The organism is Leptospira harrisiae (assembly GCF_002811945.1).
Taxonomy (GTDB): domain Bacteria; phylum Spirochaetota; class Leptospiria; order Leptospirales; family Leptospiraceae; genus Leptospira_A; species Leptospira_A harrisiae.
In genome coordinates this window covers 230685-346027 of sequence record NZ_NPDX01000001.1, presented here as the reverse complement: position 1 = coordinate 346027, position 115343 = coordinate 230685, and the positions used below count along the sequence as shown (strand labels likewise).

At 37.8% G+C, this 115343-nt stretch carries 111 protein-coding genes, 4 tRNA genes and 1 pseudogene (2 of these 116 cut by a window edge); 52 read left to right on the top strand and 64 right to left on the bottom strand.

What is annotated here, in order from left to right; genetic code table 11:
- The 3 genes from CH364_RS01670 to CH364_RS01660 all read right to left on the bottom strand — a co-directional run.
- Positions 1 to 121 carry the 5' end (the start) of a 7(1) septoil knot domain-containing protein gene (locus CH364_RS01670; protein ID WP_100741894.1) on the bottom strand. The gene continues 194 nt to the left of window position 1, outside the view, so only the first 121 of its 315 coding nucleotides appear in the window; it begins with the start codon at positions 119 to 121; the stop codon falls past the left edge of the window.
- 115 nt (positions 122 to 236) lie between these two features.
- On the bottom strand, positions 237 to 956 hold the full coding sequence (locus CH364_RS01665; RefSeq protein ID WP_243401196.1) for a lysophospholipid acyltransferase family protein: 720 nt from the start codon (positions 954 to 956) through the stop codon (positions 237 to 239).
- Positions 957 to 1131: 175 nt separating this feature from the next.
- Positions 1132 to 2244 carry an LIC11274 family protein gene (locus CH364_RS01660; protein WP_100741892.1) on the bottom strand — a complete coding sequence of 371 codons (1113 nt, stop codon included), beginning with the start codon at positions 2242 to 2244 and terminating at the stop codon, positions 1132 to 1134.
- Positions 2245 to 2380: 136 nt separating this feature from the next.
- On the opposite strand from CH364_RS01660, the gene CH364_RS01655 reads away from it, so the two are divergent.
- The 8 genes from CH364_RS01655 (at position 2381) to CH364_RS01620 (ending at position 11506) form a co-directional block, all read left to right on the top strand.
- Positions 2381 to 3259: a DUF2225 domain-containing protein gene (locus tag CH364_RS01655; RefSeq protein WP_100741891.1), complete on the top strand. Its 879-nt coding sequence runs from the start codon at positions 2381 to 2383 to the stop codon at positions 3257 to 3259.
- A gap of 4 nt (positions 3260 to 3263) precedes the next feature.
- Positions 3264 to 4058 carry a tRNA pseudouridine(38-40) synthase TruA gene (truA, locus tag CH364_RS01650; protein ID WP_100741890.1) on the top strand — a complete coding sequence of 265 codons (795 nt, stop codon included), beginning with the start codon at positions 3264 to 3266 and terminating at the stop codon, positions 4056 to 4058.
- Positions 4030 to 4668 carry a hypothetical protein gene (locus tag CH364_RS01645; RefSeq protein ID WP_100741889.1) on the top strand — a complete coding sequence of 213 codons (639 nt, stop codon included), beginning with the start codon at positions 4030 to 4032 and terminating at the stop codon, positions 4666 to 4668. Before truA ends, CH364_RS01645 begins: the two co-directional genes overlap by 29 nt.
- Positions 4668 to 5966 (top strand): LIC11270 family surface protein, encoded by a 1299-nt coding sequence (locus CH364_RS01640; RefSeq protein ID WP_100741888.1) that lies wholly within the window; start codon positions 4668 to 4670, stop codon positions 5964 to 5966. The genes CH364_RS01645 and CH364_RS01640 overlap by 1 nt, the downstream gene beginning before the upstream one ends.
- 78 nt (positions 5967 to 6044) lie before the next feature.
- Positions 6045 to 7895: an adenylate/guanylate cyclase domain-containing protein gene (locus CH364_RS01635; protein WP_100741887.1), complete on the top strand. Its 1851-nt coding sequence runs from the start codon at positions 6045 to 6047 to the stop codon at positions 7893 to 7895.
- Positions 7892 to 9796, top strand: coding sequence for a FecR domain-containing protein (locus CH364_RS01630; RefSeq protein ID WP_100741886.1), 1905 nt, complete (start codon positions 7892 to 7894; stop codon positions 9794 to 9796). Before CH364_RS01635 ends, CH364_RS01630 begins: the two co-directional genes overlap by 4 nt.
- Positions 9793 to 10857: a hypothetical protein gene (locus tag CH364_RS01625; RefSeq protein ID WP_100741885.1), complete on the top strand. Its 1065-nt coding sequence runs from the start codon at positions 9793 to 9795 to the stop codon at positions 10855 to 10857. Before CH364_RS01630 ends, CH364_RS01625 begins: the two co-directional genes overlap by 4 nt.
- A gap of 52 nt (positions 10858 to 10909) precedes the next feature.
- Positions 10910 to 11506, top strand: a complete 597-nt coding sequence (locus tag CH364_RS01620; RefSeq protein ID WP_243401195.1) for a hypothetical protein — start codon at positions 10910 to 10912, stop codon at positions 11504 to 11506.
- On the opposite strand, the gene CH364_RS01615 is transcribed toward CH364_RS01620, so the two are convergent.
- Genes CH364_RS01615 through CH364_RS01605 form a run of 3 tightly spaced genes read right to left on the bottom strand, consistent with a single transcriptional unit; the run spans position 11479 to position 14565 of the window.
- A complete protein-coding gene (locus CH364_RS01615; RefSeq protein WP_100741884.1) occupies positions 11479 to 12576 on the bottom strand; it encodes a DUF1574 domain-containing protein in 1098 nt (365 codons plus the stop codon). The genes CH364_RS01620 and CH364_RS01615 overlap by 28 nt on opposite strands.
- Before the next feature lie 8 nt (positions 12577 to 12584).
- Positions 12585 to 14063: an MBOAT family O-acyltransferase gene (locus CH364_RS01610; RefSeq protein ID WP_100741883.1), complete on the bottom strand. Its 1479-nt coding sequence runs from the start codon at positions 14061 to 14063 to the stop codon at positions 12585 to 12587.
- A 1-nt stretch (position 14064) separates the two neighbouring features.
- Positions 14065 to 14565, bottom strand: coding sequence for an NYN domain-containing protein (locus CH364_RS01605; protein WP_279306191.1), 501 nt, complete (start codon positions 14563 to 14565; stop codon positions 14065 to 14067).
- Positions 14566 to 14616: 51 nt separating this feature from the next.
- Between CH364_RS01605 and CH364_RS01600 the strand changes: the two genes are divergently transcribed.
- Positions 14617 to 15369, top strand: a complete 753-nt coding sequence (locus CH364_RS01600; RefSeq protein ID WP_100741881.1) for an SDR family NAD(P)-dependent oxidoreductase — start codon at positions 14617 to 14619, stop codon at positions 15367 to 15369.
- A 1-nt stretch (position 15370) separates the two neighbouring features.
- Entirely contained in the window at positions 15371 to 16816 is a 1446-nt protein-coding gene (locus tag CH364_RS01595) for an FAD-binding oxidoreductase (protein ID WP_100741880.1), read from the top strand.
- Here the strand turns inward: CH364_RS01595 and CH364_RS01590 are convergent.
- From CH364_RS01590 to CH364_RS01560, 7 genes are read right to left on the bottom strand one after another with little or no spacing between them, the layout of a single operon-like run.
- Positions 16813 to 17949 (bottom strand): LptF/LptG family permease, encoded by a 1137-nt coding sequence (locus CH364_RS01590; RefSeq protein WP_100741879.1) that lies wholly within the window; start codon positions 17947 to 17949, stop codon positions 16813 to 16815. The genes CH364_RS01595 and CH364_RS01590 overlap by 4 nt on opposite strands.
- A complete protein-coding gene (locus CH364_RS01585) occupies positions 17946 to 19229 on the bottom strand; it encodes a PP2C family protein-serine/threonine phosphatase (RefSeq protein WP_100741878.1) in 1284 nt (427 codons plus the stop codon). Before CH364_RS01585 ends, CH364_RS01590 begins: the two co-directional genes overlap by 4 nt.
- Entirely contained in the window at positions 19226 to 19651 is a 426-nt protein-coding gene (locus tag CH364_RS01580; protein ID WP_100741877.1) for an acyl-CoA thioesterase, read from the bottom strand. The genes CH364_RS01585 and CH364_RS01580 overlap by 4 nt, the downstream gene beginning before the upstream one ends.
- Positions 19652 to 19657: 6 nt before the next feature.
- Positions 19658 to 21796 carry a penicillin-binding protein 1C gene (gene pbpC, locus CH364_RS01575; protein WP_100743338.1) on the bottom strand — a complete coding sequence of 713 codons (2139 nt, stop codon included), beginning with the start codon at positions 21794 to 21796 and terminating at the stop codon, positions 19658 to 19660.
- On the bottom strand, positions 21774 to 22388 hold the full coding sequence (locus CH364_RS01570) for an RsmD family RNA methyltransferase (RefSeq protein WP_100741876.1): 615 nt from the start codon (positions 22386 to 22388) through the stop codon (positions 21774 to 21776). Before CH364_RS01570 ends, pbpC begins: the two co-directional genes overlap by 23 nt.
- Entirely contained in the window at positions 22389 to 22916 is a 528-nt protein-coding gene (locus CH364_RS01565; RefSeq protein ID WP_100741875.1) for a hypothetical protein, read from the bottom strand.
- 1 nt (position 22917) lies between these two features.
- Positions 22918 to 23097 (bottom strand): hypothetical protein, encoded by a 180-nt coding sequence (locus CH364_RS01560; protein WP_004787310.1) that lies wholly within the window; start codon positions 23095 to 23097, stop codon positions 22918 to 22920.
- Positions 23098 to 23254: 157 nt separating this feature from the next.
- Between CH364_RS01560 and CH364_RS01555 the strand changes: the two genes are divergently transcribed.
- The 5 genes from CH364_RS01555 (at position 23255) to CH364_RS01535 (ending at position 26574) form a co-directional block, all read left to right on the top strand.
- On the top strand, positions 23255 to 24184 hold the full coding sequence (locus CH364_RS01555; RefSeq protein WP_100741874.1) for a hypothetical protein: 930 nt from the start codon (positions 23255 to 23257) through the stop codon (positions 24182 to 24184).
- On the top strand, positions 24181 to 24597 hold the full coding sequence (locus tag CH364_RS01550; RefSeq protein WP_100741873.1) for a hypothetical protein: 417 nt from the start codon (positions 24181 to 24183) through the stop codon (positions 24595 to 24597). Before CH364_RS01555 ends, CH364_RS01550 begins: the two co-directional genes overlap by 4 nt.
- Positions 24590 to 25003: a SufE family protein gene (locus tag CH364_RS01545; protein WP_100741872.1), complete on the top strand. Its 414-nt coding sequence runs from the start codon at positions 24590 to 24592 to the stop codon at positions 25001 to 25003. Before CH364_RS01550 ends, CH364_RS01545 begins: the two co-directional genes overlap by 8 nt.
- Positions 25004 to 25076: 73 nt before the next feature.
- Positions 25077 to 26258 (top strand): serine hydrolase domain-containing protein, encoded by a 1182-nt coding sequence (locus CH364_RS01540; RefSeq protein ID WP_100741871.1) that lies wholly within the window; start codon positions 25077 to 25079, stop codon positions 26256 to 26258.
- 4 nt (positions 26259 to 26262) lie between these two features.
- Positions 26263 to 26574 carry a hypothetical protein gene (locus tag CH364_RS01535; RefSeq protein ID WP_100741870.1) on the top strand — a complete coding sequence of 104 codons (312 nt, stop codon included), beginning with the start codon at positions 26263 to 26265 and terminating at the stop codon, positions 26572 to 26574.
- Between the two features lie 8 nt (positions 26575 to 26582).
- Here the strand turns inward: CH364_RS01535 and CH364_RS01530 are convergent, their stop codons facing one another.
- From CH364_RS01530 to CH364_RS01520, 3 genes are read right to left on the bottom strand one after another with little or no spacing between them, the layout of a single operon-like run.
- Positions 26583 to 27500 (bottom strand): energy transducer TonB, encoded by a 918-nt coding sequence (locus tag CH364_RS01530; protein WP_100741869.1) that lies wholly within the window; start codon positions 27498 to 27500, stop codon positions 26583 to 26585.
- Positions 27481 to 28506: a Holliday junction branch migration DNA helicase RuvB gene (gene ruvB, locus CH364_RS01525; RefSeq protein WP_100741868.1), complete on the bottom strand. Its 1026-nt coding sequence runs from the start codon at positions 28504 to 28506 to the stop codon at positions 27481 to 27483. Before ruvB ends, CH364_RS01530 begins: the two co-directional genes overlap by 20 nt.
- 1 nt (position 28507) lies before the next feature.
- A complete protein-coding gene (locus CH364_RS01520; RefSeq protein ID WP_207762199.1) occupies positions 28508 to 29674 on the bottom strand; it encodes a trypsin-like peptidase domain-containing protein in 1167 nt (388 codons plus the stop codon).
- Between the two features lie 124 nt (positions 29675 to 29798).
- On the opposite strand from CH364_RS01520, the gene CH364_RS01515 reads away from it, so the two are divergent.
- Positions 29799 to 30359, top strand: a complete 561-nt coding sequence (locus CH364_RS01515) for a DJ-1 family glyoxalase III (RefSeq protein ID WP_100741866.1) — start codon at positions 29799 to 29801, stop codon at positions 30357 to 30359.
- A gap of 43 nt (positions 30360 to 30402) precedes the next feature.
- On the opposite strand, the gene CH364_RS01510 is transcribed toward CH364_RS01515, so the two are convergent.
- From CH364_RS01510 to rpsT, 8 genes are all read right to left on the bottom strand, one after another.
- A complete protein-coding gene (locus CH364_RS01510) occupies positions 30403 to 30759 on the bottom strand; it encodes an STAS domain-containing protein (RefSeq protein ID WP_100741865.1) in 357 nt (118 codons plus the stop codon).
- A 43-nt stretch (positions 30760 to 30802) separates the two neighbouring features.
- Positions 30803 to 32404, bottom strand: coding sequence for a carboxyl transferase domain-containing protein (locus CH364_RS01505; protein WP_100741864.1), 1602 nt, complete (start codon positions 32402 to 32404; stop codon positions 30803 to 30805).
- A 1-nt stretch (position 32405) separates the two neighbouring features.
- A complete protein-coding gene (locus tag CH364_RS01500) occupies positions 32406 to 33311 on the bottom strand; it encodes an alpha/beta fold hydrolase (RefSeq protein WP_100741863.1) in 906 nt (301 codons plus the stop codon).
- A 2-nt stretch (positions 33312 to 33313) separates the two neighbouring features.
- Complete coding sequence (locus tag CH364_RS01495) at positions 33314 to 34345, bottom strand: GlmU family protein (RefSeq protein WP_100741862.1); 1032 nt, start codon at positions 34343 to 34345, stop codon at positions 33314 to 33316.
- A gap of 3 nt (positions 34346 to 34348) precedes the next feature.
- On the bottom strand, positions 34349 to 36184 hold the full coding sequence (gene glmS, locus CH364_RS01490) for a glutamine--fructose-6-phosphate transaminase (isomerizing) (protein WP_100741861.1): 1836 nt from the start codon (positions 36182 to 36184) through the stop codon (positions 34349 to 34351).
- Complete coding sequence (gene glmM / locus CH364_RS01485) at positions 36169 to 37545, bottom strand: phosphoglucosamine mutase (RefSeq protein ID WP_100741860.1); 1377 nt, start codon at positions 37543 to 37545, stop codon at positions 36169 to 36171. Before glmM ends, glmS begins: the two co-directional genes overlap by 16 nt.
- 105 nt (positions 37546 to 37650) lie before the next feature.
- Positions 37651 to 37723, bottom strand: a tRNA-Val gene (locus CH364_RS01480).
- A 103-nt stretch (positions 37724 to 37826) separates the two neighbouring features.
- Positions 37827 to 38102 carry a 30S ribosomal protein S20 gene (gene rpsT / locus CH364_RS01475; protein ID WP_100741859.1) on the bottom strand — a complete coding sequence of 92 codons (276 nt, stop codon included), beginning with the start codon at positions 38100 to 38102 and terminating at the stop codon, positions 37827 to 37829.
- A gap of 121 nt (positions 38103 to 38223) precedes the next feature.
- On the opposite strand from rpsT, the gene CH364_RS01470 reads away from it, so the two are divergent.
- The 4 genes from CH364_RS01470 to CH364_RS01455 are packed head-to-tail and all read left to right on the top strand — an operon-like array spanning position 38224 to position 41968.
- Complete coding sequence (locus tag CH364_RS01470; protein WP_100741858.1) at positions 38224 to 38508, top strand: hypothetical protein; 285 nt, start codon at positions 38224 to 38226, stop codon at positions 38506 to 38508.
- Positions 38505 to 39632: an LIC_10450 family protein gene (locus CH364_RS01465; protein ID WP_100741857.1), complete on the top strand. Its 1128-nt coding sequence runs from the start codon at positions 38505 to 38507 to the stop codon at positions 39630 to 39632. Before CH364_RS01470 ends, CH364_RS01465 begins: the two co-directional genes overlap by 4 nt.
- Complete coding sequence (locus CH364_RS01460) at positions 39629 to 40423, top strand: hypothetical protein (protein WP_100741856.1); 795 nt, start codon at positions 39629 to 39631, stop codon at positions 40421 to 40423. The genes CH364_RS01465 and CH364_RS01460 overlap by 4 nt, the downstream gene beginning before the upstream one ends.
- 15 nt (positions 40424 to 40438) lie before the next feature.
- Complete coding sequence (locus CH364_RS01455) at positions 40439 to 41968, top strand: thiolase family protein (protein ID WP_100741855.1); 1530 nt, start codon at positions 40439 to 40441, stop codon at positions 41966 to 41968.
- Between the two features lie 60 nt (positions 41969 to 42028).
- On the opposite strand, the gene pheS is transcribed toward CH364_RS01455, so the two are convergent.
- The 7 genes from pheS to CH364_RS01420 are packed head-to-tail and all read right to left on the bottom strand — an operon-like array spanning position 42029 to position 49660.
- Positions 42029 to 43054, bottom strand: a complete 1026-nt coding sequence (gene pheS, locus CH364_RS01450; RefSeq protein WP_100741854.1) for a phenylalanine--tRNA ligase subunit alpha — start codon at positions 43052 to 43054, stop codon at positions 42029 to 42031.
- Positions 43051 to 44445: a UDP-N-acetylmuramate--L-alanine ligase gene (locus CH364_RS01445; RefSeq protein WP_100741853.1), complete on the bottom strand. Its 1395-nt coding sequence runs from the start codon at positions 44443 to 44445 to the stop codon at positions 43051 to 43053. Before CH364_RS01445 ends, pheS begins: the two co-directional genes overlap by 4 nt.
- Positions 44442 to 45056 carry a hypothetical protein gene (locus tag CH364_RS01440; protein WP_100741852.1) on the bottom strand — a complete coding sequence of 205 codons (615 nt, stop codon included), beginning with the start codon at positions 45054 to 45056 and terminating at the stop codon, positions 44442 to 44444. Before CH364_RS01440 ends, CH364_RS01445 begins: the two co-directional genes overlap by 4 nt.
- Before the next feature lies 1 nt (position 45057).
- Positions 45058 to 46131 (bottom strand): hypothetical protein, encoded by a 1074-nt coding sequence (locus tag CH364_RS01435; protein ID WP_100741851.1) that lies wholly within the window; start codon positions 46129 to 46131, stop codon positions 45058 to 45060.
- Positions 46128 to 47999, bottom strand: coding sequence for a motility-associated ABC transporter substrate-binding family protein (locus CH364_RS01430; protein ID WP_100741850.1), 1872 nt, complete (start codon positions 47997 to 47999; stop codon positions 46128 to 46130). The genes CH364_RS01435 and CH364_RS01430 overlap by 4 nt, the downstream gene beginning before the upstream one ends.
- Positions 48000 to 48002: 3 nt before the next feature.
- Positions 48003 to 48734 carry an ABC transporter permease gene (locus CH364_RS01425; protein ID WP_004786382.1) on the bottom strand — a complete coding sequence of 244 codons (732 nt, stop codon included), beginning with the start codon at positions 48732 to 48734 and terminating at the stop codon, positions 48003 to 48005.
- Entirely contained in the window at positions 48731 to 49660 is a 930-nt protein-coding gene (locus CH364_RS01420) for an ABC transporter ATP-binding protein (RefSeq protein ID WP_100741849.1), read from the bottom strand. Before CH364_RS01420 ends, CH364_RS01425 begins: the two co-directional genes overlap by 4 nt.
- Positions 49661 to 49692: 32 nt before the next feature.
- On the opposite strand from CH364_RS01420, the gene CH364_RS01415 reads away from it, so the two are divergent.
- Both CH364_RS01415 and CH364_RS01410 read left to right on the top strand, forming a co-directional pair.
- A complete protein-coding gene (locus CH364_RS01415) occupies positions 49693 to 51204 on the top strand; it encodes a PAS domain-containing sensor histidine kinase (protein WP_100741848.1) in 1512 nt (503 codons plus the stop codon).
- Positions 51201 to 51599 (top strand): response regulator, encoded by a 399-nt coding sequence (locus tag CH364_RS01410; protein WP_100741847.1) that lies wholly within the window; start codon positions 51201 to 51203, stop codon positions 51597 to 51599. The genes CH364_RS01415 and CH364_RS01410 overlap by 4 nt, the downstream gene beginning before the upstream one ends.
- Positions 51600 to 51601: 2 nt before the next feature.
- Here CH364_RS01410 and CH364_RS01405 read toward each other — a convergent pair whose 3' ends face one another.
- Positions 51602 to 52603: an adenosine kinase gene (locus CH364_RS01405; protein WP_165779468.1), complete on the bottom strand. Its 1002-nt coding sequence runs from the start codon at positions 52601 to 52603 to the stop codon at positions 51602 to 51604.
- An 82-nt stretch (positions 52604 to 52685) separates the two neighbouring features.
- Here CH364_RS01405 and CH364_RS01400 point away from each other — a divergent pair, with 82 nt between their 5' ends.
- The 5 genes from CH364_RS01400 to CH364_RS01380 are packed head-to-tail and all read left to right on the top strand — an operon-like array spanning position 52686 to position 60183.
- Complete coding sequence (locus CH364_RS01400) at positions 52686 to 54755, top strand: TonB-dependent receptor (RefSeq protein ID WP_100743336.1); 2070 nt, start codon at positions 52686 to 52688, stop codon at positions 54753 to 54755.
- Entirely contained in the window at positions 54755 to 56050 is a 1296-nt protein-coding gene (locus tag CH364_RS01395) for a hypothetical protein (RefSeq protein ID WP_243401192.1), read from the top strand. The genes CH364_RS01400 and CH364_RS01395 overlap by 1 nt, the downstream gene beginning before the upstream one ends.
- A 35-nt stretch (positions 56051 to 56085) precedes the next feature.
- Positions 56086 to 57738: a 2,3-bisphosphoglycerate-independent phosphoglycerate mutase gene (gpmI, locus tag CH364_RS01390; RefSeq protein WP_100741846.1), complete on the top strand. Its 1653-nt coding sequence runs from the start codon at positions 56086 to 56088 to the stop codon at positions 57736 to 57738.
- A 16-nt stretch (positions 57739 to 57754) separates the two neighbouring features.
- A complete protein-coding gene (locus CH364_RS01385) occupies positions 57755 to 59803 on the top strand; it encodes a serine hydrolase domain-containing protein (protein WP_100741845.1) in 2049 nt (682 codons plus the stop codon).
- Between the two features lie 44 nt (positions 59804 to 59847).
- Positions 59848 to 60183: an STAS domain-containing protein gene (locus tag CH364_RS01380; protein WP_100741844.1), complete on the top strand. Its 336-nt coding sequence runs from the start codon at positions 59848 to 59850 to the stop codon at positions 60181 to 60183.
- Position 60184: 1 nt separating this feature from the next.
- On the opposite strand, the gene CH364_RS01375 is transcribed toward CH364_RS01380, so the two are convergent.
- Complete coding sequence (locus CH364_RS01375; RefSeq protein WP_100741843.1) at positions 60185 to 62581, bottom strand: SpoIIE family protein phosphatase; 2397 nt, start codon at positions 62579 to 62581, stop codon at positions 60185 to 60187.
- A gap of 84 nt (positions 62582 to 62665) precedes the next feature.
- Between CH364_RS01375 and pgsB the strand changes: the two genes are divergently transcribed.
- The 5 genes from pgsB to CH364_RS01350 are packed head-to-tail and all read left to right on the top strand — an operon-like array spanning position 62666 to position 66241.
- The gene (pgsB, locus tag CH364_RS01370) at positions 62666 to 63862 is read left to right on the top strand and encodes a poly-gamma-glutamate synthase PgsB (protein WP_100741842.1); all 1197 of its coding nucleotides are present in this window, start codon (positions 62666 to 62668) and stop codon (positions 63860 to 63862) included.
- Positions 63855 to 64319: a poly-gamma-glutamate biosynthesis protein PgsC gene (gene pgsC, locus CH364_RS01365; protein ID WP_100741841.1), complete on the top strand. Its 465-nt coding sequence runs from the start codon at positions 63855 to 63857 to the stop codon at positions 64317 to 64319. Before pgsB ends, pgsC begins: the two co-directional genes overlap by 8 nt.
- Positions 64319 to 65449 carry a poly-gamma-glutamate system protein gene (pgsW, locus tag CH364_RS01360; RefSeq protein WP_100741840.1) on the top strand — a complete coding sequence of 377 codons (1131 nt, stop codon included), beginning with the start codon at positions 64319 to 64321 and terminating at the stop codon, positions 65447 to 65449. Before pgsC ends, pgsW begins: the two co-directional genes overlap by 1 nt.
- A 7-nt stretch (positions 65450 to 65456) precedes the next feature.
- Positions 65457 to 65645, top strand: coding sequence for a hypothetical protein (locus CH364_RS01355; RefSeq protein ID WP_100741839.1), 189 nt, complete (start codon positions 65457 to 65459; stop codon positions 65643 to 65645).
- 53 nt (positions 65646 to 65698) lie between these two features.
- Positions 65699 to 66241: an LIC_12238 family plasminogen-binding lipoprotein gene (locus tag CH364_RS01350; protein ID WP_207762198.1), complete on the top strand. Its 543-nt coding sequence runs from the start codon at positions 65699 to 65701 to the stop codon at positions 66239 to 66241.
- Here CH364_RS01350 and CH364_RS01345 read toward each other — a convergent pair.
- Positions 66225 to 68375, bottom strand: coding sequence for a tetratricopeptide repeat protein (locus CH364_RS01345; protein WP_100741837.1), 2151 nt, complete (start codon positions 68373 to 68375; stop codon positions 66225 to 66227). The two genes, CH364_RS01350 and CH364_RS01345, sit on opposite strands and share 17 nt — an antisense overlap.
- Positions 68376 to 68499: 124 nt before the next feature.
- Here CH364_RS01345 and CH364_RS01340 point away from each other — a divergent pair, with 124 nt between their 5' ends.
- Both CH364_RS01340 and CH364_RS01335 read left to right on the top strand, forming a co-directional pair.
- Entirely contained in the window at positions 68500 to 69168 is a 669-nt protein-coding gene (locus CH364_RS01340; protein WP_100741836.1) for a hypothetical protein, read from the top strand.
- A 120-nt stretch (positions 69169 to 69288) separates the two neighbouring features.
- Positions 69289 to 71706 (top strand): PAS domain-containing hybrid sensor histidine kinase/response regulator, encoded by a 2418-nt coding sequence (locus tag CH364_RS01335; RefSeq protein WP_341476392.1) that lies wholly within the window; start codon positions 69289 to 69291, stop codon positions 71704 to 71706.
- 11 nt (positions 71707 to 71717) lie between these two features.
- On the opposite strand, the gene CH364_RS01330 is transcribed toward CH364_RS01335, so the two are convergent.
- The gene (locus CH364_RS01330; RefSeq protein ID WP_100741834.1) at positions 71718 to 72065 is read right to left on the bottom strand and encodes an antibiotic biosynthesis monooxygenase family protein; all 348 of its coding nucleotides are present in this window, start codon (positions 72063 to 72065) and stop codon (positions 71718 to 71720) included.
- A 276-nt stretch (positions 72066 to 72341) separates the two neighbouring features.
- On the opposite strand from CH364_RS01330, the gene CH364_RS01325 reads away from it, so the two are divergent.
- Together CH364_RS01325 and CH364_RS01320 are read left to right on the top strand one after the other, a co-directional pair.
- Complete coding sequence (locus CH364_RS01325) at positions 72342 to 73256, top strand: ankyrin repeat domain-containing protein (protein WP_100741833.1); 915 nt, start codon at positions 72342 to 72344, stop codon at positions 73254 to 73256.
- 16 nt (positions 73257 to 73272) lie between these two features.
- A complete protein-coding gene (locus CH364_RS01320) occupies positions 73273 to 73974 on the top strand; it encodes a hypothetical protein (protein WP_100741832.1) in 702 nt (233 codons plus the stop codon).
- 78 nt (positions 73975 to 74052) lie between these two features.
- Here the strand turns inward: CH364_RS01320 and CH364_RS01315 are convergent, their stop codons facing one another.
- The 7 genes from CH364_RS01315 to CH364_RS01285 form a co-directional block, all read right to left on the bottom strand.
- On the bottom strand, positions 74053 to 74769 hold the full coding sequence (locus CH364_RS01315; protein ID WP_207762197.1) for a phosphate signaling complex PhoU family protein: 717 nt from the start codon (positions 74767 to 74769) through the stop codon (positions 74053 to 74055).
- A gap of 52 nt (positions 74770 to 74821) precedes the next feature.
- The gene (locus CH364_RS01310) at positions 74822 to 75298 is read right to left on the bottom strand and encodes a chemotaxis protein CheW (RefSeq protein WP_100741831.1); all 477 of its coding nucleotides are present in this window, start codon (positions 75296 to 75298) and stop codon (positions 74822 to 74824) included.
- Positions 75299 to 75328: 30 nt separating this feature from the next.
- Positions 75329 to 76006 (bottom strand): hypothetical protein, encoded by a 678-nt coding sequence (locus tag CH364_RS01305; RefSeq protein ID WP_243401187.1) that lies wholly within the window; start codon positions 76004 to 76006, stop codon positions 75329 to 75331.
- A gap of 231 nt (positions 76007 to 76237) precedes the next feature.
- Positions 76238 to 77308 (bottom strand): mannose-1-phosphate guanylyltransferase, encoded by a 1071-nt coding sequence (locus CH364_RS01300; RefSeq protein WP_100741829.1) that lies wholly within the window; start codon positions 77306 to 77308, stop codon positions 76238 to 76240.
- Between the two features lie 52 nt (positions 77309 to 77360).
- Entirely contained in the window at positions 77361 to 77612 is a 252-nt protein-coding gene (hfq, locus tag CH364_RS01295) for an RNA chaperone Hfq (RefSeq protein ID WP_100741828.1), read from the bottom strand.
- 21 nt (positions 77613 to 77633) lie between these two features.
- A complete protein-coding gene (gene miaA / locus CH364_RS01290; protein ID WP_100741827.1) occupies positions 77634 to 78524 on the bottom strand; it encodes a tRNA (adenosine(37)-N6)-dimethylallyltransferase MiaA in 891 nt (296 codons plus the stop codon).
- A complete protein-coding gene (locus CH364_RS01285; RefSeq protein WP_100741826.1) occupies positions 78521 to 79024 on the bottom strand; it encodes an FYDLN acid domain-containing protein in 504 nt (167 codons plus the stop codon). Before CH364_RS01285 ends, miaA begins: the two co-directional genes overlap by 4 nt.
- Before the next feature lie 104 nt (positions 79025 to 79128).
- Here CH364_RS01285 and CH364_RS01280 point away from each other — a divergent pair, with 104 nt between their 5' ends.
- Positions 79129 to 79908, top strand: coding sequence for a pyridoxine 5'-phosphate synthase (locus CH364_RS01280; protein ID WP_207762196.1), 780 nt, complete (start codon positions 79129 to 79131; stop codon positions 79906 to 79908).
- Here CH364_RS01280 and CH364_RS01275 read toward each other — a convergent pair.
- Complete coding sequence (locus CH364_RS01275) at positions 79877 to 80884, bottom strand: tetratricopeptide repeat protein (protein ID WP_100741824.1); 1008 nt, start codon at positions 80882 to 80884, stop codon at positions 79877 to 79879. The genes CH364_RS01280 and CH364_RS01275 overlap by 32 nt on opposite strands.
- A 112-nt stretch (positions 80885 to 80996) precedes the next feature.
- Between CH364_RS01275 and CH364_RS01270 the strand changes: the two genes are divergently transcribed.
- Together CH364_RS01270 and nadB are read left to right on the top strand one after the other, a co-directional pair.
- Positions 80997 to 82835: a S41 family peptidase gene (locus CH364_RS01270; protein ID WP_100741823.1), complete on the top strand. Its 1839-nt coding sequence runs from the start codon at positions 80997 to 80999 to the stop codon at positions 82833 to 82835.
- A gap of 52 nt (positions 82836 to 82887) precedes the next feature.
- Positions 82888 to 84489 (top strand): L-aspartate oxidase, encoded by a 1602-nt coding sequence (nadB, locus tag CH364_RS01265; protein WP_100741822.1) that lies wholly within the window; start codon positions 82888 to 82890, stop codon positions 84487 to 84489.
- Between the two features lie 184 nt (positions 84490 to 84673).
- On the opposite strand, the gene CH364_RS01260 is transcribed toward nadB, so the two are convergent.
- Positions 84674 to 84889, bottom strand: a complete 216-nt coding sequence (locus CH364_RS01260; RefSeq protein ID WP_100741821.1) for a hypothetical protein — start codon at positions 84887 to 84889, stop codon at positions 84674 to 84676.
- Positions 84890 to 85157: 268 nt separating this feature from the next.
- On the opposite strand from CH364_RS01260, the gene CH364_RS01255 reads away from it, so the two are divergent.
- Together CH364_RS01255 and CH364_RS01250 are read left to right on the top strand one after the other, a co-directional pair.
- On the top strand, positions 85158 to 86291 hold the full coding sequence (locus CH364_RS01255) for a tyrosine-type recombinase/integrase (RefSeq protein WP_100741820.1): 1134 nt from the start codon (positions 85158 to 85160) through the stop codon (positions 86289 to 86291).
- 145 nt (positions 86292 to 86436) lie between these two features.
- On the top strand, positions 86437 to 86850 hold the full coding sequence (locus tag CH364_RS01250) for a DUF1801 domain-containing protein (protein ID WP_100741819.1): 414 nt from the start codon (positions 86437 to 86439) through the stop codon (positions 86848 to 86850).
- Between the two features lie 121 nt (positions 86851 to 86971).
- On the opposite strand, the gene CH364_RS01245 is transcribed toward CH364_RS01250, so the two are convergent.
- Positions 86972 to 87271, bottom strand: a complete 300-nt coding sequence (locus CH364_RS01245) for a DUF805 domain-containing protein (RefSeq protein ID WP_100741818.1) — start codon at positions 87269 to 87271, stop codon at positions 86972 to 86974.
- 89 nt (positions 87272 to 87360) lie between these two features.
- Here CH364_RS01245 and CH364_RS01240 point away from each other — a divergent pair, with 89 nt between their 5' ends.
- Positions 87361 to 87975 (top strand): DJ-1/PfpI family protein, encoded by a 615-nt coding sequence (locus tag CH364_RS01240; RefSeq protein ID WP_243401186.1) that lies wholly within the window; start codon positions 87361 to 87363, stop codon positions 87973 to 87975.
- A 202-nt stretch (positions 87976 to 88177) separates the two neighbouring features.
- Positions 88178 to 88645: a DUF2798 domain-containing protein gene (locus tag CH364_RS01235; RefSeq protein WP_100741817.1), complete on the top strand. Its 468-nt coding sequence runs from the start codon at positions 88178 to 88180 to the stop codon at positions 88643 to 88645.
- Positions 88646 to 89066: 421 nt separating this feature from the next.
- On the opposite strand, the gene CH364_RS01230 is transcribed toward CH364_RS01235, so the two are convergent.
- The 7 genes from CH364_RS01230 to sppA form a co-directional block, all read right to left on the bottom strand.
- A tRNA-His gene (locus CH364_RS01230) sits at positions 89067 to 89138 on the bottom strand.
- Positions 89139 to 89154: 16 nt separating this feature from the next.
- Positions 89155 to 89228: transfer RNA gene (locus CH364_RS01225), tRNA-Arg, on the bottom strand.
- A 17-nt stretch (positions 89229 to 89245) separates the two neighbouring features.
- Positions 89246 to 89317: transfer RNA gene (locus CH364_RS01220), tRNA-Pro, on the bottom strand.
- A gap of 59 nt (positions 89318 to 89376) precedes the next feature.
- Entirely contained in the window at positions 89377 to 90048 is a 672-nt protein-coding gene (locus CH364_RS01215; RefSeq protein ID WP_100741816.1) for a tetratricopeptide repeat protein, read from the bottom strand.
- Positions 90049 to 90053: 5 nt separating this feature from the next.
- A complete protein-coding gene (surE, locus tag CH364_RS01210; RefSeq protein WP_100741815.1) occupies positions 90054 to 90794 on the bottom strand; it encodes a 5'/3'-nucleotidase SurE in 741 nt (246 codons plus the stop codon).
- A 1-nt stretch (position 90795) separates the two neighbouring features.
- The gene (locus CH364_RS01205) at positions 90796 to 91404 is read right to left on the bottom strand and encodes a hypothetical protein (RefSeq protein WP_100741814.1); all 609 of its coding nucleotides are present in this window, start codon (positions 91402 to 91404) and stop codon (positions 90796 to 90798) included.
- Positions 91401 to 92366, bottom strand: a complete 966-nt coding sequence (sppA, locus tag CH364_RS01200; protein ID WP_100741813.1) for a signal peptide peptidase SppA — start codon at positions 92364 to 92366, stop codon at positions 91401 to 91403. Before sppA ends, CH364_RS01205 begins: the two co-directional genes overlap by 4 nt.
- Positions 92367 to 92540: 174 nt before the next feature.
- Here sppA and CH364_RS01195 point away from each other — a divergent pair, with 174 nt between their 5' ends.
- A complete protein-coding gene (locus CH364_RS01195) occupies positions 92541 to 93056 on the top strand; it encodes an LIC10415 family protein (protein ID WP_100741812.1) in 516 nt (171 codons plus the stop codon).
- Positions 93057 to 94427 carry an APC family permease gene (locus CH364_RS01190; protein ID WP_100741811.1) on the top strand — a complete coding sequence of 457 codons (1371 nt, stop codon included), beginning with the start codon at positions 93057 to 93059 and terminating at the stop codon, positions 94425 to 94427. It abuts the gene before it with no gap.
- A gap of 15 nt (positions 94428 to 94442) precedes the next feature.
- Here the strand turns inward: CH364_RS01190 and CH364_RS01185 are convergent, their stop codons facing one another.
- The gene (locus tag CH364_RS01185) at positions 94443 to 95915 is read right to left on the bottom strand and encodes a potassium/proton antiporter (RefSeq protein WP_100741810.1); all 1473 of its coding nucleotides are present in this window, start codon (positions 95913 to 95915) and stop codon (positions 94443 to 94445) included.
- Between the two features lie 27 nt (positions 95916 to 95942).
- Positions 95943 to 96338 carry a hypothetical protein gene (locus CH364_RS01180; protein ID WP_100741809.1) on the bottom strand — a complete coding sequence of 132 codons (396 nt, stop codon included), beginning with the start codon at positions 96336 to 96338 and terminating at the stop codon, positions 95943 to 95945.
- Positions 96339 to 96416: 78 nt separating this feature from the next.
- Here CH364_RS01180 and bcp point away from each other — a divergent pair, with 78 nt between their 5' ends.
- Positions 96417 to 96890: a thioredoxin-dependent thiol peroxidase gene (gene bcp / locus CH364_RS01175; RefSeq protein WP_100741808.1), complete on the top strand. Its 474-nt coding sequence runs from the start codon at positions 96417 to 96419 to the stop codon at positions 96888 to 96890.
- A complete protein-coding gene (locus CH364_RS01170; protein ID WP_100741807.1) occupies positions 96887 to 98365 on the top strand; it encodes a leucyl aminopeptidase in 1479 nt (492 codons plus the stop codon). The genes bcp and CH364_RS01170 overlap by 4 nt, the downstream gene beginning before the upstream one ends.
- A 97-nt stretch (positions 98366 to 98462) precedes the next feature.
- Here the strand turns inward: CH364_RS01170 and CH364_RS01165 are convergent, their stop codons facing one another.
- From CH364_RS01165 to CH364_RS01155, 3 genes are all read right to left on the bottom strand, one after another.
- Positions 98463 to 99680, bottom strand: a complete 1218-nt coding sequence (locus CH364_RS01165) for an MFS transporter (RefSeq protein ID WP_100741806.1) — start codon at positions 99678 to 99680, stop codon at positions 98463 to 98465.
- A gap of 130 nt (positions 99681 to 99810) precedes the next feature.
- Positions 99811 to 102372 (bottom strand): SpoIIE family protein phosphatase, encoded by a 2562-nt coding sequence (locus CH364_RS01160; protein ID WP_100741805.1) that lies wholly within the window; start codon positions 102370 to 102372, stop codon positions 99811 to 99813.
- Positions 102369 to 103970 carry a Ppx/GppA phosphatase family protein gene (locus tag CH364_RS01155; protein ID WP_100741804.1) on the bottom strand — a complete coding sequence of 534 codons (1602 nt, stop codon included), beginning with the start codon at positions 103968 to 103970 and terminating at the stop codon, positions 102369 to 102371. The genes CH364_RS01160 and CH364_RS01155 overlap by 4 nt, the downstream gene beginning before the upstream one ends.
- A gap of 144 nt (positions 103971 to 104114) precedes the next feature.
- Between CH364_RS01155 and CH364_RS01150 the strand changes: the two genes are divergently transcribed.
- Positions 104115 to 105137, top strand: a complete 1023-nt coding sequence (locus CH364_RS01150; protein WP_002972591.1) for a rod shape-determining protein — start codon at positions 104115 to 104117, stop codon at positions 105135 to 105137.
- Between the two features lie 361 nt (positions 105138 to 105498).
- Positions 105499 to 105708 (top strand): annotated as a pseudogene (locus CH364_RS01140) (PIN domain-containing protein); the annotation flags it as partial.
- A 55-nt stretch (positions 105709 to 105763) separates the two neighbouring features.
- Here the strand turns inward: CH364_RS01140 and CH364_RS01135 are convergent.
- On the bottom strand, positions 105764 to 106354 hold the full coding sequence (locus CH364_RS01135; RefSeq protein WP_100741802.1) for a TetR/AcrR family transcriptional regulator: 591 nt from the start codon (positions 106352 to 106354) through the stop codon (positions 105764 to 105766).
- A 124-nt stretch (positions 106355 to 106478) separates the two neighbouring features.
- Here CH364_RS01135 and CH364_RS01130 point away from each other — a divergent pair, with 124 nt between their 5' ends.
- Entirely contained in the window at positions 106479 to 107276 is a 798-nt protein-coding gene (locus CH364_RS01130; RefSeq protein WP_100741801.1) for an SDR family oxidoreductase, read from the top strand.
- Between the two features lie 30 nt (positions 107277 to 107306).
- Positions 107307 to 107633 (top strand): nuclear transport factor 2 family protein, encoded by a 327-nt coding sequence (locus tag CH364_RS01125; RefSeq protein ID WP_100741800.1) that lies wholly within the window; start codon positions 107307 to 107309, stop codon positions 107631 to 107633.
- Positions 107634 to 107923: 290 nt separating this feature from the next.
- On the opposite strand, the gene CH364_RS01120 is transcribed toward CH364_RS01125, so the two are convergent.
- The 6 genes from CH364_RS01120 to CH364_RS01095 all read right to left on the bottom strand — a co-directional run bounded on the left by CH364_RS01120 (position 107924) and on the right by CH364_RS01095 (position 114593).
- Positions 107924 to 109012 carry an SO2930 family diheme c-type cytochrome gene (locus CH364_RS01120; protein WP_100741799.1) on the bottom strand — a complete coding sequence of 363 codons (1089 nt, stop codon included), beginning with the start codon at positions 109010 to 109012 and terminating at the stop codon, positions 107924 to 107926.
- A 21-nt stretch (positions 109013 to 109033) separates the two neighbouring features.
- The gene (locus CH364_RS01115; RefSeq protein ID WP_165779467.1) at positions 109034 to 110335 is read right to left on the bottom strand and encodes a parallel beta-helix domain-containing protein; all 1302 of its coding nucleotides are present in this window, start codon (positions 110333 to 110335) and stop codon (positions 109034 to 109036) included.
- A 395-nt stretch (positions 110336 to 110730) separates the two neighbouring features.
- Positions 110731 to 111315 carry an SCO family protein gene (locus CH364_RS01110; RefSeq protein WP_100741797.1) on the bottom strand — a complete coding sequence of 195 codons (585 nt, stop codon included), beginning with the start codon at positions 111313 to 111315 and terminating at the stop codon, positions 110731 to 110733.
- Positions 111316 to 111397: 82 nt separating this feature from the next.
- Positions 111398 to 112741, bottom strand: a complete 1344-nt coding sequence (locus tag CH364_RS01105) for a c-type cytochrome (protein ID WP_100741796.1) — start codon at positions 112739 to 112741, stop codon at positions 111398 to 111400.
- Positions 112738 to 114135 carry a c-type cytochrome gene (locus tag CH364_RS01100; protein WP_100741795.1) on the bottom strand — a complete coding sequence of 466 codons (1398 nt, stop codon included), beginning with the start codon at positions 114133 to 114135 and terminating at the stop codon, positions 112738 to 112740. The genes CH364_RS01105 and CH364_RS01100 overlap by 4 nt, the downstream gene beginning before the upstream one ends.
- A 77-nt stretch (positions 114136 to 114212) precedes the next feature.
- Positions 114213 to 114593 (bottom strand): hypothetical protein, encoded by a 381-nt coding sequence (locus tag CH364_RS01095; protein WP_100741794.1) that lies wholly within the window; start codon positions 114591 to 114593, stop codon positions 114213 to 114215.
- Positions 114594 to 115216: 623 nt separating this feature from the next.
- On the opposite strand from CH364_RS01095, the gene CH364_RS01090 reads away from it, so the two are divergent.
- Positions 115217 to 115343, top strand: partial view of an arylamine N-acetyltransferase family protein gene (locus CH364_RS01090; RefSeq protein WP_100741793.1) — the beginning only. Its footprint extends 692 nt past the window's final position; the window shows 127 of its 819 coding nt (coding positions 1-127); its start codon is at positions 115217 to 115219; the stop codon falls past the right edge of the window.

The window sequence follows — 115343 nt, the reverse complement described above, 5'->3', positions numbered from 1 at the left end:
TCACAAACTGCACCTTGCCTGCCAATTTTTTTCCTTTAAAAGTACAATCAGAGCCAACTTCCCCGGCCCAAAGACTTGAAGAAAACAAAACTACTATTAACGAACCAACAATTTTATTCATATTCTCTCCCAATTTTTTAAGAAATAAATTATAGATTAAAATTTTAACCTGTCAATTCATTTGTCCGTGGACTTGGTCAACAAAAATTAGGAGAAATCCAGATACAAAAAAGAATCTAACTGAGTTTGGTCCTTTCGGCTTCGGTCATGGCATCTAACTCTTGTTTTTTGACATGCATTAAATTATATAAATATGTTTGGAATTCTTCCCAAGAAGAAAAATCCGTTGGGTCATGAGAACCTAACCCCAAATAGCCGACCACATTTCCTTTTTGGTAGTCTTGGTAGGTTGTGACTCCTGATTTTAACGCAACAAACACAGGAATTTTTTGATCAAAAGCAATTTTCACCATTCCTTTTTTTAAAGGCAAAATTTCTTCGGAATACGTATTTTTCCCTTCTGGATACACAATATAAGAAGTTGTTTTTAAACCCTCGATTAGGTTTTTTACAGAAATTGCAACAGACATGGCTTTTGAATTATCAAAAACTTGTGAACCCATAGCCACCATCCACCAATAGGCAAACCAAGCTTTTTTAATTACCTGATTTGCCAAAAATGGTTTTCGAATCACATAACAATCATAAGGGAAATCCATCTCGTTGACATGATTTAAAAATATCATATGTCCTTTTTGAGGAACATCGATTTCATTAAAAACTATGAGTTTTGTTTTGGTTATCTTTAGGACATCTTCTGCCCAAATTTTTGTACCTTCTAAAAACTCTTTGATTCGTGCTTCTTTATTACCAGTAAGTGAACGATAAATTCCTCTGATCAGATAGGGGCTTGCTTTTCCAAAAACAAGAAGGGTGATTCTTAAGTAAACTTTCATCACCAAACGCCCGTAGTGGACACTGAGTCCGTGCAAATTTTTTTTTATGAGATCGTCAACGACCGGTATTTTCGCCATAGCAACAATTAGACAAAAGAGGCCATTCTATGGAAATAAAAAAGCCCAAGAAAATTCTTGGGCTTAAGAGTGTGGAAACGGTGTTAGTTAACGTTTCTTATTGTTGCGGAGTGGCTCCCGCAGCAGGTTTTGCCGGAACATTCAATGCTTTTTTACGTTCTTGGTCATACTTCATGAAAACCATGTTGTTTGAGTCCAAATCATATACGCGACCTCTTACATCAGCATGGTCCACTCGATATTCTTCTGGCACACGAACATCAAACATAGCTTGAATTCTATGGTCAAATTTTACATACGGATTTTTGGAAAAATCGTAAGTAACACCATCGACCTTTACTGGTTGACCTTCTACTACTGCACCATTTTCATCTTTTGAAGATTCTGATTTAGCTTGCGCATTGTTCAGGTAATAGTTGTCGTATGGATATTTCAACTTATAGATGTTAATTGCATTGGCTTTGGAATCACGAGCGAGGTTGATTGCTCCAAAATACAAATCAATACGATACTTTCTGTGAGAAGGTTGGAGTTTTTGGTGTTTCTCCAAATTCTTTTCTACTTTTAACGCATTGGCTCTGGCTTCTTTCGCAAGACCTAAGTGTTTGTATCCTAATTCCAAGTTTTTCTCAATGTCATATTTATTATAACTGTAGTGAGCTTCTTTTGGATCATACATACGACGTGAATACGGAGCTTCTCGTGGAATGTCCATCACGTCCTGGCGGAAATAAGAACCTTTTCCATATTCAATGGAAATATCAAGAAGGGCCTTATCCATAGGATTGTTTGGATTTTTTCTTTCCATGGCAGTTTTCATCATCTCTTCCGCTCGGAGGATGTAGAGTTGAGAAAGTTCTTCCGTCATTTTTTCGATTCCCAATTGGCATTCGAGAAAACGTTGGTAAGCCGAAGGAAAATTTCCTTCGAAATGGTATTGTAAACCTTCTTGGTAAATTCGTTTGGCTTCATTGTATTTTTTCATACGGAAGCCTTCTTTCCCTTCAGGAGCATTGAGTTCCGTCGGTTTTCCTTCTGGATCTTCTCCACGGAAATTTTTTACAATTGGCTCCAACTCACGTAGGTAAGTCAGAAGTTCAATGCGTTTGTGGTATGATTTACTAGAGACTGATTCTGCAAACATGGGTGCCTGCATCAAAAGACTCGTCATGAGAATAAGAAGGGATTGTTTCATTGCGCTGCCGTTCATTCCGTTTCCGTACTTTCCTTCCTTGAAAGAATCTTACAAGTAATTTCGGGGTGGCCCCTGTGAGTATTATCGGAGATTTCTGATATTGGATTGACAGATTGTATTTTAAAATTGAGCCTTTTCCTAGATTTTTCCTATGTCCCTAGCCGCTGCCCAGTCCAAAAAAGTATCTTTTCGCGCCAAAGAGTCCACAGTCTGCCCAATTTGTGATGAAAATCACCAAAAGGAACAAATGTTTCAGGGTGGTGGCCGACTCATCGCCGGGAAGCTGGCCCAAGATTTACGTCGTTTATACGAAAAAAATAAGAAATTTGGTCGTGTGAGTCCCCTGGATTATGTCATGACGGTCTGCCCTCGTTGTTTGTATTCTTCCTTTCCGAAAGACTGGAATTCTCTAAACCCCGCTGACAATGAAGCCATTCGTATGGCCACCGATTCACGAAGAAGTTATATTGAAAAAATTCTAGGCCCCTTGGATTTTACTGGGGATCGCCAAATTGTGTTAGGTGCTGCCTCTTATTTACTGGGGATGGATTGTTACCAACTCCGTGGTGCCAGTGTGGCACCTACTCCCAAAAAAGCAGTTTGTGCCATTCGTGCAGCTTGGTTTTTTTCAGACCTTCATGATGAGTTTCCTCACATTGGTTATGATAAAATCAGAGATTTACTCTACCAAAAAGCAGCGGTGATCTACGGATACACTTTGGAACTCATGCAAAATGGAAACGAACCTGTAGACCAAGCTGCAGGGATGCTCGGTCCTGATACAGATAACAACTGGGGATTTGATGGTGTTATCTATCTCAATGCATTTTTAACAAAAAAATTCAAAGACCAGATGGCTCCAAAACCAGAGGACCAAGTTTTACTTTTATCAAGAGCCAAACGAACACTTGCAAGGCTCTACGGTTCAGGAAAAGCTTCCAAAGGAAAACCAGGTCCCATTGTGGAAATGACTCGAGAGTTGTATGACGAATACAATGCAATTTTAGAAGCAATGGGCGGCGAGAAGTAAGGGTTTGCCCAATTACGCTCTCCTCGTCGAATACGACGGTACTCACTTTTACGGCTGGCAGAAACAAAAAAATTTACCGACAGTCCAATCAGCCATCGAATCGGCTCTTTCTATTATTTTAAACAAAAATCCCGCATCACGATTGTCAGTCGCAGGAAGAACTGACACTGGGGTTCATGGACTTGGTATGGTGTGTAATTTTAAAACAGAATTCCCCATTCCCAACTTTCATAAACTACTCGTATCCATCAATGCCCTCACACCCAAAGCAGTTTCAGTCAAAAATGTGATCGAGGTACCAGCAGAGTTTCACTCCAGGTTCAGTTGTACAGGTAGAGAGTACATTTACAAAATTTATTACAGCAAATATGAAAGTAGTTTTGTTGAAGGTAGAGCCTTCTGGGTCAAACACCATGTTGATTGGGATTTGGTAGAAAACCAACTCACAAACCTTGTGGGAGAAAAAGACTTTCGGTCTCTGACAAAAGCAAAGTCGATGGCGGGCAAACGGGCAGTTCGCGAAATCTTTGACATTCGTTTGGAACGATTGACACCAGATTGGATCCAAATCCGAATTCGTGCCAACGGATTTATGCACAATATGGTTCGCATTACTGTAGGAACTTTACTAGACATTGGGAAGGGACGTTGGAAATCTAGATCCATCGGCTCTATTTTGGAAGAGAAGAACCGTTCGACGGCAGGAATGACACTCCCGCCGGATGGACTCTATTTCGTCCGTGCATATTACGAAGATTATCCGGAAATTCATGAATTGTATCAAATCGCTCTTCCTTAGCCTAATTCTCGCTCTTACTCTTTTTTCCGGTCTTCTTTCTGCACAAACCCTAGAAGAATACAACAAACGCCGGTATGAAATTGGTGGATGGGTGGGTGCCGCCAATCCAATGCCAGGAACACAGACAGTTCGTGTGTTAGAAACAACTCTTGGTGGCGGATTTTATGCGCGGATGCCTTGGCCATGGATTTTTTATACAGAAATCGGTGGATCCTATGCAGTGTTTTTATCTAGATCAGAAAGAGCCCTCACTGCCATGCCATTGTATGCAGCTTTGGCCTACAAAATTCCCATTGAACTTCCCATTCAGTTTTTTATAAAAGGTGGCGGTGGATCCGCCTATGTAGTGGCAAGGCCAGCCGATACGGCGAGATGGAACCCGACCGCATTTGGCGGGTTAGAAGCTAGTTTTATTGCTGGTCGACGGATTCGGATTGGGGTACGATTGGATTATTATAAGATCTTTGAAACCCAAATGGATGTTCCCAACCAATACAGATACCCACTCGCCAGTCCTTATGATGACCCTCGTTTGCAAAATCCAGCCAATTACACTCTGCAAAACGTGGATTTCTTCTATTTCGGTCTAACTGTAGGAGTTTTATTTTAGTGAAATCATTATCCCTACAATTTATAATTATATTCCTTAGCTTTGTTGTTTTTATTGATTGTAAAACCAAACTAGACTTAGGTGAGAAATCAAAACTTCCTGTTATTTCAACTTTATTTAATAATAGAATGTTATTGCTTCTCAAAGGAACTTATGCTACTGACAACCCCCTTGATTGGAGCGAGCTAAATAACGGAACTGGTGATTTGTATTTAGATACGCAAGGAGAGGGTCTTGATCCAGTTATGACTTTGGTTAACCAACCAAAAGCCGGAAATGTTCCTATCTTTTTGGATATTGGAGAAGTAAGAATTTCAAGTAAATACCTAAAAGGATTAAACGAACTCACACAAATTCGAGACACTGTTGATTCAAACAAATTCTGGGACTACATTGCGCCTAACAGACAGGTATTTTGTACGGTCACTTATTCTTTTGATAACAATACATGTACGGAAAGTAATGGGATTTTAAAAGCATCTGATTTTTTTAATGGAATTGGTGCACAATTTCCATCCAACGATCCATCTTCCCAAACAGAAAGTTGGGAATCAGCATTAATAACAGGCCAACCTTGGCTCGGACGTCAGTATTATTATGCGGCTATTTATTTCCGTTCGCTTGTGACCGGTTATGCTCTTGATGCAGGGATCCCGGTGACTGGTCGTTTTGACAATAGGCCCATTGTCAATGGACTAAACATTGTCCCAAGGAACAACTATGTGGCAGGAACCACTTCCGCTGCAAAGAGTAGTATTGTTCCGAAAATGTTTCCTGCTTTATATACCCAACTACCCACTCAAGCTGATATGCAAATTCGAGATGGATTTGATCCATATATCTTAGAAGTAAGAATCAATCTAAAAGAAAATTTGATGTTACATTCCTATCTCACCAGTCGGTCCACAACTGTTACCTACGTTGGTGTGAGTGATATCTTTTTTGACCACAAAGGGGAAGGAGACGCAGGCGGAAATATTTTGACAAGGGCGCGTGTCATTTATCCAGAAACTGCATCGAGTCTTACCATAACTGGTGGTAGCAATTCTTTGTTACATTATTATGGCATCTTTCGAATTCAAGAAACTGAATTTATAAACGTTTTGCCTCTTGCAGCAACACCAGCAAAACAAGGTGCAAAAATAAAATACCTTAATCCCGGTAATTACAAGGCAGTTTGTTTAGGCGATTTAACAAAACAGGACGGTTACCCAGACACTGTAGTACGTGAGACTACATTCAACATTCCTGAGTATCCGTTCAGACAAACATATAACATTGATTTGACATGCCCCTAGTAAAAAAATAGTTTCTCTTTTCAATTTTACTTTTTCTCAAACACCGTTTTCTATGAAGTTGGTAAAAGTACCAATGATATGAAAACGATTCTGCTCAAACTACGTTCACTCTTTTCCAAAGATTCCCATCTCCACGGGGAATTGCAGTTTCCAATTCGATACAAACTCCTCCTCATTACCTCGGTTGTAATACTTGTTTCTATGTCCGGGATCATCTTTCTTGCATCTTATTTTTTTAGAAAGGATAGTGAGGTTCGTGTAAAAGAAAACAATATCAAAATCAATGAAATCCTATCTTTAAAAGTGAAATCGGACTTACATTCGATGAAACAGGATGTTCATATCACTGCATCGGCCATACTAAGAAATCCGAACTCAGCCAATGCCATCGCCAAAGAGTTGTTTGAAGAAGATCAAAATTTTCTTTTGGTTGGTGCTTATGATGTTAGTTTGAATCCAAAATTTGAAGCACTTAACGATGAGTTTTTACAAAAATACGATTACCAAAGATCGGAAGTAAAAGGATTACTTAAAAATATCCAACCCAAACTTAAAAAATCCTTTGGTGGATCTACAGTCATTTGGAATGCTAGTCCACATTTTCGTCATCCCATTCTTTGTCTCAGTTTTCCTCTTTCCGAATCCAAAGACACACATACAATTCTTGTTACACTCATAAAACTAGATAGCCTACTCGATGCATTCCAAACCTCAGGACCTGTAGAAACTTTTTTAGTCAGTGAAGACGGAAGTGTACTCGCGCATCCAGATGCCAAAGTAGTTTTATCAGGAATTAATCTCAATGACCTGCCTATTGTTGAAAGGATGAAAAAGTCCACGGTTGATAATGGTCAATTTCGTTATGAAGCCAAGGATGGAGTTTCTTATCTTGGATCTTTCAAAAAACTTGGACTTGGTGGTGTTGGTGTCATTTCACAAGTTCGTGAAGCAAAAATATTTGAAGAAGTCAATAATATCCAAAAACGAAATGTTTATATCTTAATAGTTTCACTAGCTCTTTCGTTTATCGTTGTTTACGTTTTTGCAAAATCACTATCAACACCTATTTTAAAATTAGTAGACGCTTCGGAAGAAATCAGAAGAGGAAATTACCATATTGAACTACATGCTACAACGCATGATGAAATTGGAACATTAACCAAATCGTTCGTAAGTATGGGACGAGGTTTAGAAGAACGGGAAAAACTAAAAGATTCCTTTGGACGATTTGTGAACCAAGACATCGCAGAACTAGCAGCAAAAGGGAAACTTTCCATCGGGGGACAAAGAAAATATTGTACCATCTTTTTCTCCGACATTCGAAGTTTTACTGCAATTTCAGAAAAACTACAACCGGAAGAGGTTGTGGAATTTCTAAATCAATACATGACTGAAATGGTGAAGTGTGTTCAAGAAACAGGCGGAACGGTAGATAAGTTTATCGGAGACGCCATCATGGCAACATGGGGAGCGCTTCGTGATTCTAAACAACATGCAAAGTCATCCATTGAAGCTGCACTGCGAATGCGTGACAAACTTATCGAGTTCAACAAAGGCAGAGGAACAGTCAAAAAACCGATCATTCAAATTGGTTGTGGAATTAACACAGGCTATGTGATTGCCGGTCAAATTGGAAGCGCTGATAAAATGGAATACACTGTTATAGGAGACTCGGTAAACCTTGCCTCCCGTGTGGAATCACTTAATAAAGAAACTCATACAGACATCTTGATTACAGAAACCACCTACCAAGAAATTAAATCCGATTACCATGTACTCAGTATGGGCGAAATAGAATTAAAAGGAAAATCGAAAGCACAAAAAGTTTATGCCGTTCTTGGAAGAAAATCAGATCCCGATTACCCAAAAACGCTAAGTGAACTTCAGAAGTTAGTTGGAATCACTGTTGTGAAAAAGGGGAAAAAATGAATTTAGACAAACGAGACCGACTCGTCTTATTCACCCTTTTAAGTGTTGCGATTCTGTTCACCATTTTGTTTTATTTGGACCTCAATCGAAAGATTGGAATTGGAGATCGTGAAGTTGTAGGAACCATATTTTTTAAAAACAATATTGTTCAAAGAAAATTTGAAGATGAAGTGATATGGGAAAAATTAGAAAACAACAGCCCACTCACTAACAAAGACACAATTCGTTCAGAAGCATTTTCTGATGCTCTCATTCGACTAAAAGATGGAACAGAAATTAATATTGATGAAAACTCAATGTTTAACTTGGATTTGACGGGAGAGGAACCAAATCTTGAATTTACTGAAGGTTCTTTGGAAGTTAAAAAAAATGATTCCAAACCAAATCAAATCAAAATCACAAGCTCTGGCAGCGAAATCAACGTAGATTCAGGTAATGTTAAAATAGAAAGATCTAAAGAAAGAGAACTGAGCCTGTTTGTTGAAAAAGGAAAAACCACGGTCAAACACCAAGACGGAAAGTCTATATCCGTGGAAGAAGGAAAAAAGGCAGAATTCAAAAAAACTGGAATAGAAATTAAAAAAATTCCGGCCATCTTAATTTCTCCAACATCCCAAAAGTTATTTTATACAGAACCGGACGAAGTGTCCGTACAATTCCAATGGAAAATTGAATCTGGATATGGTGATCCTGTTTTAGAAATTTCGAGATCACCTAACTTTCAAATGACACTAATTAATGAAAAAGTGGAAGGAACTCAAAGTTCGATTCGACTAAAAGAAGGCACTTTTTATTGGAGATTAAAAGTTAAAAACAAAGTTGGTTCCGGAATAGAATTTAGCGAAATTAATAAATTCTTTGTCACAAAACTTGAATCTTTCCAAGGAGAATCTCCTGAGTCAGGATCCGTAATTCCTTTTGTCCAAACGATGCCACTCGTCACTCTCAGTTGGACCAAACTCACAACAGCAAACTCTTACCAATTGTTAGTTTCCAATTCACCTAAACTTACAAATCCAATCAAACAATTGGAAACAACTGCAAATCAAATTTCCTATGACGATTTAAAAGAAGGTACATATTATTGGAAGGTAATTGCCAAGTCCTCTTTTCCAGACACAAAAGACAGAAGTAGCCAAGTCCAATCGTTTATCATCAAAAAACAAAACACTGTACCTACTCCGAAATGGATGCGACCTGCCAATGGATCTGAAATTTCATTGGAGGAAATCAAACAAAACCAAGCGATTTTAATTTGGGACGGAAATGCAGAATTAAAATCTTACCAGTTAAAAATTGCAAAAGACTCCAAAATGAGTTCCGTTGTTTTTTCAGAAGAAACGGCTTCCAATTTTCTTGTTCCGAATTGGAACAGTTTAGGAAAAGGAACTTTTTTTGCAACTGTCACTGGAAAATCAAAAGAGGGAAAAGAAACAGAAACTTCAAATCCCCTCAGTTTTACCGTAGTAGAACAAAAGAAAAAAACAGAACCGGCAGAAGAAGTAACAACAAACAAACCTGACCAAAAATTAGACCCAAAACTGGAAATGATGTCTCCGAATGGAACAATTGTACAGATGAAAGGAAAATCAAGTTTGGAATTTTTATGGAAAGTAACAGGCGTTACCGGAGAGCACTATGATCTGGTTTTATACCAACATAACGGAGATAAAAAAGTTGCCATCTATAAAATAACAACAAAAGAATCCAAACATAGTTTGAAGGACTTGAGTATTCTAGATGAAGGATCTTTTTCTTGGGATTTAAGTGTATATAAAGATACAACATTGTTATTTTCAAAAAAAGGAAGTTTTATCTTAGCTTTGGACCAATTTAAATCTTTGAAACCTTCTGATATCGAATTTATTTCTCCAAAACGGTTGTATAAAGAAAAAAGATGAAACTAAATACAAAACATTTTTTTATTATTTTTTGGTTTGTTACTTTTTCGATTGGAGCCCAAGACGGAACCAAACTCATCGCTTGGAAACCAATTCCGGATGCTAGCGGTTACCAAATTCAAATCAAAGAAAAAACTGGAAAAGTTATTATTGATAAAAAAATCGAAACTCCATTCCACTCGATTGAAGATCTTCCTTCAGGTGTTTATCTTGTTCGAACCGCACCCTTAAACCTTTTCAAAAAACCTGCAGTTTGGTCTGCATGGAAAGATTTAGAAGTTATTATCTCTGAACCGCCAAAAGTTGTAATTGAAGAAGAAAAACCAATCATCCTTCCTAAATCAGAATCCAAAAATGAAAAAACCATTTCAAACGTTACCATTGAAGGGGAACATTTTTTGGATGCAACTAAAGTTGATTTAACTAGAAAAGAAGAAGCTCTTCCTATCCTCAGTAAGGAAGTAAAATCGCCAGAACGAATCGACTTAAAAGTTGATACAACTGATGCAAAATCAGGTCCATATGATTTGACGGTGACCAACCCTTACCAAAAACCCAAAGTGGTAACCAACTTTGTTAAAGTAGAAGAACCAAAACACAATACGGAAATCGCTTCCAAGGATGAACTCCTGGTTTCAAATTCCCAAACACCAAAAGACAATTCCGGAACCAAAAAGAATAAAGTCTCCGTTCCAAAAGGAAAACCGTTTCGCGACTTTACCTATGAAGAGATGTTAGCATTTTTAGAATCTGATATTGCTGTAAATTGTAAAAACACAAAAGTTCCAGCTTTAACATTAAGTGAATGCCACAAAACATACGTTATATTGAATTTTTCTAGCGAAGACAATTTTTCCGTATTTGAATTTTATAAATTGATAAGCGAAAATGAATCAGATCGAACTAGTGCTTATTCTTATTTTAGCAAAAACTGTTCCCCTAAATTCCGACCTGCTTTCGAAAGAATGGAACTCCAATGGAAAAATCGAATCAATCTAGACCCAGATGAACGCCAATCATTACTGCAAGAATTGACTAAATTTCGAACTTGTTCGAGGTAATTTCTTATTCTTTTGCTTGTAAGGAATCGCTTTTTTTAGTCTTATTAAGAGAATGAGATATTCTTTGATTGCTTCGGTTGGAATCACTTTGGCCACAATGCAGGCCCTACATTCCGAACCATCCGTACTGAGCCAAAATGTGAAAGAAGTCACAACAAGAATTCAAGATTTGGCTTTATACCCTACTCTTTCCAAAAAAAGACTCTATGGTGCTGTTTCCAAAGGTGGTGCCATTCGATTTGATTTAAAAGCTGGGGAAACATCACCTCAGTCCATTGGCATTGGCGTTGCTACTGATGGAAAATTAAAAGAATGGGTTCTTACTGTGTATTCAGGCAACGGACAAAATGAAAACCCTACCATCTTAAGAAAAGAAAAGATTGAAGGCGAAGCACAATGGGTTTTTGAACTATTGGCTCCACCAGAAGAAATCACCGTAGAAATCCAAAATTTAAATTCCGATACACCTGTCTCGGTAGTGGAAATTGTTCATGGATATTATTATGGGTATTCAGTGGATAAAGAAAACAATAACAAACCCCAACCGCAGAATCCAACTAAAATCAATCCAGCAGATCCGGAAAAACTTTCTCCGAATGATTTGCAGAATCGAGCCGAATTCTACCGAGCCCCTTTCACAAAAGATTGAAGTAAATTCTTAAAAATATAATCCGTATACTCATCATAACAAGTCGGTGACATATGACCTGCATCACTGAAATTGTTGCAGGTGTAGTTCGGGTCATCGTTCATATTCCAAAACGGTACTCCATTTTGTTTATGATATTCAATCATTCTCGGATACCAATCATGATACACAGTATCTTCTTTTCCATTACCCACAGAAACTTTTAGATTACGAATGTGATCCATATAAGGCAACGAAAGTCGAACCCAAATGACAGCGGAAGGCACTCCCAGTTCTTTGGCTAATTCCAATGATTGATTTGTAAAATTTAATATCTGATCAGAAAAATGAAACGGAACTAGATAAGAATGAAAGTCACCAATGGCCGATTTTTTTAATAATTCTGGAGGAAGCACAGACTGATGGGTTCCAGGTGTCATCGCAGAACCTTTTCCTTTATTCAAATTAGCCATCAAACTATTACGTAATTCACGATAAGGATATAAAAATGATTCTTTATTTTTGGCCCGAGCAAGGATCACTTCTAACTTAGGTCGATATTGGTAAGCACGGAACATTCGTTTGGCGAAAAGAGTAGAAATATCATCTGTTGAAAATAACGAAAAATGTTTTAAAACAAAAGAAACGTTTAGTCCATTTGTTAAAGTTTCATCTACCTTTAAAGTGGCTGCCGAGTTATACATTTCGACGGAATGATCGAATAAGAAAAAATCTGGTTTTACGTTGTCTTTATGAAACTTTTCCATCCATTGTAAAACATAATCAGGTTTTCCACCAGGAACAGAAAAATTAAACATCACCCAACCTGGGTATTTTTTATGAATGTATTCGTTATCAAATAACAAGGCACGAGAATTTCCGAAGTAAACTAAAACTTTATCTCTGTCTTTATTTGTTAGATAAACTTTTAAATCTTCATACAGCTGATGTTTTTGTATGTAATTAATATCAGAAAGTGATTTTGAAAAATATGTGTGTACGTTTTCGAAAAGTAATAATTTATCTAGACAAAAAGTAAGAAATACAACAAAAAACGGGACAAGCAAATATCTGTTACGAATAAATTCCACAATGTCTCCTAAAACTTATAATAGATAAATTCTCCACCATCTTGCGAAAGTGTGGCGAGAAGGAAAATAGTAATGACACCAAGTATGGGAACCAACCAAACATCATGTTTGCGGATACGATCCCAAAACTCAGGAACATATTGGATGTGATGAAAAAATAATAATGCTATGGAAGTATAAAATATTCGTTCTAGGTTTTCAATATGTTGGAATCGAAATGATGAACCATTCCCAAAAAGAGAAGTCGCAGATACCAACCATTCATTGGAATCACCAACAAACATACTTTCCAAACTATGCGAAAAATGAGTAAAAATTCCGTGGAAATGTTCCACCATATTGGTAGCATTGTTCGAACGAAACATAAGTCCCGATATAGAAAACAAAACAAATACAATTAAAGCTTTGATCACCATAAGAAATTTATTTTTCTCTGGAGTTAACTTCCAACCCAGGTTATCTTCAAAATACCTTTCACCAGCAAGAATCACACCCCAATAAAATCCCCAACAGATAAAAGTATAATCTGCACCGTGCCAAAAACCACCCAGTGTCATAATGATGATTAAGTTTAAATAAGTGCGTAATTCACCCTTACGAGAACCACCCAGTGGAAAATAAATATAATCTCTTAACCAAAAAGATAAAGTGATGTGCCAACGTTTCCAAAGTTCTCTTCCCGATGTGGAGAAAAAAGGAGCTTTAAAATTTTCAGGAGTTTCGAAACCCAAATACAAAGCAATTGACCTTGCCATGTCAGTGAGACCAGAAAAATCACTGTATACTTGAATTGCATAACAAATCCCCGCAATAAACAAAGAAAAGGAATCATACTCAGCAGGAGAACCAAACACCGGTGAGATGGTGAGTGACATTGGATCTGCCACGAGAACTTTTTTTACAAGTCCAGACATTAGCAAGTATGAGGCACGATACATCTTTTCTTTACTTGGAGTTAGTTTGTCCAGGTTCGGAAAAAAATCAGTCATCCTCATGATAGGCCCAGCAATGAGCACTGGAAAAAATGCAACAAATAAGAAATAATCTTCGATTCGAACCAAAGATTTGGATGAATCACGGTATGTATCTACTGCAGCAGCAATGATTTGAAAGGTATAAAAACTAATCGCAAGTGGTAAAGCAATGTGAATGAGGTCAGGAACTTGTTTAAAGAACGGATAGTCTGTTAGATCAGCAAGAACCTTACTGAAAAAATATATATATTTAAAAAAACCTAAATTGATTAGGTTGATAGTAACAGTAAACCCAACCCAAAACTTCGTTGGACTTTCTTTGATTTTACGATATAGAAGATAATTGATGCCAATGACGACAAGAAAATGGACAGTCAGTGCCAAAGAAAAGTAAGCGTAAAAACCAATCCCTGCAAGTAACAGGAAATACTTTCGTAGCTCTCTTGGGATGGCCCAATAGAGCAAATAAACAATGGAAAAAAAGATTAAAAATGGGATTGAGTTGAACAACATATCAAGGAAGGAATTGTCTCTCCCAGTAATCGGTTTCTGAACTAGGTGTCAATCCTTCTTTCAGGTGGTTAAATTCCGTTTCATCCTCTTCTGTTTCCCTTTTCAGCCATTCTGCATAAAATTCTTCCGAAGTCATTCGTTTGGCCCGAAGTCTTCTCGCAAAACTAATGATCTCCTTATCCGAAGATACCACCAAACATTGTGAAGGTACTGGACATAAGTTCAGATATCCGATGATGAGTTCATCAGCTTTTTTTTCATGACTATAATGAATGGAAAATTTGCCCCAATCTTCCGAATAACAATCTGAGGTTATATCCTTTTTCCCGTCAAAAAACACTAAAAATTTGGTGTGAAAGTTCTTAGAATAGAATCGATCTAAATGGAGGAGTAACCCATCCCGGGCATCCTGCAGGCGGTATTCCCCCAAACAAAAAGCCAAATCTGGAAATTTATACATCAGATTCATCCCATCGATCAGGATTCTCTCATTTACGGGCACAACTCTATTGAAACCACTTGCCAGATCCGATTAAACCAAAAAAACGTAAACATGGGGAAAAAAATAATCATCGTCGGTGCCTCGAGTGGGATCGGAAAAGCCATTGCAGAAGCTGAATTGAACGCAGGAAATTCCGTGGTTCTTTTGGCTAGAAGGGAAAAATCTCTCGAATCCATTGCCAAAAAAGCAAATTCATCCAAAGAAAAAAGGGCCTTCCCCTTGGTCTTTGACGTGACAAAGTTTTCCACAGCAGAAAAGACATTTGAGAAAGCAGTCTCTCTACTCGGCGGATTGGACGAAGTGTACTTTGCTTCTGGAGTGATGCCTGAGATTTCTCCTAACGAATACAATACAACTAAAGACTTAGAAATGTTAAATGTAAACACCTTGGGTGCTGTCGCTTTTCTCAACCCGGCTGCTACTTATTTTACAAAACAAAAATCAGGCAAAATTATCGGAATCTCTTCGATTGCTGGAGAACGTGGTCGTAAAGGGAATCCAGTTTACAATACTTCCAAGGCTGCACTAAATACTTACTTGGAAGCTCTTCGCAATCGTTTGTCAGAATCAAAAGTCCAAGTAACAACCATTAAACCAGGTTTTGTCATTACAGAAATGACGAGCGGTTTAAAACTTCCTGAAAAAGGATTACTAAAGGCTATTACTGCGGAAGAAGCGGCAGAAAAAATTCGCAAAATCGTGGCGGAAGGAAAAGATGAAGCATTTGTACCAGGAATCTGGGCACTCGTAGGTCTTATCATTCGCAACATTCCCAATTTCATTTTTAAAAAACTGAGTATATAATATGGTCGCAAAAAAAACAAAATCCATTCCTGAGATTAAAGTTCCTAAAAAGGAAAAAGTGGAAGCATGGGGGATGAGTTCTTTTTCTTTATCTCCTGTATTTCGTCCGGAAACAGAAGAAGAAATCAAAGAACTGTTTGTTTGGGCCAACCAAACTGGCACCAAAGTTGCGTTACGCGGTGGCGGATGTAGTTATGGTGATGCGTCAACTAACACGGATGGAGTTGTTTTAGATTTAACTCATTTTAATAAAGTTTTGGATTTTAACCTGAAAACAGGTGTCATGACAGTACAGTCAGGAGCAAGGATCAAAGACCTTTGGGAAACCGGAATTGAAAATGGTTTTTGGCCACCTGTTGTTTCAGGAACTATGATGCCAACGCTTGGCGGAGCTCTTTCCATGAACATACATGGAAAAAATAACTTCAAAGTAGGAACCATTGGTGAACATATTAAAGAGTTTACCTTTCTTACTGCCAAAGGAGATATTTTAGTTTGTTCTCCTAAAAAAAATACAGATTTGTTTTATTCTGCGATTTCCGGCTTTGGAATGTTAGGTTGTTTTTTAACTGTCCAAATTAAAATGAAACCAATCTATGCTGGCAAAATGAAAATTGATCCAGTATATGTCAGAAACTTTGATGAATTATTTGCATATTTTGAAGAACATTATAAAACCTCAGATTACTTAGTTGGATGGATCGATGCCTTTGCTTCGGGAAAATCTATGGGGCGAGGTCAAATCCACAAAGCAACCAACCTAAAAGAAGGAGAGGATCCGGACTTTCCAGGTAACTGTTTACTTGAAAGACAACACCTTCCCTCTCGCCTATTCTATCTAATTCCTAAAAAGTGGATGTGGATCCTCATGCGTCCCTTTAGTTTTAACTTAGGAATGCGACTCATCAATTTGGCAAAATGTATCGCAAGTATTCTCGTAAACAATAAAGCCTATTACCAAGGCCATGCAGAATATGCATTCCTTTTGGACTATGTTCCCAATTGGAAGTTTGTTTACAAACCTGGTGCGATGATCCAATACCAAGTTTTCATTCCCAAGGAAAACGCCAAACAAGCGTTCCGTGAGATATTCACCATTTGCCAAGAACGTGGAATTGTAAACTACCTATCTGTTTTCAAAAAACACAAACCAGATCCATTTTTACTCACACATGCAGTCGACGGATTTTCTATGGCGATGGATTTCCCTGTGACTAAAGGAAATAGAGAAAAACTTTGGGCTCTTTGTAAAGAAATGGATGAAATTGTTTTAAAACACAAAGGAAGATTTTATTTTGCAAAAGACTCCACCCTTCGCAAACGAGTGATCGAATCGTATTTTCCAAAAGACAATCTCAAACGGTTTTACTCCTTAAAGAAAAAGTATGATCCAAAAGGAATTTTACAAACCGACCTTTACAAACGAGTGTTTTTAACAGAAAATTAAATATTCATTCGTCGATACAAAAAGTAGGCTGCTGAAGTGAAAATCACTGGTGTCATCCACATTCCAATCCAAATGGGTAAGGCACCGTTTTCAGCCAAAGTCTTAGCAGTTGAATTTAAAATATAATACAACAAAACTACTGCAATGGTAAGCCCAAGGCTTGCCACACCTGCAGAACGTTTGGTGATCGCACCAGCAAGTGCTCCGAGAGTGACAACCACAAATGACATGAGTGGCATTGCAAATGCCATATGTTGTTGGACTATCACATTTCGAAAAGGAATCCCTTTCGTGATCCTGGATTCAATTTCATCTGCTAATTCAAAGAAGTTCATTTCTTCTGGGTTACGAATTGGTTTGGAAAAGTAAGCTAAGTCTTCTGGAAAGTCATAGGTTTTTTCAGCGTATTTTGTTCTAGAAACAAGTTCTAAGTTTTCATTGAACCGAACTTCTTCAGCGTCATACAAAACCCAACTATGGGGAGAAGGGATAAATTTTGCTTTCTGAGAGGACACTGTGTACGTTGGATGTCCATCGGGAGTGATTTCGATATAATTGAATCCACCCTTAACTGTGTTTTCTTTTTCATCAATCCAATAGACGTAATAGAATCCCTTTTTTCCTTTGATATGCAATTGATAGACAAAATCGATCAATCGATTGGAACCCTTTGCCATTATGCTAAATTCGATTTGGGCTTTTTTGTTAGCCGGTATCACTACGATTTGTCCAAACAAAGTCATAATGAGCCACATCGAAATTCCAAAAAATAAAATGGGGGTGATGATACGAATAAATGAAACCCCAGCCACCATCATCGCCACAAGTTCTTTGTTTACACTAAACTGCCCGATCACAAAACAAACAGAAAACATAAGTGCAGGTGCAACAACTTGATCCACCATCGATGGTAAAGAATACAAAACATGCAAATACACATGCACTTGGTTTACCTTGGAAGATACTAAATACTTCATCACATCTGTGAATTTATAAATCACAATCATGGATGTTAACATGATGAGAGTACCTAAAAAGGTTTTGAAAAAATCTAAAAATAAATAACGGTCTAGTGTTCTAAAAGGGATGAACTCTTTTTTGAACCAAATAAATGGAGTTAACAACAAATTCATAAAATTTCCAGTAATAACATACTCATATCGTCGGAAATTCGTTTTGCCGAAAATGACATGGAGTCCTCATATAGAGCATTCAAAAATTCTTCACCTTTTTTGTCAGAATGATTTTTTATGGATGCAAACAAATGTTCATCACCATAAATCTCTCCGGCCTCATCAAAAACTTCTAAAATTCCGTCCGAATAGAGTAAAATTCGATCTCCTGAGTTCGGGGTGATCGTATAATCTTTTAAATTGGGTTTTAAAAAGGAAACAATGAGAGTTCCCATTCCTTCCATAAACGTTGGACCCGTATCCTTTTCGATTCGGATTAGAGGTGGATGGCCGGCAATAGAATATTTAATTTCTTTTGTATCCGTGTCTACAAAAAGTACGCAAGCACTGATATGGTTGTTCGGAACTAACTCTTGTAAATCGGCATGAATCGACTTTAAACAAGCGGACGGTTCGACTTGGTTTCCGTGAATTTTGAAAGCAAGAACCGCCATGGCAGAAACCATTGCAGAAGCAATTCCATGTCCAGATACATCTGCAAAAAAAAGTGCTAACTTCCCATCTTCCCTTTCCAAATAACTAATGGCATCACCACCAACTTGTCCGAAGGATCGAAAAAATGAATGGAGGCGAATTCCCTTTGTTTTCGGCCATTGTGTTGTTACTATGTTGGATTGTGTTTCGTTGGCCATCTCAAGCTCGTTCAACATACGATCTTGAAATCCTTTGAGTTGAGACTCAGAGATTCTTAATTTTTCTACTGAACTTAGTCGAATGTTGAGTGTGAGATAGGAAACAAGTGCAGGTGTGATGATGGAAGAAAGATAAAGAGGTAAATCAACTTGAGGTTCTTTCGTATAGATGCCAATGACAATCCCTGCAGAAGTTACCGTTCCTAAATAAGAAACAAGTGAACGACGGTCTACAAAACTGACACCTATACAAGACAAAACCAAAATCATTCCAACAAGATAACCAATGTAAAGCGAATTCCAATACAAAAGTACAAGTGAATGGGCACTCATCGTGTAAAAGAAAAAAAGCATGATGGATTGGATCTGCTTACGAACCCAATCTGAAAAATAAGTCGCTATAAAAAACCCAAAGGTAACGGTAGCATGTAAAATGCGAATCCATTTTGGATCATATAAACCTAACTCTTCAATAGGTGCAAAAACTCCAAAACCGATAAAACTAAAAAAAACAATGAGGCAAATCCTTGAAATCTTCATCACCTCATCATCAAGTTTAAATCTTTCTTGGAAGGATTGTTTTATCATACCAAATGATTTGATCCAAATTTTGTTTTAAAATATTCAGGAAGTGCTGAAGGTTTTTGTAATTCGAAATCAAACCAAACAAAGGCAGCATTTCCTGTTAAAACACATTCTTCGTTTTCATTCCACATGGAACAAATCACTGTAAATGCTCTAGAAGAAATGGATTCCACTTCCAAAGTAATTTCTAACGTAGCTGGAAAAACAACTTGTTTGCGATAATCCATATCAAGATGTGTTAACACAGGACCAGCTTTCACTGGTTTAACAGGTGAATCCCACAATCCCTCTTTTGTAAAATAATCTGCTCTTGCAGATTCAAAGTATCTAACATACGTAACATTGTTTACGTGACCGAAAGCATCCATCTCACCCCAAACAACTTGTTGGGTAAATTTATGTTTGTATTTGATTGGTTTTGGCATGTGTTGTTACCGAACTTCAAATAAAGAAAGAGATAAAACTTTTCCATCTCTATCTTTTACTTGCAAACGATATTCTCCCTTCTTTGGTTCCCAGAGGTACGGCCCTCCGACAGATCCAATCTTTTCATCGTTTAAATAATAAGAATACGAAACATCGTAAGAACTGAAAGTAAAGAGGATTTTTTGGCGGCCTATAGGAATATCAGGATCCAAAGCAAAGATACTTCCATTCACAGGAGTGAGGATTCTTGTCGCCTTTGTCCTTTCCATTCTGCTTTCTTTAGACGAATTGGAAGTAGAAATTGGATCTGAACTCACCTCCTTTGGTGGAATTAGCTTAGAGCCAATTGACTCATGAAATAAATCCATAGTCTCTCGCCAAACAGGAGCTGCACCAGTGATTCCGGATACATCCAACATAGGACTTCCTGTAGGATTTCCTACCCAAACTCCTACAGTAAAAATTTCCGAATAACCAATGCACCAATTGTCGCGCATATCTTGGCTTGTTCCGGTTTTGACAGAGGTATAATAAGAAGTGGATAAAAAATTATCCCAGCCAAATCCTAAGGACCTGGCTTCTCTATCTGAAAGAATTTCAGATATCATATAACTTGTTTTAGGTGAAAAGACACGTCTAAAATCTGGTGGTTCATGTGAAAGTTCAAACTTTATTCCGGAATACAATCCACCGTTGGCTAAAGTTCTGTAAGCATTGGTCAACTCAAGAAGGTTAATGTCAGCTGTTCCGAGGGCCAAAGATGGGCCATAAAACTCAGGGTATTTGAGACCCGTGATTCCAAGCCTTTCTAAAACCAGAATAAATTCATTTAAATCTAAAAATGACAAAGCCCGGATGGCAGGGATATTCAAAGAGGAACCAAGACTTTCGCGAACAGTGACGTTCCCTTTATATGATTTATCATAATTTAACGGCCTATATATTCCTTGGTAAACGGGTATACCTACAGGAGAATCGGAAAGGATAGAATCGGGAAAGAGTTTATTTTCTTCGAAGTTCTGTGCATATACAAAAGGTTTTAAGGTTGATCCCACTTGCCTTTTACTTCTAATTAAATCAAGTTTGGATACTGAACTTTCATCACCAATATTGGGGACATATACCAAAACTTGGCCTGTACGATTGTCGATAACGATCACTGACCCATCTTTCACATTTTTATCTGCTAAAGATTTTAGATTTCTTTTTAAAATTTCTTCTACTTTTCTCTGGAAGATTATAGATAAGGAAGAATTCCAGTGTGTTTTGATTTGATCCACTTCCTTATTATTTCTCTCACCTATAGAATCCAAAATTGTTTTTGTATAGAGTGGAACAAATGATGGATATTGCGGGTAATCTAAATTTCGAAATAAACTTTCTCTCACAAGTCGTGAGATCGATTCACAATCCTCAAAGCCATCTCTTTCCTTTTTTAGTAAACAAACTCTTTTGATTATCTTTTCAATAGAACTTTGGGGAGAACGAATGAGTGCAGCAAGCAAATATGTTTCGTTAGGTGTAAGTGATTCAGGAGATTTTCGAAAAAGTCCTTTGCTTGCTGAAGATATTCCTTTTAATTCACCTCTAAAATAAATCAAATTGATATATGCTGTAAAAATTTCTTCTTTAGTCCAAGTTTCTTCTAACTCAACTGCCCTTTGGATTTGTTTGATTTTTTGAAAAAAAGTTTTTCGTTTGGATGCAGTTGATTTTAGTTCAGGATCTAAAAGAGAAACAAGTTGCATAGTAATCGTAGATCCACCACGTAACGATGGACTAGTCAAATTTCCCCAAAAAGAAGAAACTAATGCATTTGAATCAATCCCCGTATGTTCAAAGAAACGTTTGTCTTCTGCATACACTACTGAATCGATTAAAAATTTGGGAAGTTGATTGTATTCTGTCCATTCTTCAGACCTGTAATCATTGCGGATTCGGTATCTCTGAATGAGCTCCCCATTCCGATCAAACACTTGTATGTCTGATGGTCTATATTGTAATTTGATTTCCTTATATGTTGGTAAGGACCAAATGGATGCACTAAAAAAAAGAGTTCCAATGGTCAAAAGAAAATAAATGAGTTTATTTCGTATGATTCCGAATAAAAAAGATTTTGTATTACCGAAGAGAATTCTCGGCATTTTCATAACCTGTTTCAATGATTAAATGGCTACCATACTCTCTTACTTTATGAGGAACTTCTGACCAAATTTTATCGATCGGTTGGTGTTCCGGTATTTGGCATAAAATCAAAAAAGGTTTTTGTAATGTTATGCAAAAAGAATATAAACTTTCTATCATCTCTTTCATTCGGGCGGGTGTTTCCGACCAATACGTATAAGGTGGGTCCAAATAAAAAATATAAGCAGATTCTTCGCCCAATTCCCATTTTAATGCATGTTTGGTTGCATCTTTTCGAAACAATTGAACTTGAGCGAGTCCACGAAAAAGTGTATGGAGTTGTCTAAATCGAGTTTGGTCCAATTCATAAGTGAGAAGTCTGTGAACAGAAAGGCTATAGGCTTCAGCAGATATTTGTCCACTACCTGCAAAATAATCACAAAACAAAACTGAATCAAAACCGAGACCCCAAGAAAGGAGTCGAGAATCCATGAGAGAAAAAATAGCCTTTTTTACTAAACTATTGGTAAAATTCAAATGCCCTGATACATCGGGTGGTGCAGGAATTTCCTTTCCCTTCCACTTTCCTTTTGTTATACGCAAGCCCTTCATTTATTTTCCCGAAGATTTGATTTCTTCAAGCTGAGATAACACATGTTTGGAGGGAGAATTGGATTCAATTTCTGAAAAAACCTTTTTGGCTTCAGGTTCATTTTTTAAATCCAAAAGACCAAGCCCATATAATAATAATGCGTCGTTGTATTTTGGGCTTTGTTTTCCTGATTTTTGGAATTCTTTTCCCCATTCGATGAGTAAATCAGATTCGCCAAACACCAGCGCCCTTTCCATAAACAAATAAATTGCATTCCAGTAGTGTGTCGACGATCGAAAGTTAGGTGGAGCTTTTCTCACCACCTCCGTTTTCAATTGGCCCCAATTCTCTTCTGTCGATACGTAGAGGAAAAAAATCCGAGGATCCTTTTCATTTTCCGTTCCATTTAAATATTGGAGGGAACCTTTGGAAACAGTCGCATAATTTCCTTTTTTAAATTCTGCATATAGGGTTGAAAAACCGGAGACCTCGCCCCAAAGGAGCGAAGGTAGAATCAAAAAACCAAAAATATACTGAAAATAAGACAAATTACAGTTCGGTGATATTCGAAGATCCGCACATAGGGCAGATCAACTCCCAAGAATCGAGGTATTCGTCCTCCCCCTCAGCTTCCCAACGGTGGTCACAATCCTCACAGGCATACGTTACGACGTCTTCGTTGAGGCTATCAGCGTCGAATTCGTCATCATCTAAAAAGTCATCTTCCATACCCTTCTCACTAAATCACAAAGAAAAAGCCGTGTCAAGTGGGGAGGGCAAAAAAAAATGGGAACCAACGATGGCGATTTACTCCCGGTACGAACCGCACAGAAAGAAGAAATCAAAGGCACCGCTATTTCTATTGGTTTTAGCGCTTGGTCTGTCCGTGTTAGGGTTTACCTATAGAAAAGAAATTTATTTTCTTTTTGCAAAAGACCAAAGTGTCAGAGCAGAAAAAACCAAAGAAAAAACAATTGAACTCTGGAAATCAGGAAACCTCAAAGAAAAGGATATAGAAGATTTCCAATCCATTGCCACAACCTTTTCAGAAAAAGATCCAACCGATCCTGTAGCCTTTCATTTAATATCGCGAAGTTTGTTTTGGAATTTATATCGAATCGGAATTTATTTTGACCACGATAGTTTGATTTTACACTTAGGATCCGAGTTCCAAAACTTCATTGGGACATCGGTTCTTGCTGATTCTACTTTGGATTCTATATTTTGGAATGCGAGGACAGCCGAATCTTTTTCTTCTTCTCCATTTTCCGATTGGGAAAACAACAAAGTTTTGTTGTTTTTAGGAGAAACACACCGCCAAGTCAAAAGACCACAAGTTTTGATTGGGGAATATGGAAATTTGGATCGTTCTAAACTTTCCCCAGAGTTCCAAACTGTTTATATTTGGTTACTCACCTTTAATACTATGTTAGCTGGTGATGCATCTGGACTTGATAAACTCATCACAATAACAAAAGACCCAACATATAAGGCGGGGATCCAATTCACTCCAAGAGAAGAGAATTTTTTAAAAGGACTTGGAAAGTTTTACAAAAAAGATTATGTGGGTGCTTTGTCTCTACTTAGACAAGCCAAGTCGAACAATCCAGATCGAATTACTGAAACTTCTATCATTACAGAAGCTACTATCTTTCATTTACAAAATCTTTCTCAAAAAGGCATTGATCTCTTAGAAGAATTTTATCTATCTACAGGTAAAAAAAATCCAGAGATTCCTCTTCTTGTGGCTAAGATGATTTCTGAAAAACCAGGAACCAAAACGAAATTGGATTTAACACCGGAAAAAAAAGAATGAAAGTTTTCCATTTTTCATTTTCCAACTTTTTTTCTAAATCCCAAACCAGGCGTCTAACAGTCGCTATTTTGTTTTTTAGTATGATTTCCATTTTTTTTTCCAACTGTGGATTATTTTATAAAGGTGTACCCAAAGCTGGTGAATTTTGTTATGTTCTCGTCAAACCTCCTGAATGTATGTATGTGGATTTCGAATCAAAAAAACTACTTTGGAATGATGTAGAATATGTTTTGGAAGAGAAACTCCGGATGGATTATTTTTTTAAATCCAATGGTGATTTATATGAACTCACTGTTTCTACTGTCAACCGAGTCGAATTAAAAAATTTAACTAAGACAAACTTCAATCAATTCTACATGAGAAAAAAAGATAAGTTTGCAGAAATTCCAATACCGAGTACCAAACATGAGTAAGTCGATTGAAGAAATTCAAAAAGAAATCATAGCTGAGTTTGCTGATCTAACCGACTGGGAAGAAAAATTTCAATACCTCATTGAGTTAGGTGAGGAACTTCCTCCCTATCCAGATGAAAAACGAACAGAAGAATATATAGTCCCTGGTTGCCAATCCCGAGTTTGGGTGGCCCCAAAATTAGAATCAGGAAAGTTAGAGTTTGATGCCGACAGCGACACCGCTCTTACCAAAGGTCTCATCGCAATTTTAATAAGGGTGTTTTCAGGACAATCTCCGAAAGATATAGCGGATGCCTCACTTGGTTTTATAGAAGAAGTGGGCCTTGCAAAATTTCTATCGATCTCAAGAAGGAACGGACTTTTTTCTATGGTACAAAAACTAAAAGGATACGCAGAAAAAGTATAATCTCTTTCTTTTTTCCTTTGCAAACGACAAAGACTCGCTTAGAATTCTGAATCGAATCTCAATCAGGAATTCTATGAAACGAAGTCTTCTCATTTTACTTTTATTGACCTTTGTACATTGTGGCAAAGACCTTTCTCCCTTTGGTGGTGAACCAGAAGTTTCCACTCTCACTCAGCGATTGAAACCAGAATGGCCAAGTCCTAACTGGAAAGTTGTTTCCCCGGAATCCGTTGGAGTTTCCACAAGTAAACTCAAGTTAGTGGAAGAATATGCTTTCACAAGAACTGGGGATGAAACCGATCGCAAAGGAAGACGAACTGATGCTTTGGTGATTTTGCGAAACGGAAAACTCATTTATGAAAAATATGCGAGGAACTTTTCCGAAGACAAAGTACATTTAACGTGGTCAGTTTCTAAAAGTATTTTACAAACTATGTATGGAATTGCAGTCAAACAAGGACTCGTAAAGTTAGACGATCCAGGTTATTATCATTATGAACCATTAAGTCGTGATGAAGCCCATAAAAAAATCACCATTCGGCATCTTCTCAATATGTCTTCCGGACTAGCCGCCGAAGAAGGATATGAAAGTGGTCCTTTAAAATCTTCTGTGATCGCCATGTTGTATACCAGAGGTCGTAAAGATATGGGTGCTTTCTGCAGTGGACTTCCTCTTCGTGCAGAACCAGGAACCCAGGTTTATTATTCTAGTTGTGATACCAATATTCTCTCTGCTATTCTCAAAAAAGTTTATGGTGCCGAAGAATATGACAAACTCCCCTTTGAAAAAATATTCAAACCTCTTGGAATTACGAACGTAACCTTTGAACGAGATGGATCCGGAACTTATGTTGGTTCCTCCTATCTTTATATGACAGCCAAAGATTTAGCCAAAATAGGTTATTTATATTTAAACGATGGAGTATGGAACGGTGAACGTTTGTTACCTGAGGGTTGGGTTCAGTTTACAAGAACACCTGCACCTGGGTATAAAACCACACCATATTCCGAGGATTTAGACCAAGACAATTATACTGCCCACTGGTACGCCAATACAGGTGTACCCGAAAGAGGAGTTCACGAACCCTGGCCTGATGCACCAAAAGATACGTTTGCTGGCCTTGGACACTGGGGACAAATGTTGTATGTAATCCCAAGCCTTGACCTAATCATTGTTCGGTTTGGTGATGATCGCGAAAAAGCGTTTATCAAAAATGATTTTTTAAAATTAGTGAAAGAGTCGGTAATTCGGTAATCTTATGAAAAGAAAAATTTCTGTGATCCTATCATTGTTGTTTTTATTTATTTTGTTTTGGGCACAATGGAATTGGAAACATCTATCTAGTTTTCCATCCATTATCTCTAGTTTTTATTCCAAAGAGTATTGTAGTTGTTACTTTGTGATGCAACTTTCCGAAGAACAGTGCCATGACTTTGCTCGCCAGTGGGTTCCTATCAGCGAATTCAAATTGGACAAAGAAAATATGTCCGTGACTGTGAAGGGACTTGGGCGAACCAATACGGCAAAATACCAATCACAAGAATACGGTTGTACTCTTGTGACAGAGTAAGGTAAATACTAACGATAATAACGAATCCCGGGAAAGATGAAGTTGATTCCAAAGATAAGACCTTTGGATTTAACTTCTTCTGGAACGGGACCAAAATTTTGTCCTCGGATCGAATCCATACAAGCTTGGTCTACCACTACCTGGCCTTGTGAGGTCACCAAACGAACATCCAAAACTTGGCCTTGTTCGCTTAACATAAATAAAACTTTGGTTTCCCCTTCTTTGATTCCCTCTCTTGCCACTACACCTGCCATATCTCGGTAAGCATAGTTGCCACCACCTGGTGGTGCAAAAGATTCCTCAATTCGTTTTAACATGTTTTTAAAGTAATAATAACCTGCTAATTGTTTGGTGGGGATGGTGAGAGCTTTGGCCCCGTCCCACCGAAATAAAAAGTCTTGTTGGAACCTATAGTTAAAAGGGATTTTTGTCATTTGCCCAGAACTTGCGGACTGGTTCGGACTTTCTTCTGCATTGGAATTGGTTTTAGGATCAGCTTTAAAAATCCCTACTTCAAAAAGTTCTTCTTCTTTGGATTGTTCTGATTTGGGTTGGGCTTTGCTTGGAGTGGAAGCTGAACTCCCCATGATGAATTCACGAAATTGTGTGAGGGTATGGAATCCTTGTTTTTCAGTGAGGCCACCACCACCCGACGAATCCTTGTTAGAGAGAGCTTTGTATTCATCTTTTTTGTCTGGGTTGATGAACTGTTGTTCCACCAGAACTTCGTAAATTTTTTCCTGTTCTTTTGGCCCTAACATTTCTGCAGCTTGTTCTTCGGCCAACATCTTCCAAAGCATATTTCTCGTGATGAGATGTGCGAGTACAAAGGAAACAATAAGGATGACAAAGGTGAAAGCGAAGAAAAGTCTTCGTTCCCCTTCTTCCTTTTCAGGCAACCGGAAATCAAAAGAGAGTTGGACCATTTTCGCGATTTTCCCCGATATTTCCAGTATACACAATTCCCAAATGTTCGTAAGCCTTTTTCGTAGCCACTCGCCCTTGTGGTGTGCGGTCAATGAGACCCACTCGGACAAGAAATGGTTCGTAGGTGTCTTCTAAAGTGCGTTCTTCTTCCCCGAGAACCACGGCGATGGGTTTGATTCCTACAGGCCCACCACCATAACGATGGATGAGGATGTCCAAAATTTGACGATCCACGGCATCGAGTCCCAAATGGTCCACTCCCATCCTTTCAAATGCAAACTTGCAAGTTTCTAAACTAACAGAAGTTTCATTGCGAACTTCGGCAAAGTCTCGAACTCGTTTTAAAAGGTGGTTGGCAATCCTTGGAGTTTTGCGACTTCGTTTTCCAATCTCCATTGCCACCCCTTCTCCCAGAGAAACTCCGAGAAGTTTTGCAGAGCGATCCACGATGATTTGCATTTCCCCATCGGTATAAAAATCCAGTTTGAGATGGATTCCAAACCTGGACTTTAAGGGTTCGCTGACAAGACCGGAGCGTGTGGTGGCACCAACGAGTGTAAAAGGTTGGAGTTGGATCTGGAGGGCATTGGCAGTGACTCCTTCACCTACCACAAGGTCCACAAAGAAGTTCTCCATCGCAGGATAAAGTAACTCTTCTTGTTTTTTGATAAAGCCGTGGATTTCGTCGATAAAAAGGACTTCGTTGGTTTTGAGTAAAGTTAGGAACCGAACAAGATCCGCACCCTTCGAGATAGCAGGTGCGGATGTGGGAGTAAAGGCCACTGCCAGTTCATTGGCAATGATATTGGCCAGGGTGGTTTTGCCGAGGCCAGGAGGACCGGAAATGAGAACATGGTCGAGGGGGCTCTTTCGTTTCCGAGCCGCCTCAACATAAACCGAAAGATTGGCTAGAACCTCTTTTTGTCCGATAAATTCGGATAATTTTGTGGGGCGAAGGCTCGGTTCATCTTCGCCCGGTTGGATCCAATCTTCTCTTAAACTCACCTCAATTGGGTTTCTGCTCTGGAGTGATGGAAGTCAAGATTTCATTTTTATTTCGAATGATTTTTATCTCAATTCGTTTTCCAATTTTAGAAGTTCTAACAAAACCAATCAACTCTTCAGGTGTTTGGATTTCTTTTCCGCCCATTTCTACAATCACATCATATAGTTTCAAACCCGCTTTATCGGCAGGGGACCCTTTGATGATTTGGCGGACAATGGCACCTTTCGTGTCTTTTAACTTCAACTGCTCCACATCTTCTTCGTTGACTGCATCAAGGCCCACACCAATCCACGGACGAGTGACTTTTCCGTTGGTTTTGATTTCTTCAGCAACTCTCCGTGCTTCGTTGATAGGAATGGTAAATCCAATTCCCACAGAGCCACCTGATTGAGAAGCAATCATACGATTGATCCCGATCACTTCGCCTCGGATGTTCAGGAGTGGACCACCACTATTTCCTTGGTTGATGGCAGCATCGGTTTGGATGTATGATAAACCAGAGGAATCAATTCCTCCGCGTTGGACGGCCGACACAACACCTACGGTAAAGGAATGTTCGAAACCAAGTGGAGCACCAATCGCGATGGCCCAGTTTCCTACTTTTACTTTATTGGAATCGGCAAGTACGATCGGACGAAGTGTACCCTTGGGAGCATCTATCTTGAGTAAGGCGATGTCCATTGTTTCATCTGAACCAATAAGTTTGGCATCAAAGGTTTTTTGATTTTTAAACTTCACTGTGAGTTTGTCCATGTCTTTGATCACATGGTGGTTCGTCATAATATAACCATCTTCGTTCAGGACGATCCCAGAACCAAGACCGGATTGTTTTTGTTTCATCACACGACCTGACCCACCAGGACGCCCAAAAAAATGATCAAAATACGGATCACCCGAAAACGGGTGTTGTTGGACATTCACAGTCCTTTCCGTGGCAATCGATACCACGCTTGGTGATACTTTATCAAATACTTCTTGGAAGGCATCTTCCAAAGCCACAGCTTGTGTTTGAGCGGGAGACAATTTATCAGTCCCATCTGCTTTTAATTGCAGTGGGTTCTCGGAAGAATTTCCGCAAGTGAGGATGGGTGACAAAAATGTTCCCAAAAGCAAAAAACTAAAAGCAATGGCAAGGTAACGTAATGGATTCGTTTTTTTTAAAGTCATAGACACTAAGCACTCTCTCCTACTTATATAAGACCCCCGAAGTTCCAGGAAAGTTCTCATTTCTTGGGATCGTTTTTTTACAAAAAAACTTGAACATTTTGTTCCAAACCAAACTAGTCTTAGTATGGCAAAACGAGTTTTGATTCCCCTCTGTCCCGGCTTTGAAGAAATGGAAGCCATCATCCTCATTGATGTTTTAAGAAGAGGAAATGTTGAAGTCATCTCAGCGGGAAAATCAAAAGATCCCATCCTTGCTGCAAGAAAAACCTTTCACTTAGCAGACAAAACTTTCTCGGAAATCAATTCCAGTGAATTTGATGCCATCCTTCTTCCGGGTGGACTCGAAGGAACCAAACAACTCATGGCGGATCCAGAAATTAGTTCCATTCTAAAATCCTTCCAACAACAATCAAAAATGATTGGTGCCATTTGTGCGGCTCCGAGTGTGCTTAGAAATTTAGAAATCATTTCCGGTAATGATCCTTATACTGCCTTTCCTTCATCCAATGATTTGGCAAAAGGAAAAGGAGGAAAGTATACAGGAGAAAGAATAGTATCACATAACAATATCCATACGAGTATTGGCCCTGGTTCTGCTTTTGAATTTGCTTTGTATATTTTAGAAATGTTGGAAGGAAAGGAAGTAATGGAAAAAGTGAAGGTTAGTTTACAACTTCCGTCATAACATTAACAAAAAAAATCTACGAAAAAAGCGCACAAAACTTTGATTATTCGGAAGATTCTCTTTCTTCCACAAGGGAAAGGACGGCATTTTCTTCCGTATCAAACACTTCCAAATGGCTTTCCATGCCTGTGAGTTTGAATACCTTTGCCACCGAACCATGAACACTACAGACTTTTAAATTTCCATGGTACTTTTTTAGTTTGTACATGGCTGTCACAAGTGTCCCAATTCCGGAACTATCCATAAAGGGAACCTTTTCTAAGTTCACCACAATTTCGTATTGGTGTTTGCGCATTTTATCATCCAGAATGTCTTTCAATTCTTTTGCGTTGTACAAATCAACCTCACCTTCAATGGTGATAATGGCAACTTGGTTGGATGACTTCTCGTGGATGATCATTTGTAATGAGTTTGCATTTCAAAGGAGAATGAAAAGTCAAAAATTACATTCGAAAGACACCAAATGGTTTTCTTTCTTCTTTCCTTCGACTGAGAACAGACAAGGCTCTTCCTAAAACTTTCCGAGTATCAGCAGGATCAATGATCCCATCATCCCAAAGGCGGGCCGAGCTATACACAGCAGAAGACTTCTTTTCATAATCTTCTAAAATTGGTTTTTTAAAAGTCACTTCTTCGTCGGCTTGGATGGATTCTCCTGCTGCTTCCTTTTGGTCTTTTTTCACGGTCCAAAGAACATTGGCAGCTTGTTCTCCCCCCATCACAGAAATCCGAGCATTGGGCCACATCCATAAAAATTCAGGAGAAAATGCACGACCGCACATTCCGTAATTCCCTGCACCATATGAACCACCGGTAACTATTGTTAGCTTAGGAACTGTAGTCGTAGAAACTGCATTTACCATTTTGGCACCATCTCGTGCAATCCCATTGTTTTCGTATTTTTTCCCCACCATAAACCCAGTGATGTTTTGTAAGAATAATAATGGGATTCTTCTTTGGTCACAAAGCTCAATAAAATGAGAAGCCTTGAGGGCCGACTCGGAAAACAAAACTCCATGGTTGGCAATGATGCCTACAGGGTATCCATACACTTCAGCAAACCCAGTGACGATGGTTGTGGCATATAGTTTTTTAAATTCATGAAACCTGGAACCATCCACAATCCTTGCAATGATTTCTCTGGGGTCGTATGACTTTCGGGCATCTCTTTCGATGATTCCATAAATCTCTTCTGTAGGATACAGAGGTTCTTCTGTTTCTTTGGGGGCTGATTCTAATTTTACATTAAGATTTTTAACAATAGAACGTGTGATTTCCAGAGCATGAAAATCATCTTCTGCATAATGGTCTGTCACCCCAGATACACGACAATGTACGTCAGCACCACCTAACTCTTCACCTGTGACCACTTCCCCGGTGGCTGCTTTGACAAGCGGAGGTCCACCTAGAAAAATGGTTCCATTCCCTTTGACAATCACAGACTCATCGGACATAGCGGGAATGTAAGCTCCACCTGCAGTGCAGGACCCCATAACCACTGCTATCTGAGAAATTCCTTTGGCACTCATGCGTGCTTGGTTGAAAAAAATACGTCCAAAGTGGTCTTTATCAGGAAAAACTTCATCTTGCATGGGTAAAAATGCCCCACCAGAATCTACCAAATAAATACAAGGAAGGGAATTGTTTTCAGCAATCTCTTGGGCACGAACATGTTTTTTGACTGTAAGAGGATAATAGGTTCCTCCTTTGACTGTCGCATCATTGGCAACAATCATACAATCAACACCTTCTACCTTTCCAATTCCGGTGATGATACCTGCAGAAGGAACGGGATCAGGATACACACCTTCTCCTGCCAAACCACAAATCTCCATAAACTCTGTCCCCGCATCAATAAGTTCGGCAATTCGTTCTCTTGCAGTCAGTTTCCCTCTTGATTTATGTTTTTCGAGGGCTTTTTTACCGCCACCTAACTTTACATTATCGATAACCTTACGAATGGGGACTAATGTTTCTAAATAAGCCGTACGATTTGCAACAAAATCGGAGGTTTGTGGGTTCGTCTTAGAGATGATTCTTTCCATATTAATCCTTATTCTGTTTGTTAAAATGAAAGGTTTTTGTTTTTTTATGCGAGAAGGAATCTACAAAGTAGTGGAGTTTTTCAAAAACCACTTCCGGACATTCTTCCATTGGAAGGTGTTTTGCGGGAAGGAAAACTAGGCTACTGGTACGAAGTGTTTCTTTCATGTATTCGGTTTGGTTTGGAGAAATACGAAAATCTTCTTCTCCTAAATAAATTTGACGTAGACCTACAAAATTTTTAGCACCTTCTTCAATTTCACGAAGTGCATGTGTAGAACGATCCACATTTCGAACAAACTCTAAAGTATTTTTTCTCGCCTTCCCCTCGAATAACAAATGATACATGGTTTTTTCCCATTCATAAGAAAGATGATGAGTTTTTTTCACGAGAAATAACTTATAAAATAGCCGAAGCAGCGGGGGCCGAAATAAAAAAGAAAAAACTTCTCCAACTAACGGTAAACGAAGAAAATGAAGAGGAAAATAAAATCGAAACTTTGGCAAATTCATAAATCCACCTAAAATGGATAAGGATTTATATTGATTTGCATGTTCTTTAAATGTAAAACATAAGATTGGAAGTGCATAATCAAATGCCACAACATGAACCTTTTTATCTCCCACCACCTTTTCTAAAAATGGTGCCAAATAATGAGCTTGGAGCCTATGAGAGAGAGGTCCATCTGGTCTTGTGCTGAAACCAGTTCCCAAAAAATCTAGAGCGATTACTCTGTAATGTGTAGATAACAAATCTACCAATTTACGATAGTTATATGAGGTTGTCATAAATCCAGGCAAAAGAAGAATAATTTCATCCCCCTTCCCTTCATCTAAATAGAAAAAACGTAAGTCATCAATTTCTACAGTTTTTCCAGAATTGATATGTGATAACAAACTGGGTGTCATGTTTACTCCGCAAAACTTCCGTATAATTTTCTTAAATACTCTTCTTCAAATTCGAATAGGTTCATTCCACGGCGAGCCATGATTTTTTTAGTATCAAAAAGAAACTCTTCTAATCGATACCTCCCACCCAGTTTGATCCAAGTGAATGGAGGGACATAACCTTGGATTCTTGATTCAACTATATTACTAGCTATATCAAATACAGTTCCCGTGTTGGACATCACTCCAATCGCAAGTTTTGTAAATGGTCCAATGAGAGAACCAAACTTAATTGTCCCTGTGTTCACAATAATATCAGCAATCTTTAACTTCACAATTCCATAATTGTTTTTTAAATCACTGGTTGTAGACAACGCACCTAAGTTTACCCAAGTAGAAACAAAACTATGACCGAGAAAACCTTCATGGTGTTTGTTGGTGTAATCCAGAAGAATCGAGTTTTCGACTTCCCCGCCAACCCTACACTGGTTTCCAATGAGGCATCCACCAGTGATCCTTGCATTGTCGATTTGGGTATTTTTTCCCACAAAAAGTGGGCCTTCTAAAAAACTAAACGAGGAAATTTTGACTCCATCTTCAATGAGGATTGGTCCATGGGTTGTATCAAAAACTACACCTGGATACACTACGGCAGCGGGATGGATATAAAGATGTTTGTCTTTTCCAACAATATGAAATCCAGATTGTTTTGCTTTGTATTTTTGGCGAAACCGTTTCCAATCTTTTTCTAAAGTGAGAGTGTCTTCAATGATAGAAGTGACAGTTCCTAATAGTTCCCAAGGCAAATAAGAATCAGAACTATAAATTGAATCATAGGTAGATAAGTTGGCAGGTAAAACATGTGGATACCTATGAAAGATTAGTTTTTCAAATTCTATGTTGGGACCTTTGTAAAAAATCTTTGCCCCAGGATATTTTCGTTCTAATTTTTCAAGTAAAGTGATACCACCAAGATTCCATTCAAAAAATGAATGAAACCTAGATAAGGGTTCAAGAGACGGATTTCTTTTGGAATCGTCAAGTAAAAGATTCACTGTTTACTCCACAGTTACAGATTTCGCCAAGTTTCTCGGTTGATCCACATTACATCCCCTAAGGATTGCTATGTGGTAGGATAAAAGTTGTAATGGAATCACAGCAAGTAAAGGAACAAGTGCATCAGCTGTCCTTGGAATTTCAAATGTAAAATCTGCCATGGATTTTATATCAGTATCCCCTTCTGTTACTATGGCAATTACCTTTCCTTTTCTCGCTTTCACTTCTTGGATATTGGAGATCACTTTTTCATACGATCCATCTTTCGTAGCAATGAACACAACAGGCATATCTTCATCAATGAGTGCGATCGGCCCATGTTTCATTTCCGCAGCAGGATACCCTTCCGCATGAATATAAGAAATTTCTTTCAGTTTCAGTGCCCCTTCCAATGCTACAGGGAAATTAAAACCGCGTCCCAAATAAAGGAAGTTAGACGCACGATAAAAGTTATCAGCAATTTTTAAAATTTCTTCATCTTTAGTTAGAATCTTTGCCACTTTATCCGGAATGGAATCCAATTCGAGAAGAAGAGTTTGGTAATCCGACAAAGAAATAGAACCTTTTTTTAATCCTAGATACAAGGCCATCATCGTTAAGATACTAACTTGCGAAGTGAAAGCTTTTGTAGATGCCACACCAATTTCAGGGCCAGCATGTAGATAAGCGCCTGCATGAGACGCACGTGCAATGGAAGAACCCACAACATTACAAACTCCAAAGATAAGTGCGCCTTTCGATTTTGCAAGTTCAATGGCAGCAAGTGTGTCCGCCGTTTCTCCCGATTGGGACACAGCAATGATCACATCTCTTTCTGTCACAATCGGATTACGATAACGAAACTCAGATGCGTATTCTACTTCTGTAGGAATCCGAGCTAGGTCTTCAAATAAATATTCACCGATGAGTCCTGCATGCCAAGAAGTTCCACATCCCACAAGGATCAAACGATCTGCATTTAAAAAACGATTTAAGTATTGATCAATCCCACTCAGGAACAAATGGTGTTCCCGAGATACGAGACGTCCTCGCATGGCATCACGCACAGACTTAGGTTGTTCAAAAATTTCTTTCAACATAAAGTGTGGATACCCACCTTTCTCTATGTCCTCCAAATCCAATTCTAATTTTTGAATGAATGGAGTTTTGGTCACGTTTTCTAAATTTTTAACAACAAGACTTCCGTCTTTGATGATGGCCATTTCCCTATCATTGAGATAGGTCACATTGTTCGTATATTCAATGATAGGTGTTGCATCAGAAGCAACAAAGTATTCCTCTTCACCAATTCCAATCACAAGAGGAGAACCTTTCCTTGCAGCAATCATCATTCTTTCATTTTCTTTCGATAAGATTACAATGGCATAAGCTCCAACAACTTCATTCAGAGCCAGACGAACCGCTTCCTCAATGGAACAATTGTTTTGTTTTTTGATTTCTTCGATTAAATGGATTAAAACTTCAGAATCTGTATCTGATTTAAAAATATGTCCGTTGCCTTCTAATTCTTTTTTGATGGATGCATAGTTTTCGATGATCCCGTTATGGATGATTGCCAATTTACCATCAGAACTTGTATGTGGGTGTGCATTACGATCATTAGGTTCCCCATGAGTGGCCCAACGGGTGTGTCCAATTCCAAGAGTAGCAACTAACTTACGATTACCGATTTCATTTTCTAGGTCGGCAACTTTGCCTTTCTTTTTAACAATCTCAAGTCCACCATTTAACAAAGCAACACCGGCACTATCGTATCCACGATATTCCAGACGTTTGAGACCTTTGATGATGAGAGGGAGTGCCTCTCTTTTTCCTAAATAACCTACGATTCCACACATTGTTTTACCCTCTTTAAGGTAGCTTCCAAATCAGCTTTGGATTTAGTTTCAGTAATGACACGAAAGATTGGTTCTGTATTGGAAGGACGTATGTGAATCCAAGAATCCGATACATACATCCATAGTCCGTCCTTTTCGGAAATGACCTTTGGAGAAAATTCTGACTGGAATTTTTCATAAAGACTTTCCAAAGACATTCCCTTTGCCAAAGGAAAGGATTGTTTTTCCATAAAAAGAGAAGGTAATTCATCCAAGAGGGCATCCACAGATTTTCCGGTTTCAGCCATCAGATTTAAAATATGTGCGATTCCGGACAAAGTGTCCCGACCAAATGATGGAATTGTTGGATCAATCACCCCACCATTCCCTTCCCCACCAAACACAGCTTTGGTTTTAATCATTTCTTCCACGACATTGGCTTCGCCCACTTTACTACGAATGACTTCTGCACCAAATCGTGTTCCTACTTCTTCGTTTAAAAAAGAGGTAGAAAGATTCACAACGACTTTGGCTTTTTTCTTAGCCATTGATAAAACATTCATGAGTGCTAAAGGCAATGTGTATTCTTCGGAAACAGCACCACGTTTAGGTGAAAATAAAACAAGTCTATCGGCATCAGGATCCAATGCAAATCCAATCTCTGCTTTGGATTTTTTGAAATATGGTTCTACTGATTTTAAAGCAGCAGCAGTAGGTTCCGGTGGCCTTGGAAACGTTCCATCAGGATTACAATTGTGAGCCACAACTTTGCAACCTAACATCTGCAAAAATTTAGGAACTACATAAGAACCGGCACCACCAACTGCATCCACAAAAACTGTGAATTTTTTCTTTTTAATTTTAGCGACATTCACTCGTTTCAAAACGGAAGACAAATGTAGATCAATATAATCTTCACCAGAATCGATATATCCTTTTGGCGAAATTTGTTCTTTAGAATAAGATCCATTTTGAATGATGGATAGAAGTTTCGTGTTTTCCTCTGCAGAAAAGAAAAAACCTTTTTTTGAAATAAATTTAAATGCATTCCAATCCATTGGATTGTGTGAGGCGGAAATCATAATTCCACCATTCGCTTTTGAAAGATTCACAACTGCTTTGGTAGTAGGAGTGGGAACAAGCCCCAGTGTTAAAACAGAATTCCCGGATGCTAACAATGCTGAGGTGAGAAGTGACTCTAAATAAGGACCACTTGGTCTTGAGTCCCGCCCAATCACCGCTGTCCCACCATTCATAATAGAAGCAAAAGATTTAGAGAATGCCAAAGCTTCCTCTAAACCAAATCCTTGTCCAATTTTTCCCCGGACACCGGAGATAGAAATCATAAGTGAGGACAGATCATACTCTTTGGTAAATCGCATACAATACTATCAAAGCTGGGGGATTCCCACTGCAAGTCTATCTTTTTGCTTTTTGGAATGTGTCAGAGAAGTGGAATAAACGTGAAGATAAAAAGAAAAACGGTTTGGGCGATGACAGGATTGAACTGCCGACCCGCTGCTTGTAAGGCAGCTGCTCTCCCAGCTGAGCTAATCGCCCGTTGTAATGACCAGTGAACCGGAGTGGAGATATTTGTAAATCAGATTTAGAAATAAAAAAGGCCACCATTGGTGGCCTCATTCCTTCTAGCTAAAAGCAAATGTTAGGCGGCTTTTGTTTCGATGGAGTTGATACGAAGTGCCATACGTGATTTTTTACGATCCGCATTTTTCTTATGAATTAATTTCGTTTTTGCAGCTCTGTCCAATTTGGATGCAAGTTTAGAGAATACAGTAAGAGCTTCTGTTTTGTCTCCAGCTTTGATTGCTTTGAGAAGGAGGCGAGCATAAGTTCGCAATTCAGTGCGATCCTCACCATTTCGCTCTTTTCTACGAGCGGTTCTGCGAATGTCTTTTTTAGATGATTTTAAATTAGCCAAGGAATGTCCCCTACGAGGAATTTTTACTTATCTTTTGAGTACCACCCTGCCGGTCAAGGCGAAAGAGAAAAAAATAAGAACCAAACTGTGGCCTTCCAACCTCTCTTTATAGGAGAAAACCATGTTTCCCATCCTACTCTGGATTGATTCCGAACTCTATGAGATTTTGAAACAAAGGAATTTGGACCTTGCCCTTGTCATAAAAATGGCTATTTTATCTCTAAAAGTAGAGGGAATGGAACCCGGCCTCTTTGAAAAACGAGAAACAGGCCATTACGAACGTATGGAACTCAGTAGATATGATTTTTTTACTTTAAGTTTAATTTCTAGGGAGAAGGAAGTTGACCCAAACGTATTACTCTCGTATGCTTTCACAGAAGCTTTGTTGGAAATTCTACGACTGTGACTCCTGAAAAATCAAAATACCATTATATAAAAATTGAGTCCATTTCAGAAATTGATCCTATCAAATTATCAATTTCTCAAATCCAACAAAGGTATATAGACAAAGATAACAATCGTTATGCGCTACGTTTTAACAAAGAAACACGTAGAATTGAGATTTTAAAACTCATTGGCAATCATTTTGAAGTGGTACCCAAATCACAAATTCATCAAACTGCAGAAGAACCGAAACCAAATCCAACTCCTATCACTCCTCAATATTCTCAACCAACAACCCAAATCTCCGAGGACTTAAAATCCAATCCCATATTAGGAAAGTTAGTTGGTGTTCTTGGCCCGAAAACAGTTGAAAAACCTGTGGAAATTCCTAAAGAGAATTTGAATCCGACTGGGGAAGAAAATCTCATGAACGAGGATGTGGATTTGGATATTTTTGAAGGGGAAGAACCCCCTCCTCTCACTGAAACACCGCTATCTCACGAAGGACTACTCAACACTCCCGAACCACCGAGTCCAAAAGACCCAGAAACTATCGACAATGCAGAACCAAACTTACAAGTTGGTGTTGATTCTGATGAAAAAACAGCATTTCAAAGTATCGAAGATTTTATTAAATTATTAACTACCTACCGAGAAAGAGTCACTGCTATCATACGAAACTTACAATCTTCGAGGATCTTTGAGTTAACGGGAGACCCTTCAGAAAATAAAAATATTGTTGGAAACTTTGCTCGTGAAATGGAATCGCAAGTCTTTGAAGCCATTGATAAAATGGTCGACCTTCACAAAGAAATGACATCGTATCCTCGTCCTATTACGTATTATATCTCAAAAGCACCGGCAGAAAAAAGGGAAGAAATGAAATTTATTGAATCGGATAAAGAAAAATTAAACAGACTCCATCTGTTTGAAATGCAAAGACATTCCGATACTATAGTTAAAGATTTCAAAAAACTTAGTTTGCAATTGTTGAATATTTTAAATCTGAAGAATGATATTCAGGTCAAACAATTACAATATGCAAATCAGTTGATGTATGTAGATGCAAAAAATGCATCCCTTTATTTTGCACAAGATTTGGATAAAACCATACTTGATATTGAGAACTGGAAACAATCGAAATGAAAGAACTGTCGGAAGCAGAAACAAAAGCAATATTAGAAAAAATCAGATCAGAATACAAAGAACACGGAAAACTAAATCCTAAGGCATTTGACCAAACAGGATTCGAACAAAGATATTTACAAGTCCTCAAACTCCGTGGCAACATCACAAAGTTTCTCACAGAAGAAGTGACTTTCCTCGAACAATTAAAATCAAAGTTTCAAGAAATCGCAGCCAAAAAAGAAGCAGCAAAAGCCCAAACTTTAAACCGGATTATGGACGAGTCCATTGAGAAGTTATCCAATTATAAAAAAGTAGATTTCCATCCTCTCGCTAAAGTAGAAACAAGATACTTTTACGGCGCAATGTTGGATTTTACAGAAATAGAACTTCCTGTTCTTATCTATATCTTTAAAGGAACCCCTGAATATTCCTATTTACAAGATGCTGTTTTACAAGTGGAACGAATTGGAATGACAAGACGTGGCCTACCTTCCATGAAAATGCAAGAGTTCATGAAAACCTTATTAGATGCGAATGGAAACAATATCGTGATTGAAAAGGCATCCCAAAATCTTTTAAAAGACGGATGTATTGCTCTAAAAAATATCACAGTTTCTGTACAAGATTTGGTAAGTAAAAACAGAATCAATCCCGATATGATTGTGGTAGTTAACGATAAGGATTATCCCAATGCGTTTAATGCCTTTAACGGAAAAAAATTCGGTGAAAGCCTCACTTTGATTACTGAACGTTGCAAACAAATCATACAAGATTTTCGAATGAATGCGTTGATGAATATGGAAGGTTAATTCTAATGAGCCATCATGGACCCAATTCTACTCGGTGTCGCTGACACCATCGAATCTGAATTTGATTCGGAAATTTATAAAAATCTCTCTCCTTTAGAAAAATACCACTCCTTACTCTTCCGTTCTGTGGATAAACTCTTTGGTTTTCTCGGAACGGATCGTTCTAAAATTGCACCTTACTTAACTGATTTTGTTTCCATTGAAGCCCAGTCTCTTGGCCGCGAAGGGTATGGATTTACAGTAAAAGATGCCAACGATTTAGGATTTGGTGGACTTGCTTGCCATACTGTAGATTTGGGTGGAGCAAGTGTGGGTGGTGCCATTGGCCAAGCTCATACGATTGTCAAAGCCAATCCTTATGCAGTTGTTCTTGTGGCCGCAGCTGATATTCCAAAATCAGTGTTCAAACAAGTATCGGACTTAAAACGACTGACCGCCACTGTTTGCCACAAAGATTGGGAGATGCCGTATGGGGCAACTCTCATTGGACTTTATTCTTTGTTATGTGAACGAATGATGTTTGATACTGGAGTGACCAGTGAAGATTTAGAAGAAATCACAAAACACTTTCGGTCCCTTGCCGAATCCAATCCCCGAGCTTTCCAATTCCAAAAACCACTCACTGAAAAACAGTTAAAAAAACCCCTTTCTGGAGTTTATAGTACACCGATGATTGCCATTGTCACCGATCATGGATTTGCCACTCTCATCACTTCTGAATTTATGAAACAGAAGTTAGTTGAAAACAAAATCATCAAAAAAGATGCCGAACATATTTACTTAGCAGGTTCCGGACACAGTGCCCATGCGGAATACTTCATACAAAAAAAAGACTTAAAAAGTCCAGCAGCACTTGCTTGTGAAAGAGCTGTGGCCTCTTCTGGATTCAAACGTTCTGATATCGATTACGCTTGGATTTATGATTGTTTTACAGGAATGATTGTCCATGAAGCAGGTTTGTATTTTGGCGTACCACCGAAAGAAACTGCGACAACACTTCGTAAGGGAAAAATCTCCAATGGTGCAAAAGAAATTCCAATCAACCTGGGTGGTGGAATTTTAAACTACCAAGCTGCCATGGCACTTTCCGGAGCGACAGGTCTCATTGACATAGCAAGCCAATATGGCCTTGCCGTTGATCCCATTCCAAAAACACTAGAGACACCACCTAGGGTCAGTTTGCTTGGAGGAAATGGAGGGATTGATAGCATCAATTCCGTAGTTTTATTTTCCAAAGAAAAACCTAAATCAGAAACAAGAGAACCTTTGGCTTTAAAACCTTTGGAGGTCAATGTCCCAAATCCGAAAGTGGGAGAAAAAGCGACCATCCTTACTGTAAGCACCATTTATTTCAATCCAGGTGGAGAAAAAAAACCGCCATACCTCATTGCCTGCTCGGCAAAAGAAAATGGAGAGATGGTTCTTACGAACCTTTATGGAAAAGATGGAGTAGAAATCGTTTCCAAAGAAGGACTCTCTCTTGGAAATTCAAAAGTGGAATTCCAAGAAATCGAAGGAAAAATCCAAGCGGTTCTTTTAGGTTAAAATGAAAATGGCCAAGGATGGTAAGTCTTTGGCCTTTGGTTTCTTAATCGCCTAACAATACTAAAACTGTTTAAGAAACCTTAAATTTCCTGATTGGAAATACCGGATGTCATGGATTCCATAACGCATCATCACAAGACGGTCAAGGCCAAGACCAAAAGCAAACCCAGTCCATTTTTTAGAATCAAGACCTGCCGCTTCCAAAACATTGGGATGTACAAGACCACAAGGAAGTAATTCCAACCAACCAGAATGTTTGCATACACTACAACCATCTCCACCGCAAACCAAACAGTTGATATCAAGTTCAAACCCTGGTTCCACAAACGGAAAGTAACCTGGTCTTAGCCTTGTTTTGATTTCTTTACGAAACACACGAGAAAGAAGTGTTTCCATAGTATAAATCAAATGAGCCACTGAAATATTTTCACCCACAACCATCCCTTCTACTTGGTAAAACGTATTTTCGTGAGAGGCATCCACTTCTTCATAGCGAAACACACGACCCGGAGCAATGATCCGAAAGGGAGGTTTTAATTTGCGAAGGGCACGTACTTGGATGGCGGAAGTATGAGTTCTGAGTAAATTTCCATCGGCCGTATAAAACGTATCTTGCATATCACGTGCTGGATGGTCTTCGGTAAAATTAAGAGCACCAAAATTGTTTTCATCGGTTTCTACTTCCGGCCCATCCATCACAGAAAAACCCATAGAAGTAAAGATATCTTCGATTTCATATTGGATTTGAGAAATGGGATGAAGGCTTCCTCTTTCTTTGGGCGCCAGTGGTCGCAAACTATCAAAAAATTCTTGGCCTAACTTGTTTTCATAAAAACTTTCTTTTAAAGAAGTTCTTTTGGTTTCAACAAAACTTTCGAGTCGGCTTTGTGCTTCGTTCGCTTGTTTCCCCACCGTTTTTTTCTCTTCCACGGACAAAGCAGCAAGACCTTTTAAAACAGAAGTGAGTTTTCCTTTTTTACCAATGAATTGGTTTTTTAAAGAATCCAAATCTTGTTCGGATGCGGCTGAAGATAAAACAGATTCTGCTTCTTTGACTAAAACTTCGATTTCTTGGGATAGGCTCATACAGATTCTCGTAATTCGATTAATGATTTTAATTCAGGATAAATTCCACCAAAGGCACCATTTGACATCGCAAGGATGATTACTTTTTCTTTTTGGAATTTTGGTAGAATCTTTTTTAGAAGGACAGGAATTTCTTTGGGATCTTTCGCATACAAAGCGTCTTTTTTTGTATTCTTTGAGATGTCTTTTACCAATTTTTTGACATTCAAACGTAAGGATTTATTTACCTTATCTACTTGGTAGACTTCGGTAATGATGCTGACATCACTTCCTTTAAAACATTTGGCAAAGTCATCTTGGAAAATATTTCTATGTGAAGTGGCACTTCTTGGTTCAAAAAGAGAAATGATTTTGTATCCAGGATAAGCTTCTTTGTGAGCTCGTATCGTTTCTTGGATGGCCACTGGATGGTGAGCAAAATCTTCTACAAGTAAACTCTTATCAGAAACAAATAGATTTTCTTGCCTTCGTTTGACACCAGGGAAAGAAACCACAGCTTCTAAAATTTCTTTTCTTTTTTGAGGAGCAATTTCTAAACAAATACGAGTGGCCACTTCCACATTGCGGTAGTTATGTGAACCAATCAAAGATGGTTTTAATTTTGTTTTGGTTCGGATCTCAGATAAAACACCTTTTTCATATTTAAAAATGGAGTTTTTATCCCCTAAATCAAAGGATTCTACAGGAGCATGTTTGTAATCTTTTGTGATTTCCACAAGGTTCCTAGAGCCTTTCCAATAAAAAACCTTACCACGACCAGGAACCAAATTTAACAGGCGTTTGAACATGGTTTTGATAGCATTTAAATCAGCGAAAATATCCGCATGATCAAAATCCAAAGCGTTCATTGCTAAATAGTATGGTCTATAATGTAAAAACTTAGAACTTTTATCAAAGAAAGCAGAATCGTATTCATCCCCTTCAATGACAAAATAATCTCCTTCCCCAAGAGCAAAACCTGGGAAACCGTCTTTCCGAATCCCACCCACAAAAAGACCAGGTTTTAATCCAATGGATTCTAAAATCCAATGAGTTAAAAAGGTAGTTGTTGTTTTGCCGTGCGTTCCAGAGATCACGATGGGTTTTTTATTTTTCAGAAAAAAAGTCCCGATGGCCTGGGCCATACTCATGTATTCCATTCCTGTATTTAGAACTTCTTCTACTTCTGGATTCCCACGTGAGATGGCATTTCCAATGATGACTAAATCTGCACCCTTTACATTTTCTTTACGATAACCAGATTTAGGTGACAAACCCCATTCTACCAACTTATCAGACATCGGTGGGTAAAGATTTTGGTCAGAACCTGATACATCGTGACCTTGATTTTTTAGCATATAGGCCAAATTACCCATAGCAATTCCACCAATGCCTACCAAAAAGATTTTCAAAAGAGTACCGTCCTAACCAGGTTGTAAATAAATAGAGGAACCGAAACAAGAACCAAAAAAAACAAAACTACTTTCATAAGGAAAAATAAAAAGTCAAAAGAAGTCCATTCTCTTCGGTGTGATAAATAATAATACGCTAAATGTAGGGAATACAAAAAACCAACACCTAACGCAAGCAAGGGGATTGGTGCAGGGAAAATCCAAAAGATAGCTGTCGCACTGAAGGGAAGATAAGAAATCATAAACACATGAGGTTCTGGACCATCCCAATCTTTTGTTCGGTCACGCATCTGGTGGTACATCCGAAAACTATCGACCAACCTAACCAAAACATAGAACCCTAAATAAAAGAAAAATAAAGTGAACATCCCTTGTGTGTACGTTAATTTCGTTTCTTCATCCACAGTGGATACTTTGAACAAAAGAATTTGTATTAAATTTCCAAGAAACTTGGCCGCAGGTGCGAGAAGGATGAGTTGGAGATGGGCCAACCACAAGTCGCGACCACCCAAATCCGTTTTATGATAATAGGATTCGAATGCGGACATAGGAGAATAGAATAAATCTCGGATCATTTCCATCCGAGATGCGACTGTAGAAACTTTTTGCACCTTATTGGATTTTCTGGTTGGGACGCTCGTACCGGGAAGCACTTTTCACTTTCATGACGGCATTCACCAAATTTTGGAAGGATTCTTCTCTCATCCAAGTGATAGATTCAGAAAAATAAGGCAATAATTCCCGACGTACGGGACGCCATTTTCCAGAATCGGATTCCCAAAGAGGATAAAATGAAAGACGGTATTTGATTCCTTCCGATTGTGTTACATTCAATACCGCTTCTGGATCTTGTGTGGTTGTCAATTCAGGAAACGCCGGTGCACCCGTTTCATCGATATAAAATTCTACTTTTAATCCTTTAACCACTGATTCCCATTGGTTTCCCACGTCCGGTGGCAATACAATCCGTTCACCAGTGGTTCGACTCCAATCGTTTACATAAACATTGTATTGGTTCTTTTTGGCACGATTTTCTGCCTTTACATTCACAACTTGGCCGGTAAATGAAAGCTCTTTCAGATAACCATCATTAAATGTAACATACATTTTTTCACGGAAATTAGTGTTCGGTGTGCGAAACTTTTCAATCAAGTAGTTATATGGAGCTATGACTTCATCATGGACCAAAACAGACACACGTCCTTCATCCGATCCAATTTTTTTCCCAAAAAACAATTGTTTGTCTTTTGAAAATTCAATCTCCGTTCCATTTTCTTCGGATAAAGTTAATGATGGAGAACTCATTCCCAAACAGTAAGACTTTTGAATTTCGGGAGTCGATTTTTCTATCAACTTCGTTTTAAGAACACTTAGTTCTGAAAAACTATTTTTTACATTGTAGTTGGCTTCGTAAGAAAAATCTTTTCCATCTTTTGAAAAACTGACAGTATAAAGAGGTGTTAGGTTCCATCCACGAGGGATTTTGCGAAACACCATCGTTTCTTCTGCAAACTTTGGTTCCATAACACCACACCAATCCGGTTTCGGCGGTATGTATTGAATGGATTTCCAATCTTCTTTCCAAAAATTGGTTTCAGAAATATTCTCTGGATGGTCTTCCATCCAGTAAAAAAGTAAAAACAATCCAATAAAGGCAACGACTACTAAACTAATTTTCTGTTTCATACTTCAATCATAGAACTTTTTCGTCTTGAATATACAAAGTAAGATCCCACTGCTAAAATGAATCCTGGAAATAAAAACACTCCAATCACCCAAGCAACTAACTTTTGATTGTCGGAAAGAGAAATAGTATCTAATTCTTCTTTTTTAAGTGGGATTTCGGCAACTGCCGTATCTTGGAATAGTCCAGTGATCGAAACAGTTGAAAACTGTGAGTTCATCGCATACGGAATGAACTGATCCGTAATCCAAGAAGTACCTGTGTGTAAAATAATCTTTCCTGCTTTGTCATTGGTTAAAGACATAGGTGTCAGTACGATAGAGAGAATTTTACTTTCACGTTTTTCGTTTGAATCCAACTTTCCGTTTTTGTTATCATCAGAATAAGCTTCAAAACCAGACTCTAATAATGTTTCTGACTTCAATGAATAAGGAGATGGGATGGTTGCATCCGATTCCAAGTAACCACCGTAAGGAAATAAAATTCCCATATCTTTTTTCTGAAGTAAATCGGTGAGTCTGTTGTCAGGAAAACGTTTTGCGACAACGAACCCAGGTTTTTCTTCTCTTTCAATTAATTGAGAGGATTTAAATTTAAGACCTGCTTTTGTTAGTAACCAACTAAAATCTTCGTTCCCTTGCGGTTCCATCGTGATAAGAAGTTTTCCATTTTTTTCTAAAACAAATTTAGTCAGTTCTTCTTTTGCTTCTTTTGAAAAAGGCACAGTTGGCCCAAGAACAACCAACATTTCAGCATCGTCTGGTAATTTGGATGGCCAACCTTGTGCAAATCCGAGTTCTGAAACTTTAAAATTTAAAAACTGTAAAGAAGAAACAAACCGGTTTACTTGTTCATTCGGAAGAGCTTTGAAAGACATTCCGTATCTTTCCCCGTTAGAAACGGTAAAATAAACTTTTTTCTGTTCGGTAGTGACATTGAGAAGCGCACCCACTAACTTACGTTCCAGGTCTTCCAAATCCTTTGTTTCTTTGGCAATCACTCTTTCTTCTGCAAATGGAGTTCCTGATGTAAGTAAGGATTGTTTCTGGGAACGAACAAAAATAGTTCCATTGGATACCTGTCCAAACTCTTTCAACAAATCTACTTCCACATCGGCATTAATGAACTGAACCGTTATATGTGAGTTTTCTGCTTTAATTTGGTCCAATAGAATTTCAATATCAGGTCGGACTCGCGTGAGGGCAAATGCAGCCAACTTATCACCGTTTGCTGGTCCATCAGCTTCCAAAGGACGAGGATAAAATGCAGTGATCGTAACATCTTTAGTGATAGGTTTGATTAGATTTCTAGAGATTTGGGAAAGAGAAAATTTTCCCTGGCTACTCAAATCAAAGTTATAATTTCGTTTGATCGCAAAATAGTTAACAGCAACTAAAATAGGAAGAACAAATAAAAAACCTAATACAGCATTTTGTAATAGAGAACTTTTTGATTTAGCTAAATTACTTTGTGCTTCTAGTGATGACTTCCCTATCTCAAGTAATATGATTTGGAGGAGAAATACAATCGACAACAGAACCACACAGAGCAAAAGAAATTCTCTTACTTTAGGAATCGCACTGACTTCTTCATTAAACCCAGCAACTGGTTTTAAATCCAAAAAATCGCGCAAAACAGATAATAAAAATGCGCCAATCCCAAAGCCAGCAGCAATATAACGATTTTGGTCTTCTTTCCGTAATCCTTTAGAAAAAGCCCGAACGATGGTATCAGAGGCTAAGAATAAAAAGATTACACCAAAAAAAATAATTCTTCTTTTGGGATCTACAACCATCCCATCAAACAAGAAATAAGCGAAAAGAGAAAGTAAACTTACAAATGGTAAAATTCTATCTGCGGTTAAAAACATGGTCTATCCCCTCCATCTCCTGGATTCCAAGACCTTTACGGTAAGATATAAGAACAAAAATGTTCCGCTAAGGAAAAATACAATGCCTGTCAGAGGTACAACACCTTTTGCAAAAGCAGCAAAATGAGAAAAAATATGCAAATGGAAAAGTACCTTTCTCGTTGTTGCTTGGAAAAGATGTGAAAAATATCCCACAACCCAAAGAGTCAAAATGATTAAAACTGAAATCAGTAGTGAAATCATTTGGTTTTTGCCGAGGCTTGATCCAAACATACCAATTGTAAAAGTGAATACACCTAACAAAAACACACCGACACTTCCAGAGGCTACCATGTAAAACGGAGCTTTCCAAAATGAGTATAATAACAATGGAAAGAGTCCATTGATAAAGATGGTAATGATCCCACAAACTGTAACACCAAAAAGAAACTTACCAAACACAATCTCCAAATCTGTAACAGGAGATGTAAATAGTAATTCCAAAGTTCCTTTGTTTCTTTCTTCTACAATGGATCCCATAGAAATAATTACCATTGCAATAAGAATTGTTGTCATAAAGGAAATGAAAGTGATGTAAGTTGCAATTTCATAATTTGCAGTTCCGTTAAAATTTAGAATCATCACGAAGAGTGCATTCAGAAATGCAGTTCCTCCCAGAACCAAAGGCCCCATATAAGTTCCAAAAAATAATCGTAATTCTTTTTTATAGATCCAAACAGCGGTTTGCCAGTTCATATCTTCTCCATAAAAATCTGTTCTAATGACACTTCTTGTTTTTTTAAAGACTCAATTTGTATTCCACTAGCTAAAGCTTTGGAAAACAAAGATTCTTTGAATTGTTTTGGATTCGTTGTGCGAACCAAAAACTGAATTTCTTCTTTGTTGGTTCCGAGTTCAGTGACAGTATCTGTTTCACCTATTACCGATTTCACGAATGTATGAAGTTCAGAGGCGACCTTTCCAGATAATCCAACTTCCCATCCAGCAAGTCGATTCATTTCTTCTTCTAACCTTGATAGAGAAAGTTCCTGTTTTAAACTTCCTTTATGTAAAAATAAAAACTTATCACAAGTTTTATAGATCTCAGTTAAGATATGACTGGAAATCAAAACTGTATGATCTCCAGCAAGACTCCTGATTAAATTACGGATCTCTACAATTTGTTTTGGATCAAGACCTGAAATTGGCTCGTCCATAATCACTATTTCAGGATCTCCGAGGATTGCTTGGGCGATACCCACTCTTTTCCTATAACCTAAAGATAAAGTTCCAATTAACTTATCTTTAACAGATGTAATGTTAGTTTTTAAAAGAACCTTTTCAATTTCAGAAACAAGTTTCGTTTCATCGATTTTTTTGATCCTACCAACAAACTGAAGGTATTCTGTGATGGTCATATCTTCATAGAGCGGAGGAGTTTCGGGTAAATAACCTATTTTCTGTTTTGCTTCCAATGGAAAGTCAAAGATGGACTTTCCGTCGATTGAAGCATCTCCTGCACTGGGAATTAAATACCCTGTCAGGATTCGAATTGTAGTGGTTTTCCCGGCGCCGTTGAGCCCCAAAAGACCCACAATTTCGCCCTTTTCTAATTTGAAATTAAGCCCTGAGATGGCTCGTTTTTCGCCGTAAAATTTTGATAAATTGCTGACTTGAATCATAACTCTGGTTTAGTTTTCGTATACCTGCACCTATGAATGAATTTCTGGAAAAAATCAAAAGCTTTTTCAAGGATGAAGACAGCTTTTTTGATGCAAAGCAACTTCTGCAACAGAATTGGCACAAATTTGTCCCCCAATACCTCGACAAAATCCTGGAAACACCTGCCAATGCCGTTTTCGTTTTGGATCAGGACCTAAATTATACCTATGTGAACTCTACAGCAGAGGGTATGGTGGAAAAATCCGCCAGTCAGATGTTAGGGCAAAACATTTGGAATCTGTTTCCGAACCTGGACGAAACAGATTTTGGAAAAAAATTAATCCATGCCATCAAAAATAAGGAAACATTCCGGTCGGATGAATTCTTTTTGGAATCCAAAGGATGGTTTGCGACACAAGTTTTTCCTCAGGAAAATTTTACCATTCTCATTGCCACCGAAATCACTTCAGAAAAAAATGCGAAGGACAATTACAGCCAAGTATTAAACAAAAACAAAGCTATTCTAAGTTCCCTTCCAGACAAATTATACGGAATAAGAAAAGACGGAACTGTCATTGATCATAAAGAATTTCCAGATTTTAAAGGTTGGGATTCTCTTCATGAAGGAAGAATAAGATTCACTCGTATAGAAAATCTTTTCCCAACAAAAAAACTTTCTGAAATTGAATCTATATTAGAACAAGTTTTAGATTCTGGTGTAACTAAGAACTACGAATATTCAATTGAAGACTACGACGGAGAAAAATATTTTGAAGCAAGGTTTACAAAAACGGGTGATGATGATGTTCTTGCGATTGTCCGAAATATCACAGAAAGAAAAAAAGCAGAAGCCTTAAAAAATGAATTCATTAGTTTGGTAAGCCACGAATTAAGAACTCCTTTAACATCAATTAAAGGATCAATTGATTTATTACTTGCGGGTGTGGCAGGAGAACTTTCCAACCAAACAAAATCTCTTTTGAATATCTGCAGAAAAAATACGCAAAGATTAGTACGTTTTGTAACTGACTTACTTGATATCGAAGCTTTGGACTCAGGAAATATTAATTTTAAATTTAGAACCTACCGTTTAGAAGAAATTCTACAAAGTTCCGTTGATGGAATGAGAACTTTTGCTGAACAATACCATGTACTACTCAACTATGATCAAAACTTTCCTTCCACTACTGTTTACGTGGATGAAGATAGACTAAATCACTGTATCACCAATCTAATATCGAATGCTGTGAAATATACTCCTAAGTTTTCTGAAGTGTATATTACGGTAGTCCCTTCAGACACATATGCACAAATACTAATTAAAGATAACGGCCCAGGAATTGATCCCAATTTTGCACCTAGACTTTTTCATAGGTTTGCTCAAGGGGCACCACCTAAAGATAAATTAGTGGGAGGCTCTGGTCTTGGACTCTCCATCACCAAAGGGTTTGTGGAAGCAATGAAGGGGAAAATATTTTTTACTTCCGATGATAATGGAACCGTTTTTACAATTGAATTTCCTATTATCAAACCAGGATCAATTCCAACAGGATATAATCAATGACCGATTCTAAACTAAAACATGTGTTAATTGTTGAAGATGAAGAAGATATTGTAGAAATCCTTCGGATCGCATTGGAATTTAATTCAAATTATCAGATTAGTTTCGCAAAAACTGGGCCAGAGGGATTACAAAAAGCAATTATCCTACAACCTGATTTGATTTTATTAGATGTATTGATGCCTGGAATGAATGGAATGGAACTCATTGAAGAATTAAAAATTTTTCCAGAAACCAAAGAGATTCCTGTTGCCTTCATAACTTCTCGTGTTTTAAAAAATGAAATTTTGGAATACCAGCGACGAGGTGGCATCGGCGTGATTGAAAAACCATTTGCTCCTCTTGAAATCGCTGATAAAATCAAAACCCTTTGGGAAGATTCAAAAAAAAATCGATAATCCTATTTGTCTTTGAACCCATCCAAAATTTCGTCTTGTCTTCCCATTAGGCGAACAGACAAACGCGGCCCAACTTCACAAACAATGCGAGAAGCAACATAATTACCCCAACGAGCTGATTTTTGTGATGAATAACCTTGGGTCAATCCATACAAAACTCCTGCAGCAAATGCATCCCCAGCTCCCGTTGTATCAATTGGTTTTACAGGAAATCCAGGAACTAATGTAATTTTTCCATTTTCTGCAACGTAAGCACCATCTTTTCCTGCGGTCATAAAGACCAAAGGACAAAGATTGGAAATAAACTTTACAGCTTCTTCTGCAGTATTGGCCCCACTTAGTGCCAACCCTTCTTCCGTGTTACAGAAAACAACATCAACATATTCTTTTGTTAGGTGGATAAATTCATCCTTAGAACGATTCACACAAAACGGATCACTGTAAGTAAAGGAAACCTTTACATTGTTTTCCTTAGCAACTTTCATAGTTAGTTCGCTTGCTTTTTTTGTAGAATCTCCGTCCCAAAGATAACCTTCTACATAAACAAATTTGCTGTTTTTTAGATTGTTTACGTCAATATCATTTGGTCCGAGTGATGTTGAGATCGCAAGATTGGTTAACATAGTGCGTTCGGCATCAGGTGTAGTTAATACAACACAAGTGCCAGTATGGCTTTTGGAATCGGGAGTTGTTTCAAATAAAACACCTGCATCTTCCATATCTTTTTTATAAAATTCACCATACGTATCATGAGTCACTTTTCCCGTATAACAACAAGTTCCACCAGAGTTTGCAATGGCGATCATTGTGTTTGCGGCGCTTCCACCGGAACGAAGTTCCTTCTTTTCATCGTGGAGATCAGCAAGAATTTGACCTTGTCTGGTTTCATCGACTAGTGTCATTACACCCTTAGTGATATTTTGTTTTTGTAAAAAATTGGGATCGATAAAGGCAATAATATCTACCAGGGCGTTCCCTACGCCGAATACGTCGTAATGCTTCATGGGGACAATGCTTTTTTCCTTTAGGGAATTGACACTCAATTTTCATGTTTCAGGTTGGCAGGTACCGAGAAAATACTCCTCAATGGTTTCCAATTTCAGATTTACGATTCTACTTTGTTTTAGTTTGGCACCCTTTACTATTTTTGCACAAAACAAAGAAACGAAAGAAGTGGAGATACGGGCGAATGTTGACTCCCAAACAAAAAATTCAAACTTTGCTAAAAACCCAACAGGCTTTCAGAAAGAAATTGATTTAACTCAAACAAACACGCGCTATATGAGTTTGCCCGATGTACTCAACCGAGAAGCAGGAGTTCGGATAAGACAATATGGAGGACTTGGATCTTATTCGACATTATCCTTAAGAGGAACCAATCCCAACCAATCAAAAATATATTGGAATGGTGTCCCCATTAACAATTCAATGGGTGGAGAAATTAATTTAGCAGATTTACCTTTTGATAATTTAGACAAAATTGAGATTTATAAATCAGGTACCCCTGCTGGATTTTCAGGATCTGCAATAGGTGGATCTATTAACTTAGTATCCAAATCAAAAATTGATAAACCAATTACACGAATCAACTTGATGGGTGGAAGTTTCAAAACTGCAAAAGCAACGGTCACTCATATGGATCAATTTATCGGTGGTTCTTATTTTGTGCAGGCTCTCCAAGAAACATCTGACCAAAACTTTAGTTATCTCAATAACAAAGGCACTGTTTTGTTTAATACTTATGATGATACGATTGACACTCGCAGAAACGCACAATTTCGTAAAACAGGTTTTACGGGAAACCTCTCTCTTGAATTTGGAAAAACAAAAATTAACATTCTAAATGATTATATTCACAGAAAACAAGGGTTACCTGGTCCAGGGAACAGACAGACAGTTGCTGTGGAACGAGTTTTCAGTAAAATTTCTTCCGCAATCACAACAGAAACAAATGAATTTCTTTTACAAAACCTAACACTAGAAACAAAAACTTACGGGAATTTTTCAAAAGATGATTTTTTTGATCCCAAATCAGAATTTAGTTATGGAACTCCTGATGCATATACCAAAACCAACCAATACGGCTTTCAAATCTCACCCACTTTATATTTATTAGAATACAATCAAGTTTTTCGAACTTCTTTCCAAACAGAACAAGAGTTTTTTACTCGATATGAAAAACGATACAACCACGAAACAGAACGAAAAGAACCTAAAAAACGAAGGGATACTTTAAGTGCTACCTTCCAAGATGAAATTAGATTTTTTTCTAACCGACTATTTTTAGTTCCACAAGTTCGTTTTGAAAAATACACAGATCGTTACGGTAAGGACGAAACTAGCGTTCGAAACCAACTTTTAGATCCACTTACTGATGTTTTTTATGTCAAACAATCATTCACCAATCCAAGTTTTGGTATTAAAATCATATGGATAAAAAAAGAAAATTTAGAATTTGGTACACTCGGTAATATTAGCAAAGATTTTCGAATTCCCACCTTCTTAGAGTTATTTGGAGAACGAGGAAGCATCGTTGGAAACACCAAATTAAGACCAGAACAAAGTAGAAACGGAGATTTTGGTTTTTACCTCAATACAAAACCCTTTGCCAATTGGAAATTCCAATCGGATATATCGATCTTTCAAAAACGAATTTATGATATGATTTTGTTTTTACCAAATTCACAATTTACGCTTAGACCAGAAAACGTAGACCAAGCACTCATAAGAGGTTTGGAAACAAGCCACAATATGATTTGGAACAAAGGAATCAAATTTAACTTTAATTATACGTACCAAGATGCAAGGAACTACTCCGAATCACCATCGTTAAATGGAAAATATCTACCACTAAGATCTAAAAGCCAAGGAAGTGCCTTACTTGCGTTTTTTAAAGATTTTGGCGAAATTGGATTGGAATACCAATACATCGGTGCCAACTTTCGAGATAGAACCAATGAATATTTAGGATATCTACCCGCACGGCAATTTTGGAATCTTTATATCCAATACATACCTTATAAAAATTTAGAAACTGGAAACGAATTGATTTTAGGATTGGAAGTTCGTAATTTAACAGACAAGCGGGTAGAGGATTTGGTGGGATATCCGTTACCGGGGCGCAGTTATTATTTTACAGGGAGTTATCGATTCTAATGTTAAGCACAATCAATTACTTTCTGTATTTTTATTTCAAATACAACCTTTCGCGAGTGATATACGCACTTCGGATATATCCTATCACACGATATTTGAATTTCAAATACAACCCTTCGCGGGTGGTATGCGCACTTCGGATATCTCCCATTTTATTTCTTCATTTCCATTGTTCACAATTGGAAATTGAAAAACCGAATCTCTTCCAGTTCTTATTTTTATCTGCATCTCCCACTTCCGTTGGTGTTGTGACCTCTGATTTTGCAAGTGGTGGAAGATTCAAAACATTCGAACCAAACTCTTTAACCTCATTTCCCACTTCGATTCCCATTCACTCGGATGCAGTGGGAAGATATACTAGTGATAAAGTTTTTATAGTCAATCGATTGAATCGCGATAGCATCCAAGTATTAAATCCACAGCTTGGCTTTTTCACCGAACAAGAGTTTAGTGTAGGACAAGGTAAAAACCCACAAGACATCTCTGTTTGGAATGATAAGTATTTTGTTAGTCTTTATAATTCTGATGAATTGGCGATTTATTCAAGGTACAACGGGACTAAAGTTGGAGCCGTTTCATTTACCTCACTCAGGGAAACCTTTTCCACTTCTGGAATTCCCGATAGTTCTGTTGAATCGTCTTACATGATCCAAGAGGGAACTAGTTTGTTTGTATTGTTACAACGATTAGACAGAAATGATGTTTCTGGATACTTACCACCTAACTCTGATTCTTACATGGTTGAAATTGATATGAACCTGAATCAAATCAGAGCTGTTTATACTATACCTTATAGAAATCCTAGTTCAAAAATTCAAAAAGTAAATCTGTTCGGCGAACCTTACCTAGTATTGTCTTGCGTTGGTCGTGTTGGATTTATTTCCCAAATTGATGCAGGTATCATTGCGTTTCGCTTAAGCACTCGACAATTTCATCCAAACCGTCTTTTTGCTGAGGAGATAGCTGGTGGAGACATTTTAGCGTTTCAAATCAAAAATGAGGAATTAGGTTTTGCAGCTGTGCTCGATGCTGGATTCACAAAAACAGTCCAAGCCTTTCGCCCAAGAACTGGGGAGCGAATTGCCACTCTTTTGCAAATTCCAGGCAATATAGGAATCAGTCTTTCTGGCCTACTATTAACAAATGAAGGAAAATTGTTGGTAGGTTCTACTGACTTCAATCGACCAGGAATATATGTATATGATACGAATCTTGGAAACGCACTTTTAAATCCTATACCAAGTTCTGTAGAACTAACACCATTTGATATCTTCCAGTTGCAAAATCTTCAATAAATCTCAATATGGAAAAAGACAGGGGAATCTAATTTATGTTAACTCTAAAAAAACAAAAAAATGGTCCATTGACCAAACAAGTTTTACTGATCATCTTAGATGGAGTTGGATTCACAGAGAAAGGATATGAAAACGGCAACGCAGTAGCAAAAGCAAATATGCCTGTCTTAAAAGGTCTCTGGAAAACACATCCTACCGTTTTATTAAAAGCACATGGAACTGCGGTAGGAATGCCTAGTGATGAAGACATGGGCAATTCAGAAGTTGGGCATAATGTTTTAGGATCAGGCAGAATTTTTGATCAAGGTGCAAAACTAGTATCCCAATCAATCGAAAATGGAAGTTTGTTTCTTGGGCCAATTTGGAAAAAATGTATATCCAACTGTAACTCCAATCAATCCACACTCCATTTTCTTGGACTGTTTTCAGACGGAAATGTGCATAGCCATATTGATCACCTAAGAGCTCTCATCAATCATGCCATAAAAGAAAATATCAAAAAAATAAGACTGCACATCCTGTTAGATGGAAGAGACGTTCCCGAAAAATCAGCGTTAGATTATCTAAATCCTTTCGAAGAATATTTAGAAACTCACCGCAAAAATGGAGTCGATATCCAAATTGCTTCCGGTGGTGGAAGAATGGAACTTACTATGGATCGTTACGATGCAGATTGGTCTATGGTAGAAAGAGGTTGGAACCATCATGTAGAGGGTGAAGGTCGTCAATTTAAATCGGCAAAAGAAGCCATTGAAACCTTTAGAACAGAAAACCCTTCTGTCATCGACCAATACCTCCCAGGTTTTGTTATAACAGACACCAATGGAAAACCAGTTGGCAAAGTAGAAGATAACGATTCAGTAATATTCTTCAATTTTCGCGGCGACCGTGCCATAGAAATTTCAAGAGCATTTACTGAAGAAAAATTAACCAATTTCAATCGGAAACGATTTCCCAAAATTGAATATGCAGGTATGATGCAATATGATGGCGATCTTTTCATCCCCAAACAGTATTTAGTTGCTCCTCCAACAATTGACCGCACCATGGGTGAATACTTTGCCAATGAAGGAATTGCACAATATGCGCTCTCGGAAACTCAAAAGTATGGACATGTAACTTTCTTTTGGAATGGAAACAAATCAGGTTACTTTAATCAAACTTTAGAAACCTACGAAGAAGTAAAATCAGACATTATTCCTTTTGATCAAAAGCCAGAAATGAAAGCAAAAGAAATCACTGACAATTTGGTGTTAGCATTGACTTCACATAAATTTCCATTTTTGAGAGTCAATTATGCTAACGGCGATATGGTGGGGCATACGGGAAATATGGATGCTACCGTTCGCGGATTAGAATATCTAGATGTCTGCTTAGATAGAGTAAAAAAAATCTGTGATGAAACTGGTACCGTTTTATGTATTACCGCTGATCATGGAAATGCGGACGAAATGTACCAACTAAACAAAAAAGGAACGGCAGAAACTGCAAAGGACGGAAAACCTGTTCCTAAAACGAGCCATACTCTCAATCCAGTTCAATTTGTTCTTTATGATCCTAAAGGAAAAATTCAACTCAATCAAAACCTTGAAGAGAAAGGTCTAGCGAATGTTGCAGCAACTATGATGGATCTTTTAGGATTTGAAGCACCAGAAGGATACCATCCAAGTCTAATCGTAAGGGACTAAGTTCTCAATAACCATTATGTGCTTTCGGATCATCATCGGGGTTCTTTTCAGTTTTATCATGTTTAACTGTTCTGAACCCGGAATTGGTTCCTTTTCAGAAGAAACAAAAGAAAAAATTCGAAAAAAAATCAAACAAGAAGGTTTTCAGGGAGTTGTACTAATTTCGCAGGACGACAATATTTTATTTAGAGAATCCATTTATGTAGGTAAAAAAAGAAAGAGATTACAACTTTATAAAAAACGTAATTTCCCGTTAGGTGAATCTACAAAAACATATACCTCATTTGCCATACACAAACTTGAAGAAGAAAAAAAAATTTCGCTATCAGATCCTGTTTCCAAACACCTTAAGTGGTTTCCTAATTCCAAAGTCACCATTGGCCATTTGTTACGTCATACTTCTGGGTTACCAAAAATCATTGAGTTCTTTCCAAACTTTGATATAGAAAAAACTCATTTAAAACGAGATGATATCAAAAGGTTATTTTTAGAATCCAAACTAAAACCTGCCTTTACTCCTGGAGAATACTGGAAGTACACTCGCCTTGATTATTTCCTTTTATCTTATATTATAGAAAAGGTTTCTGGAATCTCCTATGCTAATTACTTAAAAGGATCAATCTTTGTCCCTCTGGAAATGTTAAATACAACAGTTGATTCCAATGAAGTTTTAATTGGAAATAGCGGGATCTATTCAACACCAGAAGATCTTGTTTTATTTAGTGAAGAATTAAAAAAACCAAAACTAATTTCAAAACTCTCTAGAGATACTATTATCAAAAAGACAGTCCTTTCAGATTCTATCTCAGAAGATCCAATTGCGTTCGGCGAAGGAATTTTTGTTGGAGATTATTTTTATTGGACTTATGGAAAAGAAAAAGGAATTTCAAACTTTGTATACCATGATTTAAAAAGTAGAATTTTCATCACCATCATTAGCCCATATGGAAGTAGCAAAGGTGATTTATCTTCTGTTAAATCAGCACTTACCGAAATTATTTTTGATGCAAAAAAATTAAATCTTAAAAAAAGAACAAACCTTCCAAACGAAGTTTACATTGAAGATTTGATGAAAGAAGAAAAAGTTCCATCCCTAGGGATAGCCGTATTCAGGAATCATACTTTGAGTTGGAAAAAAATGTATGGAACAAAAACTCAACATACTCTTTTTCGTGCTGGATCATTATCAAAAACAATGACTGCGACCGCAACACTTCGATTAGTTGAAGAAAACCAACTTGACTTATACTCCAATTGGATTGGCAAGTTAAAACAATACAAAGTATCCGTACCGAAAGGGAAAAGAAAATCTCTAGTAAATCTTGATTTATTACTCTCCCATACAAGTGGACTTAATGAAAAGGGAAATTGGGATGACCCAATCAACTCGGGAAAAAAACACTTACGCGAATTAAAGGATACTTATACAACTAAAGGAAATGGCCTAACGTTATATTACAAACCTGGAACTAAATCTAGATATTCAGGTGGTGGTTACAGCATAGTACAAGAAATACTCACCGAACGAACGGGAAAGTCATTTCAAAACCTTATGTCGGAAGTGGTTTTCCAACCCTTACATATGACACGTAGCACCTTTCGACAAAATTTAAACAAACAAGATGACCGTTGCGACGGATACGATGAACAAGGAATTATACTGCCGCAAAAAACTTTTGTCACACCTGAGTTGTCTTCAGGTGGCCTTTGGACTACTCCAGAAGAAGTTGGATTTTTATTTTCAGAAGTCGCAAAAGCAAAACAAGGAAAATCAACTTTTCTCACAAAAGAATCTGCAGAATACCTCTTATCACCCAAAATGAGTGCGGCAAACCTAACAGTTCATGCATTGGTAGCACATGGATTTTTCTTAAACCGGACTGGTAGAACGGAATATTTCTTCCATGGGGGGCATACAAAGGGACATAAGTCGCTTGCCCTTTTTAACACAGAAAAAGGATATGGAGTGGTCATTATGACCAATTCGGAAAATGGCTCTAAACTCATTTGGCGGATTCTTAGATCAATCTCGGTTGAAGAAAAATGGGACAAGTTTGTGAATTAATCTATTGACCAATTCCTAAAATTGGCTATTCTCAAAGCGGTTCAATGGAATATACAGAATCAAAATTCGATGGCATTGTTGTTCTGAAGTTATTCGGCAACTTAGATATGTTAAATGCCGGCATACTCAAGGAAAGGATCAAAGAATCTTCTTCTCAAGAAGAACATCGATTTATCTTCGATTTGGAAGGGGTCAGTTTTATTGATTCTTCCGGATTTGGTTTGATCATGTCTTTAAACGATAAATTGACAGAGTTAGGCGGTGGCCTAAGAATTGTTAATGTTTCTAAAACGATCAGGCAAATTTTTCGAATTTCCAAAATATCTTCCGTCATTCAAATATTTGAAAGTACGGAAGATGCTATCAATTCCTTCAAATAACTCAGCTGACTGAAGTAGTTACCATTTTCTTCCAAAAGTTTTTTAATTTCATCAATTTAGGATTTTCAGGTGCCATTTCCTGCAATGCCAACAAAACTTCCTTGGATCGTTCAATGTCCCTGCGATGCATAAGTATCTCTGCAAGTAACAAAAGGTTATTAAAATTTTTCGGATCCCGAAATCGGAGTCTTTCTGCAAAGTCAGTGGCCAAAACAAAGTCTCTTCTTTGTTTATGTGCATAAGCAATATAAAACAAAAAGTCAGTGTCCCCTGGATTCAATTGTAAATACCGATTAGCAAGTTCAATTGCCTTCTCATAATCCTTCGATTTCATATACAATTTAGATAACTCTCTTAAACAATAAAGATCATCTGGTTCTGAATCCAACGCGAGTTCTAAAGCAAAAATTGCATTGTTCCATTCCCCGTCACGATAGGATTGAATTCCTTCACCTAACATTTGATAATAAACATTAGGTTTTGTTGATTCTTTTGCAGCATATGCTACTTCTTCCAAAAAAGCAATTCTCATCAAACTCAAGTCATCAGTAAGATCTCCAAATTGTAACATAGCTTTACAAATTAAACTTAAATCACCGCCACCTTCGGTAACGTGTCGCAAAAATACTGTTTCATCGTCATTGATGAGTCTGTTTCCGCCAGATTGACCTACAAATAAATCGTCACGTCCATCCGATCCCAATATTAATACATCACCCGGCCGTAATGGATAAATTTGAATGACAACTTCATCACCGCTCATTTCAGTAAAACCAATCTTTCTTAATGAATGTTCATTTTCGAGAAAACTTGCATTTCCATCTCGAAACAAAACAATCCAAGGATGTTCCGCATTGATATAATATAAGGTGCCAGTTTCTTCATCAACTAACCCTAAAATTGCGGAAAGTAACATGTGACCATCAAAACTAATGAAGACGTTATGAACTTCTTGAAAACATTCCTTTAACCAACGTTCAGGATGTCTGTCTTGCATAAAACGTAACTTTTGTGTTCGAGTGATAATCGATTTAAAAACAGTTCCCATCACAAGAGCTCCACCTGCTCCTTGGATGGACTTACCCATGGCATCTGCATTTAAGAAAACTGTATATTTTTTCCCCATTAAGTATATGGAGTCAGAAACCGAAAGATCACCACCAATTTCAGATTGTTTGTTTCTGAATTTGAACTGTTTCATTTGTCTTTCAAAAATTTTAATAGATACTGTTTCTGATTTGGAAAATGAACCGCGCAAAGGTTTAATAAGAAGTGATGTTAAAAAATAATCACCATCTTGTTTATCTTGGAGTTTTTGCATCTCAGATAAAGTTTCATTTAATTCTCTGGTTCTTTGATCTACCATTTCTTCCAAATGATTTTGGTGTTCCGACAACTCCTCTTTCATTTCAACAAAAACCCTTCCCATTTGTCCAATTTCATCACTTCGATGAGTTGGCAGAGTTTCTGGTTTCCACTGATCTAAATCTACCATGGCCGTAGTAAGTAGTTTAATTGCTTCAACCATGTCACGAGAAAACAAAAAGGATATTAGGAAAATGACACCGCATAATATTAATGATGCGACAACAAAAAATGACCAAATTTTCCAAGTTTTCGATTCTACTTCGTTTTCATCAATCATCACATGAAACACTAATTGTTTCACTGATTCTGAATTGCCAACATAAGGAATTTTAACTAAATAGTATGGTTTACTTTGAAAATGAAATCTTTGTTCTTCTAATAACAATTCTGGTTTTTCATTCATCACCAAACGAATCATACCTGATCCAATCGTTTTTACTTTTCCTGCTTGAAAAATTGCTAAATGAATGCGATTGTCTTTCGAAATAGTTTTGGTAAAATTATCATCGACAACTTGTCCAATGAGAATGGTGCCACGTCCAAAAAGCGGTGCTGCCAAACGAAATCCGAGACCACTATGACCATCTTCTAGTGCAGCGGTCGATTGTCCGTTGAGTGCATTCCGAATGATCGGTTGATTTTTTTTATCATCTCCAAAATCTTTTGGACGATGCACACGAAACAAAACCTTTCCTTGGTTGTCGCCAATTTCGAAAATAGAAAGGCCATATCTTTTCAAAATTTGTTGTAAGTAAGGGAGTTCCTTGGAGAGAACATTCCGATCCGTAAGTCCTCTTTCCAAAATTCCACGAGTTTGGGAGTTAAATGTAATTTCTTCTAATAACAAACGCAGTTTTTCTTCTTTAAATTCCAGTTCTCGTTGAAAATTTCGTGAGAGATCCTCCGCTCGCTGAGTTTGTGGTATATTTTTAACCGATTGCAAGAGGTAGGCAAAGCTGGTAGTGAGAGCTATTACAAGAAGAATTTGACTCACACTCAATATTAATAAGAATTTGTAACGTATGCTCATAGAAAACTACGTGAATCTTCTCAGATTTGAGTTACAATCAAATGACATTCCCTTGAAGGAAATGTATCATCCCGAAAAATTCAGATGAAACCAAACGCTTTTCTATTTTTCCTCATTATTCTAGTTTTAATTCTTTATTATACTTTTGAATACATCTTACATATACGGACGTTAAAAAAATTCAAACACCGTATCCACGTCAATGGAACCAGAGGAAAATCTAGCGTAACAAGACTTATACGATCAGGACTTACTGCCACGGGAATGTCTGTTTTTGCAAAAACAACTGGAACAATGGCACGTATGATTTTCCCAGACGGTTCAGAAGAATCTATCTCTAGGTTTGGCAAACCATCCATTTTAGAACAAATTAAAATTCTAAAAAAGGCTGCTCGTGAAAAAGCAGAAATCGTTGTTTTTGAATGTATGGCTCTAGAGCCTCGTTACCAATGGGCGAGCGAGGGCCAGATTTTAAAATCAAATATTGGAGTGATTACAAATATTAGGGAAGATCATCTTGAAGTGATGGGGCCAAATTTGTCAGATGTCGCAAAATCATTGTTATCTACTTGTCCAGTCAATGGAACTCTTGTCACAGGTCCAACTGAATTTGAACCATTTATAAATAACGTATGTGAAGATAGAAAATCAAAGGCAATTTTATTAAAAGATGAAAACGTTCAAACAATTTCAGATGAAGAGATGGCAAAATTTTCTTATTGGGAACACAAAGAAAATGTTTCAATAGCCTTGAAGGTCTGTGAATTATTAGGTGTAGATAGACAAAGTGCATTAGAAGCGATGTGGAAAGTTAATCCAGATCCTGGAGCTTTGTCAGTATCTCCCATTCATTTTTTTGGGAAAGAATTTATCTATGCAAATGCTATGGCAGCAAATGATCCAAATAGCACAAAACTTATTTGGTCTTCTGTTATAGAACGATATCCACAATTCAATAAACGTTACATTCTGTTTCATACTAGGGAAGATCGGCCAGAACGAAGTCGACAACTTGCAAAGGAATTTGCTCATTGGGATGGATATGAAGCAGTTATATTAATTGGAACATCTACTTCCCTAGCTTTTAAATATTTAAAAACATACTCAAACAAAGATATACCCATCTTTGTTTGGGAACATTTAAGTTTAGATGGAATATTTGAATCTTTACTTTCTATTCTGCCAAAACAATCTTTGGTATTTGGAATTGGTAATATAGTTGGTCTTGGAATGGACTTATCATTATATTTAAAAAACAGGTCGGAATATACGAATGAATGAAATTCTTCCTCTTTCCATCGGGCTTAGCCTTGTAGTAAGCTTAGTATTTTCTGAGTTGTTTGGCATTCTTGGAACAGGCCTTGTAGTCCCAGGATATCTCGCGATTTCATTGAATCATCCAAAAAACATTGCTCTTACCTTCCTCATCGCATTGCTCTCTTATATTTGTGTTGAAGTTTTATCTAATTTTTTACTTATTTTCGGGAAAAGAAAAGTCGTCTTCATACTGTTATTTGGTTATTTTTTTGGATATCTCCTTAATTATCAAATTCTACCAGATATAGATATCGGATATCTTTCAGAAGTAAGAGGAATTGGATTTATCATTCCTGGACTCATTGCTATTTGGTATGAAAGGCAAGGTGTATTAGAAACAACTTCTGTTCTGATCCTTGCTTCGATATTTGTAAAAATTCTCCTTATTTTTCTTTTAGGTACAGAGTTAGAAACATTATGATGACTAAAATTTATTGGTCTCCATGGAAACATTCTCGTATTGCTCTTTTTTTATTAGCGATACTTGGAATTCTGGGACTTCTCTTAATCGAAACATGTAAGGTAAAAAAGGAACAGTCTTATTTTAAAAAGAAACTCCATGCAGCAAAACTTGCCGAACGTGGATTCCAAATTTTAAAACCAGAGCTTCTTAAACATAAAAAACCTGATTATAAAGAACTAGACCCAACCAACTCAGGACTGATTGGCGAGTTTTTAACACCAGTGACAAGTAACAGTGGATCATTGTCTGCAAAACAAACTTCCATTAATCCGAACTTTGCAGCAGTAATGGTTCAATTTCTAAAAAAAGCAAAACTAGAAGAAGGTGATACTGTTGCAGTTGCTGTATCTGGCTCTTTTCCAGCACTAAACATTTGTTTGTTTGCTGCGCTAGAGACGTTAAAACTCAAACCAATTATTATTTCAAGTGCTTCTGCATCACAATTTGGTGCAAATCATCCACAAATGCTTTGGTTGGATATGGAAAAAGAACTTGTTACATCCGGAATTTTTTCCTTTCGTTCCAGCTATGCATCGCTAGGTGGCATTCAAGATAAAGCTATGGGAATATCAAAAGAAGGAAAGGAATTTCTAAATCGTGCATTACAAAGAAACCAAGTTAAACTGTTGGATTCCGCTCATTTTGATGATTCAATCGAAAAACGAATGAAATTGTATGATGAATTATCACAAAATAAACCGATCAAACTGTTTATCAATGTGGGCGGAGGGACCACCATCCTTGGAACAAATCTCGGAAAGCAAGTTTTCAAAAATGGACTCATTTCCAATTTGCCAGAGGAAGTTCATATACCCAACTCTGTGATCAAATCCTTCTTGGAACGAGAAATTCCTGTAATCAATTTCATTCAAATCGAATCACTTGCGCGAAAGTTTGGGCTTCCCCAAACTCCTAAAAAAATACCCAAACCAGGCGAAGGTAGGGTTTTTTATTCAGAAGAATATAGTCCCTTACTTTATCTTTCCGTTTTCCTTTTTCTCCTAGTAGGATTGTATGGTGTTACGAGGCTCGGCTGGGGCGAAAATGAAGAAGATCGGCATCTTCCCAAATCCCTTCGTGCTCGCTGAGGTTTTTATGGCGAAAATCATTGTCCTTTCGATTCTCCTTTTTTTGATTTTGCGTTGGGTTAGTCGTATCCTCATTTTGCCTGCGAAAATTGCAGAAAATTTTGGAAACAGACAGAGGGAAGGACAACCAAACCAAACCTCTTGGACCAAACCAAAGGAAAAGGACATTTCAGATCGTGGAAAAATAGTAGACTAAAGGTTCAATTTCCTACAATGCAATTTCGAAATTCTGTCGAAAATGAAACTAAGATGAGACAGAATTCGGTTCCAACTCCCCTCATTCGGAATTTTTCCAAACGTTTTTTTGCGCTTCTGCCAATCCTTTTCTCATTCGCACTCATCCAATGCGGTGTTCCGAAAGGTGAATTCGGTTGGACCACAACTAAAATGGAAGAAATGGATGTTTTGGAAAAACACATCCAAACCATTACTGATTATAAAATGATGAGAGATGATCTAATATTCTCTCCAACTGATACGATTCATTATGTTTACCAATTTTCTAGAAATCCTGGTTTAGAAACTGACTTTTATATCTCACTCAATCGTTATGAATTAGATTATGTAGAAATTGATATTAAGAAAAAACGAGCGGAACCTGATTCGTTAGCGATTAGAGATGAGTTCTCACTCTTACGAACAGGAGATTACTTAATTAAAATTGTATATGAAGGTGATACTGTTGATGAAGTCAAATTTCGAGTATTACCAGACGAAGGTTATACACAGGAAAATCTTGAACAAGAATTAGCTGGTGATCAAACAGATGAAATTATCAAATACTCTCGTTGATGGGTGGCTGAATATTTCCTGTTTCTAAAATTCGTTTTACACGTTCCAATTCTTTTAGAGCTACCCGTATATCCGTTTCCCCACCTTCACTAATGATTCGTTCATAATGCTCTTTTGCTTTCACAAAATCCCTTGACTCCTCAGCTAACACACCCAATCGAAACAAAATTTTAATCAAAGGAACCTTGTTTTTTTTCGTTTCCAATACACGAATGACGGCTTCTTGGTCCTCAATTTTTAAATCCATCAAACGATATTGCGATAGAATATCATCTAAAGTAGTTACCATTAAATCTTTTTTAAGATTCTGTTTCTTCTCAATTAAATCTTTTAATTCTTTCTCTGCTGAAACCAACTTTTCATCTAACTTTTTCCATTGAGCAAATGAAATATTAAGTTTGTTACGTTCCAATTCATTTCGCTTATGTTTTTTGTCTTTTTTACTAAGATAATAATATGCAATTGATTCCAACTCCGTAAGCCCAGTATCAACATCCAATGATGGATTCCAGTCTTTGCTATTTCGTTCCAACCAATATTCCAAAAATGGAGTCGCACGATCTGGATCACCAATTTGTGAATTGAAAAAAACGCCAATTTCATAGGAAACTCTTGTTTTATCAGTAGAATCAGAAGATAAATTAAAATATTTTTCATAATACTGACCAGCGATGATATTTCGTTTTAAATCAGCATTAATTGTAGCCAAACGTAGGTTCGATTTAATAATTTTCTCTTTTTCTTCCTCAGATGGATTCTGTATTTTTAAAAGTTCAAATAAACCTTTTTCGAAAAAGTCAGCAGCTCTCTCTTTTTTACCATCTTGACGATATTGTTCTGCAATATCTGTCAAAACCAACGGATTTTCATTCCATAATCGGTAAGCTCTTTCTAAAATTAGTTCGTAAGCAAAAAAATCAGTATTCCTCTTGTAATCAAACAAAACATAAATCCCTTTACCAGCAGTACCAAGTTTGTTAACAATTTTAAGTCTTTCTTTGTTATCATCTTCTAATTTTTTAACAACATTTGCAAATGCATATAAATCATTGGATTCAACTTGTTTTCGTTTATTAAGATAAGCCTGATACCTGAGATTCACAGAGTCATCATACTTTTGTTTGCTAAATTTCCTATTTTCTTCTGCGATACGAACATCCTCTTTCCAAATCTTTGATTGAGGAATCAAATCAGATAAATTTTTTCCTTCTCTGATCCAATTACTTTCTTTAATATGAATTTCATCTTTTGTTTTTTTTAGTTTTTGTTCTGCTAATTTCCATTCGTTATACAATCGATCATGTTCCTTTGCAGAAGATGAATCATATCCAAGGATATCCTCTTTTTGCCACTCACCATTTCGAAACCCTTCTTCTGTCATTTCTAATGGATGGTATCGAAATGCAGCTAAGTAATGACGTAATGCAGGAGCAAATTTTTCAGACTCAACAAACAACCTAGCAAGTCTTATGTGTAAATTATATAATACTGGTGAATCTCGAACAATATAAGTTTCAGAATTTTTATGAGTACTTTGCCATAACAAAAGGCGAATGTCATTCATCTCCGTCCGTGAATTATATACATTACCCTTTTCTCTATCTTCCCATATCCTCTTTTCTTCAATAAACTGACTATAATAACGTTTGAGAAGACCTTCCGCCTCACGAATCTTAGTTTCTAAATTCTTTGGTCCAGATTCAAGACCAACATCAACTGGAATATCAGCGCCAGGAACTACGGGCACATCCTGTGCATTGGGATCGACTGCTTTGGGTTCGTCTCGAAGGGCAATTCCCGAATCTTCATCAATGGGGATCCGTTTTTCAGAATCCAATGTTTGGATTTCTTCGGTCGAAATTACTTGTAAAGGGGATAAATAGAGTCCAGATAAGGGGTTTCTCCGATCCTCTTCTCCCGCAAAAAGATTCCCGGAACCAAAATGTGACCAGAGGACTAGGAAAAGAATTCGGGTTACAATGGAATGGGAGTGCAAAAGGTAACTGGGCGAAAAAAGTAACCGACTTACCTTTTTCACTGAGTCACCAATTTCACCCAGTTTCCAAAGAAAGTAAGTTTCCATATTTTTAATATTTTCCCTTCCCAGACCGCTTGGGGCCTTGTCCCGCTGCATCAATGGCCATAGTTCCCTGATATTACTATCGGCGAAAAATCAATTTTTAACAACCAAAAGGTGTTGTATATTTGGAATGACTGGCGTTCACTGTAGGCAATCGACCAGCAGAACTGGATCTCATATGTCAAAAAACATTGTCGAAAGGTATCTCGTCCTAAAAAACAAATACCGAAATTATGATACAAAATATGCCCTAAAACGTATGCAGGCATTTCGACTTGCCACTCAGGAGTTGTCGCGCAAAGGTTATGAGGTTGGCTTGGAACTTTTAGGATCAATCAACTTCGGAATTGTCGATCCAACTTCCGATGTCGATTGTATTTTGCTTTTGGAATGCGACCTGCACAAAGACCAAAGTTGTTGTCCTAATCATTGCACTAATTTGTCTTTTGTAAAAGCAGAGATTTCTAAATTCGTATTAAAAAGATTGGCACCAGAAACATTTAACATTGATTATCTGGATACAATTAATTTAAAATATGTAGAAGAAAAAATTCGAACAGAATCCGTCCTTGGCGATGAGACCTTATATTGTTTATTATTTTATCGAAACATTGGTAGGCCGGTCAATCGACCTTTGTTTATCCCGTTTTGTGATCAGCTGGAAGAAAATCATGATTTTGTGAAAGAAATTATGCCTTGGGCAGCCGTAGCATTAGAAGGTTACCTCAATACCAACCAACATAGAATGTCTTTTAACAAATACAATGAAAGGATTCGAGCTCGCGGACTAAGTCTTCCAGAAGGTTTACAACAAGAGCTACAAGCTTATATGGAAGGAAAAACCTAAATCTCTTCAATTTATAATTAGAGCCGTAGCCAATATTTTTGTTTACCATTGCTACTAAATCCTTAATCTTTTGCCATGCCGGCAAGAATTTGGACGAACAGAGGCAAGTTGTATCCATACTTGCTTTCGAACATTATTCTTTTTGTTTTTGTTACCATTGCTTTTTTATTTTATACTGCCAGTGAACGAAACATCGATGAAGCGGAGGAAAATCGATACCACTCTTTGCGCATTGCAAATGAACTCAGACAATCATCAGACCAACTTACAAACTTAGTTCGTTTGTATGTCATCCAAAGAGATCCCAAATATAAAAAATATTTCCAAATGATTTTGGACATACGAAATGGGGATCGTCCAAGACCACCTGGATATGGTTACGCTTATTGGGACTTTGTCATAGCAGACAAACTTCCACCTCCTTCAGAAGTAGGCGAAAGAATCAGCATTTACGATATAATGAAAAAAGCAAATTTCATTGAGTCGGATTTTTTATTATTATCAAAATCAAAAACCAAATCGGACCAATTAACAAAAATTGAATTTGAAGCAATGTCTATTGTTGAAAGAGATATGAAAACTGGATTAAAATCTAATCCACGCGCGATTAACTTATTATTTGATGATAACTATCTCCGGGCCAAATCGGAAATTATGAAACCAATTAATGACTTATACTACCAGTTAAACGATCGGACAACAAAAGCCATCCAAGATGCAAAAAGTAAAGTTTTTATGTTAAAGACGATCTTTATTATTGCAGGTGTCTTTTTTGCTTTAAGTTTATTTTTGACTCATAGATCTCTTGTGGCTATCATAGGTGGAAGTGTTGATGATGCGTTTCGAAGGATCTCACTTTTAGGAGAAGGAAATTTTTCAGGAAAAATCAAACCAACGTTAATCAAAAATTCCATATTAGATAGTTTAAATATAACACAAAAAAGATTACAAGAGTTACACAAAGAAGGAGAATCCACCAAACAACGACTAATAGAAAGTGAATCAAAACTTAGAGATATTCTAGACAATGTATCCGCTTGTATTTATTTAAAGGACACAAACGGAAGATATTTATTTGCGAACCAACAAGTCTGTAGTCTTTTTGGATACCCACTAGAAGAGATTCTAGGCAAAACGGATGAAAAATTTTTAGAAAAGGAGACTGCAAAAATCATAATAAACAATGACAGATCAGTTTTATTTGAAGGTAAAACTTTGCATGCGGAAGAGGAAATTCATAACCGGTCTGATAACAAAACATATTCATTTTTAACAGTCAAAATTCCATTAAGAAACCAAACGGGAGAAATTTATGCGCTTTGCGGTATTTCAACTGACATTGGATTAACGAAAGAAATTCAAAAAGAATTAGAACGTGCAAAAGATTCTGCAGAAATTGCAAACCGAGCCAAGTCAGAATTTTTGGCATCCATGAGCCATGAAATTAGAACACCACTGAATGGTGTAATTGGCATCACTCAAATTCTTTTCAAAACAAACCTGAATGAAGAACAAAAGTCTCTTGTAGAAACAATTGGATCTGCAGGCCAATCCTTACTGATCATCCTGAATGATATTCTTGATTTTTCAAAAATAGAATCTGGAAAAATGAAAATCGAAAAAATTAAATTCGATATCCGAAGTACAGTCACTGAAATTTTTAATTTATTATCAATTGAATCGAAATCCAAATCCATAGAGTTAAAACTAGAAATTGACAAGGACGTCCCAGAATTTATATATTCTGATCCAGGTAGAATCCGACAGATAATTTTTAATTTACTGGGGAATGCTATCAAATTTACCGAAATTGGATTTGTTATATTTCGCCTTAAAAAACAAAACGAGTGGATTCGGATCGAGGTAGAAGATTCGGGAATTGGTATTCCCAACGAAAAATTAAACTTTATATTCAACAAATTTTCACAAGCAGATGCATCCACCTCACGAAAGTATGGTGGGACTGGCCTTGGACTTGCAATCTCTGAACGACTGGCATCGTTACTGGGTGGAACGATTGGGGTCAAAAGTCAAATAAACAAAGGAAGTTTATTCTGGTGTCACTTGCCTTATGAAAATCCTATTTTTTCCAGTATAAACGATACCTTTGAATCACCAAGAATCCAATCTTCATCGATCGAATCGTTGTTTATAAACCAAAAGTTTCTGATAGTGGAAGATAATATTTTAAATCAAAAGGTAATTGGAGGGCTCTTAAGAAAATATAATATAAACTTCGATGTTGCTGAAAACGGAGAAGTGGCAGTACAATTATTTCAAAAAAATAAATATGATCTGATTCTTATGGACTGTGAAATGCCAGTGATGGATGGATTTGAAGCCACTTTGCAAATCAGAGAATTAGAAAAATCAAAACAAGCTAAAATTATCATCTTAGCTGTTACCGCACATGTACTTGACGAACACAAAGAAAGGTGTTTTGCAGTGGGAATGGATGGGTTTATTGGAAAACCATTTTATATAGAAAATTTATTAAATACTTATAACGAAATTCTGAAAAAACAAAAATCAAAATAACAATTTAATATCTAGAAATTAGTGCCATTTGGATTCCGAAATTCACTATTTGTTACGTGTTCTATGTTACCATCACCATAACAATGGGTTACTTCAGCAATAACCACTTGATAACCTTCATACCATTTAGTATATTGAGACTTTGCTGTTTTATGATCAGAAAATGTTTTTAGCGCTTCCAAACCTTTATGCGATTGAAAATAATACACTACAGCCATTGTTCCTTTTTCTATATTTACCCAACTATCCTTACCAAGATACTCAGGATGGTTTTCGACAAAGGATTCAATGGACCGATCTAATGTTTCAAATTCGGAATCTGATTTTTTTTGTTTAAAAATGAAAGTTGCTGAAATCATAATTTAAACAAAGATAATTCTTTGTTCAATTCTACAATTAGATAATTTAATTCTGCAGAGGATTTAGCAGTTTTTTCCGACATCAACGAACTTCGCTGTGTCATTTGCTAAATGATTAACGGAAGAACTCATTTCTTCCTTTGTGACTAAGTGCATCGATTTAATTAAAATTTCAGTGTCGTAAAAAACTTGATCAACAATCGCAAAGTTTTCTTAAATATAAAAAAAAAATTGTAATTATCGTTAGGTTTCCATTTTTTAAAAACTGAGGCAAATATGCAGTTCACTAAAACCAAAAAGATCTTAATTTCTGTGTTTTTTCTTTCCTTCTACTATATTTCTTGTAGCAGCATACAATCTGTTATTCGAGAAAGAGATATTTCAAAAATTACTAATTATATATCGGAAAATCCAAAATCATCCTTAGAGGAATTCGATGGCGATTGCAAAAGCCCTCTTATGACAGCGGTGGAAACCGACCAGCCGGAAATTGTCAAACTCCTATTGAATAAAGGAGTAAACCCAAATCTAAGATCCCCTTCTTGTTTTGTTGAAGATTCAATGCCTTTATTGTCTGGATATCATTTGGGACAAACGGCCATTTTTTACGCAAAATCAATACCTGTTGCGAAACTTTTATTACAAGCAGGAGCAGATGTCAACTTAGGGAAAACAATTATTTACAATAATTACTATCGAACGGCATCTTATAGAACTCCTCTTACCAATGCCATACAAAATGGAAACCTACCTCTTGTAGAATTTTTAATTCAAAATGGAGCAAATGTTCATTTATACAATGCCGGGCAAGTAAATAACTACTTCACATGGAATCAAATTGAAAATAATACTGATCCTTCTATTTTTCTAGGAATCAAAAAAGCTTTGTCAGACGCTGGAGCAAAAGAGAAAAGAGAACTTTCGGAAGCAGAGTTGGAAAAAACAAAATCACAAATTTATGGAAGATACAAACACATCCCAACTGGAGAAATCTACGAATTGCGACCTCTTTTAAACCAAGGGACTCCGATGATTCTCAATTGGAAAAAAAGGCCCACCTTACTCCCCTTAGGAAAAGACTTACCTATCAAGGAATTTCATTTAGCAGAATTCCAATGGGTAGAATCAGGTGAAAATATTTACGAATGGTATGCTCGTGAAGCGAATCGAGAAAAAATGATCGGTCAATAATTAAGGAATTAAAAACATGAACCAATTTATCAAATCAACTATGGTATTAAGTTTCACTGCAATAGGATTTATTTCTTGTGCAAGTGGTGGAATCGAACTTCTTAAAGAAAAACCAATTAAGTCTTTCGTAAAAAACGGAATAGAAACAACTTTGAAAGGTTTGGAAGCCACTCAAATGAATCGAGATTTTGTTGATATCGAAGTTAATCTTAGATTCAAAAATCTAACCAACCAATATGTACATATTCAATTATGTCAATACGATTTCCCACTAAATGATTATAACCTCGAATATGGTCTTAAAAATAAGGGACTTTGGGAAACTTACAAAAAAACACCTGAACTTTTTGATACAAAATTTTGGACTGCTAATTCTGGTATAAAAATCAATTCTTTACCAGTGATCGATAAACCATTTTACTATCGCTTATATATAAACAATAAAGATGGGAAAGTGAACCAATCCTACGACAGGAATACAAATCAACAATTTATCAAACCTTCCGAATATCCAGAAGCATTCACGTTGTCAGCAGGTTGTAATGGAGAAAACCGAAGTTTTATAAGAAATGAGTATGAAAAATCAACAGATTGGATTGCCCCAAACTCTACCTACAATTTAAAATTACATCATTCACTAATTCGAGGAACCAAACCTATCCTATTAAAACACCCAGATTATTTCGAATTCGAATTGGACATAGATCCTATTCGATAAAAATTATTAAGATAAATAGATTTTTGGGGAAAGATACCAGTTGGTAGATAAAATTCTACTTTGGTATCTTTTATTTAGTTATTGGTAGAGTTTACGATTATTTCCGATGTTTTCTAAATGGCGAATGTCTTTACCAGTATTGAGTCGAACAAGTTCTTCAGCTACGTTCACAGCATAATCGCCTAATCTTTCTAATGCGAGAATGATCCGATACACATCAGCAAATTCCTGTTTTTCCATATCAGGGACCGATCTATATTTTTGAAAGGCTTGGTCACAAAGTGCATTTAATTCATCTTCTAAGGAATTAACACTTCCCATAAATCTTTCTTTTTCTTCCACAAGAGATTCAATAGCCATTCCTGCTAAAGTAGTCACTCGGGACAGGATGAGTGTCATAGGTTCTTCATTTTTAAAAAGACCTTTGCGAATGGTTTTATGACGGAAGACATCAGCGCAGTTGACTACTTGGTCTCCCATCCGCTCCATATTTCTTGTGATCCGAATGGCAGAGAGCGCAAAACGAAGGGGGTCTTTTTTTAAAACAATATCATTGTCCACATCACCCATTCCAAGAATGTTACGGTTACTCACTGCTTCCAAAATGGCATTTTGGGAAAGGTTATCATTTTCCTTTTCTAAATCATCAATAAGATCATCACGTTCCACAATGCGTTCTGCTTGTGCGTAATCATCCGCTTCCAAAGCTTCACTCAAAAGAATTACCTGTTCCAAAACAAGTTCTGCCATGGAGTACAAATTTTTTCTTAAATAATAAAACTTAGAGATAATCATATTCGGCTGATCATGTTCTTAAAATGAAAGAACTTATCGTATCTATCACACGTTATGCGGTTGCGAGTTCAGTAACTTCTTCCACTGTTAGGATCTTTTCTATATCAATTAAGATAATGAAACGATTGTCTTTTTTACCTACACCCGTGATGTAACGAGAAGAAATCCCTTTGACAGAAGGTGGTGGTGGGTCCACTTGGTTGGCCGGAAAATGAACCACATGCGATACTTTGTCCACAATCACCCCAATGGATTTTCCAGAAACATTGATGACAATTGCACGATCTGCGGTGTCGTTCACATTTTTGATGTTTAGCCGTTTTGCTAAGTCAATCATCCGAACGACTTTGCCACGAATGTCCATAATTCCAGCGAAAAAACTTTTGGACTGTGGAACACGGATTAGGTTGGTGATTTTAACAATTTCTTCGACAATGGTGATGGGAATGGCATATTCTTCATCGCCCAAATTGAATATAATGTACTGCTCATGAATGAATTGGTTTGCCGATGATGTTTCTTTTGCCATATAACTTTTCTACAATTTTCTAGCCTACGTCTAAAAGTAGACGTAGCCATTATAGAAAAAATATGAACCGAAACTAAGAAATGACAACACTTTTGTCATTAAGACAGAACGTTTTCTCACAAGAAAATCCAGGAGTCCGGCAGTCATACCTAAGATCCCTAGAGTCAGCCCTAATACGACATAATCATAGTAAAGATAATAGACCAAACATCCAAATCCGATGCCCATACAGACATCTTGCAAATCTCCCCAGACCCGCCTCTTAAAACGCAACCAGAGCGATCCTCGTGCCTCTCTTGCCTCTTGGCGCTTTCTTCTCCAACGTTGGAAACGAGTTTCGCGAACAATCCCAAAAATAGAATCATAACGAGTTGAGGGGAAAAGTGCCGATTCCAAAGGATATCTTTTGGAACGAACTTTCTCTTGGGCATCAGGTACAAAGGGGGGATAAATTTCGTACGCCCCTCCAATGCATGCAAGCATGTCTTTATCAGGGAGGGTACTAAAGTATTCGCGAAAGGGCCAAATCTTCCGAAAGACGGGATAAGCACGGCCAGAAGTAATGTCCTTCTCACCTTGTACAGTGCCGTTTTTTACGGTAGCACCATACATACGTCCCTTTTCTTCTTTGATTTCTACAGCTAACCGAACGAGTCGTTCATGAAAGTTGAACTCAGCCTCCAGGACATCCCCGAGAGGTGTTTCCATGGTAAATGCTCGGATGAAACCGGGTGTGCGGGGTTTCTGTTTCCTCCAGACTTGTTTCATAACAAATCTATCGGAGGAAACATTAAGTCACTGAAGAAAGATTATTTCTTCTTTTTGTGTCTGTTGGCTCTGCGTTTTTTCTTACGTTTGTGGGTTGCGATTTTTCTACGCTTTCTCTTTTTTCCGGAAGGCATTCCTTCCTCCTTATATCAAGCCTGTTCTGTCAAATTTCTAGTCGAGGTACTTTTGTAAAACTTTATTTTTCCTCATTGTGGATAACATCGCTTTGATATCACCCACTCCGTCACGCGAAGTGACAAGAAGAACATCTGGTTCTTCTACAACAATGAGATCCTTTACTCCAAGAAAGGCAATGAGTTCCTTTTGGACGGAAGAAATATTTCCTGAAGCCTTATGGTAGAGAACTTCTTTTCCTTGGTGGTGGTTTTTATCTTTATCACCAGGTAAAATTCGTTCGAGAGACATCCAAGAACCTACATCGTCCCAATTGAATGTGGCTTCTACCATACGAATCCGATTGGATTTTTCCATAATCGCAGTATCAATCGCCTCGGAAGGAAGCATTTGGAAGGCAGTTTTTAAATCCCCAAAACTCTTAAAAGGAAATCCATTTTTTAAAGGATTTAGAATATGAGGAGCATGCCGTTCTAATTCGGAAAGAATGGTTTCTGTACGGAAAAGGAAAATCCCTGGGTTCCAATAAAAATTCTTTTTCTTTATGTATTTTAGAGCCGTTTTAAAATCAGGTTTTTCAAAAAACGCTTTTACCGTATAACCAACATCAGTTGGTTTTCCAGTGCTAATATATCCATAACCTACTTCTGGTCGGTTTGGTTTGACCCCAAGTAGAACCATTCCATTTTCAGTCTCGTATAAGGCTTGTTCAATGGTTTTTGTAAATTCTTTGATCGGATCAATAAAGGCATCAGCAGACAAAACGATTAAGTTTGGATTTCCAAATTTTTTCTGAAAATAAAGAGCTGAGAGTGCAATGATGGGGGCAGTGTTTTTTCCTTCCGGCTCTAAAATGAAATTGGTAGAAGGAAATTTAGGATCTTTTTTGAGAATTTCTGCCTTAAGGTTGGCATTCGTTCCAATATAAATTCGGTCTAGTGTGGTGATGGTGAGAGCGCGGTCAATGGTCTCACGTAGAAGGGTTTTATTAGAATAAACTTTTTGAAGTTGTTTTGGGGAATTGGTGCGGGAGCGAGGCCAAAACCTCTCCCCCTTTCCACCAGCCATAATGAGGACAACCGGGGATTCTTTAGGTAATTTTGCCATAGGGTTTGGAACCAGAATTTAGCAAGCGAAACAGAGGAAAACCAGAAAAGAGTTAAGTCCCTCCGGCTTCCTTCGGTGTTTCTTCACTGTGAAGTTTGATGGGTTTTGCTGGGATGATGGTAGAAATGGCGTGTTTGTAAACCAAATTCTGTTTGTTATCGTTTTCTAAGATGATTGTGAAGTTGTCAAAGCTGACAACCTTTCCCTTCAGCGGTACTCCGTTTAACAAGTAAATGGTGAGATCAATTTTTTCCTTTCTTGCTGTATTTAGAAGTTGGTCTTGGATATTATTTTTTGCCGACATTGGACATCCCGAGTGAATTCTCTATATTTTTTCTATATTTGTATACAGTTGGACAGCTGCTTCGAAGGAAATGGGCGAAAGTAACGGATCTTTTTTGAACCAAGTGATCTGTCGTTTTGCATAATTCCGATGGCTTTGGGCAAGCTGCTCAATGAATGTATTACTGTCTATGGTTCCATTTAAGAAAGCAAGCGCAAAATTGTAACCTAAGGTTCGTAACCCCGGGCAGTCAGCTCCGTATTTAGAAACCACTTCTTTTGTCTCCGCTAACATACCCGTGGTGATCTCTTCCACTCGTCGGTTGATCCTTCGGTAGAGAATTTCACGTGGCCAGTCCAAACAATGTCCAACCACTTGGAGGTTTGGATATTCGCTTAAATACCCACCCACCGTTTCTTTGGAAACATCGGACCACAAAACACCGGTGAGTACAACTTCCAACGCCCTTTTGATTCTATATCCATCTTGTGGTGACAAGGAAGCGAGTGCTTTGGGATCTTTGGCAAAAAGTTGAGTCCTTGCTTCCTCTAAAGAAAGTTCCAAAACATAATCTTTAGTTTCTTTGGGTACATTTGGTACGGGATACATCCCTAATAAAAAGGCACGGAGGTAAAAGCCAGTGCCTCCAATGAGAAAAGGAATTTTTCCGCGATTACGAATGTCGTTTATGGCCTCTCTGGCCCAGATCGAAAATTGGCTTGCATTGATGGATTCGTTTGCGTTTAAAAAACCAACGAGCCAGTGGCGGATGTAATTGGACTCTGAAGGAGTGGGTGCCGTTGTGCCTACCGGTAGATCCCGGTAGACTTGGCGTGAGTCAAATGAAACAATTTCGAAACGTTTTGGGTCGAGGACTTGTGTGAGAGCGGTTTTTCCAGAACCGGTGGGGCCACCTAGGACAGGGAGGATCACTCCTCTTCCTCGGCTACGACCTCCTCTTCTTCGGTCTCTTCCAATTCTTCTGTTTCTTCCATGAGTTCATCATCTTCTAGAACTGGCTCTTCCTCTTCTTCCACTTCGTATTCCGAACTGCGGATGGCAGCCATTCGGGATTTGATAGCGGGTTTGGCCAATTGGTCTGCACCACATTTCGGGCATTTTTTTTCCGGTTTGTACAAATCGTAAAACTTAGTTCCACAAGAGTAACAATTGAATTTTTTGCCGAGAGGGTTGTTGGGATCAATTTTGACCGCAGGTGCCTTCGTGACGGGTGCCGGTTTGTCCTTTACTGCGACAGATGCGGCTTTAGGGGCAGGCACAGCTTTCGCTTTCGTAGCGGGAGCTTTTGCACCAGCGACTGCCTTTTTTTTGTCTTCCTTCGGGGAAGCGGACTTGAGGTCCTTGGGTTTTTCTTTGGCTACCGCTTTTTTCTTGGGCGGTGCCTGCTTCTTGACTGCTTTTTTTGCGACCATAAACGTACTTTTGACAGTTTTGGAAATCCTCTCTCGGGGACAACCTTTTTGAAATTGGACGGTTTTCTCCTGGATGAAAATTAATGAAAAGTTTTTTTTTTCCTATGACCCAATTAAGTGTCAATGTTAACAAGATCGCCACTTTACGCAATTCCCGTGGCGGATCCATTCCTAGTGTCATTCAAATTTCAGAGATTATCTTGGATGCGGGTGCCTACGGCATCACCATCCACCCCAGAGAGGATGAAAGGCATATCACCAAACAAGATGTATTCGAAATTCAGAATTTTCTAAATTCTTACAATACAAAAATCACAAAAAGTGGAGCTCCAAAAAAGGAATTCAATATTGAAGGCGAACCAAGTGAACGGTTTTTAAACCTAGTCCTTGCAGCTAAACCTGACCAGGCCACCCTTGTCCCAGTCAAACCTGGGGAAATCACCTCTGACCATGGGTTTGACCTAAAAAACAAAACAGTGTTCCAAACCTTAAAACCAATGGTCAAAAGGCTAAACGAGGTAGGAATTCGTGTGTCTTTGTTTATGGAAACAGGATTTGAAGATTATCCTCTTGTGAAGGAACTCGGAGCCGAACGTATTGAACTTTATACTGGGCCTTTTGCAAATGCTTACGACAAATCTCTAGAAGAAGGTTTATCTTGTTTTCAAAGTTATGAATTAGCAGCAAAAGAAGCCCACAAACTAGGCTTAGGTGTAAATGCAGGCCATGACTTGGATACAAATAATTTAAAACTTTTTGCGAAACTCCCCTATTTGGCGGAAGTTTCCATAGGCCATAGGCTGGTGAGCCAAAGCCTTGTGGATGGAATGGACAAAACCATTAAAGACTATCTTAGAGTTCTTTCGCAAGGAAACGAAGTTTAGAATATTGAGGGTCTTGTTCCAAAAGTAATTTGGCGGCCCTTTCTAAGGCAAGGGCCAACTGAGCTTCAAGTTTTCCTTTGTGTTTTGCCGATTGGATCTCCAATAAAAAACTACGAAGGCCTTCTCTACCTTGTGTTTCATTTCCAGAAGCAGAGGCAAGTTTTACTTTCTTCCAAGCTTCAGTGATCGAAGTCCCAGGTTTGAACGTCGTTCCTAACAAAGGAACTCCCGCTTCCGTTCCGACCGCAGAACTCACAGAAACCACTCCGGCACTTGCACCAACAGCTTCCTTTCCAGATTCCCCCCTATGGTAACTAGCTGTGTCCCAAATCCGAGAGAAAGGATCCGACTTCATTTGGTCTGCATAAAGACGCTCTTTATAAGATGGAGATGAATGAAAGATTTCTTTTTGGACAATGGATTTGTCAGAGGCACTCAGACTTTGAAAACAATCTGCAAGAACACCTTTGCGTAAACTTTCCTTCGTGAGAACACCTCGTTCGGCAAGAAATAGAAAGGATTCTGGTTTCGGCTGTTTGTTTTCCTTACAAAGTTTTTGAGTTTCTGTAAACACGGCAAAAACTTCCCCATCATACGAATGGGCCTTTAAATCTGGTAAATTTCCTGATTTTTCGGCGGAAATTCGTAACATATTTTTATAAAGGCTATCGTTCGGATTTTTTTCTAGAGCCTTTCTAAACGCAGTGTAACTCTCTGCATAATTGCCTCGATGGTATTCGAGTAATCCCCAAGTGTAACATAAATATCCATCATCGGTATCTCGAGTTCGGCAAACGTATCTTAGTCGAGACATTGTCTCTTCTTTTGACTCAGTAGAATCCCATACATCCAGAAGCACCTCTTCTAAAAAGATTAGAGTTTCCAAACTGTAGGGATCCCGTGTTGGGTTCTTCTGAGGTTCTGTTTTACAAAACCCAAGGGAAAGAGCAAAAATCAGGACAACGAAAGGACGCATGGCACCGTCTATGATATACGTGTGTCCTAGATTTGTCCCGATTTTTTTTGAGTTGCATGGACTGGAAAATCGGAAATTCTTAGGATAATCTATCCACTTTACGAGAGATCCCTTGAAACGAATTGTTTACCTACTTTCCTTTTTCACCCTACTCAGTTTTGCCCTCCCAGTAGGATTCATTTCCTGCGAACCGGAAGCCAAAAAAGCACCGAATCGAGTTACCAATTTTACATACCAAGACTTCGAAACCGTGGTCAAATCTGTGGATAAGTATTACATTGATAAAAATATCAATAAAAACCGTGCATTCACTGATGCGGCATCTTTTGCGGTTCTCAGTATGCCTCACCCACTCTATATTTACCCGGAAAGTTATTTCAACGAAAGGGAAAAATACGATGACAAAGATGATCTTTGGCCAGGAAAAACTTTTAAGATCTCTCCTTCCGACAAATTCGTGTTATTTGATCCAGACTATACTCTTGTGGAAAAAATCCAAAAAGAGAAACTAAAGAAAAACGAAAACAGAAAACTTTCTGACGCAGAGCTCAAAAAACTCATTGATAAAGAAAAACTGAAAAAATCAGTAATCGCAACAAAATGGGAAGAAATTAACTTTTCACGTAAAGAATTTGATCGAGTGATCTCTTACATCCAAGACAATTTGGAAACTTACAAAACGCCAGTCCTTAAAGGATTAGTGGAACTTGATGGGGAACTTCCAGAGGAAGAAGAAGATAAAAAAGATTTTAGCATGGAACAAGTGTTTCTTGCTGCAGCCAATGGTTATTTAAATTCTTTAGATCCACATTCCAATGTATTCCTAAAAGAAATGTGGGAAGAGTCCATGGCAAAAATCAGCGATGGATCTTTTGAAGGAATCGGAGCCATTCTTTCCGGTGGAGGAAGCCGTGAAGTAGTGGTCGAAAATCCATTAGAAGGAAGTCCAGCAGTTCGTGCCGGGATTCGAAGTGGTGACACCATTGTGGCAGTTGACGGGAAGGTCATCAAAAACCTATCTCTCGACAAAGTGGTAAAAAAAATCAAAGGGCCTAAAGCCACTAAAGTCGTTCTTACCATCACAAGAAAAGGAAATACTGGAAAAACCGATATCGAAGTCATCCGTGATAAAATTACTATTAAAAACGTAACACATCATATCGTAAAAGAAAATCCACAAGTGGGTTATATCAAACTCACTGGATTTGTAAAACCAGGTCCAGGCGAAGCTCCCATCGATACACAAATTGCCAATGCCGTTGTGGAGATGGAACAAGAAGCCAAAGAAAGTGGAAAACCATTAAAGGCTCTCATCCTAGACTTACGTGGAAACTCTGGTGGGTATTTGGATCTTGCCATCGACATTGCTGATATGTTTATTGAAAAAGGAATGATTGTGTTCACAAGAACTCCATTTCGCAGTGATGAAGAAAAATATGCTAAAAACAAAGACATCACCAAACTACCTTTAGTTGTGATGATCAATTCCAAATCAGCATCTGCATCAGAAATTGTAGCAAGTGCCATCCAACACCATGGTCGCGGAATTTTACTTGGTGAAAGAACTTTTGGAAAAGCAACGGTTCAAAGTTTAAATAACCTCGAAAACAATCCTGATTACCTACTCAAAATCACAAATGCAAGATACTATTCTCCATCTGGAAAAACCATCCAAGTTGTGGGAGTGTCTCCAGACATTGAAGTATCAGAAGAACCAGATGGTGGATTTCCTTTCCGTTACCGTGAAGAAGATATGTGGAACCACTTACCCTTAATTCCACACGAAGGTGTTGTGAAATCCAAATTCAATGTCAATGCCATCAAAGAGTATGCTAAGAAAAATGGAAAGGCAGATGCCTTCTTAAAATCACATGCCAACGATGCCATTAAACCAGACTATATGTTAATCAGAAGTTTGGATTACATTGAAGGAATGTTAAACGCAAAATAATCCTTAGGCCCTAAAGGTAAGGATATGACTTAAAGATACAATTGGAAATCATGTGACTCGAATTAAATCGGATTTTTTGATCATTGGAAGCGGAGTGAGTGGCCTCTTTACCGCATTGAAGTTAGCTCCGCTTGGATCTGTAGTGGTTGTTACCAAAAAGGCAGACTACGAATCCAATACCAATTATGCACAAGGGGGAATTGCCTCAGTTTTTGATGATAAGGATAAGTTTGAAGAACATATCAAAGATACCTTGGAGTCGGGGGCAGGCCTTTGTGATTTAGAAGCGGTGCGAGTCCTTGTCGAAGAAGGACCAACCAGAGTTCGGGAACTTCTGGATCTAGGAGTTCCCTTTACCAGAAACCAAACAGGGGAACTCGACCTTGCTCGGGAAGGTGGTCATAGCAAAAATCGGATCATCCACTCTCTTGATAGAACAGGAAGTGCCGTTGAACAGTCATTACTTGACAATGTTCATGCAAACAAAAACATTCAAATTTTAGAAAACCATGCCTGTGTAGATCTTATCACCAAACACCATTTAAAGGATAAAGACAATCTTCCTTTGCGATGTTATGGTGCTTATATTGTAGATACAGAGACTGGTGAAGTATTTCCAGTTTTGGCCAAAAAAACCATATTGGCTACTGGTGGTGCCGGTCAGGTGTATCTTCATACGACCAATCCCAACATTGCCACTGGCGACGGAGTGGCGAGTGCCTACCGTGCTGGGGCCATCGTTAAAAATATGGAGTTTTATCAATTCCACCCCACTTCTCTTTTTCATGAACAAGGAAATAGTTTTTTAATTTCAGAGGCAGTTCGAGGTCATGGTGGCATTTTACGAGAGATAGGTGGTAGACCTTTTATGAAAGACTATCACGATATGGGAGAACTTGCACCTAGGGATATAGTAGCTCGCGCCATAGACGATACGATGAAAAAAAGAGGAGAACCTCATGTCCTTCTCGACATCACTCACAGGCCAGCCAACGACATTATCAACCACTTCCCATCGATCTATGAACGCTGTAAAAAACTCGGGATTGATATCACAACCGATCCTATCCCAGTAGTTCCTGCGGCTCATTATATGTGCGGTGGTGTGGCCACCGATCTATTGGGACGAACCAATATTGTCGATTTATATGCATGCGGGGAAACCACTTGCACGGGAGTGCATGGCGGGAACCGATTGGCATCAAATAGTTTACTAGAATGCCTTGTTTTCTCGCATAGAATTGCAGGAGATATCAAGTCCCAAGGAAAACTAAGTTACTCACAAGAAACGGATCTCATTCCTGATTGGAACAAAGAAGGAACTACGAATACAGAAGAGTGGGTTCTTATCTCCCATGATTTGGTAGAAATCAAAACCATTATGAGTAATTATGTGGGGATTGTGCGTTCCGATATGCGTTTGGAAAGGGCACTCCGTCGGTTGAAATTAATTTCAGAAGAAGTAAAAGACTATTACAACAGAACCACTGTCTCACTTGGGTTATTGGAACTTAGAAATTTAGTCAAAGTGGCAGAACTAATTGTTCGTTCTGCACTCTTACGGAAGGAAAGTCGTGGGTTACATTTTAGCACTGACTATCCAGAAGACAGAACTCCTTCAAGACAAGATACAATTCTCTCTCACAAACTTTAAACACAAACATAACTTAAGCGCCAGGGACCCTAGCGGAAATCCTTTCTCGTAAGAGAAAGATTGAAGCGGAGGGCCCGGTCCTTTTTACATTTGATTTAGGTTTTGGTAAAAATTGGAGGCGCCCACTCACTTAAACCGAATAAGAGCAAAATTCCATAATCTCTCAAAAATCACCAAACAATAGCTAACCTTTAAATCCAAGAATGGTATAAACAATTCCTAAAATGACGGGAAGGATCGAATAACTAAATACATGGATGAAGTATCCACGTTTTTCGCCCCATTTTTGTTTCATCGGTTCCAACTTCCAAAAAAAACCTGGTTTGTAAATGCGTAGGATATAGGTGGTGGTTCCATAGAGAATAAAAAATAGGCCGAGCCCGACAGTGATTAGGTTCATATCTCTCAAGTTATGTGAGAATGCGAACTTTCCAAGAAAAAAACTTTGGGAAAATAGTTTTGGCTATCAGATTTGCTAGGTTGTGATAGAAGGTAGCCATTGGGAGGCGGGTCTAGTTCCCCACCCAATTCAGGGCGGGGATACAATATTCACGCGCAAAACCCACCGCACACAAAAATAAACGAAACTCAAATAAAACTTCCAAAATCAAGAACCAAACAGAAAGGATTCCACCTATTACACTTACCAATACAAGGTTAGGTGTCAAATGATCAAACTACGTTATTCCGTTCAAGACAATCGGTTCCATTTGCAATTTGGATTTTCTAAAACTTTTTTCTCCATTGCAAAGTCAATTCCCAATGCTTGTTACCATTCTGTGACCAAGTCATGGTCTTATCCAAATGATCCAAAAATCATAAAACAAGTATTAGATGCATTTGAATCGGATGATATTCGGATTTCACCAAAAGAAATTCCCAAAAAATGTGGAATTTTAGAGGACTATTTCAAAGCCACAAGAGAAAGAAATTTTACATTTTGCACTACCAAAACCTACTTCTCTCACCTATTTCGGTTACTAATGTTTACAGAAAAACTTCCTTCGAACATACGAATGATAGATTTAGAAAATTATCTAGATCATTTATTCATGGAACGTGGTGCCAAATCTTCAAGTGTTCGTTCCGCAAGACAGGCATTTATCTTTTATTTTCGCGAAGTCAGAAACCAGTTTACCAATTTAAAATTTCCAAAGATGAAAGTGGAATCCAAACTTCCAGAAGTTTTATCTGCAGAGGAAACAAGAGCCATCTTTAATGCCTTACCCAATCGAAAACACAAAATGTTACTTTTGATCAGCTACTCTTCTGGATTACGTGTGAGCGAAGTAATTCATTTAAAAATAACTGATATCGATCTAAAAAGAAATATGGTTCGAGTGACACAAGGAAAAGGAAAAAAAGATAGGTATACCATACTTGCAAGTTCACTTGTAGAAGAACTTAAAGAATATTTAAAAGTTAGAGATTACAATTTGTTATTGAAACAAAGTTATAATGAAATGCGAGCAAACCCATGGCTGTTTCCAGGTCTAAACAATAGACCACTTAACATTCGTACGGCGGAAAGCATTTTCACCAATGCAGCAAAAAAGGCGAAAATAAAAAAGAAAGTCAGTTTCCATAGTTTGCGGCATGCCTTTGCCACTCATCTTTTAGAATTGGGAACGGACCTTCGTATGATCCAAACATTACTCGGACACGCCAGTGTCCGAACCACTCAAATTTATACAAAAGTTGCCAGAAGCCGATTAGAAAATATTGTTAGCCCCTTAGATAGAATTTCCAATCAAAAAGAAAAAACCATATTTTTACCAGAAAACCAAAAGAAAGACCAATAATCACTTTTATCGATTGATCCTCTCAAAACATTCTTCATCCAGAAACGATCTTCTCCTATCCAAACAATTGGTTGACGTAAACCAAAATTCCTTGATTCTCTAATCATTCATTTTTTGATAGATAGACCGAAACCATTACAATTCAATGAAAGACAAATTCGAACAATTCTATTCTTCTTTAACAGAAACTGAGATTTCTATTGTAATGCGATTAAAAGAAATTTTAAAACCATTTGATACTCTCGAAGAAAGGATCTCCTATTCCGTCCTCTACTACTTTCAAAATAGCCGTGTATGTTTTATTTGGCCAGCCTCAATCAAACCTGGCCCAAAATCTGGAGTGCAGTTTGGATTTTGTAACGGATATCTGTTAAACGACCCCAATCAAAAACTAGAAAAAGAAAATCGTAAACAAGTTTATTGTATCACATTTCATTCGGAAGATGAAATCAACGAATCTGACCTAATCACTTTTATTAAAAATGCAATAGAAGTGGATCATCGTATTTATAAAAAAAAAATAGTGCGTTCCCAATTTAACCAAATTTCAAATTCCTAATGAAAAAGGGCCGGGCCACTCCGGGGTTCGCTTTCGCTCCCGTCACCCACCATCTAACAATGGTAGGTGACCAAGCCCTGCGTCTCCCTAACGCGGAGATTTAACAAGGCAAAGTAAAATTCTAACCTTTTCCTTTCTGAGCCCAAAAATAAATCAACACAAGAAACCCAATTCCTGTAAGACCAATCAATTGCCACCAACCACTCATTCCTACATCATGAAGTCTACGGGAACCGACACTCAAACTTGGCAACAAAACTGCTAAGGAAAAAATTCCTCCGATGATCGGAATGATCATGTTGAGTCCTGCACTAATAATGATGCAGAAAACAACCCACCACCAAAATTCTGGTCTTTTTGCATTGCCACTAAAATCAGCATATTTTTGAAAACATACCTTAATCGCATCTTGGAATGACATATTTTTTTACCTTCCAGTGAATCACTTATTTTGTTTCGTTAGAAACGACGCATATTAGAAATTAATTATTTATAAAGTAAAGTAAAAAAATGAGGTTTGTATCCATGTTGCATATAGGAATTCTAGTATTCTCTGAAGTGGAAGTAATGGACTTTGCTGGACCCTTCGAAGTATTTTCTATCGCAGAAACCAACGATCACAATAAATTATGTAAGGTATTTCTAGTTGCAGAAAATCTTTCAGCCGTTAAAGCAAGGAACGGACTCATGGTTTTGCCTAACTACGACTACGCAAATTGCCCGCCGATTGACATTTTAATAGTTCCTGGCGGATTCGGTGCCGAAGAGTTAGAGATTAAAAATCAAACAACCCTTAGTTGGATTAAAGCTAAATACTTAGAAGTTAAGCATTTAGCTTCCATTTGTACAGGTGCTTTTCTATTAGCAGAAATAGGACTTTTAGATCGCCTAGATGTCACCACTCATTGGATGGATATGGATACTCTAAAAAACAATTATCCACTGTTAGATATAAAAGAAAATGTCAGATATACTGATAATGGGAAAATTCTTACTTCAGGAGGAATTTCCTCTGGAATCCATTTGAGTTTTTATCTTCTTCAAAAACTATTTGGATTGGACGTAGCCATTCGAACCGCAAGACGCATGGAATACGATTGGAATCCAGAATCAAATCGGTTGTAAGGAAATTCATTCGATGAGTTACCGTTTTATCCGAAATATTTCTACGACCCATCTTTAAAACAAATTTATCTATGTTCTTTTCATGGCAAATACTTGGATAAGGATACTAGGAATCTTGTCCGATGAAATCTATTGCCAAAACGAACTATAAAAATAATTGTGCTCCTGATTTCATTTCCCAAAAAAATGAAAAGGAGATTTCTTGAATCGAATCCTTAAAGAAGAATCAGTTTTTTCTACTCTGATGACAATTGGTATGGTAACAGTTATGTTATCATACAATATCATATTAATTTTTGGGTTTCATACCAATACATTACTAATGATTGTTAGACAGTTTATTCCCATTTTTTTAATCGCATTTGCAGTAGAACAATTGGTGGTTAGCCACAATGTACAAAAATTACATAAGATTTTTGTCTCCCCGAGTGATCCAAAGTTTAAACATATTTTAATCATGGTTCTACTTATGGTTACTTCGATGTGTTTGCTGATGACACTCATCACAACCCTTATCAATATTGGAACAGAAAACCACTTTCGAGAACATTACATAAGTTCGGTCTTAAAAAATTATCCGGTGGCACTTCTTGCTCAACTACTCGTTGTTGGCCCCATCGTTCGCATTATCCATTTAAAACTATTTAACAAATCAAAACTTGTTTCTTAAAAAACTCTTTATTTGTATCAAATTTCCCAATGAACTCGATTTCTTTCTTCAACATGCCTAGGCCGCCGAACAGCATACACGGAAGGGTGCGAGCAGGAGTTCTGGCCACGGAGGGCCAGACGAACGCAAGGCGCCCATGAAATTTTTAAGATAATATATTCGTTGAAGGGGAAATTACAAATGGGTGGATGACGGGATTTCGCCTTACACGGTTCTCCCGTCCGGGTCGAACTCGTTCCAGGCCGTCTTCCTTCGAGCCCTCGCACATCCTTGCGCTCGGTCGTTCTCGCTTAACGCCAATTAGGCAAGGTGTCTTGCCAAATTGACTACTCGAACTCTATCGCAAAATCGTTCGAATCCCAATCTTTTGGTTTCTAATATTAATTTGTTTGGAATTTGAATCGCCGAAGGCGATTTAATGGGTGGATGACGGGATTCGAACCCGCGACGACCGGTACCACAAACCGGGGCTCTACCGCTGAACTACATCCACCGTTTCTAAAACGTTTTGACCCGGGAGGGATTCGAACCCCCGACCAACTGCTTAGAAGGCAGTTGCTCTATCCAGCTGAGCTACCGGGTCGGATAGAACCAACTGATTCGGGATGACAGGATTTGAACCTGCGACCCTCTGTACCCAAAACAGATGCGCTACCACTGCGCTACATCCCGAGAAAGTCCTTGAAACACCAGTGTTTTTGGCTTAGGGACTGTGTCAACAAAACGGAGATTTATTTCTTTAGGTTCTTCAATCTTTCTAAGAGGATCGGATGGTTTGGGTTCTTTTGCAGGGCCTTTCGGTAAGCTTTCCATGCTTCTTCTGGTTTTCCAATGGTTTGCAAAAAATAACCAAAGGAATCCAAATAGGCCGGATTGTTTGGATCCAGTTCCAATGCTTTTTTTAACGAGCGAATGGCTTCCGCACGTTCCTCGGGGTTTGGCTTTTTTTTCAACGCAAGAAGGTATCCAAGAGAGTTCAGACTGTTTTTGTAATCGGGAGTGTGCCTTAAAATCCTTCTATGGATTTCTATGGCCTCTTCCAATCTGTGGGTGTACTCATAAACATGGGCTAAAAACGAAAGGAGTTTTGCATCATCCACAGCCACTTGTAATCTTTCTTTGATAATGGATTCTGCCGATTCCCAATCCTTTAATTCCACAAGTGCAAATACTTTTAGGCGGTACACATTATCCAGTTCAATAAAACCAGGGTATTCACTGAGGATCCGATCCAAAACCTGAATCGATTTTTTGAAATTTTTAGTCTGAAAACAACACAAAGCAAAATTATACAAAAGGATAGGATCTTCTGGATTTTGGAGTAAGGCCTGGTCCAAAAGATTCAATGCCATAGCATAATTGCCTTTGTTCATATAACCGAGGTAATCTGTTTCTTCTGCCATAAGTTCTACTTAGATTGTAATTCTGTTAGTCGTTTTTTTTCAGTAAGATCCAATTGGATGGGAGTCACTGGAAGTTTACCTTGGTAATAAGCCTCAAAGTCAGTGCCTGTTTCTTCGTCGTGTCCAAGCAAACTTCCGTTTAATTGAAATTCGCTGACTCCTTCGATGATTTGTTTTTTTTCATATTTTTCGGAGTAACGACGACGACCAAGTCTCGTAAATACAATTTCATTTAATGTGCCTGAACCAGAAATTTCGGGAGGAAAGTTTAAATTCCAAACTTCACCGGACTCTATCTGTGATTTGTATTTATCTAAAAAAGATAAAACCAGTTCTGCTTCTTTTGTATAACCATCATCTGGATCAATCCGACCTGAACTGACCGCAAGCGATGGAATCCCATGAAGGGCACCATGTTTGGCAGCACCTACCGTTCCTGAATAGTGGACATCATACCCCATATTCACACCACGATTGATCCCTGAGATCACAAAATCAATTTTAGGAAAGATCTCTGCATACAATCCAATATTCACACAATCAGCAGGAAATCCATCCGCAATGTAGTGGTTATCGTTGATACGTTCGACTCTCATCCCCTGGAACACAGTGAGTGCCATCGAAGTGACAGAACGTTCTTTTAGAGGAGCAATGAGATAGGTGTTAAAAGATTTACCAAGGACACGTTCCAAAGCTTTGATTCCGGCGGAAGAAATCCCGTCGTCATTCGTAATGAGTATATTCAAATTAAAAACCGCCCGATATCGATTGCAGGATACTCGTTGCTGTATACAAATTCATTAGAAAAGGAAAAACAATGGTGAGTCCAAGTGCATAAAACGAAAACCGAAGAGAATCACGATTTCTTAATTCATAAATAGATTTTAATCCTCGAGAAACAACTAGGCTATATAACAAAATAAAACTGAGAAGCAAAAATAATCCAGAACCAAGCCCTGAAAGTCCTAATGCATGAAATACGATACAAACGGGAGCAAATAACAAAAAAAGTACGACGGAGTGTCTAGCAAAGAGGATCAAAAATAAAAGTTTCGGTGTCCTTCCCTTTTTTTGTACATAATAGTCAGCGACTAGAGAGTAAAAAAAAGGAAAAAATCGAAAGAGTAATAAATTGGCGATAAAACCAAAAAACAAAAACGATAATGTAGAAATTGTATAAGGAGCCGAAAGGATACTCATCCCCACTGACAAAGATAAGGCGGAAAAAATAGAAAACAACCAATTCGACACTGGGCTTGCCGCAAATGGAATTTCTTGGACCTCCTCTGAATAACGAAGAGGATCCAAAAATACTAATTCCAATACATCCACTAAATCAAAGAAAAAATCTCTCATAACATTAATTTTCCAAGAGCCGTAGGTAAAATCACCAACACTTGTGATTGGATGAGAGATTTAATTTTGGATACATGAGAATGATCGCCGAGAAAACTCACACCCAATGTTTGTAAAAAACGATCGAAGGGAGAGATCTCTTGTTCAAAGAGTGGAATGAGGCCATCGTATTGGCAGAGTTCTGAAAGTTTTTTATGAGCTTCCCGTCTCCCTCCTATGTCATCCACAAGTTTGTTACGGAATGCATCTTCACCGGAATAAATTTTTCCTTCTGCTAACTCTTCAATGGATTTAACAGTTTTGTTTCTTCCTTTAGCAACATCTTCGACAAACTTACGATAGGTGTCTTGCAACTGTTTTCCAATCATATCGTCTTCTTCGTTTGTAGAATCACGGAAAGGAGAGTACATATCTTTGTATTTCCCAGCTTTGTAGGTGCGAACTCCTACCCCATAACGATCCAAAAGCCCTTTCACGTTAGGTGCAAAAGAGATGACTCCAATGGAACCTGTAATGGTACCGTTTTGTGCAAAGATATAGTCGGAAGCGGCGGCAATATAATACCCGCCGGATGCTGCTACGTCTTTCATACTCACAACAATCTTTTTGGTTTTCCGTAAATGAAGCAGTTCGTTGAAAATTTCTTGAGAAGCAGCAACGGTTCCACCGGGAGAGTTGATTTCAATGAGGATGCCTTTGATATTTCCGTCCTCTTCCAATTCGCGTAATTGGCGTAAAACGGTATCAGCACCTGTGGAATCAAAAGTAGATTCTCCGGAATGGATTTCACCTACGATCGGTATGACGACAGCACCAATTTCACTGGCTTGGAAAAGACTACCGCCGGTCCCACTAGAAAAACGGGCAAGGCTTGATCCAGATACCAAAATGGCAATTCCGAGAATTGTGGCAACGGTGGAGAACAAAAAGGAGAGAAAGAGAAGAAATTGGTTTCTTTCCATAAACTCCCACAAGCAAAACCTTGCAAAAACCCGAGTCAACTTTAATAATTCTTTACTTTTTTTTAGAAAAAGTTTATTTTCCTTGTACGGGCTAACCGAAAATTAGACAGGTAGTCATAGGATTTGTGTCCAGGCACCGCCGAGACATAAGGCCTTTACCAAGGAAGGTAGGACATGGATGTTCGTCTCAATCGTCTCCTCAACTCAGCCGAAAAACTAGTCCAGGACAAAAAGGACACTAAAGATGTTTCTGGAAAATCAGGAGTTCCTGTACAAAAGTCTGATGAAAAATCCGACTTTGTTGTCAGCCTTCCTGTTCAGTACCATAATATCCAATCAAGACTCACTGAATTGCAAAAACAACTTTCCAAGGAACAATCTCGGATTGGACTTTTGGAAGATAACTCACAAGAAGAAGACAAACTCAAAGAACTTCTTTTTGAAGGTGAACCACTGTTCCCAGAGTTAGGTGAGGGAAAGTTTACCAAACCAGAAATTTTAGAGAATAGCAAAGGGAATATTTCAAGCCTACTTGCAGAACTAAAGAAAAAGGAAGTAGAAAGCGAAAATATCTTTTCTCTTGGAATGATGTTAAGCCCAGAAGAATTCAAAGGTAAAATCGGAACTTTGTCTGCTTCTTCTATGAAACCAATTTCTGAAACAATGGTAAAACGACTCCTCGGCGGTTAATTGGAATTAAAACGTACTTTAAATACCTTTGATTCCATTTCCGTACTCTTTTCTTCCATGGTGGGGTCGGGAATTTTTTTCACCTCTGGATACTTAATCAAAGAAACGGGAAACCTCTGGATAGTTTTATTCTGTTGGATTGTGGGCGGAATTTTGGCCCTCTCAGGTTCCATCACTTATGCTTATGCGGCACGTCTCCTTCCTTTTGCTGGCGGAGATTATGTTTATCTAAAAGTTGCTTATTCCCCTGCCATCGCCTTTATGAGCGGATGGTCTTCTTTACTCACCAATTTCTCTGCTTGTGTGTCGGTACTCGCTCTCGCTTTTGGAAAGTATGTTCAAATTTTATTTCCAGGAATTCCCGTTTGGGAATCACCTACTTACACCTTACTTGGATTAGATTTACAAATCAGTTCCATTACCTTCATTGGCGTTTTACCAATTCTATTTTTTAGCATTCTCAACTTCTTTGGAATTAAATCGGCAGTCCGTGTACAAAATGTATTTGCTGTCTTAAAAATTACAGGCCTTCTTCTCTTTCTAGCGCTTGGGTTTTCAATGGGAAACACTAACTGGTCTTATTTATGGAACACTCCCTTTCCCAATCTGATGGAACTTTCTTTTTACTCCAAGGTTTTGATTGGGATTGTGCCTGTGTCCTTCTCCTATTTGGGTTGGAATATGATAACCTATATTGCGGAAGAAGTCAAAAACCCAGAACAAACCATTGTTCGTTCTGCCATCACTGCTTGTTTTCTTGTGGCTGGACTCTATTTCGCTATCAATTTACTTTTTGTGATTTCAGCTCCTATTGAAGAATTAGCTGGCCAAGATGGGATTGGAGCAATCGCCTTTCAAAAGTTATTTGGTATAAATTATTCAATTTTAACTACGAGTTTTATTGCTTGGGTAATTTTGGGATCGATGTCGGCAATTCTCATCGGAGGAAGTCGAGTGTACTTTGCAATGGCAAGAGATGGAGTGTTCCTTCCCTCTTTTTCCAAGGTCCATCCCAAATGGCATAGTCCTTATGTTTCTATTTTTTTCCAAGGCTTCGTGGCGATTCTCTTTTTGTTTGTTAAAGAAATCGAAGCCCTGCTTTACATGATCACTTGTTCGATTCTGATTTTGTCTTGTCTTACAGCAGCCACTCCCTTTCGGTTTGAAAGGATGGGAATGAAATCAGATTATAAAATTCCTTTTTATCCATTGCCTATTTTTCTTTATATTTTAGCTAATATTGCTGTGATGATGATTCTATTCATCGAAAAACCTGTTACGGCATCTTGGGGACTGATGATTACTCTCATTGCCCTTCCTGTATATTACGGATTTCGATTGGATAAAAAAATGGCAAAAGTTAATAGGTAATCATTAAGCAGACAATTATGAAATTGCCATAAAAGTTTTGCCAATGATTGGCATCACCTCGTCTTTTGCCAAGACCCAAATCACGTCCCCACCTCTTACTTGTGTATTTCCAGAAGGAATCAAAAATTGTTCCCCACGGGCAATGAGTAAAATATGAGACTGCTCTGGGAGTTTTATTTCAAACAAAGCTTTGTCCACCACACTGGAGTTATATGGAACTATCAACTCTTGTAAAGTCATTCCTGGAAACTCAATGTTATCAAAGTCTGTAGGATGGTAAATTTTACGATCGGGATCCTTTTTTAAAATTCCTAACCACTGTGCCACCCGAGGGATAAGCGAACCTTGGACAAGAAGGGAAACAAGAACCACAAAAAATACAATATGAAAGAGTAAGTCCCCCCATACCAATCCTTGGGCAATAGGAAAGGTAGCAAGGATGATTGGTGAAGCACCACGTAACCCAACCCAAGATATAAATAACTTTTCTTTAACAGGTAAATTCACACGGAATAGTGAAATAAACACTGCCACAGGTCTTGCAAAAAGAATGAGTAATACCCCAATGAGAAGTCCCGGCACCCAAATATTTACCATCCGAGAAGGATATACAAGAAGCCCAAAACAAAGGAACATTCCAATCTGCAAAATCCAAACATATCCGTTTAAAAAACGAAAAATGGATTTTTTATGTATGAATTTGTTTCGACCCACAATGATCCCAGCGATATAAACCGCTAAAAATCCATTTCCTTGGAACACAGTAGTGACTGCATAAATAAAAGGAACAGAGGCCGTGATAAAAACTAAATACAGACCGTCATACCCAAGTTTGACGGAGTTCATCAAATAAAGAATAAGGATCCCCAAACTGTATCCCATCATTGATCCTACAAGAACTTGCATGACAAAAAATCGAAAGAATTGGAATCCACTAAAACTTGCATCGGCCGTGATGAGGTTCATAAAGATGGTTGTTAAGAGTACACCCACCGCATCGTTAGAACCAGATTCAAATTCGATGATCTTTTTTAAATGAACAGGTAAATCAGAAGATCCTGTTTTAAAAATATTAAAAACTGAAGCTGCATCAGTCGCACTCACAATCGAACCAAGTAAAAAAGATTCCATAAATCCCAAAACGGGAAATAAATAGTGGATGAGAACACCTAAAATCAGCGCTGTAAGGATCGTACCAATGATAGACAAACGAATCCCAACTGCCAAAAAGTTTTTTAAACTATCCCACTCGCTCTCAAGACCACCCAAAAACAAAATATAAATGAGAGCAAAAATCCCGATGGATTGAGCTAAACCATAATCACTAAAATCAATTTGTCCTGGGCCATCAGCACCAGCTAACATACCAAAAGTTAAAAAAATAAGTAAGATCGGAAATCCAAAGCGGAAGAATAGTTTACTCGATAAAATTGAAAATAAAATAAGAGTAGAGATAACAAGAGCTTGTAAGGTAAAACTGTCTATCATGTTTATTCCTTAGACGATCCGAATGGACTATCGATTTGAAGAAAGTATCTCTAAAGCCTTTGCTTTTAGAATGGGATGCACTACAAAATCATCTGGGTTGAGCGGACGAGAGTCGGTAACTCCTTTCGTTTCCATTTGGTTTGTTGCATTGGGTAGTTTCCATTTGTCACGACCAAGCCAAACAGAAAGTGCATAGACCATACGTTGGAAAATTTCGTCCACTTTGTCCTGTCTACCGGCTTTTTTATAGTATCCAAAGGCCAACATAGGAAGTTTCCGATCGTACATAAAATGATCACCCAAACGGATGAGACCATCTTTGTAGTCAGTTTTGAGGAAGAGTTCACGTGCTTTACGAATATCGCCTGCATTGAAGGCAGTATTTGCTTCGCGAATCAGTGCTGCTCTTTCCTTGGAGTCCATACAAAGAGTATCGAACCAAATTCCGAAATTGACAACTGAAAATTGTCTAAAAGTATGCAATAACCAGGAGAGATAATTATGTTGGAAGTAGGGAAAAAAGCCCCCAATTTTACAAGTATCAACCAAAACGGCGAAAAAGTAAAACTCGCTGACCTAACAGGGAAAAATGGGATCGTTGTCTATTTTTATCCCAGAGATATGACACCAGGATGTACAACAGAAGCTTGTGACTTCCGTGACAATTTTGCAAGACTGAAAAAATTTGGATTCAATGTGGTGGGAATCTCTAAAGACAATCCTAAGTCCCATACCAAGTTCATTGAAAAACAAGAACTCAATTTTGATCTTATCTCTGACGAATCGGGTGAAATCTGTGAGGCCTATGGAGTTTGGAGAGAAAAGGTTTTTATGGGAAGAAAAGGATTGGGAATTGTAAGATCTAGCTTCCTTCTCGACAGTTCTCTAAAAATCAAAAAAATCTATGACAGCGTGAAGGTGAAAGGACACGTTGAAGAAATCATTAAAGACATTCAGGAAATCCAAGGGAAATGAAAATAGAAATCTCTCCACTCCAAATCCAAATCGGTTCCCCTAAATCTGGAACTTTTTACAAACTCATCCCCATCTTCCAAGAGGATGTCAAAGAAGAACTGGGGAAAAAATTCCCGGTCCAAATAGAAACCAAAGTTTTTTCAGGTGAACTTGGAAAAGAATTTCGAGATGAATCGGAACAGGCCATCTATCTGGGATTAGGTGAAAAGGAAAAACTCAACTTTAGAAAGTTTATTTCCCATTTTTTTAAATACGGGGAAAAAATTCTAAGTTATGATGGAATGGGTCTTGAGATTATTATCTCTAAATCTCTTTCTAAAAAGTTTTCAGCAGACCGTATTGCTTATCAAATTGCGAATACTCTTTTTATAGGAAGTTATCCTGTTTCTGTTTTACAAACCAAAAAAAAAGAAAAAAAGAAAGTCGGTGCCGTTTATCTAAAGTTTGAAGATAAATCTGCTGTTAGTCTTGCTGAATCTGGACTTTCCAAAAGTAAAATTGTCGCCAAACATGTAAATGGCGCTAGACATATTGCACACCTTCCTGCAAACTATTTTACTCCCGACGATTTTGTTTCTCGTTCTAAAGAAATCGCAAAAGAATACAAACTTTCCATTAAAGTTTGGGATGAACCTCAATTGAAAAAAGAGGGTCTTGGTGGGATTTTGGCCGTTGCCCGTGGTTCAGAGCTGAACGGGAAGATGGTGATTTTAGAATACAAACCGACCAAAGCCAAAAAGAAATTCGCCATCGTAGGAAAGGGATTAACCTTTGATACAGGTGGAATTTCTTTAAAACCACCCGGCGAAATGCACGAAATGAAATATGATATGTGTGGGGCAGCTGCCACCATACATGCGATTGGCGCCATTGCCGCACTTGAACTTCCTATCCATATAGTCGCCGCCATTGGTGTGGCTGAAAACATGCCAGATGGAAAGGCTATCAAACCAGGCGATGTATATACAGCATACAACGGAACCACGGTGGAAGTGCAAAACACGGATGCAGAGGGACGGTTAGTACTTGGTGATGTATTGTCCTATGTTTCCAAAAACTACAAACCAGACTATATGGTGGATTTAGCAACACTTACTGGAGCTGTGATCATTGCCCTTGGTCATGAAGCAGCCGCCATCCTTACCAACTCTAGTCCACTTCGTGAAGCCCTTTTCACTGCATCAGAAGCTTCGGATGATCGTGTTTGGGAACTTCCACTTTGGGAAGAATACGGGGAAGATTTGAAGTCAGACATTGCAGATCTAAAAAACATCACTGGTGGAGGGAAAGGGGCAGGAACTATTTCTGCAGGAATTTTTCTTTCTAAGTTTGTGGATGAATCGATCCAATGGGCTCACATCGACATTGCCGGTGCTGCTTGGAGAAAGAAAAAATCAGGAACCCAATTTCATGGCCCGACAGGTTACGGCGTACGTTTGTTAGTGGATCTTGCGAACGAATTATCAAAAAAATAACCAATTTCAAATTTTTTACATAAGAAAGGCGGGAGAATCTTTCCCGCCTTCTGTAACAAACCTACCATTTTACTTTTTATAGATTTCTTCTATGTATTTATTTCGTATGTTTTTTTAGGACAATCTGATTCACATTGTACATCAGTATCACAGTGAGTATGATGGCACTGGCAACTACATAACCTAGTATTTCATACCTTTCCATATAACCACTAGAAGTCTGGATGACAATTAGACCAGCCACCGAAGCTGCAATTCCACCGGAAATTTGTTGGATCGACGAACTGATCGCCATAAAGGCACCTCGATCGTGTAAATCGGGAACGGCAGATGTCAGTGCATTGGCAGAAATCATTCGTGCAGCGACAAAAACAAAAAGAATGGAATTCACAAAAATCACAATCGGCAATGGAGTGATTTCCATCTTTGTGTAATAGATAATGATACCTGCAGCTAGGATTGATGCGACCACAAACATATTGTATTTTCCGATGGCATCACTAAGTCTACCCATCAAAGGACCACCTAACATAGAAACAACGCCCGTTACCATATAAACCAATGGTAAATCTTCTAATTTTACGCCAAGGTTGTGGACAGAAAATGCTGATCCAAAAGGCATTAACATAAACCCACCTGTTGCAAGTAAGGTTGTAGCTAGAAACGCTGGCAAATATTTTGTCTGAGTTAATGTTTTCACTAAGTGATGGAATGCGTGGATATCCGTTTTTTGATCAAGATGAGTTGTGAGTGGTTTCAAAAAGAAGAAAATAACGAATCCAACAGCTCCACTGATACTAGCGATCATCAAAAATGGAGACTGCCATCCCCACAAATTGGAAATATAAATACCGATGGGCAGTCCAAACACTTGGCTTGCAGCAAAGGCAGTCATAATGAAACCCATCACCCTTCCCCTCACTTGCAAAGGAAACAAATCCGCAACAATGGCAAAGGAAATGGAAGAAAGAACACCTGCAAAGATTCCTGTCAAAATGCGAGCGCCAAATAAAAAGATATAATTTGTGGCGATTCCACATAGAAAGGTGGCGAGCACAAATCCAACATAAAAGAAAAGTAACAATTTTTTGCGGTCAAATCGATCGGCAAAACCTGCAGCAAAAATACCGGAAATCCCAGCACTAAATGCATAAGCAGACACTACAAATCCAAACTGTTGGGTCGAAATTTGTAATTTTTCCATGACCAGAACTCCCAGGGGAGAAAGAATCATAAAATCAAGAACCACGGTAAATTGCAAAAAAGCAAGTAAACCGACTACAAAGACATGATATGTACTGAATTTAAAATCCATTCTATTTCCCTTTTCCGTCACTTCTAAATATACGAATGATTCTACTACTCAATGCGGACATTTTAAGGCCGCCAAGGAGGAAAAATCTGATTTACGAAAAAAAATTCAGATGTCGATCATCAAACTTTCTTTAGCTGGAAATTTCCTTTAGTTTCAAATATTGGGGATTCTCTGGTGCAATGGATCCAAGTTTTGAAAGAATTTTTTTCGCCCGATCTTCATTTTTCTGAAGCCTATAACATTCGATCAAATTAATTAGATTTCGAATGTGTTTGGGATCCCTCGCACGGAGCCTTTCCCCAATTTCAATCGCCTTACGAATATTTTTTGATTTTCGATAGGCGTAACTTAGTTGTAATAAAATTTCATTGTCAGTCACAAAATAAGGGAAAATAGATTCTAAAGATTCTACCGCTGAATCAAAACGTTTTAATAAAAGTGAGATTCTTGACTTTTCCCTAAGCAAATTGATGCGAATGTCATCCTCTAGACTTTCATTTGATAACATGCGTTCGATGGTTTGGTAAGTTTCTTCAGCGTTTCCAGATTCTAAGACCGATTGGAGTTCAGAATATAAAAAATGGTCTGAACCGATGGAGGAAAGTGAGGAGGTTCCGACTCGTTTTGCAAAACCTCTCCACTCAAGTCGCAATAATGTTAAATCATCTGAAAAGCTACCAATGGATTGGAGGTTCTGGACGATTTGTTCTAATGCTCCGTGAGATTCATTGACTACTTGTAAAAACTTTGTTTCATCCTCGTTCATCACACGTGTGCCATCGGCTCCACTTTCCAAAATTAAATCATCTCTACCATCCGAGCCAATAAAAATGACATCTCCTTGTTCCAAAACAAAAACTCTAACACGAACTTCCCCTGCCATCCCTTTGGTTCCAATTTTACGAAGTTCCAACTCATCCTCGATAAAAGAAGCAACTCCATCCCTATATAAAACCGTCCATGGATGTTCCGCATTTAGATAATACAAAACTCCCGTTTCCTCTTCCACAAGTCCAAGTACAACGGATACAAGCATTGAACCGTCAAAAGATTCAAAAATAGTTTGAAGTTCAAAAAAACATTCTTTGATCCAACGTTCTGGTGATTTGGACTGACTTTCCAAAACAACTTGTGTTCGTTTGATAAAAGATAAAAAAACTACACCTAACACTAGAGCTCCGCCAGCTCCTTGGATGGACTTTCCCATTGCATCCCCATTGATAAAAACAAAATATTTTTTACCATTGAGAACAATATCATCACAGATGATCAAGTCTCCACCTATCTCTTTGGTTTTTCCTTTGAATTCAAATTCCTTTTTTTGTTTAGTATAAGATTGGATTCCAATCAGCTCGGAATGTGATTTTTGAGAATCGTTTAGTGGATCAAGAAGAAGTGAGGTTAAAAAATAATCTCCATCTTGTTGGACTTTTAATTCCTGGACTCGCGTGAGAGTTTCTTGTAATTCATTTGTTCTTTCGACAACTTTTCTTTCCAAGTTGGCATTTAGTTCTTCTACTTGTTTATGGACTCGCAAAAATCGGTTTGCCAAAACAACAGCAATCCCTAATACAAAAAACAAAAACCCAAACCTTGATAAATTTAGATTTTGTATTGGAATCATTCCCGATGCACCCAAAATATCCCAAATTGCGGTAAACATCAAAAACAAAATTCCAACTAACAACCTCTTGGCGTCTTTATTGTTTTTCATCACAGCTCTTACTGTGATATAAAACAAAACGACACTAAATGCCAAAACAGATCCCTGCCAAACTCGCAAAAGTATAACTGAACTTGCTCGACTCACAAAAAACTGAACAATCGCCAGTATTAAACTAAAGACAAAATATCCTTTTGTGATGGGACTGATTCGTTTGCGAAAAAAAGTATCAACGAATAACAATAGCCATGTGGGAGTCAAAAAAACGATAAAATATTCTATTTTTGTAGTTGTAAAAGAATCCACGTCCCATCGATAAATTGCCTGAGACCTAAAATAAAGGTAAGCAGATAAAAACACTGCAAAAAGTGCAAAGTAAAGATTGTATGTTTCATTCCGACGTTTCCAATAAAACAAACCATGGTAGATTCCAACAAAAAAGTATAAAAAAAGTAACATGAAAGTTGCATATTCTTCTTCAACTTTTTTCAATACCGTATAACGATCAATGGATGAATTAAAATCGTTAAAAACATTACAATAGTTTAATTCCTCTCCCGGTTCTGAAGCAAGAAGGACTCGGATTTCATTTTTACCGGTCTGTAACAAATTACGGGAAAGTTTAATCAGAATATTTCTTTTGAATCCATTGCGAACAATATGGCCATTTTCTAATACACCACCTTTTTCGACCAACGCTCCATTTACATACACTTTATACACGTTCGAAACGCAAGGTATATGAAAGGCAAAAACATCGGCATCTGTTTCTTTGAAATCAATTTCGGACAACAAAAATGGTTTTACCATTGTGATTTGTTGTAACTGGCCTTCAGGAAAATCCAATTGAGATTTGATAGAAACAAGAGGCAAAGATTCCAACGGAATCCAGTTAACACCAATCGGAACTTCAGACTCCCACCAACCTTTTTTGACATTCCAGTTTTTTGTTAAATCCACAGGCAATGCCAAGAGAGCAAAAGGGAATAAAAGAAATAGAAAAAAGTAAAATTTTAAATGGAATTTCATATTGGAAAGGTTTGAAACTCTAAAGAAACACCGTAGGTTTCTTCAAAAAGATCTTTTTTTTCTGCCACTGACCAAATTTCTAAATTAGGATCGGTACCCTTTGTGTGATACAACCTGCAGAGAACTTTTCCTCGTTCCACCACTGCATCCAGTCTTTCAATGATGGATTTTTCTGAACGATCAAGCCCGTCGCCAATGCGAAGAAAGGCCGCCAGTTTTTTGACAAGGAGTTGGTCATCGGGCCTTAGTGCTTTGAACTCTTCGTGTTTTCCTTTGGGTCCACCTTTCCTATGATAACGTGCGATGAGAGCAATGATTTCAATTTCGGAATTGGAAAATCCTACCATGGCCTCGGAGTTTCTAATGATATAATAACTATGTTTGTGGTAATTGTGATGAGAAATACAAAGCCCTACTTGGTGCAAATAACAAGCTGTCTCTAAATAATCTCTTTCTAAATTTCCAAGTCCATGTAAACTTTTCAAATCATCAAACATCTGCAAGGTGATTTTTACAACAGCAGCTGCGTGTTTTTTTCCTTGGGGATAAAGATTGGCAACAGTTTTGATTGCTTTTTCACGAATATTATCTAAAGGCGGTAATGAAGAATCTTTATGACGAAACCAAGATTCGATAGTGTCATAAACAATTCCTTCTCTAAGGGCAAACTCACTCACAGTAAAAGAAGGAGCTTTGATCCTTTGTAATACTTCATCCAAAACCAAAACCCCACCAACAATGATGTCTCCTCTTTTGGCATCAAGGCCTGGAATTTTAAGCCTTTTTTTCAAACTATCAGCATCTAATATTTGTTTGCGGGCTTCTTTAAAAAGATCAATCGGGATTTCTGTTCCGTTCAATCTGTCCCTTTTTTCCATCTTTTTTTCAAGGACAATCGAGGTCACAGAGGAGATGGTTCCCGAACTTCCCACAACCATAAAGGGTTTCCAAGTGTCGATTTGCGGTAAAAATGCAGATAAAACCGATTCAATATGAATCCTACATTTTTGGATATCGGTAGGACTGATCGGATCTTTTTTTAAATACTTTTCTGTTAAACGGATAGCACCTAGTTTTAAACTAGTGGAAAAAAGAATCTCTCCCTTTTCTCCTACAAGAAGTTCCGTACTCCCTCCCCCGATATCAATTAACAAAATTCGTCTTTCAAAGACGGGAAGTCCCTGTAAAATACCTAGGTAAATGAGCCTCGCTTCTTCATTTCCAGAGACTACTTGGATTTGAATGCCTGTTTCCTTTTCCGCTCGGTCAAGAAATACTTGGCGGTTTTCGGCCTCACGAAGGGCACTCGTTGCTACGGCACGAATTTCTGCCTGATACGAATCAGCAAGTGTGCGAAATCGTTTGAGACAAGCAAGTCCCCGCTCCATAGCATCTTCCTGGATGACCGCATAATCACTGCTACCGCTACCGAGTCTCACGGATTCTTTTTCTTTGGTTAGGTATTCGAGTGTACCATCCGGTCTTAGTTTTACGACAACGATATGGAAGGAATTGGTGCCCAAATCAATGGCAGCAAGGATCTTTTCCGTGCGAAATGCCTGGTTTGGTTTTCGTAAGATTTGTGAGAAAGGTAGCATTTTGTATCTAACTAGCCTATCGAAAATTTTTACGGTTGAAAGCAAAAACCAGCCGAAAATTATGGGGAACGGGTAGAATTCTATTGTTTTGGTGTGAACCCACCGTAAATTCCCCCTTTCGTACTTCTTTCACCAGGATCTGATATGATATTTGATAACCTTTATGGACTTTTCTCGAACGATATGGGAATCGATTTGGGAACCGCGAACACCCTCGTGCATGTGAAAGGACAAGGGATTGTCTTATCAGAACCGTCGGTCGTGGCAGTCCAAGCCTCTACTGGTCGAGTCCTCGCTGTGGGACAAGAAGCAAAACGAATGCTAGGAAGGACTCCTGGTGACATCGTTGCCATCCGCCCCATGAAAGACGGGGTGATCGCCGACTTCGAAACTGTAGAAAAGATGATCCGTTACTTCATCGCAAAAGTCCACAACCGCACTACATTTGTAAAACCACGCATCGTCATCGGAGTTCCCTCTGGAATTACCGAAGTAGAAAGACGGGCCGTTCGTGAGTCCGCAGAACAAGCCGGAGCCCGCGAAATTTTCCTCATAGAAGAAGCACTTGCCGCAGCCATCGGTGCCAACATCCCGATCCATGAACCAGCAGGGAACATGATTGTGGATATCGGCGGGGGAACCACGGAAATCGCTGTGATCTCTCTTGGTGGTATGGTAATCGCTGAGTCCATCCGAACTGGTGGTGACGAATTTGATGAAGCCATTGTGAAATATCTCCGTAACCAATACAACCTAGTCGTTGGAGAAAGAACTGCTGAGGACATCAAACTCACGATTGGAAATGCATTCGCAGACAAACGTGTCGACACGATGGAAGTGAAAGGCCGTGATGCGATCTCTGGTCTTCCACGCACACTCGAACTTGATTCTAACGAAATCCGTAAAGCCCTCAAAGAACCAACAGACGAAATCCTAGACGGAATCAAATCCGTACTGGAAAGAACTCCTCCAGAACTTGCGGCCGACATCGTAGAACGAGGAATCGTCCTCACAGGTGGTGGTTGCCTCCTTCGTGGTCTCGAACACTACCTCACGAAAGAAACAGGAGTTCCTGTTTTCCGTGCCGAAAACCCACTCACTTGTGTGGTTTTAGGAACCGGAAGATACTTGGATGAATTGAAATACATTAAACCAGGAATAAGATAAACATCGGTTACATGGTTATGTGAAAAAGGGGAACGAAAGTTCCCTTTTTTTTTGGGCGCACATTTCCGGCTCTCCGCTCCAATCTTTGCATTCGCAAAGGATTTCCGCTTCGATCCGGGGCGCGGGGAATCTTATCTTCATTTCACTTTAGATCATAAAAATAAACTCGCCGATTCACCGACCTCTCTCTTATCATAAAGAATCTGTAAGAGGCCTAATAAGTGTGAAACCACTTTTATCATCTCTTTTGGTTTTATTAGGGTTTTTTCAAATACATGCAATTCTACGTACAATAATCTCATTCTAACTGGTTTGATTTTAAGTTTTGTAGGAGACATCTGCCTGATTTTTTTCTTAAAGAAAAGGGAAAGAACCTTTCTTTTCTAAATTAACTGGATTTATTGAAGCTTACGAAGTCATTGCACATGAAGTTGTTTTTGGAGAAATTTTACAAGGTTGCAAAAATAAAACTGAGCTTGAATTCGTTTTAGATTATTGAGAAAATTTAAAACTTTGGACTCTTGATAAAAAGATATTAAAAGCTCTTGATTTGCAATACATTTATCAATAACAGCAAACACGTGGACGTTGCATAACAATCACATATTTCACCTAACCTTAAAGTTTTATCGCAGAAAACTTTTCTTTAAAAACCCTTTTCCTGATTCAAGAATTTCTCTGGCCTTCACTGGGTCTTTCATTGTCCTTGCCATAGTTAGAGTTCCAACAAGACCAGAATATAAGTTAAGTGCCTTATGATGGCATTCATATTCTGAATTTTCAGGAAATTGTTCGTGAAGTGCTTTTGCAAACAAAGCATAAATTCGATTCATGTATACTTCATATAGACCTCGATGTGAAGGTTTGCAACGTTGCATATCACTACTTAGAGAAGTAAATGCACATCCTCCTTCGATATCTTTAAGACTTTTTTCGGAAAGGTGATCTTCTATAATTTTTTCTAGTGCGAGAGAACCTTCGTCAGTAAACTGTTGAACCAGAGATTCCTCTAATCTCTTTAAGTCATGACAGACTGCATTTGCAAAAAGGTCATCCTTTGATTTAAAGTGACTGTACAAGGCTCCTCTCGTTAGTCCCATGTAAGTCATAATTTGATCAGTACCAGAACCGCCGTGGCCACGTTTCTTAAAATAGTTTATCGCTTTATCCAAAATGACCTGACGTAACTTTTCTTTTTCACCTTTTTTTGTCTTCATGTCTTTATTATTGATTCAAAATTGTATTAAAACAATAAAAAACACACTTCCTAGACAGAAAAATTTATTTTCACGTTGATTTTTAATACAGAACTGTATTAAAATAGAAAAACAGGAGAAAAATATGAATTACCCATTCGAAGTGAACCGTTCTGAATTCAAGGACAAACGAATCCTGATAACTGGTGGAACTAAGGGACAAGGCGCCGCAATTGTCCAACGATTTGCACTATCAGGTGCTAAAATTGTGACCACAGCTAGGAACAAAAGTAAGGAGATTCCTAATGGTGTGCATTTTATCGAAGCAGATTTAACTACAGTGGAAGGCACTAATTCAGTTTCGAAAGAAACAATTGCTATACTAAATGGAATAGATCTAATTGTTCATGTTGCCGGTGGCTCAGATTCACCAGGTGGTGGATTCATTGCTCAAACAGAAGGAGAATGGAAGAAAGCATTCGACCTGAACTTATTTGCTGCCGTTCGTTTAGATCGTATGCTAGTACCAACAATGATGAAATCAGGATCTGGTTCTATCATTCATGTATCGAGTATTCAAAGGTCTTTGCCTCTTTATGAATCAACTATTGCCTACGCTGCTGCCAAAGCTGCTCTTACAAACTACAGCAAAAGTCTTTCAAAAGAAATTGCTCCAAAGGGGATTCGAGTGAATGTCGTTTCCCCTGGTTGGGTTTCAACCGATGCATCTAATGCGATGATGGAAAGAATTGCAATTACGAATAAAATATCAATAAAACAAGCAGCTCAAACTGTCATGGATAGCTTAGGAGGAATTCCAATCGGTAGGCCGGCGAAACCAGTTGAAGTTGCGGAGCTAATTGCTTTTCTTTCATCTGACCGAGCTGCGTCAATCACTGGACAAGAGTACATAATTGACGGTGGAACAATTCCAACCATCTAAAGAAACGGAATGTAAAAGTAAGGAATCACTATGAAATTAAAACTACCGTCACCTATTGAAACTTATATCCATTCGTCAAATGAATCTGATCTCAATGGCGTTCTCTCTTGTTTTACGGAGACAGCTACAGTTTTAGACGAAGGACAAACGTTATCTGGTCACAATGCCATTGGTAAATGGTTTACAAAAACTCGATCTAAGTACCAATTTAAATCTAGGCCCATAACAATTAAAGACAAGGATAACACAATCATTGTCACTGCAGAGGTATCAGGAAACTTTCCAGGCAGTCCCATTACTTTGGATTATCGATTCCAGATTGTATCAGATTTGATACAAGATCTTAGAATTGGCTAACTAATATCAACTTAAGGAAAATAAGGTTAGCCATCTAAAAAAGCTCGGATCTTTTTTATCAAAATTTTCTTCTTTAGTAGTTGAAAATGATCATTCTACTCGAAGAGACTGACTTGTGTGGTGCTTGGAACAGGTAGTTACTTGGACGAATAGAAATACATTAAACCAGGAATAAGATAGTTCACCTTTCGATACGGCCTTCGGCTTACTCAAAGGCTCCGCATTTTTTGGTCGAAGGTAAATTATGAAGGACTGTTCGCCAACTTATTAGTAAAATGACTTCCCACCTTTTATGGACAATCTTTTGAAGGCATATCTTTGATCCAATCATAGATCAACTGCACACCTTCTCGGTGGACAAGTGCTCTGCCAATTTGAGGCATCATGGCTCCTGGATCCTTAGTTGCCATTCGATAATGGAGGATAGACTCTTCTGGATGTCCTGGAACAACGTCATAACGCAATCCACCACCACCCTTTCCAGCTGATCCTGGAGTTTTACAAACTCCGAAAAGAGATCCTTCACTTTCATCATAAGATAAAATGAGCTTAGAATTGATACCTCCAGCTGCACGTGTTTGGTGGCAGTGTGCACAATTGATTTCTAAGTATGCTCGAGCTCTATTTTCAATAGTTTCATTCGTATCGAAAGCATCTGCCAATTTCGAAACACCAAACACCGGCAATCCGGTAAGTAGGCCTTTCTTTTCCATGAGTTTTAATTGGTTTTCGGTAGTATTTTCAAATGCATACGTTTTATTCAAATGCCTTGCTTTGATGCCAATAGGAACTATGGTTTGGGTTCTACCTTCATAGGCTTGGTGGCAGGATGCACATTGGTTACGCGAAGGAACAGAATAGAAAAAGGAATCTTCTTCCCCCTTTTCATTATTAAACTTCACAGGTATGGACTCTCCAGCATAGGAAATGAAAGCATCCGTGTTTTCTTCATTCCATACATAAGAGACGGCAAACCAACCTTTCGGTTGGTGGATTAAAAGTCTTGTTTCAATGCGTTTTCCTGCCTGCCCAGAAAAAGTGCGGAAGTTCTCTGGAAGTGAAAAAGTTTTAGAAATAATGCTACCAATGGGTAACTGAAATTCTTTTTCTGAGTCATATTCCATGTTTGTTCCATCTGGTAGGAATATAACTCTATCTTTCTTGGCATAATCAGAGAACAGAGCAGTATTTAAGTCATAGCGAAATCCATTGGGTATTGGACTGAGATGATCCTTTTGGATATTCGCAAAGATCTTATACTGAGAAATTGATTCATGAATCTTAACTGCTTCCCCATTTAAATTCAAGTTTGCCTTTTTGGAACAAAAGGAAAACAAACAAAGAACCAAAAGATAATGGATGCAAAGGTTAAATCTCATTCGTATTCTCTCACTGATGGATTATATTTTGGGAAATTCTACGGGAAGTCCTTCAAATTGAAAGCCTTCACAATCAAAACCTGCGTCTGGTCCACCGCCATAGGAAGGGTTGTCTGTAGCTCTGTAGATTTTTGTTTCTCCTTTGATTACTGCAGTTTTAATGGATTCTTTTGTTGGATCTTCAGAATTATTGAGTAAGGCAGGCAAATTCAAATCGAGAATGCTTGGTTGGATTTTACCTTTTGTATTGTTTTTTAAACAGATATGATTCGCATTGCCAGCCTGGTTACCAAACCAAGTTGTCATCACAAGAATGGTAAATCCAGGTTCCACTCCATCATATACAATGTTTGGCACTGGTTCCGCTTTTTTTCCTTGGCTTATCTGGTATTCATTTAGTGCATCTGCAACAAGTTTAACAAGTACACCAAGTGGACGACTTTTTTCGTCGGTTTGGCCATTGTCTACAGCTTTACCTGAACCATCTTGGAATGTATTGTCATGAAGATAAATATCATGTGCTCTCCAATTGTTCATAGGCCATTCCGAGAAATTAGGAGTTTCCGAAACAAGTCCATTCATAATACCGATGTCTGTAGTATTGTTATTACCAAATACATTATCAAAAATTTCGATATCTCGTATGGATGTGAGTACCATCCCAACACCGGCCGGAACGGTTTTGACGATTCCAGTACTTGCAAAGTTGGGATTGTTATTTCCAAAAATTTGATTTCGATGAACACGGATGTTACGAGAAACGATCGTATTTTTGTTGAGATCGTAAGCCAAGAATCCTCCTGTATTATTGGTTACAATGTTATCATAAACATCTGCATTCACAGTGTTTTCAATTTCTAATCCCATAACATTATGTTCGGCACGGTTGTTCCGAACCAATGCATTGATACATTGACCAACATAAAGACCCGCATCAGAGGCGTACGAAGTGTCCGTATTTTGCAAAAGTACATTGATCACATTTACTGGATACACACCATAAGCTCCATTTTTCTTTTTTGCTTCTCCTTCGTGTGCTGACCAAGTAACATCAATCGAATCTATTAGTATGTTTTCAGAAAGTCGAATTTCTAATCCATTCTTAGGACTATCTAAGATCTGTAAGTCACGGATCGTAAAATTGTGCGAGGCTTCGATATCCACACCATTTACATTCCCTGCATTGACAAATTGTATGGTAGTTTGTTTTTTTCCTGCACCTTTTAAGATGATGCCATTGGTTCCAGAGATAGAAAGGGAGTTATTAAAAATAAACTTACCTGCCGACAACTCAATGGTAGTACACTCTTCCAATGAGTTCAATATTGTCTGAAGCTTCTGTGTTTCAGCAGGTGAAAATTTAAAGAGCTTTTGTTCTTTGCCTACACAGAATTTTTTTGAATCAATGAATTGAGCAGGGAAAACCGGAGTCGTTCTTTTTTCTTGTCTCGAAACATAAAGAAAGCTAACATATAGAACAGGTAGAAGTAGAACTACCAGAATTAACAAAACTGATCGATTGATTTTAAACATGGACACCTTCTGTTTCCTCGTCAGACGAGTTCAAACTAGCCAAGAATGATGAACCTTTGAATTCCTGACAATGAAAATTATGGACACGTGTCGAATCTGGTAACTGAAAACTGCTTCAGTTGAAAAAGTAGTCAGAAGAAAGAAGATTCTATCTTCTTATCTTTTATGTATACCTAGTATTTTTATTACTGGTGTTCCAGTGTCTCCAGTACTTCTTCTTTTAAAGTTTCTAATCCAATTTGGTGAGGCAAACTTTTAGCGATTTTGTGGTTCTTTTGGATCAGGTAAATATTAGTTGAATGTAGAATTTTGCCTTCCCCTTTGACTTTACCAAATTTTGGATTATCTAACAATACTAACTGATAATCATTCACAATTTTTTTGATTTCCGCTGCATCACCAGTAAGAGCAATGATCTTTTTTGAAAATTCCATCATATATTTTTTTAATGTTAGTGGGTCATCATTCTTTGGATCGATTGATACATAGACAAATTGAATTTTTTGTAAGTCTTCTTCTGAAAAGCTTTCAATCAATCGAGAAAATTTAGTGAGAGTTGTAAGACAAATATCAGGGCAGTGAGAGTATCCAAAAAAAAGAACCACCAAAGATTTTGATTCAGTGTCTTCATAAAAACGAAAGTAATTTTGGTTTGTATCTATCAGCTCAAAGTTAGTTGCTAATTTTTCATTGTCTTGATTCTGGAAAAAAGAACTTGGTTTGCAAAGTAATACAACAAAACAGAGAATGAATCCGATCAAAAGTCGCATGGATCAAAATTAGATTGAGATAGATTCGTCTCAAGAAAAAAAATCGGAGGGTGTCTCCTCCCTCCGATCCAGTCATTGGCTATTACGGGTTGTCTAAAATGTATTCCGCTAAGGAATCTAATTCTCCTTCGGAAAGAGATGGAAAACCAGGCATTTGAGGATAATCTTTCCTTTTTTTGCCTGGTGCCTTGATCCAAGCAATTAAAGCTGACCTATCTTTTTTGTATATAGAGACCATTTCAGTTACAGGAGGACCTACAACTTTCGTTTTTAGGGAATGACAAGCAGAACAATTTCCGCGGAAAATTTTGCCACCTTCCTCTTTATTTGGTTTTTCTGAGCTGGCTAAAGTAACTTCTTTTTGATTGGTTTTGGATTGGAATGCTTCTTGAATTTTTGATTCGTAAGCGAGTGTTCTTTCTTTTACCAATTTTTTATGTGGACCAAGTGCTGTTTCTCTTACGACATGCCTACCGCTCACCATAAGTACAACAACAACGGATAGAGTGATCACAACTTTTATGAAATCTTTTCCAATCTTTTCTTCATTAGCATTAATTCCATTCCACATTAAATAGAGTGAATAAATCGCCAAAAGAATCGCAGGCCCTAAAAGATAAAACAGATTCCAACTGATGGCAATACTTGGAAGTGTGAGAAGGATGAGAGGGCCAGCAACAAACTGAAGTAATGTTGCCATAAAAGCTAGAGAATACATTCTCTTTCTTACTTCATATCTTGTTAAAGTTAGAAATTTTTTTTCGAATGAGTAAGATTCTCGCCCAAAGTAATAAAAGAGAAAAAGACCGGTTGCTGTTAAAGAAGCAAAAATAAAATGTAAATACCTTGGGAACACATTGGGAAGAAACATGGCGGAGAAAAAGCCTGTGATAGTTCCCCATTTATCAGGGTATAACATTAGGTTGATATTGGTTAAAAAAATCAGAGGAATAAAAAGAAATATCCCACTGGCAGCTCCGATCATTGAAATATGCAAACCTTTGTTATTTTGTAATTTTTCCCAAAGGTATTTGTGCGGATATGTCAGTAGAAATGCAACGGTAACAAGTGGTACGATGGATATCCAAAATAATCCTGTTAATGCATTTGCAGAATAAAAATAAACTGTATACAAAGTGTTGATGGCAAGAAGTGGAGCTACTCCTAAAACAACAGCCATACTTTTGTTTACTGTGATGGTTTTTGCAATTTCGTGTGCTAAAGTATCATAATCTTTTTCTCTTAATCCTTTTAACTGAGCGAAAAAAGTAAGAAGTGTTCCGCCTACCATTAAATTGACAAAAAGAATATGGCACAAAAAAGAAAAAACAAGAACACCTACAAGCAACCATTCTGGTGCCGGTAATGGTAATGGGATGTCTTTAGGGACAGGAACATTCGCTAAAATTAGAGAGATGATATTCATTGGTGACCTCTTTTGATAGAAACAGTCACTCCTGTTTCTTGAGCCCCTTCGGTAGGGATTGGATAGTCTTTTGTTTTTTGTATGTAAGTTACTAGAGCCTTCATTTCCAACTCTGAACCTGGAAACGGGGGCATAAAGTAACGAGCATTATGCATTCCCTGTATATAAGCGACCATAGCATCTGGGTTCAAGTCTGATGATCCATACATAGTTTGGAATTTCTTAACAACAGAATTAATTCCGTGTGATGTATGACATCTACTGCATGTGAGTAAAAAAATATCTTTTCCCGCTTCCACTATGTTTTCATCATTTATGGAATTGTGTTTTACATAGGTTGCGTGTTTTAGAATTCCTTCTTTTTGTAATAGAGGGTATTCTTCAATACGAAACATATTGGAATACATATAATTTCCAATTACAAATGGTTTACGTATAAACTCTCTCGCCCTTTCAAAGACAGTTAGTAATGAAAAAGAAATTAAAACAGGGATGATAGAAAGTGCGATCGGTAAGTTTTTTCCACCCAAGGAATAGAGAGAAATTCCTATCACGGAAATAATTCCAACTCCCATCACAACGAGGAGACTATCATACCAATTTGAAAATTCCATTGTTCCCACTGCGATGGACAAATTGTTCGCCATCATATCAGGAATCACAGAATAGTAAAAAATTGAGCCAATTACTACCCAAATGGACCAACTTAGAATCCAAATGGAGGTAGTTTTGGTAACGGATTTTCGTAAGGGGCTGCCTTTTTTTGTAAAAAATACAGATAAGAATAAAACTACTGTACCTGCCATAAACATAGCAACAGGTGTTCTAAAAGCCAATTGAGCCATATAAACAGGGTTGATTACTGCATCGACAAATGATTTGGTTTGGCTCCAACTTCCAGGATCCATCATAAAACTAAGAATTGCTACGATGATCGCCATCGTGATCCAAGAAAAAATAGAAAGGGCAATTCCCAATTTGATGTGTTTCTTTTTTGCCTCTTCCGATTGAAGTGATTTTTTCCAAGTTAAAAAGTATAGGAGGATTAAAACGACTTCGGTGACAAAAACAATCCATTCTGTAAACCAGGCCCAGAAGAAAACACGAATTAAACTGCCGATAGATGCAGGACTTACAAGACTTGCGGAAAGCCAGATGCCAACACCTGTCATAGCACCGAGAGAAGTTGTAATGACAAACCCAACAAACATAACTTTGTTTGCAAATTGATCCATTTCTGTGGATTTATTTTTCCAACCAAAATATTCAAAATAAGTAACTAATGGAGCAAGTCCAACAGCTAAGGAATGATTGATGAGAACATGTAGAATGGCAATGACAGCAATAAGCAATCGATTGCCCATAAAATCTAAGTGAAATATGGGAAAATCCATATAACATAACTCCTTTCTCGAAATTGATTCGAGAGAATCTTTAAACTATATATTGATGTGTGTTAAAAGTTTAGGAGTTAGGCGAGAGGTGGAGCACGAGCAAGAAGGAAGGAAAGTAAAATTTGATTAGTGAAAGTTCCATCTAAAGTATAGAATTCTTTAGTAGGTTGAAGTTTTTGTTGGCTGGTTTCTACTAATGCAAGAGAATCAAAATCTTCCTTTGGTTTCGGAGATCCTATACAAGTGGAAGAATTTAGAAGAATTCCTTCCGAGTTTTTTGATCCAGCATTTTCATACGACTTAGCAATATCCAATTCATTGATATGGTCATTTTGGATACAAATCGTTGTGAGATTAATGGTTTTTGATGGGAAAAAGGTAGCAACTGCAACAGTAAATGCTAAAAAACACAGAGGGTAACCAATCCAACTGTATGATCTCTTTCTTAGCCGAACCATACTCCTAATATCACATAGACTTAACTTTTGTAAACTTAAATTAAGTAATCTATTTGAATTTATAAAAAGGAATTCAATTCATAAGTTTAGATCAATACATTTATAAAGAAATTTCGTAGAGGAAAGATCAGCAAAAAGATCTAAACCAGTAAGTATGATGACTAACAACCGAATCAAGAAGATTGTGCAAAGATTTGAAACGGATTCGGATAGAATACTTTTTTAAAAATCAGACCACATCCTATGGAGTTGTATCTATCCTAACTCTTTAAGATATTTTTTATTAAAGGTCGCGAGAAATAAACTTAAATCCCTTTCTTCCAATTGCCTTTTCCTGAATGATATACCTCCCCCGCACCAGGGATTGCAGTGGAAATCCTTTTCACGTGAGTGAAAAGATTGGAACGGAAAGCACGGTCGCTTCTCAATTTAGTGCTTAATCAACAATTCAATTGCGAGGTGCCCAAAAAAACAGTTATGCCAGTGTTCTTCGTCGAAAACCCACTCTATTTGTATTAGAATCAAAAACAATTAGCACCAGTTCAATGGGCGCAACTCCGAGAAAATTTATTTACTTTTGAAAACAATACACAATGATAAAGAAAATATTTAGGATTTAATTTTTGAATGATCATCAATTTTTGGATGCGTATTTTGATCGCATTGGATATAAGGGTCCACGCATTCCCTCACTAGATTTGTTAAACAATATTACTTTGGCACATGTTCAAAGTATCCCTTTCGAAAACT

Bases quoted from the DNA above. Each gene is read 5' to 3' on its own strand.
- CH364_RS01665 (WP_243401196.1), bottom strand. From the start codon at position 956: ATGAAAGTTTACTTAAGAATCACCCTTCTTGTTTTTGGAAAAGCAAGC.
- CH364_RS01660 (WP_100741892.1), bottom strand. From the start codon at position 2,244: ATGAACGGCAGCGCAATGAAACAATCCCTTCTTATTCTCATGACGAGT.
- CH364_RS01655 (WP_100741891.1), top strand. From the start codon at position 2,381: ATGTCCCTAGCCGCTGCCCAGTCCAAAAAAGTATCTTTTCGCGCCAAA.
- CH364_RS01645 (WP_100741889.1), top strand. From the start codon at position 4,030: ATGAATTGTATCAAATCGCTCTTCCTTAGCCTAATTCTCGCTCTTACT.
- CH364_RS01635 (WP_100741887.1), top strand. From the start codon at position 6,045: ATGAAAACGATTCTGCTCAAACTACGTTCACTCTTTTCCAAAGATTCC.
- CH364_RS01630 (WP_100741886.1), top strand. From the start codon at position 7,892: ATGAATTTAGACAAACGAGACCGACTCGTCTTATTCACCCTTTTAAGT.
- CH364_RS01625 (WP_100741885.1), top strand. From the start codon at position 9,793: ATGAAACTAAATACAAAACATTTTTTTATTATTTTTTGGTTTGTTACT.
- CH364_RS01620 (WP_243401195.1), top strand. From the start codon at position 10,910: ATGAGATATTCTTTGATTGCTTCGGTTGGAATCACTTTGGCCACAATG.
- CH364_RS01610 (WP_100741883.1), bottom strand. From the start codon at position 14,063: ATGTTGTTCAACTCAATCCCATTTTTAATCTTTTTTTCCATTGTTTAT.
- CH364_RS01600 (WP_100741881.1), top strand. From the start codon at position 14,617: ATGGGGAAAAAAATAATCATCGTCGGTGCCTCGAGTGGGATCGGAAAA.
- CH364_RS01595 (WP_100741880.1), top strand. From the start codon at position 15,371: ATGGTCGCAAAAAAAACAAAATCCATTCCTGAGATTAAAGTTCCTAAA.
- CH364_RS01590 (WP_100741879.1), bottom strand. From the start codon at position 17,949: ATGAATTTGTTGTTAACTCCATTTATTTGGTTCAAAAAAGAGTTCATC.
- CH364_RS01585 (WP_100741878.1), bottom strand. From the start codon at position 19,229: ATGATAAAACAATCCTTCCAAGAAAGATTTAAACTTGATGATGAGGTG.
- CH364_RS01580 (WP_100741877.1), bottom strand. From the start codon at position 19,651: ATGCCAAAACCAATCAAATACAAACATAAATTTACCCAACAAGTTGTT.
- pbpC (WP_100743338.1), bottom strand. From the start codon at position 21,796: ATGCCGAGAATTCTCTTCGGTAATACAAAATCTTTTTTATTCGGAATC.
- CH364_RS01570 (WP_100741876.1), bottom strand. From the start codon at position 22,388: ATGAAGGGCTTGCGTATAACAAAAGGAAAGTGGAAGGGAAAGGAAATT.
- CH364_RS01560 (WP_004787310.1), bottom strand. From the start codon at position 23,097: ATGGAAGATGACTTTTTAGATGATGACGAATTCGACGCTGATAGCCTC.
- CH364_RS01550 (WP_100741873.1), top strand. From the start codon at position 24,181: ATGAAAGTTTTCCATTTTTCATTTTCCAACTTTTTTTCTAAATCCCAA.
- CH364_RS01545 (WP_100741872.1), top strand. From the start codon at position 24,590: ATGAGTAAGTCGATTGAAGAAATTCAAAAAGAAATCATAGCTGAGTTT.
- CH364_RS01540 (WP_100741871.1), top strand. From the start codon at position 25,077: ATGAAACGAAGTCTTCTCATTTTACTTTTATTGACCTTTGTACATTGT.
- CH364_RS01535 (WP_100741870.1), top strand. From the start codon at position 26,263: ATGAAAAGAAAAATTTCTGTGATCCTATCATTGTTGTTTTTATTTATT.
- CH364_RS01530 (WP_100741869.1), bottom strand. From the start codon at position 27,500: ATGGTCCAACTCTCTTTTGATTTCCGGTTGCCTGAAAAGGAAGAAGGG.
- CH364_RS01520 (WP_207762199.1), bottom strand. From the start codon at position 29,674: ATGACTTTAAAAAAAACGAATCCATTACGTTACCTTGCCATTGCTTTT.
- CH364_RS01515 (WP_100741866.1), top strand. From the start codon at position 29,799: ATGGCAAAACGAGTTTTGATTCCCCTCTGTCCCGGCTTTGAAGAAATG.
- CH364_RS01510 (WP_100741865.1), bottom strand. From the start codon at position 30,759: ATGATCATCCACGAGAAGTCATCCAACCAAGTTGCCATTATCACCATT.
- CH364_RS01505 (WP_100741864.1), bottom strand. From the start codon at position 32,404: ATGGAAAGAATCATCTCTAAGACGAACCCACAAACCTCCGATTTTGTT.
- CH364_RS01500 (WP_100741863.1), bottom strand. From the start codon at position 33,311: ATGACACCCAGTTTGTTATCACATATCAATTCTGGAAAAACTGTAGAA.
- glmS (WP_100741861.1), bottom strand. From the start codon at position 36,184: ATGTGTGGAATCGTAGGTTATTTAGGAAAAAGAGAGGCACTCCCTCTC.
- glmM (WP_100741860.1), bottom strand. From the start codon at position 37,545: ATGCGATTTACCAAAGAGTATGATCTGTCCTCACTTATGATTTCTATC.
- CH364_RS01470 (WP_100741858.1), top strand. From the start codon at position 38,224: ATGTTTCCCATCCTACTCTGGATTGATTCCGAACTCTATGAGATTTTG.
- CH364_RS01460 (WP_100741856.1), top strand. From the start codon at position 39,629: ATGAAAGAACTGTCGGAAGCAGAAACAAAAGCAATATTAGAAAAAATC.
- CH364_RS01455 (WP_100741855.1), top strand. From the start codon at position 40,439: ATGGACCCAATTCTACTCGGTGTCGCTGACACCATCGAATCTGAATTT.
- pheS (WP_100741854.1), bottom strand. From the start codon at position 43,054: ATGAGCCTATCCCAAGAAATCGAAGTTTTAGTCAAAGAAGCAGAATCT.
- CH364_RS01435 (WP_100741851.1), bottom strand. From the start codon at position 46,131: ATGAAACAGAAAATTAGTTTAGTAGTCGTTGCCTTTATTGGATTGTTT.
- CH364_RS01430 (WP_100741850.1), bottom strand. From the start codon at position 47,999: ATGTTTTTAACCGCAGATAGAATTTTACCATTTGTAAGTTTACTTTCT.
- CH364_RS01425 (WP_004786382.1), bottom strand. From the start codon at position 48,734: ATGAACTGGCAAACCGCTGTTTGGATCTATAAAAAAGAATTACGATTA.
- CH364_RS01420 (WP_100741849.1), bottom strand. From the start codon at position 49,660: ATGATTCAAGTCAGCAATTTATCAAAATTTTACGGCGAAAAACGAGCC.
- CH364_RS01415 (WP_100741848.1), top strand. From the start codon at position 49,693: ATGAATGAATTTCTGGAAAAAATCAAAAGCTTTTTCAAGGATGAAGAC.
- CH364_RS01410 (WP_100741847.1), top strand. From the start codon at position 51,201: ATGACCGATTCTAAACTAAAACATGTGTTAATTGTTGAAGATGAAGAA.
- CH364_RS01405 (WP_165779468.1), bottom strand. From the start codon at position 52,603: ATGAAGCATTACGACGTATTCGGCGTAGGGAACGCCCTGGTAGATATT.
- CH364_RS01400 (WP_100743336.1), top strand. From the start codon at position 52,686: ATGGTTTCCAATTTCAGATTTACGATTCTACTTTGTTTTAGTTTGGCA.
- CH364_RS01395 (WP_243401192.1), top strand. From the start codon at position 54,755: ATGTTAAGCACAATCAATTACTTTCTGTATTTTTATTTCAAATACAAC.
- gpmI (WP_100741846.1), top strand. From the start codon at position 56,086: ATGTTAACTCTAAAAAAACAAAAAAATGGTCCATTGACCAAACAAGTT.
- CH364_RS01385 (WP_100741845.1), top strand. From the start codon at position 57,755: ATGTGCTTTCGGATCATCATCGGGGTTCTTTTCAGTTTTATCATGTTT.
- CH364_RS01380 (WP_100741844.1), top strand. From the start codon at position 59,848: ATGGAATATACAGAATCAAAATTCGATGGCATTGTTGTTCTGAAGTTA.
- CH364_RS01375 (WP_100741843.1), bottom strand. From the start codon at position 62,581: ATGAGCATACGTTACAAATTCTTATTAATATTGAGTGTGAGTCAAATT.
- pgsB (WP_100741842.1), top strand. From the start codon at position 62,666: ATGAAACCAAACGCTTTTCTATTTTTCCTCATTATTCTAGTTTTAATT.
- pgsC (WP_100741841.1), top strand. From the start codon at position 63,855: ATGAATGAAATTCTTCCTCTTTCCATCGGGCTTAGCCTTGTAGTAAGC.
- pgsW (WP_100741840.1), top strand. From the start codon at position 64,319: ATGACTAAAATTTATTGGTCTCCATGGAAACATTCTCGTATTGCTCTT.
- CH364_RS01355 (WP_100741839.1), top strand. From the start codon at position 65,457: ATGGCGAAAATCATTGTCCTTTCGATTCTCCTTTTTTTGATTTTGCGT.
- CH364_RS01350 (WP_207762198.1), top strand. From the start codon at position 65,699: ATGAGACAGAATTCGGTTCCAACTCCCCTCATTCGGAATTTTTCCAAA.
- CH364_RS01345 (WP_100741837.1), bottom strand. From the start codon at position 68,375: ATGCAGCGGGACAAGGCCCCAAGCGGTCTGGGAAGGGAAAATATTAAA.
- CH364_RS01340 (WP_100741836.1), top strand. From the start codon at position 68,500: ATGTCAAAAAACATTGTCGAAAGGTATCTCGTCCTAAAAAACAAATAC.
- CH364_RS01330 (WP_100741834.1), bottom strand. From the start codon at position 72,065: ATGATTTCAGCAACTTTCATTTTTAAACAAAAAAAATCAGATTCCGAA.
- CH364_RS01325 (WP_100741833.1), top strand. From the start codon at position 72,342: ATGCAGTTCACTAAAACCAAAAAGATCTTAATTTCTGTGTTTTTTCTT.
- CH364_RS01320 (WP_100741832.1), top strand. From the start codon at position 73,273: ATGAACCAATTTATCAAATCAACTATGGTATTAAGTTTCACTGCAATA.
- CH364_RS01315 (WP_207762197.1), bottom strand. From the start codon at position 74,769: ATGATTATCTCTAAGTTTTATTATTTAAGAAAAAATTTGTACTCCATG.
- CH364_RS01310 (WP_100741831.1), bottom strand. From the start codon at position 75,298: ATGGCAAAAGAAACATCATCGGCAAACCAATTCATTCATGAGCAGTAC.
- CH364_RS01305 (WP_243401187.1), bottom strand. From the start codon at position 76,006: ATGGAAACACCTCTCGGGGATGTCCTGGAGGCTGAGTTCAACTTTCAT.
- CH364_RS01300 (WP_100741829.1), bottom strand. From the start codon at position 77,308: ATGGCAAAATTACCTAAAGAATCCCCGGTTGTCCTCATTATGGCTGGT.
- hfq (WP_100741828.1), bottom strand. From the start codon at position 77,612: ATGTCGGCAAAAAATAATATCCAAGACCAACTTCTAAATACAGCAAGA.
- CH364_RS01285 (WP_100741826.1), bottom strand. From the start codon at position 79,024: ATGGTCGCAAAAAAAGCAGTCAAGAAGCAGGCACCGCCCAAGAAAAAA.
- CH364_RS01280 (WP_207762196.1), top strand. From the start codon at position 79,129: ATGACCCAATTAAGTGTCAATGTTAACAAGATCGCCACTTTACGCAAT.
- CH364_RS01275 (WP_100741824.1), bottom strand. From the start codon at position 80,884: ATGCGTCCTTTCGTTGTCCTGATTTTTGCTCTTTCCCTTGGGTTTTGT.
- CH364_RS01260 (WP_100741821.1), bottom strand. From the start codon at position 84,889: ATGAACCTAATCACTGTCGGGCTCGGCCTATTTTTTATTCTCTATGGA.
- CH364_RS01255 (WP_100741820.1), top strand. From the start codon at position 85,158: ATGATCAAACTACGTTATTCCGTTCAAGACAATCGGTTCCATTTGCAA.
- CH364_RS01250 (WP_100741819.1), top strand. From the start codon at position 86,437: ATGAAAGACAAATTCGAACAATTCTATTCTTCTTTAACAGAAACTGAG.
- CH364_RS01245 (WP_100741818.1), bottom strand. From the start codon at position 87,271: ATGTCATTCCAAGATGCGATTAAGGTATGTTTTCAAAAATATGCTGAT.
- CH364_RS01240 (WP_243401186.1), top strand. From the start codon at position 87,361: ATGAGGTTTGTATCCATGTTGCATATAGGAATTCTAGTATTCTCTGAA.
- CH364_RS01215 (WP_100741816.1), bottom strand. From the start codon at position 90,048: ATGGCAGAAGAAACAGATTACCTCGGTTATATGAACAAAGGCAATTAT.
- CH364_RS01205 (WP_100741814.1), bottom strand. From the start codon at position 91,404: ATGAGAGATTTTTTCTTTGATTTAGTGGATGTATTGGAATTAGTATTT.
- sppA (WP_100741813.1), bottom strand. From the start codon at position 92,366: ATGGAAAGAAACCAATTTCTTCTCTTTCTCTCCTTTTTGTTCTCCACC.
- CH364_RS01195 (WP_100741812.1), top strand. From the start codon at position 92,541: ATGGATGTTCGTCTCAATCGTCTCCTCAACTCAGCCGAAAAACTAGTC.
- CH364_RS01185 (WP_100741810.1), bottom strand. From the start codon at position 95,915: ATGATAGACAGTTTTACCTTACAAGCTCTTGTTATCTCTACTCTTATT.
- CH364_RS01180 (WP_100741809.1), bottom strand. From the start codon at position 96,338: ATGGACTCCAAGGAAAGAGCAGCACTGATTCGCGAAGCAAATACTGCC.
- bcp (WP_100741808.1), top strand. From the start codon at position 96,417: ATGTTGGAAGTAGGGAAAAAAGCCCCCAATTTTACAAGTATCAACCAA.
- CH364_RS01170 (WP_100741807.1), top strand. From the start codon at position 96,887: ATGAAAATAGAAATCTCTCCACTCCAAATCCAAATCGGTTCCCCTAAA.
- CH364_RS01165 (WP_100741806.1), bottom strand. From the start codon at position 99,680: ATGGATTTTAAATTCAGTACATATCATGTCTTTGTAGTCGGTTTACTT.
- CH364_RS01160 (WP_100741805.1), bottom strand. From the start codon at position 102,372: ATGAAATTCCATTTAAAATTTTACTTTTTTCTATTTCTTTTATTCCCT.
- CH364_RS01155 (WP_100741804.1), bottom strand. From the start codon at position 103,970: ATGCTACCTTTCTCACAAATCTTACGAAAACCAAACCAGGCATTTCGC.
- CH364_RS01150 (WP_002972591.1), top strand. From the start codon at position 104,115: ATGATATTTGATAACCTTTATGGACTTTTCTCGAACGATATGGGAATC.
- CH364_RS01135 (WP_100741802.1), bottom strand. From the start codon at position 106,354: ATGAAGACAAAAAAAGGTGAAAAAGAAAAGTTACGTCAGGTCATTTTG.
- CH364_RS01130 (WP_100741801.1), top strand. From the start codon at position 106,479: ATGAATTACCCATTCGAAGTGAACCGTTCTGAATTCAAGGACAAACGA.
- CH364_RS01125 (WP_100741800.1), top strand. From the start codon at position 107,307: ATGAAATTAAAACTACCGTCACCTATTGAAACTTATATCCATTCGTCA.
- CH364_RS01120 (WP_100741799.1), bottom strand. From the start codon at position 109,012: ATGAGATTTAACCTTTGCATCCATTATCTTTTGGTTCTTTGTTTGTTT.
- CH364_RS01110 (WP_100741797.1), bottom strand. From the start codon at position 111,315: ATGCGACTTTTGATCGGATTCATTCTCTGTTTTGTTGTATTACTTTGC.
- CH364_RS01105 (WP_100741796.1), bottom strand. From the start codon at position 112,741: ATGAATATCATCTCTCTAATTTTAGCGAATGTTCCTGTCCCTAAAGAC.
- CH364_RS01100 (WP_100741795.1), bottom strand. From the start codon at position 114,135: ATGGATTTTCCCATATTTCACTTAGATTTTATGGGCAATCGATTGCTT.
- CH364_RS01095 (WP_100741794.1), bottom strand. From the start codon at position 114,593: ATGGTTCGGCTAAGAAAGAGATCATACAGTTGGATTGGTTACCCTCTG.